The sequence below is a fragment of the Vibrio chagasii genome, assembly GCA_041879415.1.
In the GTDB taxonomy this organism is placed as follows: Bacteria; Pseudomonadota; Gammaproteobacteria; order Enterobacterales; family Vibrionaceae; genus Vibrio.
Genome location: CP090851.1, coordinates 2,593,180 through 2,708,522, shown reverse-complemented (window position 1 = coordinate 2,708,522; position 115,343 = coordinate 2,593,180). Strand labels below are relative to the sequence as shown.

Here is a 115,343-nt window from a genome sequence, read left to right as displayed (position 1 = left end):
CTTCTAAGTGCCATAGACCAAATTCACGAACTCCAGGAGAATCGATTAGGTCGCCACCTGAAGGGAAGTGGTACAAGCGAGCTGCTGTGGTGGTGTGCTGACCAAGGCCTGAGTTTTCTGAAACTTCACCCTCTTCGATATCAAGTGTCGGCATTAGCGCATTCACTAGGCTAGATTTACCTACACCAGATTGGCCAACAAAGATGTTGATACGGCCTTTGAGTTCAGCTTCGAGCTCTTTGATACCGTAGCCAGACTCTTTACTCACGAACATCACTTTGTAGCCGATCTCTTCGTAAATCTTTAGTGTCTCTTGGTACTCAGCAATTTGCTCTTCAGTCAGTAGGTCGACCTTGTTGAGTACAACAAGCGGTGCGATTTTTACTGTTTCTGAAGCAATTAAGTAACGGTCGATAATATTAAGTGATAGCTCTGGAAGTACAGCAGACACGATAACCATCTGGTCTACGTTAGCTGCGACAGGTTTTAGGCCGTCGTAGTAATCTGGGCGAGTTAGCATTGAGGTTCTTGGCTCAACGGCTTCCACAACGCCTGAAATACCAGCCATTGATTCTAGGCCTGCACGCCAAGTCACTCGGTCACCAGAAACTAAAGTCTCGATACTACGGCGTAAGTTACAACGATGAACTTCGTTTGTTTCAAGATCCTCGATATCAGCATGTTGACCAAAGCGCGTAATCACGAGTCCGCTTTTGGTGCTACCAAGCATGTTCTCATCCCATTGGATTGAGTCTTCTTTCTTGAGTCGCTTGTTCTGGTTGCTACGTACGCGACGCACCTGACCTTTAGTTAACTTCTTTTTTTTAGCCACAATTTTTCACTTAACACATCTAACTTGATGATTGGGAACTCAAACTACTGTTGCTGGTGCCATTTGATTTCGATGGCCCTAAAGCTAGTTTGAGTATAGTTATTTGGGTATAGTACCTCTTTTAAACATAAACAAATAGGCGACGCCTTATGTCCTTTAGCGATCAGAACCTAATTTGGGTAGATCTAGAGATGACGGGACTGGATCCTGAAACTCATAAAATCATTGAAATTGCGACTATTGTGACTGATAGTGAGCTTAACATCCTTGCTGAAGGACCTGTTTTGGCTATTCACCAACCTCAGAGTGAATTAGACAAAATGGACGAATGGTGCACAACGACGCACACTGGCAGTGGTCTAGTGAAGCGAATTCAAGAAAGTACCATCACTGAGCAAGACGCTATCGAACAGACGATCGCGTTTCTTGAAAAGTGGGTACCAAAAGGTAAATCGCCGATTTGTGGTAACAGCATTGGCCAAGACCGCCGTTTCCTATACAAGCACATGCCTGAATTAGAAGAGTACTTCCACTACCGTTATGTTGATGTTAGTACGCTTAAAGAGCTAGCTCGTCGTTGGAAACCTGAAGTATTAGATGGTTTTTCTAAGTCAGGAAGCCACTTAGCATTAGACGATATTCGCGAGTCAATTGCCGAGCTGCAGTACTACCGAAAAACAATTATTAACATCTAGCCGGATAAACTGATCACGTTTGTCTAACTTTTCAGGGACATAAGAGCTAATTTTTTTGCAAATCTGTGTGCTTTTACAGCAGTTGAATAAAAAGTTTCGTAATTTTGCATTAAGGACTTGCATCACAAAAAAATGCTCTTATAATTCGCAGCCCTGAACGGCGAAAGACGTTTTCAGAATGCGACACTAGCTCAGCTGGTAGAGCGCAACCTTGCCAAGGTTGAGGTCACGAGTTCGAACCTCGTGTGTCGCTCCAATTTGTAGATTAACGCGAAAGCGGTAATCGAAAGGTGAAAGACCTTTCCGTGATGCGACACTAGCTCAGCTGGTAGAGCGCAACCTTGCCAAGGTTGAGGTCACGAGTTCGAACCTCGTGTGTCGCTCCAATTTGTAGATTAACGTGAAAACGGTAATCGAAAGGTGAAAGACCTTTCCATGATGCGACACTAGCTCAGCTGGTAGAGCGCAACCTTGCCAAGGTTGAGGTCACGAGTTCGAACCTCGTGTGTCGCTCCAAATTAGAGACTCATCAACTTAATTGATGCATCCGGACGCGGGATGGAGCAGCTTGGTAGCTCGTCGGGCTCATAACCCGAAGGTCGTCGGTTCAAATCCGGCTCCCGCAACCACATTATAGTTAAACGCATTAGCGGTTAACTTATGCGACACTAGCTCAGCTGGTAGAGCGCAACCTTGCCAAGGTTGAGGTCACGAGTTCGAACCTCGTGTGTCGCTCCAAATTAGAGACTCATCAACTTAATTGATGCATCCGGACGCGGGATGGAGCAGCTTGGTAGCTCGTCGGGCTCATAACCCGAAGGTCGTCGGTTCAAATCCGGCTCCCGCAACCACATTATAGTTAAACGCATTAGCGGTTAACTTATGCGACACTAGCTCAGCTGGTAGAGCGCAACCTTGCCAAGGTTGAGGTCACGAGTTCGAACCTCGTGTGTCGCTCCAAATTAGAGACTCATCAACTTAATTGATGCATCCGGACGCGGGATGGAGCAGCTTGGTAGCTCGTCGGGCTCATAACCCGAAGGTCGTCGGTTCAAATCCGGCTCCCGCAACCACATTACAGTTAAACGCATTAGCGGTTAACTTATGCGACACTAGCTCAGCTGGTAGAGCGCAACCTTGCCAAGGTTGAGGTCACGAGTTCGAACCTCGTGTGTCGCTCCAAATTAAAGACTCATCAACTTAATTGATGCATCCGGACGCGGGATGGAGCAGCTTGGTAGCTCGTCGGGCTCATAACCCGAAGGTCGTCGGTTCAAATCCGGCTCCCGCAACCACATTACAGTTAAGCGCATTAGCGATTAACTTATGCGACACTAGCTCAGCTGGTAGAGCGCAACCTTGCCAAGGTTGAGGTCACGAGTTCGAACCTCGTGTGTCGCTCCAATTTGATAAGTTCCCATCTACTTTAAATGATGGCATCCGGACGCGGGATGGAGCAGCTTGGTAGCTCGTCGGGCTCATAACCCGAAGGTCGTCGGTTCAAATCCGGCTCCCGCAACCACATTATAGTTAAGCGCATTAGCGATTAACTTATGCGACACTAGCTCAGCTGGTAGAGCGCAACCTTGCCAAGGTTGAGGTCACGAGTTCGAACCTCGTGTGTCGCTCCAATTTGATAAGTTCCCATCTACTTTAAATGATGGCATCCGGACGCGGGATGGAGCAGCTTGGTAGCTCGTCGGGCTCATAACCCGAAGGTCGTCGGTTCAAATCCGGCTCCCGCAACCACATTACAGTTAAACGCATTAGCGGTTAACTTATGCGACACTAGCTCAGCTGGTAGAGCGCAACCTTGCCAAGGTTGAGGTCACGAGTTCGAACCTCGTGTGTCGCTCCAATTTCTTTCTAAGCTATCTGGCTTGGATATAGGCCTTGAGCCTAAGCTCTTTCTTTAATGCTGCGAAGCATAATCCCCCAAAAAAGCAAATAATCCTCCATCAATGGTGGATATTTTTTTGTCTTAAATTTTTCTTAGCAACTGGAATGCTAGTAATCATCAGGTCTCTGAAGTAGATACTTGAGGTTTTTCACATCTATAAACAGACTTATCCACAAATAGTTAGATGTGGATAACTTGGTTGATAAAGTTATTTCAGGCTTAATTCTTTGCATCTCTCAAAAAGATCTTTCTTGTTTTCAATATATTAGCTAAATCTTGATGTTTGTAACTTATTGTTTTTTATAAGTTTAGATGCGTATGCGGGATTTGGTGAAAGATCGTTAACTTGTTGTTTTTTGATCTTAATCATTTATCGGTACTGTGTTTAACTTTGTGTAGGTGTCGGAAGTTTGCGAGAGTTCTGAATTTTTTCCACATTGTCAAAATTGAGAACAAGGTCAAACATTGTTCTAAAATTATGTGCAACGAGTTGTCTTAAATGTTGGACTGTTAGTAATAGCTAGCCTGCCAAACATTGGCATATATAGGGCTAAGCATCTCTTGGTAGTCCTTTCTCAACAATGCGTATCAGCCGGTGCTTTTTAGTTGCGACTTTGCTGTTACCTTTTTGAACCTCAATAATGCTCGGCAATTGCTGTAATTGTTTTTCTAAAGCCCACTCGATATGAACATCTAACATGTCGTTATTACCTCGGTGAGACTCTAAGGTTTCAACAATACGTTGTTGGAATGGTGCATTACCCATAGCAACATAGATATTGCGTAACCATTGCGTATGGCCAATACGTCTAATCGCAGAGCCTTCCATTTTCTTTAAGAAGGTCGCTTCATCCCAGCTTGCGAGTAAAACGAGGTCGGCTTCTTTAAAATCTTCTCTACGGTGGAAGTCTTTTTGTTCAGTGATATCAGCGTGACGATTCCATGGGCAAACCAACTGGCAGTCATCGCAACCATAGATTCGGTTCCCAATTGCTTCTCTGAACTCTTCCGGGATTACACCATCGTATTCAATCGTTAGATATGAAATGCATTTTCGAGCATCGACCACACCATCAGCAATAATGGCACCGGTTGGGCAGGAGGTGATACATGCGGTGCATTTGCCACATTCGTCAACACTCGGCTCATCGACAGGAAGAGGGATGTTCACGAGTAGCTCTCCAAGGAAGAACCAAGAGCCTGCGTCTTTATCGAGAATGAGTGAGTGTTTACCTGTCCAGCCAAGCCCTGCCTTTTGAGCAAGTGGTCTTTCTAAAATAGGTGCAGAATCAACGAAAGGGCGAGAGTCTAAACCTTCGACCTCTTTTTCGATTCTTTGCCCTAGCTTTTTCAATTGGTTACGGAACAATTTGTGATAATCGCGGCCTAAAGAATAACGGCTGATGTAACCTTGAGTGGTATCACTGAGGTTTGAGGCAAACTGAGCTTCTGGTGGTAGGTAGTTCATTCGGGCGCTGATCACTCGAATGGTTCCTGGGTGAAGTTCATTAGGACGTGCGCGCATCATGCCATGACGGGCCATCCAATCCATTTCGCCGTGATGACCCGCATCTAGCCATGCTTGAAGAGGGGCTTCGTGTTCACTGAGATCAACATCGCAGATACCAACTTTTTGAAAGCCTAGCTCTTTTCCCCAAATTTTAATTTTTTCAGCAAGATGGTCTAGATTCATGGCTTCATTCTTATAGAGATAAGGATAACTAAAATTCGGTTCGGCAAAAATGGGGGCGGATCTTAACGGATCTTAGTTGTGTTGACCAGAACAGACGTGTTTTGAACAGTATTTTTCATAGAACTTACACTTGAGTGCTTGTCTCTCAAAAGCATCACGGTTTACTATTCTTGTTCTTTTGATTTTTATATAGTCAACGATCGATTTTTAGAGAACGTATTCATGAGCACTAAACAATTTACTTTGAAAGATGAACAAGCAACGATTCAACTAGGAACGGAGCTTTCTAATCTTTGCTCACAGCAGACAACGATTTATCTGCATGGTGATCTTGGCGCAGGTAAAACGACGTTTAGTCGCGGCTTTGTAAAAGCACTTGGTCATCAAGGAAATGTAAAGAGCCCAACGTATACTCTAGTTGAACCTTATCAACTTGCAGATTGGCAGGTGTATCACTTTGATCTTTACCGCCTAGCCGATCCTGAAGAACTCGAGTTTATGGGGATTCGTGATTACTTTACGCCTGACGCGATCTGTTTGGTTGAATGGCCAGAGAAAGGCCAAGGACTGCTACCAGAAGCGGACATGGATATTGATATTCGTTACCAAGACGATCACCGTATTGTTTCTTTAACCGCTAATAGTGAATACGGACAGCGCTTACTTAGTCAGTTGGAGTTATGTTGATTTCTAGACGCCTTTTTCCAACAGTATCCATGATGGCTGCTGTTTTCTCCTTACTATTTTCATCACTGGTTTCTGCGAATTCACTAAAAGGTTTGAGGGTTTGGCCTTCACCTGAAGAAACGCGTGTGGTTATCGATCTTAAATCTGAGGTCGATTTTAGCTATTTCACACTGAGTAGCCCAAGCCGCTTGGTTGTCGATTTAAAAAATACCGAATTGGCCACTAAGTTACCGGTGGTGGTGAAAGACAGTCCAGTACTTTCTAAAGTTCGTAAAAGCTCTCCTCCACAGAAAGGAACCTATCGATTAGTTTTCGAATTGAAGAAATCTTCTAAAGCTGAGCTCTTTAAGTTGAGCCCAACACCGGGCGGCCAATATGGGCACCGCTTGGTTATCGATCTGCCTCATGGTGCGGCGAGCAAGAGCAAACCTACTGCAAAACCAAGTAAGCCAACGGTAAGCAAAGACATCAATCAGGTTAAGCGTCAGAAAGATATTTTGATCGTGATTGATCCTGGCCATGGTGGTGAAGACCCAGGCTCGATCGGTCCAAGTCGTAAATATGAAAAAGATGCGACGCTGAGTATTTCTAAGAAATTAGCCGCTCAATTGAATGCGATCCCGGGTATCAAAACTCGTATGACTCGTAATGCTGACTACTTTGTAAACCTCAATCGACGTGTTGCTATCGCTCGTGAGAATGAAGCACACCTATTGATCTCTATTCACGCGGATGCCTTTACTACACCTCAACCACGAGGCGGCTCGGTGTTTGTACTGAATACTCGACGTGCGAATACAGAAATCTCCCGTTGGATTGAGAATAAAGAGAAACAATCAGAATTGTTGGGAGGCAGCGGCGCTGCTTTCACTAACAACATTGATGATAAGAACGTAAACCAAACCTTGTTGGACCTGCAGTTTAGCCACTCTCAGAAAGAGGGCTATAAACTGGCAACAGCGATTCTATCTGAAATGGGTAAAGTCGCTAAGCTACACAACAGTAAGCCGATTAATACGAGCTTGGCAGTATTGCGCTCACCGCAGATCCCATCGGTATTGGTAGAAACGGGCTTTATTTCAAACCCAACGGAAGAGAAGTTACTTTTCCAACGTTCGCACCAAGATAAACTTGCGCGTGCTGTGACTAAAGCCGTGGTGAAGTACTTGAAAGAGAACCCGCCTGAAGGGATTATCTTGTCTAATGCGACATCATCAACAGGCAGTGTTAGTCAGCACAAGGTGTCTCGTGGTGAGTCGTTATCGGTGATTGCGAGTAAGTACGGCACATCGACACAAGCATTGATGAAGTACAATAACCTGAAGTCAAGCAGCCTAGCGATTGGCCAAGTGCTGAAGATTCCAGGTAGCGCTTCAAGCTCCTCATCAAGTAGTGCGGTTAAGACCAAGACTATTACTCACACGGTTAAGTCTGGAGAATACCTAGGTAAGATAGCTAGCCGTTATAAAGTGTCTGTGGCTGATATTAAACGTGAGAACCGTCTAAAATCAGAAACAGTGAGAGTGGGTCAAAAGTTACGTATTACGGTTGAGGTTAAAGATGTTCCTCTGCGCAAGCATAAAGTCGCAAGAGGTGATTACTTAGGCAAGATTGCCGCGAAGTACGGTGTGAGTGTGAACAGTATTCGCCAAGCGAATAAGCTCCGCTCTGATGAACTGGCGATTGGACAAGTGCTGATTATTCCTCATAAATAATCGAGTTTAACTAACATAGAAGTGCCTTCTAAACATGGAAGGGCTTCTATGGATGGCAGTAAGGTAGCTATAAATATGACGATCAAAATACTGCCAGCTCGCTTAGCGAACCAAATCGCAGCGGGTGAAGTAGTAGAAAGGCCAGCCTCTGTTGTAAAAGAGCTGGTTGAGAACAGTTTGGATTCCGGTGCAACACGTATCGATATTGATATCGAGAAAGGTGGCGCCAAGATGATCCGTGTTCGTGATAACGGTAAGGGCATCGTTAAAGATGAGCTTGCTCTCGCACTAAGTCGCCATGCTACCTCTAAAATCCATACTCTTGATGACCTTGAGGCGATCGTCAGCCTAGGTTTCCGTGGTGAAGCGCTAGCGAGTATTAGCTCAGTCGCGCGCTTAACCATGACTTCACGCCCTGCTACTCAAGATCAAGCTTGGGCGGCGCACAGTGAAGGCCGAGATATGCAGGTAAAATTGCAGCCTGCCGCGCATCCAATTGGCACCTCGGTTGAAGTGCTGGATCTATTTTTCAATACCCCGGCACGCCGCAAATTCTTACGTACTGAAAAAACCGAATTCACTCATATTGATGAGCTGCTTAAGCGTATTGCATTAAGCAGCTTTGATGTAACGATCAACCTGCGTCATAACGGCAAGATGATTCGTCAGTACCGCGCTGCTAAGACAGAGGTTCAAGCTGAGAAACGCATTGCAGCGGTATGCGGTAATCCATTTGTTCGTCATATGCTTAAGATAGAACTTGAGCACCAAGGGTTGAAACTTCATGGCTGGATCACCACGCCAGAGGGGGCAAGACAGCAAAGCGACTTACAATACTGCTATGTGAATGGCCGTATGATGCGTGACAAACTGATCAATCACGCGATTCGCCAAAGCTACGAAACTAGCTTGCGTCCAGACCAATTTGCTACTTACGTACTCTTCATTGAATTGGACCCACATCAAGTCGATGTGAATGTTCACCCTGCTAAACATGAAGTGCGCTTCCATCAGGCTCGTCTGGTGCATGATTTTATTTATCAAGCACTGAGCGATGGCCTAGCACAAAGTAAGCAAATCGATGCGGCGCCTATCAATCAATCTGCTTTCCACCAATCAGAAGCCCCTAATTATCAGCAAGATAGTTCGATACCTGAAGCGGAAGAGACGACGAGTTTTAGTGCGCCAGAAAGTAATGTCCCAGCTCATTTGGAACAATCGCAGGTTTCTGAAAGAGTGCGACATGCGATTGAGCAGACTCCAGCCTATCCGAGAAAAGCAGAACCTGAGCAAGCTTATGATCAGCCTCAGCACAGCGTTAATGATGGTGGTCAGCACTATGGCTTAGCGTCTAACAGAGGCTCTTCAAGCAGTGGTTCTTCAAGTAATTTAGGTTCACCGGCTAACCATAACTCATCTGCTCGTGAAACCAGTTTTACCGGTTCGCCTCGTCAAGAGTGGATAGAATCACGACCGGCTCCGAAGAAAGAGAAAGAATCACATCAACACCACGCTGAGCCTGCACCTTCGAAGCGCGAGGTTAGTGCTTATAAAGAGCTGTTGAAAACGCCAGATTTTGAGCGTCAAACCGTCGAGCCATCAGATGCTCAACAGCCGGTGAAGCAAACAGCGCCAAGCGATACTGAGTTGTCTCAACAGAAGCTGTCTCAGTCGAAGCCAAGAACACCAGTCACTGAATTAGGTAAGGCGGTCTCGATTGTCGAGCGTCAGTACCTGATGATGGGCAATAAGAATGGTTGCGTGTTGGTCTCCTTGGCTAAAGCGGAATTATTGCGCGTTATTGGCCAGCTGGATACACGAAGCGGGGCATTAAAAAGCCAGCCATTACTGGTGCCTTTATCGCTTAAAATTGGTAGTGAATTGGTTGAGGTAGCGAAGACATTAAACCAACCACTGGCTCGTCTTGGTATTGAGCTTAAGGTTCGAAATAGCGAAGCCATTATGGTGATGGGGGTTCCTTCTCCATTAAGGCAGCAAAACTTACAAATTCTGATCCCAGATCTGTTATCGTACGCGGCTTCAATAAATGCCCAGAGTACAGTGAAGCAACCTGATGACCTGTTGCCAGGTTTAGTTAACTGGATCGGGATTCAAACCGCACAAGTAAAAAGCGACTACACTTTATCTGAAGCGGTTCAATTAGTTGGGGAACTTGAACAACTTTGGCATGGTCTACTTCCATTAGATGATCCTGAGTTTGTTAATCCTATCGACTTTTCGGCGACTATTGCGGCATTTATGGCTTAGTTTATTGATAAATTAAGCATATTTACGGCTTAGGCTGTGTATGATTTTATTTTTACGATGGACGCTTTTTTGAACGCAAATCCCTCGTGACAAAAGCCCTTTGCTATAAAGCGCTATAACTGAGAAACAAATACTAAATATCATGACTGAAAAATTACCTTTAGCGTTGTTTTTAATGGGCCCAACGGCATCAGGAAAAACAGATTTAGCTATCCGCCTACGTCAGAAATACCCAGTAGAGATCATCAGCGTCGATTCGGCACTTATCTACAAAGACATGGATATCGGCACCGCTAAACCGGATGCAGAAGAGCTTGCGCTCGCGCCTCACCGCTTGATTGATATTCTTGACCCAAGCGAAGCGTACTCTGCGGCAGATTTTCGTCGTGATGCATTGAAAGAGATGAACGAGATCGTTGCCCAAGGCAAGATCCCTCTTTTAGTGGGCGGCACTATGCTTTACTACAAAGCGTTGTTGGAAGGTTTATCGCCACTACCGGCTGCGGATCCTGAGATTCGTAAGCAGATTGAAGCGGAATCTATTGAGCAAGGTTGGCAAGCATTACACGATCAATTAAGAGAGATTGATCCCGTATCCGCTGAAAGAATACACCCAAATGATCCACAAAGGCTTTCAAGGGCATTGGAAGTTTATCGAATTTCGGGTAAAACATTAACAGAGCTAACTCAAACGAAAGGCGATAGCCTGCCATTTCGTGTAAAACAATTTGCAATAGCTCCCAAGGAAAGGAAAGAACTCCATCGCCGCATTGAGCTGCGTTTCGAGAAGATGATCGAAGCAGGCTTTGAAGAAGAAATGAAGGCGCTGTACGCCAGAGAAGATCTTCATCCTGAATTGCCATCGATTCGATGCGTTGGTTATAGGCAGATGTGGGATTATTTAGACGGTAATTGTGATTTAGACGAAGCGGTTTTCCGTGGTGTCTGTGCAACCCGTCAGTTGGCCAAGCGACAGATCACCTGGTTGCGCAGTTGGGATGATTTAACTTGGTTGGATAGCGAAAACATTGATCAAGCGTTAGAAACTCTTTCAGATGCAATAGCATCTGATTAGTATTGCTGTGTATAATGTGATCGCTTTTGCGTGAATATACTCTGGAAAGGATCCGTTATTGAGGCTTTTTAAAATCACAGCCTTTCAATAACAACGGAGTTTTTTTATTCATTTAGCTCAGATGCAAAGGCCGCACCTTTTTGTGCACCACTAGCTAAATAATTACAACAAAATACAAAATAAGGAAAATAAAATGGCTAAGGGGCAATCGCTACAAGACCCATTCCTAAATGCACTCCGCCGTGAGCGCATTCCAGTCTCAATCTACCTTGTAAACGGCATTAAGCTGCAAGGTCAGATCGAGTCTTTCGATCAATTCGTGATCTTGCTGAAGAACACTGTAAACCAAATGGTTTACAAGCATGCGATTTCTACTGTGGTTCCTGCTCGTGCAGTAAGTCACCACAGCGGCGAGCAACGTGCTCCATCTGATCGTGCTGAGAAGACAGAAGATTAATCGTTCAATTAACACAGCAAATGCTGTGATAAGGAGTTGGTTGCTTGTTTGACCGTTATGAATCCGGTGAGCGAGCCGTACTTGTTCATATCAACTTCACGCATGAGGGAGAATGGGAAGACCTAAGCGAATGCGAAATGCTGGTCTCCTCTGCGGGGGTAGAAACGCTACAAGTGATTACTGGTAGCCGCCAATCCCCACTCCCTAAATACTATGTCGGAGAAGGTAAAGCCCTAGAAATCGCACAAGCTGTTCAGCTGACCGGTGCTGAAATTGTGATTTTTAACCACTCCCTCTCTCCTGCCCAAGAGCGAAACCTCGAGCAATTGTGTAAATGTCGTGTGATTGATCGCACGGGTTTGATCTTAGATATCTTTGCACAACGTGCGCGAACTCATGAAGGTAAGCTACAAGTTGAGCTCGCTCAGCTTCGTCATATCTCTACCCGATTGATTCGTGGTTGGACTCACCTTGAAAGGCAGAAAGGTGGTATTGGTCTTCGTGGTCCAGGTGAAACTCAACTGGAAACCGATCGACGTTTGTTGCGTGACCGTATAAAGGCAATATTACGTCGTTTAGCTAAGGTAGCTAAGCAACGTGAACAAGGGCGACGTGCTCGTAATCGAGCTGAGATCCCAACCGTTTCTTTAGTTGGTTATACCAACGCGGGGAAATCAACGCTTTTCAATCGAATCACTAGTGCCGGTGTTTATGCGGCAGACCAACTGTTTGCAACGCTAGACCCAACACTACGTAAGATTGATTTGCCAGATGTCGGGCCTGCGATTCTCGCAGATACCGTAGGTTTTATCCGTCATCTACCACACGACTTGGTCGCTGCGTTCAAGGCTACGTTACAAGAGACGCAGGAAGCTGACATTTTGTTACATGTTGTTGATGCCAGTGATGACCGCTTTCGTGAGAACATTCAGGCTGTTCATGATGTATTAGAAGAAATCGATGCTCATGAAGTGCCAACCCTTGTAGTCATGAACAAGATTGACTGCATGGAAGACCAAAAACCTCGCATTGATAGAGACGAAGAGGGCGCACCACGCGCTGTTTGGGTTTCTGCAATGGAAGGTGAAGGTATCGAACTGCTGTTTGAAGCTTTAACTGAGCGTTTAGCGAGTCAAATGGTTCAATACCGACTGTGTATTCCGCATCAACATCAAGGCCGAATTCGTAGTTTATTTTTCCAGCTGAAATGTATTCAACAGGAAGAGTATGATGAAAATGGTAACTTGTTGATAGATATCCGAATGCAACAGATAGATTGGTCTAAACTTGAAAAAAGAGAAGGGGCGCTCTTGGGTGACTTTATCGTTACCTCAGAGACTGCTACAGTATAACGTCATATCAAATGATGGAGCTTTCTAATGGCGTGGAATGAGCCTGGAAATAACAACGGCGATAACGGCCGCGATAATGACCCTTGGGGTAATAAAAATAATCGCGGTGGCCGAGATCAAGGACCGCCAGACCTAGACGAAGTGTTTAACAAGCTGAGTCAAAAGTTGGGTGGCAAGTTTGGTAAAAAAGGTGGTAACGGAAACGGACCATCTATTGGTGGTGGCGGTGCAATTGGCTTTGGTGTCATTGCCGTTATTGCTATTGCTATCTGGTTCTTCGCAGGTTTCTACACCGTTGGCGAAGCAGAAAGAGCAGTTGTACTTCGATTAGGTCAATTCGACCGTATTGAAGAACCTGGTCTTAACTGGCATCCACGTTTCATCGATCAAATCAGTGATGAGCAACTAGTAAACGTTCAAGCGATTCGTTCTCTACGTGCTTCTGGCACCATGCTAACGAAAGACGAAAACGTAGTTACGGTTGAAATGGGTGTTCAGTACCGTGTTTCTGACCCGTACAAATACTTGTATCGTGTAACGAATGCGGACGACAGCTTACGTCAGGCGACGGATTCTGCGCTTCGTGCAGTAATCGGTGACTCACTGATGGACAGCATCCTAACAAGTGGTCGTCAACAGATCCGTCAAAGCACTCAAGAAACGCTTAACCGCATTATCGATAGCTACGATATGGGTATTCTTATTGTTGACGTGAACTTCCAGTCAGCACGTCCACCTGAGCAAGTTAAAGATGCATTTGATGATGCTATCGCGGCTCGTGAGGATGAAGAGCGTTTTGAACGTGAAGCTGAAGCTTACCGAAATGACATTCTTCCAAAAGCAACAGGTCGTGCTGAGCGTTTGAAGAAAGAAGCGGTTGGTTACTCAGAGCGCACAGTTAATGGTGCTCTAGGTCAAGTAGCTCAGTTCGAGAAACTGCTACCTGAATACCAAGCAGCTCCAGAAGTAACACGTAACCGTATGTACCTAGATACAATGGAAAAAGTGTACTCAAGCACATCTAAAGTCCTGATTGACTCTGAATCAAGCGGTAATTTGTTGTACCTACCAATTGATAAGCTAGGTGCTCAAGGTGGTTCTCAGACGGGCACTCGCTCAACAAAGGCACCATCGACTTACGATCAGATTGAACTAGAAACTCAACCTGAACCAGCGTCGAGCTCTCAGTCTCGTTCAGATAGCTCACGTCAAGGGAGATACTAATAATGCGTAAATTAATGATCCCTGTATTGGTTGTTACGTTAGCTTTGCTACTGATGTCAGTATTCGTGATTCCTGAAGGCGAGCGCGGTATCGTGATTCGTTTCGGTCGTGTATTGAAAGATACTAACGACATCTCTCGTATCCACGAACCAGGTCTGCACTTCAAACTGCCATTATTCGACCGTGTGAAAACTCTTGATGCACGTATTCAAACAATGGACGGCCGTTCTGACCGTTTCGTAACGTCTGAGAAAAAAGACGTGATCATCGATTCATACGTTAAGTGGCGTATTCAAGACTTCGGTCAATACTACCTAGCAACAGGTGGTGGTAACGCACTAACAGCAGAAGCACTTCTTGAGCGTAAAGTGACGGATGTTCTTCGTTCTGAAATCGGTTCTCGTGAAATCAAGCAAATCGTATCAGGTCCTCGTAATAACGATGTACTGCCAGATTCTGCTGATAGCGAAGAAGTTACTACAGTTGCTGCTGCTGAAGCCCTAGAGGTGGATGGTGAGCGTGACAAGATCATGGAAAACGTACTTGCAGATACTCGTGAAAGTGCGCTGAAAGATCTTGGTGTTGAGATTGTTGATTTCCGAATGAAGAAAATCAACCTTCCAGACAACATCAGTGACTCTATCTACAAGCGTATGCGTGCAGAGCGTGAGTCGGTTGCTCGTAAGCACCGTTCTCAAGGTCGTGAGCGTGCTGAAGTTATCCGTGCTCAAGCTGAGCTAGAAGTAGCAACAGTACTTGCTGAAGCTGACCGTACTGCTCGAGTAACTCGTGGTGATGCAGATGCAGAAGCGGCGAAGATCTACTCTGATGCATACAACAAAGATCCTGAGTTCTTTGGCTTTATGCGTTCACTGCAAGCTTATGAGTCATCATTTAGCGATAAGAGCGACATTCTAGTACTGGATCCGAAGACAGACTTCTTCCAATACATGAATCAAGCGAGCGGTGCGCCAGCGAAATAAGCTGAGCAGTTATTGAAGCAGCAAACGCTGAATTTTAATAGCCAGACACGCTAATACTTAAAAGGCTCCCATTGTGGGAGCCTTTTTGCTTTTTGGGATTCTGCTATTTTTATCTGGTTTTAAGCTGCTATGAGAGAATGGTGGCTCGAACTATCTATCTGCTAGAAATGGTAAGGAACTATGCAGAGAGCTATTGTGGATGCGATGACGCGAATTAGTGATGTGTCATAAAGGCGATCACGGCGCCAGCGACTACCAGGCAGCCACCAATGCGGCGCAATTGAGTATCGGGTTGCTCGCTTAGCTGAGCGACCATATTTCTCCAGCCATTTGGTGCGATTAATGGGCCAAGCCCTTCAACGATGAGAACAAGCCCAATTGCGAGCCAAATTGAATCAGACATGATGCTGCCTTATATCTATAAAAATACAATGATATCAGCATCTTTAGCGATCTGCCCTTCGTAATCGCTGTTTTATTTTTGTACAGCGTTAACGTTTATGAACAAAAAGTGACTGCAAGAAGTGTGATTCAGTGCTAGAATCCATTTTTAATTAGCAACAGAAATTGGAAAGATGGGAAATAACGTAGTCGTTCTAGGCACCCAATGGGGTGATGAAGGTAAAGGTAAAATCGTTGACCTTTTAACTGAAGATGCAAAATACGTGGTTCGCTACCAAGGCGGTCACAATGCAGGTCACACACTTGTAATTGACGGTGAAAAAACCGTTCTTCACTTAATTCCATCAGGCATCCTGCGCGATAACGTTAAATGTGTTATCGGTAACGGTGTTGTACTTTCGCCTGAAGCACTTCTTAAAGAAATGAAGCCTCTTGAAGAGCGCGGCATCCCAGTTCGCGAGCGTCTTTTCGTTTCTGAAGCTTGTCCTCTAATTCTTCCTTACCACATCGCTATCGACAACGCGCGTGAAATCGCTCGTGGCGCGAAAGCTATTGGTACAACTGGTCGTGGTATCGGTCCAGCTTACGAAGATAAAGTTGCTCGTCGCGGTCTACGCGTTGGTGACCTTTTCGATAAAGAAATGTTCGCTGAAAAACTAAAAGAAGTAATGGAATTCCATAACTTCCAACTAGAGCACTTCTACAAAGCTGAAACAGTAAGCTACGAAGATGTACTTGAGCAGTGCATGGGTTACGCAGATCTACTAACTTCAATGGTTATGGACGTAACTGATGAACTAGACGCAGCACGTAAGCGCGGCGACAAGATCATGTTCGAAGGTGCTCAAGGTACTCTACTAGATATCGACCACGGTACTTACCCATACGTAACGTCTTCTAACACGACTGCTGGTGGTGTTGCTGCAGGTTCTGGTTTTGGTCCTCGTCACATCGGTTACATCCTTGGTATTACTAAGGCTTACTGTACTCGCGTTGGTTCAGGTCCATTCCCAACTGAGCTATACGATGGTCTAGACAAGCAAGACCCAGTAGGTAAGCACCTAGGTGATGTTGGCCACGAGTTTGGCGCAACGACTGGTCGTCTACGTCGTACTGGTTGGTTCGATGCTGTTGCTATGCGTCGTGCAATCCAAATCAACTCTCTGACTGGTATGTGTCTGACTAAACTAGACGTTCTAGACGGTCTAGAAGAAATCAAGATCTGTACTGGCTACAAGATGGCTGACGGTTCTATCCTAGAAGTTTCTCCAATGGCTGCTGAGTCTTTCGAAGAAGCAACGCCAATCTACGAAACAATGCCAGGTTGGTCTGAAACAACATTTGGTGCTAAGTCAATCGACGCGCTTCCACAAGCTGCTCTTGATTACATCAAACGTATCGAAGACCTAACAGGTGTGCCAATTGATATCGTATCAACTGGTCCAGACCGTAACGAAACTATCATCAAGGTTCACCCATACAGCGCATAATGCCTGATTGAGTGATTACCATTGCACCTTTAGTGCTTTGATAATTAAATCGTTTTCTAAAAGCCGACTTTCTTAAGTCGGCTTTTTTATACCTGCAATTTGAGGGGCGAGCTTTCTGTGATAATCTTTTGAACGCCATCTGGCAAAATATTGCCCATTAGCGGCAAGTTTTGTCTAAAGCGATACGCTGAGTTGCCGATACAGATATCATAGTGAGTGAAATGTAATTGAGTTTGGGTCGCCCAAAGGCTCGATGCGTTTTTAAAACCGATAAAAGAGTGCAGGTATGAAGCTACGAATTGTGGCAGCTTCATTAATAATGGCGCTGAGCTCACCCTTGAGTCATGCAAATTTGGCTGATGTCGGGGAGCCGGTTCCAATATATACAGAAGCTGAACTGATTAATTTAATCGAGAATAATCAACACCTAGAGCGAGTGAAAGCTGATAAGTGCCAGTTAGTTGAAGATATCGTTGCTCGTGCAACGCGTATTAGCTTGCCTTCTTATGAGTTTTTATACGGCGATATGCTGGCGTGGGGCGTGTGTGTTCCTCAAGATGTAGAGCTTGGTCTTTACTATATGGAAAACGCGGCACACCAAGGTTTACCTGCAGCACTAGAGCAATTGGGGCGTTATTATTCTCGTGGAACCTTGGTTCAACAAGACCAAGAACGTGCGATCCCATACCTGCGCGAAGCAGCCTCTCTGGGAAACCTGAGTGCCAGTATTCATCTAGCAGAGCTGTTGTTGCGTGACTATGGTAGCCCGTTAGATTACGAAGATGCCTACCGCTGGTTATACAACTCAGTCACGGCAGATCAAAGACAACACAAGCGCATTACTGTATTGCGAAGTGGTCTGGAAAAGAGAATGCCAGACAATATTATCGCGCGAGCAAAACGACGCGACGTATTCTGGTAATACCGAGCTAGAAACCTGTAATGATTCCTGCACTCATTGTTACAGGTTACAAGATATAAAAAGCCCCGCCTAATCGAATTAGTGCGGGGCTTTTTACGTTTAGATGATCATGTTATTCGATAGCGAACTTATTGAACTACTTCACCAGATTCGATAACGGTTTCACGAACTACCTTGGTAAAGTCGAGCGCTTCCTGACGAATCTTATCTTCATCTACCGTTAGCATGTCGCGATCTTGCATTATGATCTTGCCATCGACGATCGTGTGACGAACATTGCCAGAGTTAGCTGAATACACCAGTGCTGAATACGGGTTGTAAACAGGAACCATATTTGGAGCTTTAGTGTCGATCACTATGATGTCTGCGAGCTTACCTTCTTCAAGTGATCCGATCTTATCTTCCATGTGTAGTGCTTTTGCTGCGCCCATTGTCGCCATGTCGATCACTTTGATCGGCGGCATTGCTGCACGATCTTTATTGACTAGCTTATGAACTTTCGCAACTTGGTTGAATTCATCGATAGTGCTCAGAGTGTTGCCAGACATCGGGCCATCAGTGCCTAAACCAATACGTACATTCTCGTCATACATCTGTAGTGCAGGTGATACACCTTTTGCTGATTTGATGTTCGCACTCATGTTATGAGCGACACCCATATCTGACTTTTTAACAAGCTCAATGTCATGGTCATCAACTAGGATCATGTGTGCACCAACCAGGTTTTTGTTGAGTGCGCCAATGCTATCCATGTATTGAACTGGCGATAAGCCTTCTGAACGCTCGGCGATCTTCTCTACTTCACGATGCGATTCTGCAAGGTGGATCATCACTGGCACATCTAGCTCTAGTGATAACTTAGAAATTTTCTGCAGGATCTCTGTGGTGTTGGTGTAAGGCGCATGTGGTGCAAATGCAGGAGTAATACGTGGGTGATCTTTGTATTCTTCAATGAAGTTCAACGCGTACTTGATACCTTCTTCGGCGTTAGCAGCATCGGCAACCGGGAACTTAATCACGGTTTCACCAAGGATGGCACGCATACCAATTTTATCGACGGTTTTTGCGACTTCATCTTCGAAGTAGTACATGTCGGCGTAAGTCGTCACACCGCCTTTGACCATTTCAACGTTACCTAAGTTGGCACCAATGCGTACCATATCGCGTGATACTAACTTCTTCTCGAGCGGGAAAATGTAGCGGTGTAGTCGGTCTGGCACATCATCAGCCAGTGAACGGAAAACCGTCATTGATACGTGAGTGTGAGTATTGATTAGACCTGGCATTACGATATCGCCATCAACGTCCAGCACTTGCTCAGCCTTGTATTGCTTTTCTAGTGAAGCATCGCCAACCGCAATGATTTTATTGTCTTTGACGACAACCGTTCCGCTCTCATAAACCGTTTTGTCTTGGTTCATGGTTAGAACCATCGCATCGGTAATCATTAGGTCAGCTTTTTCCATCGCAGAACTTGCGAATGAGAATAGCGTAAGGCTCGCCATTGCTGAAGCCAATAAGGTGCGTTTTAATTTCATATCAATACTCAGAACAGGAGTTGGTAAAAGTGTCTGGATAATAGTGCATTTCATTCACGAGGCAAACGTTTGTTTTATCGTTTGCGCAAAATTCTGATGGTAGTCCGATACTGTGAAGTGATGTTTCACAAAATGAAGATATGTATCAATCTGAGGTTATTTTCGGGTTTTCTAAAGCATATCTGTAGCTTACCTCTAGCATCGGATATACTAGGGGTATATACCTTCCTTGCTTAAGCAGGCCCGCCTATGTCAAAAAACACACCGATGTCAGAAAACACGACAGCTACCACTAACGTTGATCCTTTTGCCGATCGAGAGTCGAAGAATTACGACAATCCAGTACCAAGTCGAGAGTTCATTCTATCGTTTCTAACGGAAGCGAATATTCCAATGAACCGTAACGACCTATTCGAAGCGCTTGGCCTTGCTGGAGAAGAGCAATATGAAGGCCTACGCCGTCGTTTACGTGCTATGGAGCGTGATGGACAATTGGTCTTCACTCGTCGCCAATGCTACGCGCTACCTGAAAAGTTAGAGCTAGTGAAAGGTTACGTGATTGGTCACAAAGACGGTCATGGTTGGGTACGCCCTGATGGTAGCAAAGGCAAGGATGACGATATTCTACTGCCGCACCATCAGATGAAAACCATCATGCACGGTGACTACGTGTTGGCTCAGCCAACGGACAATAGCAAGCGAGGCCGTCGTGAAGGTCGTTTAGTTCGCGTACTTGAAGAACGTACTACGCCAATCGTTGGTCGTTTCTTCTTGGAGTATGGTCACTCTTATGTGGTTGCTGACGACTCACGTATCAGTCATGACATCCTTATCCCAACCGAGCATAAAGGCGGAGCTCGAATGGGTAATGTGGTTGTGATTGAAATTACTGACCGTGGCGGTCGCTCTCGTAACATGATGGGTAAGGTAACTGAAGTACTTGGTGAAAACATGGCTCCGGGCATGGAAACCAAGATTGCGATTCATACCCACCAGATCCCAAATGAGTGGCCAGAAGCTGTTGATAAACAAATTGCTAATTTGGGTGAGCATGTACCTGAAGAAGCGAAAGAGGGGCGTGTTGACCTGCGTAAATTGCCATTGGTAACTATCGATGGTGAAGATGCTCGTGACTTCGATGATGCGGTTTATTGTGAAGCGAAGAAAGGTGGTGGCTGGCGCCTATGGGTAGCGATTGCAGATGTGAGTTACTACGTTCGCCCTGACACTGCGTTAGACAAAGAAGCGATCAATCGTGGTAACTCGGTATACTTCCCATCGCAAGTTGTCCCAATGTTGCCAGAAGTGCTTTCTAATGGCCTATGTTCATTGAACCCTCAAGTAGACCGTTTGTGTATGGTGTGTGAGATGACTATCTCAGACAAAGGCAAACTGTCTGGCTACAAGCACTATGAAGCGGTGATGAACTCTCATGCTCGCCTTACTTACAATAAAGTAGGCGCGATCCTAGATGGCAACGAAGAACTTCGTGAGCGTTACGCACAAGAAGTGCCGCATCTAGAAGAGCTGCACAGAATGTACAAAGTACTGAAGCAGACTCGTGACGAGCGTGGTGCAATTGAGTTTGAAACGGTAGAGACTAAATTCATCTTCAATGCGGATCGTAAGATTGACCGTATTGAACCCGTTGTTCGCAACGATGCACACAAGATCATCGAAGAGTGTATGATTCTGGCGAACATCGCGTCTGCATCTTTGGTGGAGAAAGCGAAAGAGCCATCGCTGTACCGTATTCACGAAACTCCAGGTGAAGAGCGCTTAGCAGGCTTTAAAGACTTCCTAAGTGAGCTTGGTTTATCGTTAGACGGCGGTTTATCTCCTTCACCAACGGATTACGCAAAGCTGATGCAGCAAATTAATGAGCGTGAAGATCGCGAGTTGATTCAAACCATGCTGCTACGTTCGATGAAGCAAGCAGTATACAACGCTGATAACGTAGGTCACTTTGGTCTAGCGCTAAAACGCTATGCTCACTTTACTTCGCCGATCCGTCGTTACCCTGACTTGCTACTGCACCGTGCGATTAAGTACCTTATTGCGAAAGAAGAGGGGCGTAACAGCGAACGTTGGACACCAACCGGCGGTTACCACTACACTTTCGATGAAATGGACTTCTACGGCGAGCAGTGTTCAATGACTGAGCGTCGTGCCGATGACGCCACTCGTGAAGTGAACGACTGGCTGAAATGTGAATACATGCAAGACCACGTCGGTGAAGTGATGGACGGTGTGATTGCCAACGTAACGGGCTTTGGCTTCTTTGTGCGTCTAACGGAACTGCACATTGATGGCCTGGTACACATCTCGGCGCTAGCGAACGATTACTACCAATTTGATGCTGTCGGTCAGCGCTTGGTGGGTGAAAGCTCTGGTAACATCTATCGTTTGGGTGATTCGGTTAAAGTTAAAGTTTCTGCGGTTAACCTAGAAACTCGCCAAATTGATTTTGATTTGGAAGACACTGCTCGTCAGCCTCGTGGCAAAGGAAAAACCGCCAAGAAGCGTGCTGCTGAAGCAATGAAAAAGGCGAAAAGTAAGAAACGCGCCGCAGTGAAGAGCAACAAACCGGGTGTCGCAGCTAAACCATTAGTTGAGCCAACTAAGCGACCAGATGGTAGTTCAGAAGCTTCTGAGAAAAAGAAAAAATCGCGTAATAAGACCGGTGCAGCAAAAGCTCGAGCGAAGAAAAAGCGCTCAGCAACGCGCAAGGCTAGGGCGGATAAGTCTTAGGACATCGCCAAGCGTTAACAACGAATGTAATGCGAGAGTATCGGGCGTGAAACGCATACTCTCGAAATAAACAACGCAGAGCTGAATGCATTGGAGTTAGTGCCGTTCATCTCTGAGCAATAAGAGTAATTTGAGACAATGAGTAACGAATTTATTTACGGTATTCACGCGGTGAAAGCTGTACTAGAAAAAGACCCAGCGCGTTTCATCGAAGCATATGTGCTGAAAGGTCGTCAAGACGAGCGCCTTTTGCCACTACTGAATCAGCTACAACAGTTTGGTGTATCCATTCAACAGATGGGCCGTAAGCCGTTGGATGACAAAGCACAAGGTGCAAACCACCAAGGTATTATCGCTAAGGTGAAGCCTGCTAAGCAGCTTAACGAAACTCACCTAGATGACATCCTAGCTCAACACGAGCAGCCATTGCTGTTGGTTCTCGATGGCGTAACAGACCCTCATAACCTAGGTGCTTGTCTGCGTAATGCGGATGCGGCTGGTGTTGCTGCGGTTATCGTACCTAAAGACCGCTCTTCGCCGTTAACAGCAACGGTTAGCAAGGTTGCATGTGGTGCTGCTGAAACAGTTCCTCTAGTACGTGTAACCAACTTAGCTCGCACAATGCGTGCTCTGCAAGAACAAGGTGTATGGTTCGTGGGTACAGCGGGCGAAGCGACGCACGATATCTACCAAGCGAAGCTAACCGGCCCTCTAGCTGTAGTAATGGGTGCAGAAGGCGACGGTATGCGTCGTTTAACGCGTGAAACCTGTGATGACCTAATCAAGATTCCGATGGCAGGTAGTGTATCAAGCCTGAACGTGTCAGTGGCTTCTGGTATTTGTCTGTTTGAAGCGGTACGTCAGCGTCTAGCGCAGTAAATTACTAATCGAATTGATTTATTTCTAACGCCCACCACATGCTGGTGGGCGTTTTTTTAAGGGCATAGAGTCAGAAATCGAAAGAACCACGGATGGTAAGGGGCTGTTGCTCTTTCGTGGTTGAATTTTGTTCGAGATAAAATCGTTTTAGGTGCGGCGAAGAGTATGTAGCCTAGTCATTCTAAGCAAATATTCTTCAACAAAGCATAAAACGATTTTAGCCGAACCCTTCGGGCAGCCTTTGTGGTTCATTTCTACTGCGTTATCGGCTTTTTATGTAGGCTAGCTACACGTCAAAGCCTCTGTCTTGTATAAATTTCCCACAAAGAGCTGCAAAAGCCAGCTCGAAAGATTAACAGCCCCTAAATGGCGAAAGAAAAACTGTTTTATTATTCGCCAAATACCACTTGCCAATACAGGGTTCTTTCTATAATATTTGCCGTCCTTAAAACTCGGTCATTTATCTTTAGTTCCTTGCTTCCTCTGGACGACCGAGCCATTCGTGGAAGCTAATAATCCGTAAGGAGCAACCAAATGCGTCATTACGAAATCGTATTCATGGTTCACCCTGATCAAAGCGAGCAAGTTGCTGGCATGATCGAGCGTTACACTGGTTCTATCACTGAAGCTGGCGGTACTATCCACCGTCTAGAAGACTGGGGTCGTCGTCAAATGGCTTACCCAATCAACAAGCTTCACAAAGCTCACTACGTTCTTATGAACGTTGAAGCTGGTCAAGAAGTGATTGACGAGCTAGAAACTGCTTTCCGTTTCAACGATGCAGTTCTACGTAACATGATCATGCGCACTAAAGGCGCTGTGACTGAGCAATCTATTATGCTTAAGCAAAAAGAAGAGCGTGCAGAGCGTGCTCCTCGTCGCGAAGAGCGTACAGAAGCTAAACCAGAAGCAGCTGCTGAGTAATTCTTTTTTGGCTTAATGCCTTAAAAAATTCTCAACTTGTTTTAAGTCTTTCACCACTTTCTAAGTTTTGAAAGGCTGCATTATTAAATTTAAGATCAGGAGATAGCCCATGGCTCGTTTCTTCCGTCGTCGTAAATTCTGCCGTTTCACTGCAGAAGGCGTACAAGAGATTGACTACAAAGACGTAGCAACTCTTAAAAACTACATCACTGAAGCTGGTAAAATCGTTCCTAGCCGTATCACTGGTACAAGCGCTAAGTACCAGCGTCAACTAGCTCGCGCTATCAAGCGTTCTCGTTACCTAGCTCTACTACCGTACACTGACAAGCATCAGTAATCGGTAATAGTTAATAATAGTTTAAGAGGACTAAGATAATGCAAGTTATTCTACTTGATAAGATCGGTAACCTAGGTGGCCTTGGCGACCAAGTAAACGTTAAATCTGGTTACGCTCGTAACTTCCTTATCCCACAGGGTAAAGCAGTTATGGCAACTAAAGACAACGTTGCTATGTTCGAAACTCGTCGTGCTGAACTAGAAGCTAAAGTTGCTGAGCAACTAGCTGCTGCTGAAGCTCGTGCAGAGAAAGTTAACGCTCTAGAAGGCGTTTCTATCGCTTCTAAAGCTGGTGACGAAGGTAAACTATTCGGTTCTATCGGTACTCGTGACATCGCTGACGCTATCACAGCGGCAGGTGTTGCAGTAGCTAAGAGCGAAGTACGCCTACCTGAAGGCGCTCTACGTAACATCGGCGAATTCGAAGTAAGCATCCAACTTCACTCTGAAGTTTTTGCTACTGCGAAAATCGCTATCGTTGCAGCTGAGTAATTTCAGTACCAAGACGAATTCTTTCTTTATGAAAGTTTTAAACACCAGCTTCGGCTGGTGTTTTTTTATGTCTGGAATATAGGAAAGGGTAAGGGAGGGTTACAGTAGGTAAAAAGCTTACTATGATCAAAAAGCTCTGATGGCTGAACAAACAGCCATGGAAATTAGAATTGGAACAACAGGTTTATGGAGAGAACCGAGTCTTCTTTATCTAGCCCCTCGGGTACCTTGTCGTGGTACTGGCGAGAGTGTGCAATCTTCAGCGCGATATTGTCAGTAATATCGTTGATCGCTTCTAACTCGGTATCGAACTTCAAGTTACTGTGACCAGACACCAATGTTACATCGGCTTTTAGCTGCAAATTCTTCAACACCTGCCAAGACGTATTCACGTTACCACGGAAAATCGCTTCTTCAACGATCTCTGGGAAGATGATGTCATCATCGTCGATCTCATCGAGGTTTGGTTCTTGGTAACGGAAACCCGGGCCCACTTCCACTTCCAATACAAACTCTTCGGTATTCGAAAACTGGTAACCCAGACCACTCGAAACGGTGTAGTCCTTAAAGTAAGCGCTGTAGCGTGAATCGACGCCTTTAAAACTGCCGTAAAGATAGGTTTTAGGACTTAACTTGTAGTCACTCTGAGCCGTGTAAGTCGATTGCCTTTTATCTTCTTCGCCATCTTTGTAGAGGTTGTAGTATTTCCATTCGCCACTGGTTCTGTGGCGGCCAGCGGTGTACTCACCGTTTAGGCGTGCGTTTAGAGAGCGTGAATCGGAATTACCAGTATGCGACTGATATCCAAATTCGACTTCAGTTTTTAGTGGGCTTGGCAGTTCTGTGTCACTCGTATCACTTGGGGCGATATCCATATCTTTTTCTTCAGGTGCTGGTGCAACGACGATCGGCTCAGCAGTAGGTTCTGGTACTACTATCGAGTCGAGGATTGCATCAACATCGGTTTTAGCATCATCAGCTAAAGCCATCGGAGTGCTCAAGAGACCAGTGCATAAAATACCAGTGCTCAGAGCCAATAGTTTGGACACGCATACCTCAGTTATACAGTGAATGAATGGCGAGATCGTAATGCTACCCTTGGTTAATTCCGTCAGCAATAAGTAAATTCTTCCTGAAGAATAAAACAAACTCATAGGATCGGATTACAAATGAGTGTTCTTGGGTATAATGAACGATCATTATTAGTTATTGAGTGTAGTCATAGTGGATACCAAAAGTCAGAAATCAGCCAAAGATCAGGTGGACGCCATCAAGGTCCCGCCACATTCATTAGAAGCTGAGCAATCTGTTATTGGCGGTTTGTTATTAGATAACGAACGCTGGGATACGGTTGCTGAAAAGGTTGTGGCCAAAGACTTTTATAGTCGTCCTCACCGTCTGATCTTTGAAGCGGTAAAAGATATCCTTGAAGAAAGCTCTCCTCTGGATCTTATTACACTCTCTGAACACTTAGAGCTGCGTGAGCAACTTGAAGAAGTGGGTGGCTTTGCCTACCTTGCTGACCTAGCTAAGAACACGCCAAGTGCGGCTAACATTAACGCTTATGCGGATATCGTCGCTCAGCGTGCATTGGTTCGCAGCTTGATTGGTGTGGCGAATGAGATCGCTGATTCTGGTTACGATCCACAAGGTCGTACATCAGAGGACCTGCTCGACCTTGCTGAAAGTAAAGTATTCGCGATTGCCGAAGGTCGTGCAAGTGAAAACGAAGGCCCTCAAAACGTAGACAGCATTCTTGAGAAGACGCTAGAGCGTATCGAAATCCTGTACAAAACTCCGCAAGATGGTGTGACAGGTGTCGATACCGGCTTTAATGACCTCAACAAGAAAACGGCAGGTCTACAAGGTTCTGATTTAATCATTGTGGCGGCACGTCCATCGATGGGTAAAACCACATTTGCGATGAACTTGTGTGAAAACGCGGCGATGAAACAAGATAAGCCAGTGCTTATCTTCTCTCTAGAGATGCCAGGCGAACAGCTGATGATGCGTATGCTTGCATCCTTGTCTCGCGTGGACCAAACCAAAATTCGTACCGGTCAACTTGATGACGAAGACTGGGCTCGTATCTCTTCGACCATGGGTATCCTCATGGATAAGAAGAACATGTACATTGATGACAGCTCTGGCCTAACGCCAACCGAAGTACGTTCTCGTGCGCGTCGTATTGCTCGTGAACATGACGGTCTTTCAATGATCATGATCGACTACCTTCAACTGATGCGTGTACCTTCACTGTCTGATAACCGTACCCTTGAGATCGCCGAGATTTCACGTTCCCTTAAAGCGTTAGCCAAGGAGTTGAACGTTCCAGTTGTGGCACTTTCTCAGCTTAACCGTTCCCTAGAGCAGCGTGCCGATAAACGCCCAGTTAACTCGGACTTGCGTGAGTCGGGCTCGATTGAGCAAGATGCCGACTTAATCATGTTCATCTACCGTGACGAAGTGTATAACCCAGACAGCTCACTGAAGGGCATCGCTGAAATCATTATCGGTAAGCAACGTAACGGTCCAATCGGTTCGGTTCGTCTGACATTCCAAGGGCAACACTCCCGTTTCGATAACTATGCAGGTCCTGCATTTGATGACGAGTAATCGCTAATGACGTATATGAAAGCGGCGACCGCGAGCATTGATTTGAATGCGCTTGAACATAACCTGAACCAGATAAAGTCAAAAGCCCCGCAGTGCAAAGTGATGTCTGTTGTCAAAGCAAATGGCTATGGTCATGGCTTACTGCACATTGCTAAGCACTCTAAAAGCTCAGATGCCTTTGGTGTGGCCCGTATTGAGGAAGCACTGCAGCTGCGTGCTGGTGGTATTGTTAAACCTATTTTGTTGCTCGAAGGCTTTTACTCTTCGGGCGACTTACCGATTCTTGTCACTAATAACATTCAAACAGTTGTGCATTGCGAAGAGCAATTAAGCGCGCTAGAGAATGCTGACTTAGAAACACCGGTTATGGTGTGGCTAAAGGTCGATAGCGGCATGCACCGCTTGGGCGTTCGTCCAGAGCAGTACCAAGATTTCGTTGAGCGTCTGCATCAATGTGCGAATGTGGCTAAGCCTCTTCGTTACATGAGCCACTTTGGTTGTGCTGATGAGCTGGATCGAACGACTACGGTAGAGCAGACTGAACTGTTTTTGTCTCTTACTGATGGTTGTGAAGGGGAGCGCTCACTGGCCGCTTCTGCTGGTTTGTTGGCTTGGCCTGATAGCCACCTTGATTGGGTACGCCCTGGAATTATCTCTTACGGTGTATCGCCGTTTGTTGATAAATCAGCACAAGAGCTTGGCTTTATGCCTGTGATGACCCTTACCTCTCACCTGATTGCAGTTCGTGATGTTAAAGCGGGTGAAAGCGTAGGATATGGTGCTAACTGGACCAGTGAGCGTGATACTAAGGTGGGTGTTATCGCGATTGGTTATGGTGATGGCTATCCTCGAACTGCACCCAACGGTACACCTGTGTTTGTAAATGGACGAAAAGTGCCTATTGCAGGCCGAGTCTCTATGGACATGTTGACGGTCGACCTTGGGCCGGATGCTCAAGATAAAGTCGGTGATGAAGCCACACTTTGGGGTAAAGAGCTACCTTCAGAGGAAGTCGCAGAGCATATCGGTACGATCGCTTACGAGTTAGTTACGAAACTTACCTCGCGTGTAGCGATGGAATACGTGAAGTAGCTATGGATTCAGTACAGTAAATGATATTCAAGCGAACCACTCGACACCTAGTGATGTCAGCAATGGCATTACTCGGTGTGAGCTTTTCTTCTTCAGCCCTGAGTGAAGAAAAAGATTCAGCCTTTGTCCCTTTTTACTTCAGCACTGAAACCATGGGTAATACCTTTGGGGTTGCTGGTGTCGCAAAGGGTGTTTGGCAACCTCAAGCCGCTTTGTTTGGTATGGCGCTGTATTCAGACAAAGACAGCTACGTCGGTTTCCTATCAGCTTTTAACTTTGCACTGTCTGAGAACATACTGTTCAGTACTCAGATGTACCAAGCTCGTTTTAACGAAAACCCGTATTACATTGGCTCTCAAGGCGATAACGATTCATCGATTGATGACAAAACCATCGCTGATGGCTTAGAAGAAAACTATCAGTTTGAGTTTAAGTATCTGTTGCCATGGGGCAATGTTGCTGAGCATGGTTTATTAGGTGCGTTTCAACCAATTAAAGATGTGAGCTTTGCTTCACCAGTCGAGTCGGGTGTCAGCTCGATAATCTTTACGCCTTTTTATACTTCCCGTGAGTTGGAAGGTTTAAATAATAGTGAAGAGGCGACAGGCTTTAGCTTAGCGTTTGATTGGGATAACCGTGATAGCACACGCAACCCAACCAAAGGTTCTCATACCAACCTTGAGTTCACTACTGGCGCTGAAAGTTGGTCTAACGACGACTTATGGTTGAAGTGGACATTTCAAAACAGTCAGTATTTTGCGTTAGGCCCGTTAGGTGATGTGTTTGATCAGCAAGTCTTAGCATTTGATTTCTATACTGCTGATACACCGACTTGGGATAACTGCACAGGGCAAGATTGCGCTCGCCCACCAGAAACGGAGCAGGCGCGATTAGGTGGTTTATACCGCTTAAGAGGTTATACCGGAGGGCGTTACCATGGGCGTTCTGCAGTCCATTACTCTGCCGAATATAGGGTAATTCCAGACTGGCAACCACTGGATGATATTCCACTGATTAACTACTACGACTTACCTTGGTGGCAGTGGGTAGCATTTGCCGAAGTCGGGCGCGTTGCCGATGAGTACGACATCAAAACACTGCATACCGATATGAAGTGGAGTTTGGGCGGCGCGGTTCGCTTCCAAGTTGAAGGTATTGTTGTTCGTGCTGAATTGGCGCGAGGCGGCGATGAGGGGACCTTTAGGGTCATGATAAACCAGCCTTTCTAAGCTAAGACTTATCTGCTTAATTTTCTATTACTCAAGGGGGACGCATTTCTGTGTCCCCCTTTTTATTTCGCTACTCTAGGCTTGGTTACGATGAACTATTCTCCTTGGATAGTAGCAATCACAGTGCGGCTACCACCGTAGTCTCGGTGTTCTCCCAAGTAAATGCCCTGCCATGTTCCTAAAGCTAAACGACCATTGGTGATAGGGATTGTCACACTGTTGCCAAGTGTCGATGCTTTAATGTGAGCTGGCATATCATCATCACCTTCATAAGTATGTTTGTAATAGGGCGCTCGTTCGGGCACAAACTTATTGAAGTGTGACTCCATATCACTACGGACGGTCGGATCGGCGTTTTCATTGAGCGTCAAGCTGGCAGAAGTATGCTGAATAAATAGATGTAATAAACCAACAGATAAAGAGTTCACATCGTGTATCTGTTGTTCAATTTCATCAGTAATGAGATGAAATCCACGCTTTTGTGCATTTAGGTGTATAGTCTTCTGAATCCACATACGCCATCCTTTATAATGTATTTGGAAAAAAAGTGGTTTGAGGCTATCTTTTGAACTTGAATTTATCAGGTCTCGCTCACATTTAATTATGTTAGAGCCAGAGTCTGTACCGATTCCTGTCTCAGGAAATCTAATCCTGATTTATCTCAAGGTACAGCTCTTCATATACGGCATAATACGTCGTGAAAAAAAATTACAAAGAATCTTTCAGTGGTGACGCGGTTTGGTCATCACAGAAAAATATAAACTTTCGCCTAATCGGGGGTTCTATTCATCACCCAGGTGACGTTTAGAATAAAACCTACAGTAACATCGGGATAGATACCATGTTGAAAAATATCAACCCAACGCAAACACAAGCGTGGAAAGCTCTAACAGCTCATTTTGAGTCTGCTCAAGATATGGATATGAAAGAGCTTTTTGCTCAAGATGCAAAACGTTTCGAGAGCTTTTCTACTCGTTTCGGTTCAGACATCTTGGTCGATTACTCTAAGAACCTAATCGATGCAGAAACGATGCAGCACCTATTCGCTCTTGCAAACGAGACTGAAGTTAAGTCTGCAATTGAAGCGATGTTCAGCGGTGATGCAATCAACAAGACTGAAGGCCGTTCAGTACTTCACACTGCACTGCGTAACCGTAGCGACAAGCCAGTAATGGTTGATGGCAAAGACGTAATGCCAGCAGTTAACGCTGTACTAGCTAAAATGGAACTGTTCACACACCGCATCGTTTCTGGTGAGTGGAAAGGTTACACAGGTAAAGAGATCACAGATGTTGTGAACATCGGTATCGGCGGTTCGGATCTTGGTCCATACATGGTGACTGAAGCACTAACGCCATACAAAACTCGCCTAAACATGCACTTCGTTTCTAACGTAGATGGTACGCACATCGTTGAGACGCTTAAGTCTCTAAACCCAGAAACAACGCTATTCCTAGTGGCATCAAAAACATTCACTACTCAAGAAACAATGACGAATGCACACTCTGCACGTGATTGGTTCTTAGCAGAAGCAGGTGATGAAGCGCACGTTGCTAAGCACTTCGCTGCGCTATCGACTAACGCAACTGCGGTAGCTGAGTTTGGTATCGATACTGATAACATGTTCGAATTCTGGGACTGGGTTGGTGGTCGTTACTCACTATGGTCTGCGATCGGCCTTTCTATTTCTCTTTCTGTAGGCTTCGATAACTTCGTTGAGCTGCTAGAAGGTGCTCACGAAATGGATAACCACTTTGCTTCAACTGAGTTTGAAAGCAACATTCCAGTAATCCTTGCGCTTATCGGCATTTGGTACAACAACTTCCACGGCGCTGAGTCAGAAGCGATTCTACCTTACGATCAATACATGCACCGTTTTGCGGCTTACTTCCAGCAAGGTAACATGGAATCAAACGGTAAGTTTGTAGACCGTGAAGGTAACCCAGTAGAGTACCAAACGGGTCCTATCATCTGGGGTGAGCCAGGTACAAACGGCCAGCACGCGTTCTACCAACTGATTCACCAAGGCACTAAGCTGATCCCATCAGACTTCATCGCGCCTGCAATCAGCCACAACCCAGCATCTGATCACCACCAGAAGCTAATGTCTAACTTCTTTGCTCAAACTGAAGCACTAGCATTCGGTAAGACAAAAGAAACTGTGGAAGCTGAATTCCTAGCGGCTGGCAAAACTGCAGAAGAAGTAGCTGAACTAGTACCTTTCAAAGTGTTTGAAGGTAACCGCCCAACGAACTCTATTCTTGTTAAGCAAATTACACCTCGCTCTCTGGGTAACCTGATCGCGATGTACGAGCACAAGATCTTTGTTCAAGGTGTTATCTGGAACATCTTCAGCTTCGACCAATGGGGTGTAGAACTTGGTAAGCAACTAGCAAACCAAATTCTTCCAGAGCTTGCTGATGACGCAGAAGTGACATCTCACGATAGCTCAACGAACGGTCTAATCAACGCATTCAAAGTGCTTAAAGCTTAATTGGGTTGATAGCATAAAAGTAAACGCCAACCTTAGGGTTGGCGTTTTTGTATCTATAGGGTAAGCAATGGTTGAATTGCAGGTAATAAAAAAGGCTGACGTATCGACGCCAGCCTTCTAAATATTTTGCTGTAACTATTTCTATTCGAAACAGATCTCGATGAAGGCATTACCCCACTGAGATGAGAAAGGCATGATGATGATTGCGCCTTCGCATTTGTGACGAATAGTGTGGCCTTTACCAGAAACCACAATCGGTGTTGCCATGTCGAAGTCGAAGCCGCTTTCCGCAAGAATACGCTTTGCACCACCAGTTACCATGTTGGTGATCTCACCAACCATGTCGGTTACTTCTTCGTTCAAACCGTTTGGTCGCTCACCAAGCATGTTTTCCATGATTTCCAGAGCCAGACCTTCATCAAAGGTAATCGACATTGAACCACGAGATTGTGGACCAACCATACCGATTAAACCAGAGACATCACCACGAGCGATTTCATCTTTCTTAACTCTTGGTTTTTGTGGCTTCAATTCTAGAGAAGCCATCGTTTTTAGAACGTTCATCAAAGAAGCTAAAAACGGGTTTACAAATTCAGCGCGCATAATGTTCTTCTATAATCTTATTCTTTCATATCGGAGGAGCAAGATTGGCAAATGCCATGCGATTCAATGACGTGGTTGGTCAATTGAAAGCCATGCTTCTCAGCGTTACTCGCGAGCAGAGTCACAAGGGAATCGTCTTGTAGTTCTACCACTGTGCCACATTTATCGCAGATCAGTAGTTGGGAGAAATGTTTGTTGGCGTTACAAGAACAGCAGCATATAAAGCTATTGGTTGACTCAACTCTGTGAATGAAACCTTGCTCCAACAAGAAATCCAAAGCGCGATATACTGTAGGTGGCTTGGCTTGCGGCTCACTGACTTTCAATTGCTCTAATAATTCATAAGCACTAGAGGCTTTCTTATTAGAGAGGATGAGCTCAAACACTCGCTTTCTTTGAGGCGTTAATCTAACGCCACGCGATGCGCATATCCCTTCAACTTGCTCTATTAATGTGTGGTCCAAATTCTTCACCATTCAATCGGACATCCTTAAACAAACCCTATTTTCAGGTTATTTCGGCTAAGGAGCCATTGATTTCTATTAAAGTCAGGTACAGAGCGTATTGTGACCCACGACTTTGAATAAGACAAGGTAACTCAAAATGACATTGTGACTCAAGGCATAACTGATTAGTGAGGCTGAATTAGAGATCTGGTGAATGATTTATAAAAAAGTGTGAGGCAAAGTTCATATAGCACAAACAGAGCATAGCCTTTACAATAGCCGACTTTGCTTTTGCTGGGTATTCCAGCATCTTTGTTTGACTCGCTACTAGGGTACTTTGCCATGACACATTCATGTAGGTTGTCTGTCGCTCCAATGCTCGATTGGACTGACCGCCACTGTCGTTACTTTCACCGTTTGCTATCTCAGCAGACTCTTCTGTACACGGAAATGGTAACAACGGGCGCGATCTTACACGGTAAGGGCGATTTCCTAGAATATAGTGAGCAAGAGCATCCACTGGCTCTTCAACTTGGTGGCTCTAACCCAGTTGATCTAGCGGCTTGTGCCAAGCTTGCAGCTGAGCGTGGTTATGATGAAGTCAACCTTAACGTAGGTTGCCCTTCAGACCGAGTGCAAAACGGTCGCTTTGGGGCGTGCTTAATGGCGGAGCCAGAGCTAGTAGCAGACTGTGTATCAGCAATGAAAGAAGTGACTGATATTCCAATCACGGTGAAAACTCGCATTGGTATTGATGACCAAGACTCTTATGAGTTTCTGACGAAGTTCATCTCAACGGTTTCTGAAAAGGGTGGTTGTGAGCAATTCACTATTCACGCACGTAAAGCGTGGTTGAGTGGTCTTAGCCCGAAAGAGAACCGTGAGATTCCACCTCTGGATTATGATCGAGCTTACCAGATCAAGAAGGACTTCTCAGATCTAGTGATCGCAGTAAACGGCGGCATCACCACATTAGAGCAGACAAAAGAGCATCTTCAGCACCTGGATGGCGTGATGATCGGTCGCGAGGCTTACCATAGCCCATTTATTCTGGCGGAAGTGGACCAACAGATCTTCGGCTTAGATACGCCAATCAAGAAACGCTCGCAAGTTGTCGAAGAGATGTACCCGTACATCGAACGTGAGCTTTCAAAGGGTGCAAGCCTAGGACACATTTCTCGTCATATGCTTGGCCTGTTCCAAAGCATGCCGGGGGCAAGACAATGGCGTCGTTACATCAGCGAAAATGCGCATAAGAAAGGCGCGGGCATCGAAGTCATGCAGACAGCATTGGCTAAGATTCCTAAAGAGCTGAACGTATAGGTTAAATTCGCCATTAAAGGCTAAATTTACCACTCTAATTTGCTTAAAAAGCCACGCATGAGAATGTGTGGCTTTTTATTTTATTGATAAATAAGGGTTTTATTGGTTCTGGCGACTTGGTACAGAAGCTGCAACGTTAGAGATTAGGAAAGATAGGTCATTAACTCATTAGGGAGACCATTATGTTTGAATTAATCTTTGTTCTTATTTTCGTTGCTACGCTACTTGTGACAGGCATTACCTTTATGACGGTATTAGCGGCAACTGGAGTCGCATTAGCCGTAATGTTGCTGCTTGGTATGATGAGTGTGGTGTTTAAATTACTGCCTTGGTTGATTGTGATTGCAATCGGCGTGTGGTTTTTCAAAAACTTTGTACATAGCTCGAATCAGAGGCGCTACTAAAGTCATGACACCGTCAAATATCGGCTTGCTGTCGGTTTATCGTTTTAGTCTTTAAGATGTGTGGTAGAATTTTCCCCAATAATCTATGAATGTGCATACACTTAGCACAACGATATGGAATTGGAGCTATCTCAAATGAATAAAATGCCATTAATTGCTTTAGTGGGAATGCTATCTTTAAGTTCAGCGGTATCTGCTGAGGAAGAGTTTTCTTACACGGCTAAAGTCGGTGCCGATATGTGGTGGGGAAGTACCAAGCTAAATGAAGTGAGACAAGACGAAGACTCTAACTCTCCTTCTGTGTATTTCGCATTTGAGCATAATGCCCCAATGCTGCCAAATGCTAGCTTCCGTTATACGTCTATTGATACGGATGCATTGGCTTTTGATAAGTACGACTACACATTCTACTACACCTTGCTAGAGCACAAGTTGATGAACTTCGATGCGGGTCTGACGTTTACTCAGTACTCAAACTCGAATTACATTGAACCAAAAGCGACAGGTGCGAAAACATCGACCTTTGATGAGTTTACTTGGAGCTTCTACGGCAACGCAGAGATCAACGTTCCTGACACTAACTTCGATATCATTGGTACCATGGAATTCGGTGATAGCAGTGGTATTAAGAGCACAGATTTGATGGCGGGTGTTCAGTACAGAGTCCCAGTATCAGAGTCTGAAATCGCTTTGCGCGGTGGTTACCGTGTTATCGACTTAGACTCTGATGAGTTCTTTGAGTCTGAGCTAGGTAAAAACTTTGTCATGGTAGATGGCTGGTTTGCTGGCGCAGAAGTACGATTCTAAGCCGACCCTAAAGAACATCTAAATCCAATTTTAAGAACGCCGCTTTATTAAGTGGCGTTTTTTATATCTGTTGGTTATACCCAAGTGGCTTCAAGATGCTGGATTCAGAGTGTTGTCATTGAGCCGAGTTCAAGGAAAACGACGCAGCGGAATAGCTTGCTCTTTCCAAGTTGTTTGACGCAGTAATCGGTTCAATGACACGCTCCCAAAGGGCGAGTTGTCTTGGCTTGTATACTTTGTTGTCGATTCTTGATTTAGGCCCACTAGACCTTTAAATCGTCGCCGCGTCTACAAACCGAGTCATTCTCGCTGAACCAAGCATCTTGAGGTTACTTGGGTATATATCTTTCTGGAATTAGTTAGCACATTCATCACTTTCGACCATCCTTATACAGGAAGCTGATTAACGTCTATTCTTATAAGGTCTATATTGTTGGGTTAGAACAAGGGATGGAATATGACACTCAATGAATTACGCAATTTATATCGAGAAAATTTGTTAGTTGAAGCCATCATAGAGCCCTCAATACAAGAAGGGTCTTGGGTTGTGGAGTTTCGTCATATGGGAGGCGGCTTTGTACTGCTTACTGATGTCCATGGTGAGGAGTGTCATTACGCAGATTTAGACCTAGCATCTAAGTCGGCAATGGCGGTCGGTTTTCAACAAGTTCGTATTGAAAACCAGTAGCTCATTTACCTATTTAATCGCTTTTTACTTCCAAAAAGTTATAAAACATACTTTTCTATTCTTTCTTGTTATTAAAAGGAGTGGTTAATCTATCGTCACGCAATGATTAGGGATGTCGTGACCATGTCTTTAAATAAGAAAGAGTCTTCACAAAATAATAATGCACAGTCTGGGGCGAACGAGCTACCTGGATTAGCTGCACCGCTTAATGACCAACAACTGGGTCATCTTCAACAAACTGTTTCCGAATTATCTTCTCAGCAATTGGCATGGGTCAGTGGTTACCTATGGGGTGTGAGCCAAGCTCAACCTGTAGGTGCAGCCGCACCTATTACTCAAGCAGCTGCGGCGGTTGCTGCAAAACCTGCAGGCAAGCTCAGCATTATCTTTGCTTCTCAAACCGGTAATGCTAAAGGCGTCGCTGAATCACTAGAGGCAGAAGCAAAAGCCCTAGGTATCGCCGTCGAGCTTTTCGATGCCAGTGATTACAAAGGCAAGAACCTAGCTAAAGAGACGCACGTTATTTTCGTGGCTTCGACTAATGGCGAGGGTGAAGCGCCAGATAACGCGATTGAGCTGCACGAGTTCCTACAATCAAAGAAAGCGCCAAAGCTACCAAACTTACAATACGGTGTGATTGGTCTGGGCGACTCAAGCTACGAGTTTTTCTGCCAAACCGCGAAAGACTTCGATAACTTCCTAGCCAAGCTTGGTGCCAAATCATTTGTTGACCGTCTTGATTGCGATGTGGATTACGAAGCTGCAGCAACAGAGTGGCGTGCTAAAGCTCTATCACAAGTACAAGAAACATTGTCGACGGGCGCTGAGGCCGAGGTAGTTCAATTACCAGTAGGTCAAGCCGCTGCTGGACATTCACAGTACACCAAACAAAACCCATACACCGCAACATTGCTAACAAGCCAAAAGATCACGGGTCGTGATTCGGGTAAAGATGTTCGTCATATTGAGATTGATTTGGATGAGTCCGGTATTACTTATCAACCGGGTGACGCACTGGGTGTGTGGTATGAAAACAGTTCAGAATTGGCGAATCAGATTCTTGCCAAGGTTGGGCTATCGGGTATTGAGAGCGTAGATGTGGATGGTGAAAACCTTTCTATCCATAGTGCTCTAGTGAGTAAGTTCGAGATCACGGCTTCAAACCCTCAACTTGTGACTAAGTTTGCTGAGCTATCTGGTAGCAAGAAGTTAATCAAGCTGGTGGAGGATAAAGACAAGCTTCGTGAATACGCGGGCAACACGCAAATTGTTGATGTATTAGCTGAGAAGAAAACCAAACTATCGGCTGATGAGCTTTTAGGTCTGTTGCGTAAGCTTACACCTCGCCTGTACTCAATCGCATCGAGCCAAGCTGAAGTGGATGAAGAAGTTCACCTAACCGTTGGCTTGGTTGAATACCAAAAAGGTGAAGAGTCTCGCTTAGGTGGAGCATCAAGTTTCCTAGCTCAGCGTTTAGAGGAAGGTGGTGAAGTGAAGGTGTTCGTTGAGAACAACAATAACTTCAAGCTACCACAAGACGACAATACTCCAATCATTATGGTCGGCCCTGGTACTGGTATTGCACCATTCCGCAGCTTTGTTCAAGAGCGAGAAAACAATGGCGCTCAAGGTAAGAGTTGGTTGTTCTTTGGCGACCGTACCTTTACTCAAGACTTCCTATACCAAGTTGAATGGCAGAAGTACCTCAAATCTGGAGCGCTAACTAAGCTAGATGTTGCTTTTAGCCGCGACCAAAAAGAGAAAGTGTATGTTCAAGACCGCTTAATCGAGCAGGCGGAGCAAGTATGGCAATGGCTACAAGAAGGTGCGTACTTTTATGTGTGTGGCGATGCGACTCGAATGGCGAAAGACGTACATGAAGCACTAATTACGATTGCTGAACAGCAGGGCAATCAAAGCCGCGAACAGGCAGAGCAATTTATTAATGATTTACGTAAAGCGAAACGTTACCAAAGGGATGTGTACTAATGAGCAAGCAAGTAATAGAGCAAGAAGTGCTAGGCCAAGTACTTGGTCCATTGGCTGACAATGAACGTCTAAAGCGTGAGAGTAATAACCTGCGCGGTACGATTGAGCAAGACCTACAAGATCGTATCACTGGCGGCTTTACAGCAGACAACTTTCAACTGATTCGTTTCCACGGTATGTACCAACAAGATGACCGTGATATTCGTAACGAGCGTGCCAAGCAAAAGTTAGAGCCTCTGCATAACGTTATGCTTCGTGCACGTATGCCTGGTGGCATCATTACTCCTAAGCAGTGGTTAGCAATAGATAAGTTTGCCGATGAAAGTACATCTTATGGTTCAATTCGTTTAACGACTCGTCAAACGTTTCAGTTTCACGGCGTGTTAAAGCCAAATATCAAGCTGATGCACCAAACGCTAAATAGCATTGGTATTGATTCAATTGCTACTGCGGGTGACGTAAACCGAAACGTTTTGTGTACGACAAACCCTGTTGAATCTGAACTTCACCAAGAAGCCTATGAGTGGGCGAAGAAAATCAGTGAACACCTACTTCCTAAAACTCGTGCTTATGCTGAGATTTGGCTTGATGGCGAGAAATTAGAAACAACCGATGATGAGCCAATCTTAGGTAATAACTATCTACCGCGTAAATTCAAGACAACAGTTGTGATTCCACCACAAAATGATGTCGATGTTCACGCTAACGATCTTAACTTTGTCGCTATTGCTGAAGATGGAAAGCTGGTGGGCTTTAATGTGTTAGTCGGTGGTGGCTTAGCAATGACGCACGGTGATACTTCTACTTATGCTCGTAAAGCTGACGACTTTGGTTTTGTACCACTAGAAAATACGTTAGATGTTGCGGCAGCGGTTGTTACCACACAGCGTGACTGGGGGAACCGCTCAAACCGTAAGAATGCAAAAACTAAGTACACACTAGACCGTGTAGGTATTGATGTGTTCAAAGCGGAAGTTGAAAAGCGTGCGGGTGTTAAGTTCTCGGAAAGTCGCCCTTATGAATTCACGGAGCGTGGTGACCGTATCGGCTGGGTTGAAGGCATTGATGGTAAGCACCACTTAGCGCTTTTTATTGAAAATGGTCGCTTGCTTAATTTCCCTGGTAAAGCATTGAAAACCGGTGTTGCAGAAATTGCTAAGATCCACAAAGGCGATTTCCGTATGACTGCAAATCAAAACTTAATTGTTGCTGGTGTCCCCAAGAGCCAGAAAGCAAAAATTGAGAAGCTAGCTCGTCAATATGGTTTGATGGATGACGCGGTAAGTGAACAGCGTAAAAACTCGATGGCGTGTGTGGCATTTCCTACGTGTCCACTAGCGATGGCAGAGGCAGAACGTTTTCTTCCTGAGTTTGTTACTGATGTTGAGGGGATTCTTAAGAAACATGGATTACCGGAAGACGATAACATCATCCTTCGTGTAACCGGTTGTCCAAATGGTTGTGGCCGTGCAATGTTGGCTGAACTTGGTTTAGTAGGCAAAGCACCAGGTCGTTACAATATGCATTTAGGTGGCAACAAAGCCGGCACTCGTATTCCTAAGATGTATAAAGAGAACATCACATCAGCTCAAATCTTAGAAGAGATTGATTCGCTGGTGGGCCGTTGGGCTGCAGAACGAGAAGAGAACGAAGGGTTCGGTGATTTCACCATCCGAGCTGGCATCATCCAAGAGGTGATCATTTCAAAGAGGGATCTGCATGCATAATTCTGTCGCTTCAAAATTGAAGTTAGCAGAACTGCTCGCACTGACCAAGACGGAGCAGGTACTTCGTCTTGGACAGATTAACGCAGAGTTAGAACAGCTAACTGCTTTAGAAAGAGTGAAATGGGCACTAGAAAACTTAGAAGGAACACATGTTGTGTCTTCAAGTTTTGGAATCCAAGCAGCACTCATGCTGCACTTAGTCACTCAGGCAAAGCCGGATATTCCGGTTATTCTTACCGATACCGGGTACCTATTTCCAGAAACCTATCGTTTTATAGATGAGTTAAGCCAGAAGCTCACCTTAAACCTACAAGTATTTCGTGCTCAGCAAAGCCCTAATTGGCAAGAAGCGCAATATGGGAAACTGTGGGAACAAGGACTAGAGGGTATCGAAAAGTACAACAAGCTAAATAAAGTCGAACCGATGAGAAGGGCGTTAGATGAACTTGAGGCTGGTACTTGGTTCTCCGGGTTGAGAAGAGAGCAGTCCCAATCACGTGCAAACTTGGCAATCTTATCTATCCAAAATGGTGTGTTTAAGTTCTTACCTATAATCGATTGGACCAACAAAGATGTTCACTACTATTTAGAAGAGCACGGTTTGAGTTATCACCCGCTTCGAGAGCAGGGCTACCTTTCAGTTGGAGATACACATACAACTAAGAAGTGGGAGCCAGGTATGACAGAAGAAGAAACCCGCTTTAACGGGTTAAAGCGAGAATGTGGGCTTCATGAGGACGATGGCGAACAATATGGCTCTGGTATTTAGGTTCATTGCTGATTAAAAAGCTGCTTTAGGGCAGCTTTTTTGCTTTTCTGGGGGGCAAAAAAACAACCCCTGTGGATAACTCTGTGATTAGTTTGTAGGTACTTTGTAGTTAAACTTGCATAAATAGGGGTTTGGTGGTTTATCCATCATGTAAGCCTTGTTTTTGCATTTTTCTCAAATAAACACTTGCCAATGTGAGCGACATCTCTATAATGCCGCCTCACTGACACGGCAGACGCCATAAGGCTTCAGCAAAGAATGTTGGTTAGGCAACTGGCTTCAAGCGATTGTTCGCTTCTACTTTTAGAAAGTAGAAATTAATTTTCAAAAGTGTTTGACACTGAAGATTAAGTCGCTAGAATAGCCGCCTCTTCCGAAGTGATGTAAGTCACAACGAAGAGAAGTTCTTTAACAATTTAAACCTATCAATCTGTGTGGGCACTCGTTGATGAATATCAAAAATGAAACTTCGGTTTCAACTTGATTTCAATGAACTGAGTGACCAATTCGAATCGTAAGATTCGGCACAGTCAATTCAACATTACTATGTAATGTAATCAGTATTCATTGAGTCGACAAAATCTTAAATTGAAGAGTTTGATCATGGCTCAGATTGAACGCTGGCGGCAGGCCTAACACATGCAAGTCGAGCGGAAACGAGTTATCTGAACCTTCGGGGAACGATAACGGCGTCGAGCGGCGGACGGGTGAGTAATGCCTAGGAAATTGCCTTGATGTGGGGGATAACCATTGGAAACGATGGCTAATACCGCATAACGCCTACGGGCCAAAGAGGGGGACCTTCGGGCCTCTCGCGTCAAGATATGCCTAGGTGGGATTAGCTAGTTGGTGAGGTAATGGCTCACCAAGGCGACGATCCCTAGCTGGTCTGAGAGGATGATCAGCCACACTGGAACTGAGACACGGTCCAGACTCCTACGGGAGGCAGCAGTGGGGAATATTGCACAATGGGCGAAAGCCTGATGCAGCCATGCCGCGTGTATGAAGAAGGCCTTCGGGTTGTAAAGTACTTTCAGTTGTGAGGAAGGGGGTGTCGTTAATAGCGGCATCTCTTGACGTTAGCAACAGAAGAAGCACCGGCTAACTCCGTGCCAGCAGCCGCGGTAATACGGAGGGTGCGAGCGTTAATCGGAATTACTGGGCGTAAAGCGCATGCAGGTGGTTCATTAAGTCAGATGTGAAAGCCCGGGGCTCAACCTCGGAACTGCATTTGAAACTGGTGAACTAGAGTACTGTAGAGGGGGGTAGAATTTCAGGTGTAGCGGTGAAATGCGTAGAGATCTGAAGGAATACCAGTGGCGAAGGCGGCCCCCTGGACAGATACTGACACTCAGATGCGAAAGCGTGGGGAGCAAACAGGATTAGATACCCTGGTAGTCCACGCCGTAAACGATGTCTACTTGGAGGTTGTGGCCTTGAGCCGTGGCTTTCGGAGCTAACGCGTTAAGTAGACCGCCTGGGGAGTACGGTCGCAAGATTAAAACTCAAATGAATTGACGGGGGCCCGCACAAGCGGTGGAGCATGTGGTTTAATTCGATGCAACGCGAAGAACCTTACCTACTCTTGACATCCAGAGAAGCCAGCGGAGACGCAGGTGTGCCTTCGGGAGCTCTGAGACAGGTGCTGCATGGCTGTCGTCAGCTCGTGTTGTGAAATGTTGGGTTAAGTCCCGCAACGAGCGCAACCCTTATCCTTGTTTGCCAGCGAGTAATGTCGGGAACTCCAGGGAGACTGCCGGTGATAAACCGGAGGAAGGTGGGGACGACGTCAAGTCATCATGGCCCTTACGAGTAGGGCTACACACGTGCTACAATGGCGCATACAGAGGGCTGCAAACTTGCGAGAGTGAGCGAATCCCAAAAAGTGCGTCGTAGTCCGGATTGGAGTCTGCAACTCGACTCCATGAAGTCGGAATCGCTAGTAATCGTAGATCAGAATGCTACGGTGAATACGTTCCCGGGCCTTGTACACACCGCCCGTCACACCATGGGAGTGGGCTGCAAAAGAAGTGGGTAGTTTAACCTTCGGGAGGACGCTCACCACTTTGTGGTTCATGACTGGGGTGAAGTCGTAACAAGGTAGCCCTAGGGGAACCTGGGGCTGGATCACCTCCTTATACGAAGATGTTCACGATAAGTGTCCACACAGATTGATGGTTTAGATTTAGTTAAAGCCAGAGCTTTAATGAATAACGCCAGTTATTGATTAAAGCTTTTTGCTTTATGCTCTTTAACAATTTGGAAAGCTGACTGATTAACTCTAAGAGTTAATCAAATTAAAAGTTCTCAATGTTTATCTTTTAGATAAACACAACACAAACACATTCAAGTGTCTTGTATTCAAAATTGAGTCCGGCAAACACGTAATAAGAATTAACCCTTCTTATTACAACCAAAAACCTTGGTTAGTTGCCATACATAAGACCCTTTCGGGTTGTATGGTTAAGTGACTAAGCGTACACGGTGGATGCCTTGGCAGTCAGAGGCGATGAAGGACGTATTAACTTGCGATAAGCCCAGATTAGACAGTAAAAGTCATTTGAGTCTGGGATTTCCGAATGGGGAAACCCACTTACATAAGTAAGTATCTTGTTGTGAATACATAGCAGCAAGAGGCAAACCGGGGGAACTGAAACATCTAAGTACCCCGAGGAAGAGAAATCAACCGAGATTCCGAAAGTAGCGGCGAGCGAAATTGGATTAGCCCTTAAGCTTTTAATGAGACAGACGAAGGCTCTGGAAAGTGCCGCAATAAAGGGTGATAGCCCCGTAGTCGACATCTCATCATCAGTGAAAACGAGTAGGGCGGGACACGTGATATCCTGTCTGAATATGGGGGGACCATCCTCCAAGGCTAAATACTACTGACTGACCGATAGTGAACCAGTACCGTGAGGGAAAGGCGAAAAGAACCCCTGTGAGGGGAGTGAAATAGAACCTGAAACCGTGTACGTACAAGCAGTAGGAGCACCTTCGTGGTGTGACTGCGTACCTTTTGTATAATGGGTCAGCGACTTAATTTTAGTAGCAAGGTTAACCGTTTAGGGGAGCCGTAGGGAAACCGAGTCTTAACTGGGCGTACAGTTGCTAGGATTAGACCCGAAACCAGGTGATCTAGCCATGGGCAGGTTGAAGGTTGAGTAACATCAACTGGAGGACCGAACCGACTAATGTTGAAAAATTAGCGGATGACTTGTGGCTAGGGGTGAAAGGCCAATCAAACCTGGAGATAGCTGGTTCTCCCCGAAAGCTATTTAGGTAGCGCCTCGGACGAATACTACTGGGGGTAGAGCACTGTTAAGGCTAGGGGGTCATCCCGACTTACCAACCCTTTGCAAACTCCGAATACCAGTAAGTACTATCCGGGAGACACACGGCGGGTGCTAACGTCCGTCGTGGAGAGGGAAACAACCCAGACCGCCAGCTAAGGTCCCAAAGTATAGCTAAGTGGGAAACGATGTGGGAAGGCTCAGACAGCCAGGATGTTGGCTTAGAAGCAGCCATCATTTAAAGAAAGCGTAATAGCTCACTGGTCGAGTCGGCCTGCGCGGAAGATGTAACGGGGCTAAGCTATACACCGAAGCTGCGGCTACGCACTTATGTGTGTGGGGTAGGGGAGCGTTCTGTAAGCCGTTGAAGGTGGTCTGTAAGGGCTGCTGGAGGTATCAGAAGTGCGAATGCTGACATGAGTAACGATAAAGGGAGTGAAAAACTCCCTCGCCGGAAGACCAAGGGTTCCTGTCCAACGTTAATCGGGGCAGGGTAAGTCGACCCCTAAGGCGAGGCCGAAAGGCGTAGTCGATGGGAAACGGGTTAATATTCCCGTACTTCTTACAATTGCGATGGGGGGACGGAGAAGGCTAGGTGGGCCTGGCGACGGTTGTCCAGGTTCAAGTACGTAGGCGGAAGAATTAGGTAAATCCGGTTCTTCTTAACGCTGAGATACGATGTCGAGCTACTACGGTAGTGAAGTCATTGATGCCATGCTTCCAGGAAAAGCCTCTAAGCTTCAGATTGTAAGGAATCGTACCCCAAACCGACACAGGTGGTCGGGTAGAGAATACCAAGGCGCTTGAGAGAACTCGGGTGAAGGAACTAGGCAAAATGGTACCGTAACTTCGGGAGAAGGTACGCTCTTATCAGTGAAGTCCCTTGCGGATGGAGCAGACGAGAGTCGCAGATACCAGGTGGCTGCAACTGTTTATTAAAAACACAGCACTGTGCAAAATCGTAAGATGACGTATACGGTGTGACGCCTGCCCGGTGCCGGAAGGTTAATTGATGGGGTTAGACTTCGGTCGAAGCTCTTGATCGAAGCCCCGGTAAACGGCGGCCGTAACTATAACGGTCCTAAGGTAGCGAAATTCCTTGTCGGGTAAGTTCCGACCTGCACGAATGGCGTAATGATGGCCACGCTGTCTCCACCCGAGACTCAGTGAAATTGAAATCGCTGTGAAGATGCAGTGTACCCGCGGCTAGACGGAAAGACCCCGTGAACCTTTACTACAGCTTGGCACTGAACATTGACCCTACATGTGTAGGATAGGTGGGAGACTTTGAAACCGCGTCGCCAGATGTGGTGGAGTCGTCCTTGAAATACCACCCTTGTAGTGTTGATGTTCTAACGTTGGCCCCTGAATCGGGGTTACGGACAGTGCCTGGTGGGTAGTTTGACTGGGGCGGTCTCCTCCCAAAGAGTAACGGAGGAGCACGAAGGTGGGCTAATCACGGTTGGACATCGTGAGGTTAGTGCAATGGCATAAGCCCGCTTGACTGCGAGAATGACAATTCGAGCAGGTGCGAAAGCAGGTCATAGTGATCCGGTGGTTCTGAATGGAAGGGCCATCGCTCAACGGATAAAAGGTACTCCGGGGATAACAGGCTGATACCGCCCAAGAGTTCATATCGACGGCGGTGTTTGGCACCTCGATGTCGGCTCATCACATCCTGGGGCTGAAGTCGGTCCCAAGGGTATGGCTGTTCGCCATTTAAAGTGGTACGCGAGCTGGGTTTAGAACGTCGTGAGACAGTTCGGTCCCTATCTGCCGTGGGCGTTGGAAAATTGAAGGGGGCTGCTCCTAGTACGAGAGGACCGGAGTGGACGAACCTCTGGTGTTCGGGTTGTCATGCCAATGGCATTGCCCGGTAGCTAAGTTCGGAATCGATAACCGCTGAAAGCATCTAAGCGGGAAGCGAGCCCTGAGATGAGTTTTCCCTGACACTTTAAGTGTCCTAAAGGGTTGTTCAAGACTAGAACGTTGATAGGCAGGGTGTGTAAGCGCTGTGAGGCGTTGAGCTAACCTGTACTAATTGCCCGTGAGGCTTAACCATACAACACCCAAGGGGTTTTGATGGACTCATATGATACAAACGCTTGAATGAGTTTGAGAGAACAGAAACAGCTTTCCGAATTTTAAAATTTGCTTGGCGACCATAGCATTGTGGACCCACCTGATTCCATGCCGAACTCAGAAGTGAAACACAATAGCGCCGATGGTAGTGTGGGGCTTCCCCATGTGAGAGTAGGACATCGCCAGGCTTTAATTTCGACTTTGCTTAGAATCTAAGCAAGTCACCATAAAGTTCTAAATAAACTTAGAGTTTTATGTTGACTTCAACAGTCAATCGCGTATTATACGCATCCGCTTCGACGCTAAAGCGTTGATAGCAAAGCTCTTTAACAATTTAAACCTATCAATCTGTGTGGGCACTCGTTGATGAATATCAAAAATGAAACTTCGGTTTCAACTTGATTTCAATGAACTGAGTGACCAATTCGAATCGTAAGATTCGGCACAGTCAATTCAACATTACTATGTAATGTAATCAGTATTCATTGAGTCACCAAAATCTTAAATTGAAGAGTTTGATCATGGCTCAGATTGAACGCTGGCGGCAGGCCTAACACATGCAAGTCGAGCGGAAACGAGTTATCTGAACCTTCGGGGGACGATAACGGCGTCGAGCGGCGGACGGGTGAGTAATGCCTAGGAAATTGCCTTGATGTGGGGGATAACCATTGGAAACGATGGCTAATACCGCATAACGCCTACGGGCCAAAGAGGGGGACCTTCGGGCCTCTCGCGTCAAGATATGCCTAGGTGGGATTAGCTAGTTGGTGAGGTAATGGCTCACCAAGGCGACGATCCCTAGCTGGTCTGAGAGGATGATCAGCCACACTGGAACTGAGACACGGTCCAGACTCCTACGGGAGGCAGCAGTGGGGAATATTGCACAATGGGCGAAAGCCTGATGCAGCCATGCCGCGTGTATGAAGAAGGCCTTCGGGTTGTAAAGTACTTTCAGTTGTGAGGAAGGGGGTGTCGTTAATAGCGGCATCTCTTGACGTTAGCAACAGAAGAAGCACCGGCTAACTCCGTGCCAGCAGCCGCGGTAATACGGAGGGTGCGAGCGTTAATCGGAATTACTGGGCGTAAAGCGCATGCAGGTGGTTCATTAAGTCAGATGTGAAAGCCCGGGGCTCAACCTCGGAACTGCATTTGAAACTGGTGAACTAGAGTACTGTAGAGGGGGGTAGAATTTCAGGTGTAGCGGTGAAATGCGTAGAGATCTGAAGGAATACCAGTGGCGAAGGCGGCCCCCTGGACAGATACTGACACTCAGATGCGAAAGCGTGGGGAGCAAACAGGATTAGATACCCTGGTAGTCCACGCCGTAAACGATGTCTACTTGGAGGTTGTGGCCTTGAGCCGTGGCTTTCGGAGCTAACGCGTTAAGTAGACCGCCTGGGGAGTACGGTCGCAAGATTAAAACTCAAATGAATTGACGGGGGCCCGCACAAGCGGTGGAGCATGTGGTTTAATTCGATGCAACGCGAAGAACCTTACCTACTCTTGACATCCAGAGAAGCCAGCGGAGACGCAGGTGTGCCTTCGGGAGCTCTGAGACAGGTGCTGCATGGCTGTCGTCAGCTCGTGTTGTGAAATGTTGGGTTAAGTCCCGCAACGAGCGCAACCCTTATCCTTGTTTGCCAGCGAGTAATGTCGGGAACTCCAGGGAGACTGCCGGTGATAAACCGGAGGAAGGTGGGGACGACGTCAAGTCATCATGGCCCTTACGAGTAGGGCTACACACGTGCTACAATGGCGCATACAGAGGGCTGCAAACTTGCGAGAGTGAGCGAATCCCAAAAAGTGCGTCGTAGTCCGGATTGGAGTCTGCAACTCGACTCCATGAAGTCGGAATCGCTAGTAATCGTAGATCAGAATGCTACGGTGAATACGTTCCCGGGCCTTGTACACACCGCCCGTCACACCATGGGAGTGGGCTGCAAAAGAAGTGGGTAGTTTAACCTTCGGGAGGACGCTCACCACTTTGTGGTTCATGACTGGGGTGAAGTCGTAACAAGGTAGCCCTAGGGGAACCTGGGGCTGGATCACCTCCTTATACGAAGATATTCACGATAAGTGTCCACACAGATTGATACGGTTTAGAAAGTAAAGAGACGAAGAACTCCCAAGTTCTTCAATCCAGTGTCCCGTTCGTCTAGAGGCCTAGGACACCGCCCTTTCACGGCGGTAACAGGGGTTCGACTCCCCTACGGGATACCATCTTTAAGTGCATTTTCAATAGTGCTTTTAAAAATGGTTACTTCATTACGAAGTGATTAGCTCTTTAACAATTTGGAAAGCTGACTGATTAACTCTTAGAGTTAATCAAATTAAAAGTTCTCAATGTTTATCTTTTAGATAAACACAACACAAACACATTCAAGTGTCTTGTATTCGATTCAAATCTAATTTGAATCACATTGAGTCCGGCAAACACGTAATAAGAACTAACCCTTCTTATTACAACCAAAAACCTTGGTTGTTTACCATACATAAAGACCTCTTCGGGTTGTATGGTTAAGTGACTAAGCGTACACGGTGGATGCCTTGGCAGTCAGAGGCGATGAAGGACGTATTAACTTGCGATAAGCCCAGATTAGACAGTAAAAGTCATTTGAGTCTGGGATTTCCGAATGGGGAAACCCACTTACATAAGTAAGTATCTTGTTGTGAATACATAGCAGCAAGAGGCAAACCGGGGGAACTGAAACATCTAAGTACCCCGAGGAAGAGAAATCAACCGAGATTCCGAAAGTAGCGGCGAGCGAAATTGGATTAGCCCTTAAGCTTTTAATGAGACAGACGAAGGCTCTGGAAAGTGCCGCAATAAAGGGTGATAGCCCCGTAGTCGACATCTCATCATCAGTGAAAACGAGTAGGGCGGGACACGTGATATCCTGTCTGAATATGGGGGGACCATCCTCCAAGGCTAAATACTACTGACTGACCGATAGTGAACCAGTACCGTGAGGGAAAGGCGAAAAGAACCCCTGTGAGGGGAGTGAAATAGAACCTGAAACCGTGTACGTACAAGCAGTAGGAGCACCTTCGTGGTGTGACTGCGTACCTTTTGTATAATGGGTCAGCGACTTAATTTTAGTAGCAAGGTTAACCGTTTAGGGGAGCCGTAGGGAAACCGAGTCTTAACTGGGCGTACAGTTGCTAGGATTAGACCCGAAACCAGGTGATCTAGCCATGGGCAGGTTGAAGGTTGAGTAACATCAACTGGAGGACCGAACCGACTAATGTTGAAAAATTAGCGGATGACTTGTGGCTAGGGGTGAAAGGCCAATCAAACCTGGAGATAGCTGGTTCTCCCCGAAAGCTATTTAGGTAGCGCCTCGGACGAATACTACTGGGGGTAGAGCACTGTTAAGGCTAGGGGGTCATCCCGACTTACCAACCCTTTGCAAACTCCGAATACCAGTAAGTACTATCCGGGAGACACACGGCGGGTGCTAACGTCCGTCGTGGAGAGGGAAACAACCCAGACCGCCAGCTAAGGTCCCAAAGTATAGCTAAGTGGGAAACGATGTGGGAAGGCTCAGACAGCCAGGATGTTGGCTTAGAAGCAGCCATCATTTAAAGAAAGCGTAATAGCTCACTGGTCGAGTCGGCCTGCGCGGAAGATGTAACGGGGCTAAGCTATACACCGAAGCTGCGGCTACGCACTTATGTGCGTGGGGTAGGGGAGCGTTCTGTAAGCCGTTGAAGGTGGTCTGTAAGGGCTGCTGGAGGTATCAGAAGTGCGAATGCTGACATGAGTAACGATAAAGGGAGTGAAAAACTCCCTCGCCGGAAGACCAAGGGTTCCTGTCCAACGTTAATCGGGGCAGGGTAAGTCGACCCCTAAGGCGAGGCCGAAAGGCGTAGTCGATGGGAAACGGGTTAATATTCCCGTACTTCTTACAATTGCGATGGGGGGACGGAGAAGGCTAGGTGGGCCTGGCGACGGTTGTCCAGGTTCAAGTACGTAGGCGGAAGAATTAGGTAAATCCGGTTCTTCTTAACGCTGAGATACGATGTCGAGCTACTACGGTAGTGAAGTCATTGATGCCATGCTTCCAGGAAAAGCCTCTAAGCTTCAGATTGTAAGGAATCGTACCCCAAACCGACACAGGTGGTCGGGTAGAGAATACCAAGGCGCTTGAGAGAACTCGGGTGAAGGAACTAGGCAAAATGGTACCGTAACTTCGGGAGAAGGTACGCTCTTATCAGTGAAGTCCCTTGCGGATGGAGCAGACGAGAGTCGCAGATACCAGGTGGCTGCAACTGTTTATTAAAAACACAGCACTGTGCAAAATCGTAAGATGACGTATACGGTGTGACGCCTGCCCGGTGCCGGAAGGTTAATTGATGGGGTTAGACTTCGGTCGAAGCTCTTGATCGAAGCCCCGGTAAACGGCGGCCGTAACTATAACGGTCCTAAGGTAGCGAAATTCCTTGTCGGGTAAGTTCCGACCTGCACGAATGGCGTAATGATGGCCACGCTGTCTCCACCCGAGACTCAGTGAAATTGAAATCGCTGTGAAGATGCAGTGTACCCGCGGCTAGACGGAAAGACCCCGTGAACCTTTACTACAGCTTGGCACTGAACATTGACCCTACATGTGTAGGATAGGTGGGAGACTTTGAAACCGCGTCGCCAGATGTGGTGGAGTCGTCCTTGAAATACCACCCTTGTAGTGTTGATGTTCTAACGTTGGCCCCTGAATCGGGGTTACGGACAGTGCCTGGTGGGTAGTTTGACTGGGGCGGTCTCCTCCCAAAGAGTAACGGAGGAGCACGAAGGTGGGCTAATCACGGTTGGACATCGTGAGGTTAGTGCAATGGCATAAGCCCGCTTGACTGCGAGAATGACAATTCGAGCAGGTGCGAAAGCAGGTCATAGTGATCCGGTGGTTCTGAATGGAAGGGCCATCGCTCAACGGATAAAAGGTACTCCGGGGATAACAGGCTGATACCGCCCAAGAGTTCATATCGACGGCGGTGTTTGGCACCTCGATGTCGGCTCATCACATCCTGGGGCTGAAGTCGGTCCCAAGGGTATGGCTGTTCGCCATTTAAAGTGGTACGCGAGCTGGGTTTAGAACGTCGTGAGACAGTTCGGTCCCTATCTGCCGTGGGCGTTGGAAAATTGAAGGGGGCTGCTCCTAGTACGAGAGGACCGGAGTGGACGAACCTCTGGTGTTCGGGTTGTCATGCCAATGGCATTGCCCGGTAGCTAAGTTCGGAATCGATAACCGCTGAAAGCATCTAAGCGGGAAGCGAGCCCTGAGATGAGTTTTCCCTGACGCTTTAAGCGTCCTAAAGGGTTGTTCAAGACTAGAACGTTGATAGGCAGGGTGTGTAAGCGCTGTGAGGCGTTGAGCTAACCTGTACTAATTGCCCGTGAGGCTTAACCATACAACACCCAAGGGGTTTTGATGGACTCATAAGATACAAACGCTTGAATGAGTTTGAGAGAACAGAAACAGCTTTCCGAATTTTAAAATTTGCTTGGCGACCATAGCATTGTGGACCCACCTGATTCCATGCCGAACTCAGAAGTGAAACACAATAGCGCCGATGGTAGTGTGGGGCTTCCCCATGTGAGAGTAGGACATCGCCAGGCTTTAATTTCGACTTTGCTTAGAATCTAAGCAAGTCACCATAAAGTTCTAAATAAACTTAGAGTTTTATGTTGACTTCAACAGTCAATCGCGTATTATACGCATCCGCTTCGACGCTAAAGCGTTGATAGCAAAGCTCTTTAACAATTTAAACCTATCAATCTGTGTGGGCACTCGTTGATGAATATCACCAAATTTGTTTTCGCTTTTTAAAAGCAAAGGCAAATGTGAAACTTCGGTTTCAACTTGATTTCAATGAACTGAGTGACCAATTCGAATCATAAGATTCGGCACAGTCAATTCAACATTACTATGTAATGTAATCAGTATTCATTGAGTCACCAAAATCTTAAATTGAAGAGTTTGATCATGGCTCAGATTGAACGCTGGCGGCAGGCCTAACACATGCAAGTCGAGCGGAAACGAGTTATCTGAACCTTCGGGGAACGATAACGGCGTCGAGCGGCGGACGGGTGAGTAATGCCTAGGAAATTGCCTTGATGTGGGGGATAACCATTGGAAACGATGGCTAATACCGCATAATGCCTACGGGCCAAAGAGGGGGACCTTCGGGCCTCTCGCGTCAAGATATGCCTAGGTGGGATTAGCTAGTTGGTGAGGTAATGGCTCACCAAGGCGACGATCCCTAGCTGGTCTGAGAGGATGATCAGCCACACTGGAACTGAGACACGGTCCAGACTCCTACGGGAGGCAGCAGTGGGGAATATTGCACAATGGGCGAAAGCCTGATGCAGCCATGCCGCGTGTATGAAGAAGGCCTTCGGGTTGTAAAGTACTTTCAGTTGTGAGGAAGGGGGTGTCGTTAATAGCGGCATCTCTTGACGTTAGCAACAGAAGAAGCACCGGCTAACTCCGTGCCAGCAGCCGCGGTAATACGGAGGGTGCGAGCGTTAATCGGAATTACTGGGCGTAAAGCGCATGCAGGTGGTTCATTAAGTCAGATGTGAAAGCCCGGGGCTCAACCTCGGAACTGCATTTGAAACTGGTGAACTAGAGTACTGTAGAGGGGGGTAGAATTTCAGGTGTAGCGGTGAAATGCGTAGAGATCTGAAGGAATACCAGTGGCGAAGGCGGCCCCCTGGACAGATACTGACACTCAGATGCGAAAGCGTGGGGAGCAAACAGGATTAGATACCCTGGTAGTCCACGCCGTAAACGATGTCTACTTGGAGGTTGTGGCCTTGAGCCGTGGCTTTCGGAGCTAACGCGTTAAGTAGACCGCCTGGGGAGTACGGTCGCAAGATTAAAACTCAAATGAATTGACGGGGGCCCGCACAAGCGGTGGAGCATGTGGTTTAATTCGATGCAACGCGAAGAACCTTACCTACTCTTGACATCCAGAGAAGCCAGCGGAGACGCAGGTGTGCCTTCGGGAGCTCTGAGACAGGTGCTGCATGGCTGTCGTCAGCTCGTGTTGTGAAATGTTGGGTTAAGTCCCGCAACGAGCGCAACCCTTATCCTTGTTTGCCAGCGAGTAATGTCGGGAACTCCAGGGAGACTGCCGGTGATAAACCGGAGGAAGGTGGGGACGACGTCAAGTCATCATGGCCCTTACGAGTAGGGCTACACACGTGCTACAATGGCGCATACAGAGGGCGGCGAACTTGCGAGAGTGAGCGAATCCCAAAAAGTGCGTCGTAGTCCGGATTGGAGTCTGCAACTCGACTCCATGAAGTCGGAATCGCTAGTAATCGTAGATCAGAATGCTACGGTGAATACGTTCCCGGGCCTTGTACACACCGCCCGTCACACCATGGGAGTGGGCTGCAAAAGAAGTGGGTAGTTTAACCTTCGGGAGGACGCTCACCACTTTGTGGTTCATGACTGGGGTGAAGTCGTAACAAGGTAGCCCTAGGGGAACCTGGGGCTGGATCACCTCCTTATACGAAGATGTTCACGATAAGTGTCCACACAGATTGATACGGTTTAGAAAGTCAAAGAGACGATATTGGGTCTGTAGCTCAGCTGGTTAGAGCGCTCGCCTGATAAGCGGGAGGTCGGTGGTTCAAGTCCACTCAGACCCACCAATATCGACTTAGATGGGGCTATAGCTCAGCTGGGAGAGCGCCTGCCTTGCACGCAGGAGGTCTGCGGTTCGATCCCGCATAGCTCCACCATCTTTAAGTGTTCTTATTTCTTTAGAATAGAAAGTAGAATCTTTAAAAATGGTTCTTTTCTTTAAATAGAAAGTTGAATCAAGCTCTTTAACAATTTGGAAAGCTGACTGATTAACTCTACGAGTTAATCAAATTAAAAGTTCTCAATGTTTATCTTTTAGATAAACACAACACAAACACATTCAAGTGTCTTGTATTCAAAATTGAGTCCGGCAAACACGTAATAAGAACTAACCCTTCTTATTACAACCAAAACCTTGGTTGTTTACCATACATAAAGACCTCTTCGGGTTGTATGGTTAAGTGACTAAGCGTACACGGTGGATGCCTTGGCAGTCAGAGGCGATGAAGGACGTATTAACTTGCGATAAGCCCAGATTAGACAGTAAAAGTCATTTGAGTCTGGGATTTCCGAATGGGGAAACCCACTTACATAAGTAAGTATCTTGTTGTGAATACATAGCAGCAAGAGGCAAACCGGGGGAACTGAAACATCTAAGTACCCCGAGGAAGAGAAATCAACCGAGATTCCGAAAGTAGCGGCGAGCGAAATTGGATTAGCCCTTAAGCTTTTAATGAGACAGACGAAGGCTCTGGAAAGTGCCGCAATAAAGGGTGATAGCCCCGTAGTCGACATCTCATCATCAGTGAAAACGAGTAGGGCGGGACACGTGATATCCTGTCTGAATATGGGGGGACCATCCTCCAAGGCTAAATACTACTGACTGACCGATAGTGAACCAGTACCGTGAGGGAAAGGCGAAAAGAACCCCTGTGAGGGGAGTGAAATAGAACCTGAAACCGTGTACGTACAAGCAGTAGGAGCACCTTCGTGGTGTGACTGCGTACCTTTTGTATAATGGGTCAGCGACTTAATTTTAGTAGCAAGGTTAACCGTTTAGGGGAGCCGTAGGGAAACCGAGTCTTAACTGGGCGTACAGTTGCTAGGATTAGACCCGAAACCAGGTGATCTAGCCATGGGCAGGTTGAAGGTTGAGTAACATCAACTGGAGGACCGAACCGACTAATGTTGAAAAATTAGCGGATGACTTGTGGCTAGGGGTGAAAGGCCAATCAAACCTGGAGATAGCTGGTTCTCCCCGAAAGCTATTTAGGTAGCGCCTCGGACGAATACTACTGGGGGTAGAGCACTGTTAAGGCTAGGGGGTCATCCCGACTTACCAACCCTTTGCAAACTCCGAATACCAGTAAGTACTATCCGGGAGACACACGGCGGGTGCTAACGTCCGTCGTGGAGAGGGAAACAACCCAGACCGCCAGCTAAGGTCCCAAAGTATAGCTAAGTGGGAAACGATGTGGGAAGGCTCAGACAGCCAGGATGTTGGCTTAGAAGCAGCCATCATTTAAAGAAAGCGTAATAGCTCACTGGTCGAGTCGGCCTGCGCGGAAGATGTAACGGGGCTAAGCTATACACCGAAGCTGCGGCTACACACTTATGTGTGTGGGGTAGGGGAGCGTTCTGTAAGCCGTTGAAGGTGGTCTGTAAGGGCTGCTGGAGGTATCAGAAGTGCGAATGCTGACATGAGTAACGATAAAGGGAGTGAAAAACTCCCTCGCCGGAAGACCAAGGGTTCCTGTCCAACGTTAATCGGGGCAGGGTAAGTCGACCCCTAAGGCGAGGCCGAAAGGCGTAGTCGATGGGAAACGGGTTAATATTCCCGTACTTCTTACAATTGCGATGGGGGGACGGAGAAGGCTAGGTGGGCCTGGCGACGGTTGTCCAGGTTCAAGTACGTAGGCGGAAGAATTAGGTAAATCCGGTTCTTCTTAACGCTGAGATACGATGTCGAGCTACTACGGTAGTGAAGTCATTGATGCCATGCTTCCAGGAAAAGCCTCTAAGCTTCAGATTGTAAGGAATCGTACCCCAAACCGACACAGGTGGTCGGGTAGAGAATACCAAGGCGCTTGAGAGAACTCGGGTGAAGGAACTAGGCAAAATGGTACCGTAACTTCGGGAGAAGGTACGCTCTTATCAGTGAAGTCCCTTGCGGATGGAGCAGACGAGAGTCGCAGATACCAGGTGGCTGCAACTGTTTATTAAAAACACAGCACTGTGCAAAATCGTAAGATGACGTATACGGTGTGACGCCTGCCCGGTGCCGGAAGGTTAATTGATGGGGTTAGACTTCGGTCGAAGCTCTTGATCGAAGCCCCGGTAAACGGCGGCCGTAACTATAACGGTCCTAAGGTAGCGAAATTCCTTGTCGGGTAAGTTCCGACCTGCACGAATGGCGTAATGATGGCCACGCTGTCTCCACCCGAGACTCAGTGAAATTGAAATCGCTGTGAAGATGCAGTGTACCCGCGGCTAGACGGAAAGACCCCGTGAACCTTTACTACAGCTTGGCACTGAACATTGACCCTACATGTGTAGGATAGGTGGGAGACTTTGAAACCGCGTCGCCAGATGTGGTGGAGTCGTCCTTGAAATACCACCCTTGTAGTGTTGATGTTCTAACGTTGGCCCCTGAATCGGGGTTACGGACAGTGCCTGGTGGGTAGTTTGACTGGGGCGGTCTCCTCCCAAAGAGTAACGGAGGAGCACGAAGGTGGGCTAATCACGGTTGGACATCGTGAGGTTAGTGCAATGGCATAAGCCCGCTTGACTGCGAGAATGACAATTCGAGCAGGTGCGAAAGCAGGTCATAGTGATCCGGTGGTTCTGAATGGAAGGGCCATCGCTCAACGGATAAAAGGTACTCCGGGGATAACAGGCTGATACCGCCCAAGAGTTCATATCGACGGCGGTGTTTGGCACCTCGATGTCGGCTCATCACATCCTGGGGCTGAAGTCGGTCCCAAGGGTATGGCTGTTCGCCATTTAAAGTGGTACGCGAGCTGGGTTTAGAACGTCGTGAGACAGTTCGGTCCCTATCTGCCGTGGGCGTTGGAAAATTGAAGGGGGCTGCTCCTAGTACGAGAGGACCGGAGTGGACGAACCTCTGGTGTTCGGGTTGTCATGCCAATGGCATTGCCCGGTAGCTAAGTTCGGAATCGATAACCGCTGAAAGCATCTAAGCGGGAAGCGAGCCCTGAGATGAGTTTTCCCTGACGCTTTAAGCGTCCTAAAGGGTTGTTCAAGACTAGAACGTTGATAGGCAGGGTGTGTAAGCGCTGTGAGGCGTTGAGCTAACCTGTACTAATTGCCCGTGAGGCTTAACCATACAACACCCAAGGGGTTTTGATGGACTCAAAGATACAAACGCTTGAATGAGTTTGAGAGAACAGAAACAGCTTTCCGAATTTTAAAATTTGCTTGGCGACCATAGCATTGTGGACCCACCTGATTCCATGCCGAACTCAGAAGTGAAACACAATAGCGCCGATGGTAGTGTGGGGCTTCCCCATGTGAGAGTAGGACATCGCCAGGCTTTAAATTATGAACGACTTGTCAGCGACGACAAGTAGTCCACTGCGGAGTGGTAGTTCAGTTGGTTAGAATACCGGCCTGTCACGCCGGGGGTCGCGGGTTCGAGTCCCGTCCACTCCGCCACTTATTCGATAACCTCGCCTAGTGCGAGGTTTTTTCGAATCTAAAGTACAAAAAATTTTAGGGGTGTAGCTCCAATTGGCAGAGCAGCGGATTCCAAATCCGCGTGTTGGGAGTTCGAATCTCTCCACCCCTGCCACATTAAAAGGCTCTAGCAGAAATGCTAGAGCCTTTTTGCTTTCTGGAAGTGTTATATCAGAAGCCACTTCAGAAGTGCAGGGTCTTTACGCTCGTTCTGCTGCAAGGTTATTCCAAGATCACAGAGACTACCTCAGGTTAACTCCCCTCCAATCTACAATCTTATGCTTTAGCTGAAATCCCGGCGCGTTTGGCCTTTTAATTTCATTGGTGTCTTCAACTATAAAGTAAGTGTTGAGATAGCTATGACCTCTCGACTTCTCTAAAGTCGCATCTTAATAAACTAGCAGGCTGTAGTTTTTAGAAGAGTGTCTTATCGATAGGTTAGCCCACCTACCTATAGCTTTTCTGTAAATATGATCGTCAGGTCTTTAAGCATGACCTGGGGCCCCTCGAGTCATGAAATGCTTTTAGTTTGCTTCAAAGCATTCGGCTAAATTGTTTTTCTAGGTAGCGGCTCCACTACTTTTAAATTACTACTGATAGCCTCGGTATTTTTCGTAACTGATCTGACTATTTCGGCAAAGATACTATATTGAGTTTTTGTATCTTAAATGTGCAGTTCGATTAGATAATCATGGGAGCTTAGCCGTTGTATTGGGCTCTCTCATGCTGATGGGATCTGAGACAACCTAAGGTAGGAACGTTGGTAGAGAACAGGTACAAAAAAGGCCGCTTATACAAGCGGCCTCTGTTTATCATATGATTGTTAATCTAACTCTTTTTCAGCTTGTTTAGCTTTTTCTATCATCGGAGTAATCGTTGAGCCTTGAACCAGGATTGAGAACACTACAACGGCATAGGTCATGACAAGGATGATTTCTTTAACATCTATCGCCTTATCTTCAATTACCCAGATACCTGAAGGGATTGAAAGAGCCATTGCTAGCGCTAAGCCGCCACGTAAGCCACCCCAAGTTAGAATCTTAATTGACCATGGGTTGTAAGTTCTAAAGCGCTTAAATCCAATGTATGACAAGAAAACACTTAGGTAGCGCGCACTCAATACTAGAGGAACGGCGAACGCCATTAAGATCCAGTCTTCTTGGTGGAATTTGAACAGCAGCATCGACATACCAATCAATAAGAACAATACGCCATTTAAGAACTCGTCTATCAATTCCCAGAAGTGGTCTAAGTGGTCTTCACTCTCTTTTGAGAAGCCGATAAAGCGAGTCCAGTTACCAATCATGATACCTGATACCACCATAGCTAATGGACCTGATACGTGGAGAACTTCAGCAAAAGCATAACCTGCGGTTGGCACACCAATGGTGAGTAGCAATTCCATTGAGTGGTCATCAGTATTACTGATTAGGTAGTGGAATATAAGACCTAATGCAAAACCATAAACGATACCGCCAATAGCCTCTTGGACAAATAGCATGGTCACGCTGCCAACTGTCGGTGCTTCTGTGCCAAACGCAATGGTGAATAGAGTTACGAAGATTACCAAGCCAAAACCATCGTTAAATAGCGACTCACCTTCAATCTGAGTTGAGATTCGTTTCGGTGCATCGAGTTTCTTTACTATGGCTAAAACAGCGATTGGGTCGGTAGGGGAGATAAGAGAACCGAACAGTAAGCAGTATATGAGATCGAATTGGATGCCGATGAACTGACAGAATCCATAAAGAACAAAACCAATAAAGAAGGTCGAGAATAGAGTCGCACCGAGTGCGAGTACTGTGATTTCCCACTTTTGGTCTTTTAGGTTTGGTAGTTTTATCCCTAAACCGCCTGCGAATAGTAAGAAGCCTAATATCCCTTTAAGTAGGAAGTCTTCAAAGTTGATACTGGCAACCGTTTCAGAAGCAATGTCGGCCAACTGGAACCAGTTGTTTTGGCCCGCAATGATAATTAAAAGAGACAGCATCATTGAGCCTGCTGTGATGGCGATGGTTGTTTGCATTTTACCAATTTTGCTATTAACAAAAGCAATAAGCATGGCTGCAGCAGACAAGAAGCATAAGGTGTAATAGACCGACATTGGGGTACCAACATGTAACAAAGTATGAATATGAATTTTCGTTGTCTCATGCTCAAATAGCAAACACTTTTTGTCAGGACTCGGTAATCAATTTCCTCATTTAGACGTCTAGACTCCTTTTTAATGTGTGATAGGATGGAAGCATAATTAAAGGAATGAGGTTGTACCGTGGGAAGTAATGTAAGGCAAAAGATTGACGCTCTGTTAAAGCAACGAATTTTACTGATTGATGGTGGTATGGGTACCATGATTCAGGATTATAAATTGGAAGAGCAAGACTATCGTGGTGAACGCTTTGCGGATTGGCATAGTGACTTAAAGGGTAACAATGACCTTTTGGTGCTTACACAACCTAAGCTTATCAAAGATATTCATTCGCAATACTTGGAAGCTGGGGCTGATATCCTTGAAACCAATACTTTCAACGCTACAACCATTGCTATGGCCGACTACGATATGGAAAGCCTTAGTGAAGAAATTAACTTTGCCGCAGCCAAGCTAGCACGTGAAGCTGCTGATGAATGGACTGCAAAGACTCCTGAAAAACCTCGTTTTGTTGCTGGCGTATTAGGCCCAACAAACCGCACTTGTTCTATCTCTCCAGATGTAAATGATCCAGGCTATCGTAATGTGAGCTTTGACGAACTAGTCGTGGCTTACTCTGAATCGACTCGTGCACTGATTAAAGGTGGCTCTGACCTTATTCTTATCGAAACCATTTTCGATACACTCAATGCCAAAGCTTGTGCCTTTGCGGTTGAATCTGTCTTCGAAGAAGTTGGCATCACTTTACCTGTCATGATCTCCGGTACCATTACTGATGCATCAGGTCGTACGCTTTCAGGGCAGACAACGGAGGCTTTCTATAATGCACTTCGTCATGTTAAACCTATCTCGTTTGGATTGAACTGTGCACTAGGGCCTGATGAGTTACGTGAGTATGTTGGTGAGATGTCCCGTATTTCAGAGAGCTATGTTTCCGCTCACCCTAATGCAGGTTTGCCTAACGCATTTGGCGAGTATGACCTTTCACCTGAAGATATGGCTGAACACGTTAAAGAGTGGGCTGAAAGTGGCTTCTTGAACTTGATTGGTGGCTGTTGTGGTACGACGCCAGAGCATATTCGCCAAATGGCGGTAGCAGTTAAAGGCGTAGCTCCCCGCCAATTGCCAGACCTACCTGTGTCGTGTCGTTTATCCGGTTTAGAACCTCTGACTATTGCTAAAGAATCTTTGTTTGTAAACGTAGGTGAGCGTACTAACGTTACTGGCTCTGCACGTTTCAAGCGTTTGATTAAAGAAGAGCTTTACGACGAAGCATTGAGCGTAGCTCGAGAGCAAGTCGAAAACGGCGCTCAGATCATTGATATCAACATGGATGAAGGGATGCTAGACGCTGAAGCGTGCATGGTTAAATTCCTTAATCTATGTGCCTCTGAGCCAGAGATTTCAAAAGTCCCAGTGATGGTCGATTCATCAAAGTGGGAGGTTATCGAAGCTGGTCTGAAATGTATTCAGGGTAAAGGTATCGTTAACTCCATCTCTCTAAAAGAAGGCAAAGAGAAGTTCGTCGAGCAAGCTAAGTTGGTTCGTCGCTATGGTGCAGCTGTCATCGTGATGGCATTTGATGAAGTTGGTCAGGCTGATACACGCGAACGTAAAGTCGAAATCTGTACCAATGCTTACAACATTCTTGTTGATGAGGTTGGCTTCCCACCTGAAGATATTATTTTTGACCCGAACATCTTCGCAGTGGCGACGGGTATTGAAGAGCACAACAACTATGCAGTTGATTTCATCGATGCGGTAGGCGATATCAAACGCGATCTACCTCATGCGATGATCTCGGGTGGTGTATCGAACGTGTCATTCTCATTCCGAGGTAACAACTACGTTCGTGAGGCAATCCACGCTGTCTTCCTATATCACTGTTTTAAAAATGGTATGGATATGGGCATCGTAAACGCTGGTCAGTTGGAAATTTACGATAATGTACCAGAAGACTTGCGTGATGCTGTTGAAGATGTGGTACTAAACCGTCGTGAAGACTCTACGGAACGCTTGCTGGATATGGCAACCGAGTATCTAGAACGAGCTGTTGGTAAGGTTGAAGATAAATCAGCACTCGAGTGGCGTACTTGGCCTGTAGAGAAGCGTTTAGAGCACTCTTTGGTCAAAGGTATTACTGACTTCATCGTTGAAGATACTGAAGAAGCACGTGTCAATTCCGCTCGTCCAATTGAGGTAATTGAAGGTCCGTTAATGGACGGTATGAATGTGGTTGGCGATTTGTTTGGTGCAGGTAAGATGTTCCTTCCTCAAGTTGTTAAATCAGCCCGTGTAATGAAGCAAGCTGTAGCCCACTTGGAGCCGTTCATTAATGCATCCAAAGAAGTCGGCGCGAGTAACGGTAAGATCCTTCTCGCGACAGTTAAGGGCGATGTTCATGATATTGGTAAGAACATTGTTGGCGTCGTTCTTCAGTGTAATAACTATGACATCATTGACTTAGGTGTGATGGTTTCATGTGAAAAGATTCTCAAAGTCGCGAAAGAAGAAAATGTCGATATTATTGGCCTGTCGGGTCTGATTACTCCATCCCTTGATGAAATGGTACATGTTGCCAAAGAGATGGAAAGACAAGGCTTTAAGCTACCATTATTGATTGGTGGCGCTACGACATCTAAGGCGCATACTGCTGTTAAAATTGAGCAGAATTATTCAGAACCTGTGGTTTACGTTAATAACGCATCTCGTGCGGTAGGCGTATGTACCTCATTGCTTTCTGAAGAGTTAAAACCTGCCTTCGTTGAGAAGTTGGACTTAGACTATGAGCGCGTTCGCGATCAACACAATCGTAAGAAGCCTCGCACTAAGCCAGTGACACTAGAGCAAGCTCGCGCAAATAAAGTGGCGATTGATTGGGACGCATATACTCCGCCAGCACCAGCTAAACCGGGTGTGCATGTATTCAATGATTTTGATGTGGCAACACTGCGTAACTATATCGACTGGACACCATTCTTCATGACATGGTCATTAGTCGGTAAGTACCCAGCTATCCTTGACCACGAAGAGGTGGGCGAAGAGGCAAAACGTTTATTCAAAGATGCGAACGAGTTACTGGATCGTGTAGAGAAAGAGAAGTTACTTGAAGCCCGTGGTATGTGCGCGATGTTCCCAGCCAACAGTGTTGGTGATGACATTGAGGTGTATACCGACGAGTCTCGTACTGAAGTTCTAAAAGTTCTGCATAATCTTCGCCAGCAGACTGAGAAGCCTAAAGGCTTTAACTACTGTTTGTCAGATTACATCGCTCCAAAAGAAAGCGGCAAAGCAGACTGGATTGGTGGTTTTGCTGTGACAGGTGGTATTGGTGAGCGTGAGCTAGCGGATGAATATAAGGCCAATGGTGATGACTATAATGCCATCATGATTCAGGCTGTGGCTGACCGACTAGCGGAAGCGTTTGCTGAATACCTACACCAAGAGGTGCGAAAGGACATTTGGGGTTACGCTCCAGATGAAGACTTATCTAACGATGATCTTATTCGAGAGAAATACCAAGGTATTCGTCCTGCTCCTGGTTATCCTGCTTGTCCTGAGCATACAGAGAAGGGCACGTTGTGGGAGTTGATGGATGTCGAGAAAACCATCGATATGTCACTGACTTCTAGCTACGCGATGTGGCCAGGTGCTTCGGTATCAGGGATGTACTTCTCTCACCCAGATTCTCGATACTTTGCGATTGCTCAGATCCAACAAGATCAAGTAGACAGCTATGCGGGCCGTAAAGGTTGGGATATGTTGGAAGCTGAGAAGTGGTTAGGTCCAAATATTAATTAGGCATTAAATCAGCGAGTTAGTTGTCAAACTAGAAAGGAAAAGGGTTGCTTAATTGCAACCCTTTTTGTCTCTGTACTTTGAGCGTTGAACTCTTCTTAATTCATTATTACCTTATTCGAAGAGCTCTTGATGTAGCTTTTGAATTGCCTGTTTAGAGACTGACTCATTGAGCAGGAAGCATAAGTTATGAGGGCTTGCTCCGTAACAAATCATGCGCAGGTTGAAATCTTCAAGGGTGCTGAATACTTGCTTAGCGTAGCCTTTACTTTCACTCATGTTATTACCAATCAATGCCACCAAACATAGGTCATGTTCTACATCGACTGAACACAGTTCTTCTAGCTCAAGACGTGCTGCTTCTGGTAATTCAGGAGCACCACCAGATGTATCAGTTTGATCTAGGGTAAGTGAAACACTGATCTCCGAGGTAGTGATAAGATCAACGGAGATCTTATGTTTAGCAAGGATCTCGAATACTTTCGCAAGGAAACCGTAAGCATGGAACATATTAGCGCTACGCAGCGTAACCATGGTTTGGTTGCAGCGAAGGGCCAGGGCTCTGAACAGTGGAGAGCTTTCCACCTGTTGACGGATCCAAGTTCCACCTAGTTCTGGTGCTTTTGAAGAGCCGACAAACACCGGAATTTGGTGACGTAATGCAGGAACTAGCGTCGATGGGTGCAGGATCTTCGCTCCAAAGTTTGCCATCTCAGAGGCTTCACTGAAGCTGATTTCTGGGATTGGAGAAGCCTTAGGAGCAATACGAGGGTCGGTGGTGTAGATGCCAGGAACATCTGTCCAAATTTCTAAGCCAATCGCTTGTACTGATTCAGCAATGAGCGCAGCTGAGTAATCACTACCACCACGACCTAAGGTTGTTGTATTACCGTCACTATCTGCACCAATAAAGCCTTGTGTAACTACAACTTGTTGTTGGCACAGTGGAATCAGTTTCTCTTTCGCTAATACTGAAATATCTTCAAGCTGAGGTTCTGCTTTTCCGAAGTCATCATTGGTGCGCATCACTTCTCTGATATCGAAACGAACCGCCGGTGTACCGCGTTCACGAAGTATTTGAGCAAGAAGGTGTGTCGACATCAATTCACCACATGCGACCAAGTGATCGGTTAGCTTAGTGCTTGTTTGAAATGACGCAGCCTCAGCAGCGCTCGCAATGTCGTCAAGAATGGAGTGAACTTCTTTTTCGACGCTGATTGGGTCAGCAAGTTGGTCAAGAATTGCATTATGGATGTCCGTCAACTGGGTCATTACTTCCTGACGGCGAGTTTTGTCTTGCACACCGTTTGCCAGTTCGACAAGTAAATTGGTTACACCTGAACACGCAGAACTTACGACTAACTTGGTATTTGAGTTGTTTTCAATAATGGCAGCACAACGGCTCATTGCTTCAAAGTTGGCAACACTTGTACCACCAAACTTAGCGACATTAAAAGAACCAGCTACATTAGATGCACTCACGATATATCTCCCACGACTTCCTAAAATAAAATTACGGTTGGGTAATCCAACGTCCAATGTTTTTCGAAGAGAGTTTTAGAGCAAAAAGAGAGGAATTATGTGAATAGTAACCTCAGAAGCTCTTCACCATATAGAAATGGTGACAGTTGCCGGGATTCAGCCCGCTCAACCGATAATAAAGGTCCAGCATCCTTTTATTATCTCGGCACTGCTCCCCATAAATGCTTTGTATCGGAAATGCGGTTCCACAAAACACCTGCCTGGGCAGTGCTCCTCTTCTGCTAGATAGCCATTTCATTGAACGTGTTTGCGCTCACAATGTCAATTGGTAACTTGAGATAATTTAAAAATAATTTTAACAATTATGTGACAGTGGTTTGACCTCAAGACCTAAGGCTAATTGCTGACATGTTCGATTTGCTTTAGGGTGGAATATCAACACCATTAACGTAAGGGATTTACATGTCTAACTTAACAAATACTTCTACTATCGATAGCTTTTATCCACCACATCGAACGTTAATGGGGCCAGGGCCTTCTGATATCTCACCTCAAGTGCTTCAAGCATTGAGTCGACCAACCATTGGTCACCTCGATCCACTTTTTATTGCAATGATGGATGAGGTTAAACAACTTCTTAAGTATGCCTTTCAGACAGAGAATGAGTTTACGATTGCTGTATCAGCACCAGGAAGTGCTGGTATGGAAACTTGTTTTGTTAACTTGATTGAGCCTGGTGAAAAGGTCATCGTCTGCCGCAACGGCGTGTTTGGTGAACGTATGCGAGAAAACGTGGTGCGCTGCGGTGGCGAAGCAATTCTCGTTGACGACGAATGGGGTAAGCCGGTATCTGTCGAAAAGGTACAGCAAGCATTGACAGAAAACCCAGACGCAGTCGCGGTTGCGTTTGTACATGCTGAGACCTCTACTGGTGCATTATCGGATGCTCAAACTATCTCTGCGGTGGCTCGCCAGTTCGATGCATTGACTATTGTTGATGCGGTAACCTCATTGGGTGGTGTACCACTGTTAGTGGACGAATGGCTGCTCGATGCGGTTTATTCTGGTAGTCAGAAGTGCTTGTCTTGTGTTCCTGGTTTATCACCTGTGACTTTCTCTCAGCGTGCTGTTGATAAAATGAAAGCACGTCAGGCTCCTGTACAAAGCTGGTTCTTGGATCAGAGCCTAGTATTAGGTTACTGGAGCGGTGAAGGTAAGCGTAGTTATCACCACACTGCACCAGTCAATAGCCTTTACGCGCTGCATGAGTCTCTCGTGCTACTGAAAAATGAAGGCTTAGATAATGCTTGGTCTCGTCATCACGCCATGCATCAAGAATTAAAAGAAGGTGTAGAAGCATTAGGGCTGAAGTTCGTTGTTGATGAAGAGAGCCGTTTACCACAGCTTAATGCTCTTTACTTCCCTGAAGGAATTGATGAAGCGAAAGTCAGATCACAGCTTTTAGAAGAGTATAACCTTGAGATTGGTGCTGGCCTTGGCTCTTTGGCTGGTAAGGCATGGCGTATTGGCTTGATGGGCTACGGTGCTCGCAAAGAGAATGTGGCGTTGTGTCTTAAAGCGCTACAAGACGTACTTAAATAACCGAATTAGAATAGTTTCAAAGAAAAGCGCACGAGGATCGTGCGCTTTTTTTGTTTGCTTTAAAGGTAATACTACGAGTTAAAATTGGCTACTACTCTGCCGATGAGACGTTGTTTTCAGCTTGAGATATTTTCTTGTATTGAACCTGTGAAAAGTCTCTGTTTGGGAATAAAAACTTTGCTTCACTGCGGATTTGTTCCGCTTTGCTCTCTTCCCCTAAACCTTGGTAAGCAAGGATCAGGTTACTGTAGAACGCTGGTCTTGGTTTACTCTTTATGATCTCTAGTGACCAATCAACGTAAGGCTGAATAAGGCTAGGGTCGCCTTTATAAAGACCAATGTTCAGGTAGGTGCTGTATATGTCCCAATCGTAGCGATCTTTCCAAACTACAGGGTTAGTGACTTGTTTGAGAATATCTGGGTTTTTAGGTTTAGATAGCTCAAATTTGGTCAGTACATAGTTGGTATGTAGTGCACTCAACATGTAAACACTCACCAGAATTGGTAACACTAAGCTGGTCACTCTAAATAACGTTTTACTGATGATGCTAAATGGCTGCTGATAATGACGCGAAGCGCGCTGGTCAACCCAATAAATCAAGATGATAAAGGTTATCCAGTGTATCGCTGAGTGATAGAACGGGTACTCTAGCTGAGAGTGTAAAAGTATCGGTATGAACAGAGCCAGTAAAGCTAAGCGTGTTCCTTTCGCTGAGCTCGAGATACGCGACAATACTAATACTGCGGCAATCAATATTCCTATGATAGGTACAATACCGCCCTCAACTCCCCAGAATAGAAACTCATTGTGGGGGTGATCCATTGCTGGAAGCCCCGGATGATAGTTTGAATTGAGTTGATGCTGACGAGCGGTATACAGGGTGTACTCTGATTCAAATTTTCCGTAGCCGTAACCAGTAAATGGTTTCTCTACCAACATGTCTAATGTTTGCGGGAAGGTGTAAGCTCGAGGGCTCTCTAGGTTCGCTTTTTTACTCGCTATACTATCTGTAGTGCTAAGGCTGATTACTGAAAACGCAACTACGATACCGACAGCAACGGATGCACACCATCCGTAGAATCGTTTCTTGGTCGAGAACTTGTAGAGGTAAGGCAGAATACATATGAAGCCAATGAGTGCAGCTAACCAACCTGTGCGTGATGCGATGATGATCAGCAGTGGCACCGTTAACGTTGGTGTTAGGTAGAGTAAAAATGATTCGCTAATCTTATGGTTGTACTTGGCTGGCTGCCTCGCTAATAGGTAAGCAGAGAGTACAAAACCCGTCGCTAAAAAGCTGGCCATCACGTTAGGCTGTTGGAAGATTCCATACGGGCGATTAGCTTCAGTGTTGTAACCAAATAGGTTACCAGGCTCCAGCAAAAAATATTGCACATAGCCAAACAATGCCTGTATGACGACAGCAAGTACGATGAACCACAGCATGCGTTGTTTATGTTTATTACTGAATTTGAATTGTTGAAGAACCACGAATAAGGCAAAGCCAGCCCATAACCCAAGTAATCGACCTGAAGCCCCTTGCGGCGAAGCATTGCTATATAGAATAGGCAACGTGAGTATCACGCAGCTTATCAGCAAACCTATGGTTAACTTGGAATACTTGAGAACTCGATTGGTCGCTAGTTGATAAAAGCCAATCGCTAAAGTGAAGCTTAGAGCCAGCCAAGTCGTCGGATTAAAGGATAGGGCAAGGCCAGAACCACCTGGGTTAGGCATGAAAAAATGCATGGCGAGTAAGAACACAACAGCTAATGAAGCAAGGAATGCTTTGTTGAGAGGTAGTTGAGTGACCTGATGCTCTAGCTGGGTTCCGCTAGTGTGTATTGTTGCCATAAATCCCTAACCTTATAAAAACGGAGCTTGTTCTTTCTGAAACAAGCTCCGTTACTTTAACATTTTTCTGTCTTCCCGCAGGACGCTATTTTACACCTAGTTCAAATTTAACATAGGCTTGAGGAAGCGTGCTGTATGTGAACCTTCGACTAGTGCCACATCTTCAGGTGTACCTTCTGCAACAATTTTACCACCACCTTGACCACCCTCAGGGCCGAGATCGAGTATCCAGTCTGCAGTTTTAACGACATCCAAGTTGTGTTCAATTACCACAACGGTATTACCGTGATCACGCAGTCGATGCAATACGGTTAGTAGCTGTTGGATATCGTGGAAGTGAAGCCCTGTTGTTGGTTCATCCAGAATGTATAACGTCTTTCCTGTATCTCGTTTAGACAGCTCACGCGCTAATTTAACACGTTGAGCCTCACCACCAGATAGGGTAGTAGCGGCTTGCCCCAAACGAATGTAAGAAAGGCCGACATCCATGAGAGTTTGCAGCTTGCGAGCGATCACTGGAACCGGATTAAAGAACTCACGTGCGTCTTCTACGGTCATTTCCAGTACTTCGTCGATGGTTTTACCCTTGTAGCGAACTTCTAGTGTTTCACGGTTGTAGCGCTTGCCCTTACACACATCACACGGCACATAAACGTCTGGTAAGAAGTGCATTTCTACCTTGATAACACCATCGCCCTGACAGGCTTCACAGCGTCCGCCACGCACGTTAAAGCTGAAGCGTCCCGGTTTGTAACCGCGCGAACGTGACTCTTGTGTTCCAGCGAACAACTCACGAATAGGGGTGAATATTCCTGTGTAGGTTGCAGGGTTTGATCTTGGCGTTCGACCTATAGGGCTTTGGTCAATATCGATGACCTTATCGAAGTGCTCTAAGCCTTTAATTTTCTTATGTGGTGCAGGTACTGCTGTCGTTGCACCGTTGAGTTGGGTGTGAGCAATTTTAAAGAAGGTGTCATTAATCAGTGTCGACTTACCTGACCCTGATACACCAGTAATACAGCTGAATAGGCCAACTGGGATAGTCGCGGTGACATTTTTCAAGTTATTACCGGTAGCCCCAATGATCTCGACGACTTTTTTCTTGTCGATTGGTGTTCGTTGTTTTGGTACTTCAATCTCTTTTACGCCACTCAGGTACTGACCTGTCAACGAGTTTGGGTTGTCGATGATATCTTGCATAGTACCTTCTGCGACGACGTGGCCGCCGTGCACGCCAGCACCTGGACCAATATCAATCACATGGTCGGCACAACGAATAGCGTCTTCATCATGCTCAACGACAAGCACAGTATTGCCTAAGTCTCTTAGGTGAACCAAGGTTTGCAGCAGGCGTTCATTGTCACGCTGGTGGAGGCCAATCGATGGTTCATCCAATACATACATAACCCCCACTAAGCCTGCACCAATTTGGCTTGCAAGTCGGATACGTTGCGCTTCACCACCTGAAAGTGTTTCTGCACTGCGTGATAGGTTGAGGTAGTTCAAGCCGACATTAACCAAGAAGTGCAGGCGATCATTGATCTCTTTCATTACCTTATCGGCGATTTGTCCGCGTTGACCGTCTAACTTCAACTCTTGGAAAAATTGCAGTGCGTCAGCAATGCTCAGTTCAACGATTTCAGGCAGTGTAGTATCGCCAATGAAGACATTGCGAGCTTCTAATCTCAAGCGTGTACCATTACAGCTAGAGCAGGATTTCGTTGATATGTACTTAGCAAGATCTTCACGGACCGCATTTGATTCCGTATCACGGTAACGGCGTTCTAGCGTATTCAAAATACCTTCAAATGGGTGACGTTTGACTCGAATATCACCACGATCATTGATGTATTTGAACTCAACTTCAGTGCGACCTGAGCCTTTCAGAATAATCTCTTGAGTCTTCTTCGGTAGAGAATTAAATGGTGCAAACAGATCGAAACCATAGTGCTCAGAGAGTGATGTTAGCATCTGGAAATAGTAGTAATTCTTTTGATCCCAGCCCTTAATAGCTCCATCTGCAATACTTAGATTCTCATCTAAGATCACTCGGCTTGGATCAAAGTACTGCTGAACTCCAAGGCCATCACATGTACCACATGCACCAGCTGGGTTGTTGAATGAGAATAGGCGAGGTTCAAGCTCTTGCATGCTGTAACCACACTTTGGACAAGCGAAGTTAGCAGAAAATACGATCTCTTCTTGGTCTGTTTCATCCATCCAACCAACGACAGCAATACCACCAGAGAGCTCTAACGTGGTTTCGAATGATTCGGCTAAACGTTGTTGAAGGTCAGGGCGAACCTTGAACCTGTCTACTACGACTTCAATGGTGTGCTTTTTATGAAGTTCTAGTGCTGGTGGATCGGATAGGTCGCAGGTCTCACCATCAATACGCGCTCGGATAAAGCCCTGAGCTGCTAAGTTTTCCAGTGTTTTTACGTGCTCACCTTTACGCTCTTTAACGATTGGTGCTAACAGCATCATCTTTGAACCAACAGGTAGCTCAAGTACCTTATCCACCATTTGGCTGATGGTTTGTGCTGCAAGCGGTGTATTGTGCTCTGGGCAGCGAGGTTCTCCGACCCGTGCGTAAAGAAGCCTTAGGTAATCATAAACTTCTGTAATAGTACCGACCGTCGAGCGAGGGTTGTGAGACGTCGATTTCTGTTCTATCGAGATAGCAGGAGATAAGCCTTCGATGTGGTCGACATCAGGTTTTTCCATAAGGGATAGAAATTGACGAGCGTAGGCAGACAGAGACTCAACATAACGGCGTTGCCCTTCAGCGTAGAGGGTATCAAACGCAAGTGATGACTTACCTGAACCAGAGAGACCTGTGATAACAATCAGCTTATCACGAGGGATGGTAAGGTTTACGTCTTTGAGGTTATGCGTACGAGCGCCTCTAATTTCTATTTTATCCATCTCAACAGACCATGTAATTTTTAGTGGCTAAAGTATTACATAGAGTGAGATTTGTGCAAAGTTTTACTGGATAAAAAAACAGTAATAAAAAAGGGCGACTCCAAGAGCCGCCCTTTACATCGTATGAAATGTTACTTACCAGTCAGCAGTTATGCTTCTTTCTGTGTTGAGTGTTTGCCTAGCTCAACTTGCTGTTGGTCTTTTTTGTATAGGTTTTCAAAGCAGTAGTTTGTTGCTTCGATGTAGCCTTCTACGCTACCGCAGTCAAAACGCTGACCTTTAAATTTGTATGCCAATACACAACCTGCTTTTGCTTGTTTAAGCAGTGCATCAGTGATTTGGATCTCACCACCTTTACCTGGTTCCGTTTGCTCGATCAGTTCGAAGATGTCAGGAGTCAGGATGTAACGACCAATGATCGCTAGATTACTTGGTGCCGTGCCTTGCTCTGGCTTTTCCACCATGTCATCAACACGGAACAAATCGTCTTTGATCATTTCACCTGAGATAACACCGTACTTATGGGTCTCTTCTTCAGGAACTTCTTGAACAGCAACGATAGAACAGCGGAACTGTTTATATAGGGCAACCATTTGTGCTAACACGCCTTGTTGCTCATTCACACATAGGTCATCGGCCAGTACCACTGCGAATGGTTCGTCACCTACAAGTTCGCGACCAGTCAAAATAGCGTGACCTAGGCCTTTCATTTCGCGTTGGCGGATATAAGTGAAGTTCGCAGCTTCAATCGTTTCACGGATATTAATCAGTAGGTCTTCTTTATTTGTACCACTGATCTGATGTTCAAGTTCGTAGTTCTTGTCGAAGTGATCCATGATTGAGTGCTTACCACGGCCCGTTACGATACACATTCCGTCCATACCGGCTTCGATCGCTTCTTCAACGCCGTATTCAATCAGTGGTTTGTTTACTACTGGCATCATTTCTTTCGGCATTGATTTGGTTGCTGGTAAGAAGCGTGTACCGTAGCCTGCTGCCGGGAAAAGGCACTTTTTGATCATCGTAAGACCCTTTATCTATAATAATTATTGATTCAACCTGAGTGGTTGATATTTCTGAGGGCAACTCTAGCACAAATTTTGTCGAAAATTCAGCAACAATCCGTATGGCTAACCAGAGCTTCCCTCAAAATTATCGTCACTTTAAGAAGTGGATCAATTATGCAAGCAAGTTCTGGTTGGCCCATGCGATTGCTTGGACTCTATTTTTTACCGCCAACTTGCGGAATATTTGGTAGAGGTGAGACTTCACGGTGAACTCACTGATAAAGAGGTCATCGGCTATTTGTGTGTTTGATGAGCCTGATTGGAGACAACGAATAACCTGAATCTCGCGAATGGTGAGATCAACATTGGTAGGCGTTGTGTTGGTGTTGACCATATTACGGTAGTAAAACAGCAGTTGGTTGGTGACCTTTCTTGGCAGCCAGTTATCGCCATCGATTACCTCTTGTAAACCATGAGCAATTTTGTCTTTTTTATCAGTGTTATAAAACAGTCCTTTTAATACACCGTAAGTTAAGAGCTCTGAGGTCGGCAGTTGATGTGGGACATTAAATAAAATGATCTCATGATTCTTCCATATTACAGTCAGGTTAGGGCAGATAGCCAATAGCTTTGGTACTTCTTTATAGTCGACAAGAAGAATGCGATTACTCTGCTTCCTATCGACTAACATTAGGTCGTCTGGCGTCATCTTATACAAGATAATAGATAGGTGTTTTTCTATCTCTTTTACGTGTAAGTAAGTATCACTTGGGTCGATGCACATAAAGTGTAAAGTGCGAGCATATCGAGACTTTCTCATTGAAATGTCCTTTGTAAATAGAATGGGAATTCACGTTGTCATGCAGGCTTTGGCTTCTCTAGCACCATCGTTGTGACTTGCGTTGAATATCAATTCTCAAAGTAAATGAGTGGTTTGTAAGTGGAGAAAAAAGCAACATCGCTCTGAATATCATGATTTGTTACGTTTTTATTCTTTGTCGTGAGGAGAGAATAGGAATGCGATTTATCACAGCAGAAAAGCATGCTATTCTTGTGCGCTAAAAATTTTCTGAGACTATGAATTTAGACGGAGCAAATCATGGCTAGCCGTGGAGTTAACAAAGTTATATTAGTGGGTAACCTAGGTAATGACCCAGAAATTCGTTACATGCCAAATGGCGGCGCAGTAGCGAACATTACCATTGCAACGTCAGAGTCATGGCGTGATAAAGCAACTGGCGAACAGCGTGAAAAAACAGAATGGCACCGTGTTGCTCTGTTTGGCAAGCTAGCTGAAGTTGCTGGTGAGTACCTACGTAAAGGTTCTCAAGTTTACATTGAAGGTCAACTTCAAACTCGTAAATGGCAAGACCAAAGCGGTCAAGATCGCTACACAACGGAAGTTGTGGTTCAAGGCTTTAACGGCGTTATGCAAATGCTAGGCGGTCGTGCTCAAGGTGGCGCACCAGCTCAAGGTGGCATGGGTGGCCAACAACAGCAAGGTGGTTGGGGTCAACCTCAACAACCACAACAGCAACAATACAGTGCTCCAGCTCAACAGCAGCCGAAAGCACCTCAACAAGCTCCTCAGCAGGCTCAACCTCAATATAATGAGCCACCGATGGATTTTGATGATGACATCCCATTTTAAGCCCTGTTTTTAATATATTATAAAGACAGTATTAATTTGGAAAGAGCCGCGATTATCGCGGCTTTTTGTTACCTAGAATTCTTAACTCTTTATTTACAACGTCAATTTATAGTATAAGTAGCAATACGGTATAATGTGAGTTGAAAAGGATTTCGTTATTCATGAGATATACCCCCACACTAAAATTGAGCACCCGATTGGTCGCATTTGTCACCGTGATAGTTATCAGTGCGATGTTCATTCTTTTTATCGGTGGCACCCTCTCATTTAAGCGTATCGGGCAAGAGTATTTAGACCATTATTTGGTGGGTATTGTCGACGTTGTAGATAAGGAAATGGAAGATCCTGACGCTGCATATTCAATGCAACGTTGGATGCCTAAAATGTTGCAAGCAAGCAACATTGTTGAGATGAAACTCTCGAATAAGACCGGCATTGTTTATCGCTTCAAAGATACCTCCCCGCAGATTGATCCTAGTCGCCTTTATGAAAAAAGCTTTGTATTAGAGCGAAATACCGGTTACCGAATTGAATTTAAGGCTCTGCCTCCTTACATTGGATACAGCTATTCATTGGAGGCGATGTGGTCGATTACTTTAGCGGTCGCCTTGATCATTTTCTGTTTAGCTCGTGGTGTGCGATGGTTAAAAGAGCAGTTAATGGGCTCTGAAATGCTGGAAGAGCGTGGAAGGATGATTCTTGCTGGTCAGGTTGAAGCTCATGCAAAAGGTGATGAGCGAGAGTGGCCTTTTACTGCGAGTGAAGCTCTCGATGTTCTTATTGAAGAGTTAAAGGATGCTCGGCAAGAGCGTAGTCGCTTCGATACCTTTATTCGTACCCATACCTTCTTAGATAAACTCACTGGCACCGCCAATAGAGTGCTATTCGATAACAAGCTTGAATCGGCACTGCATGAAAGTGGTGCTCGTGGCGGTGTGCTGTTGATACGTATTGATGAGTGGGAACAGGTACGCGATGATAATGACAAGCAAGTTACAGATAACTTTATTATTGAGGTTGGCGAAGTATTATCGAATATCGTACAGCGCTACCCAGATGTTATTTTCTCTCGTTATTATGAAGCTGACTTTGCTGTATTTATCCCTCATCAAGGTGCCAAAGACATTGCGACGCTGGCTGCCCAGTGTTTAAGACAACTTGATAAGCTAACACCACCAGAGCCTTTAGAGGCTGATAATTGGTGCCATATTGGCGTGACCATGTACACCGAAGGTGAGCGTCATAGTCAGATTATGGATGAAACAGAAACGGCACTAAAAAGTGCGCAATTGGAGCGCATTAATAACTGGAGTCGTTTCCCTAAACAAAATAAAAATGAGCTTGATAGAGGCAGTGTTCGCTGGAGGACACTACTTGATACAGCACTGCTTCCTGATAATTTAGTAATCTTCGCTCAGCGATGTTATCTTATGTCTGAATTAGGTCAAGCTAATGAATTGCATAGAGAAATATTCACTAGAATTCAGGATCCTGAGAAAGGTTTATTGAAATCCTCTCGATTCATGCCAGCGGTAGAGCAAGTGGGTTACCAAGCTCAAATGGATCAATCGGTTTTGAGAGTGTTGTTGAAGTCACTGAAAGAATCGACTCAACCTATTCATTATTCAGTGAACCTCAATGTCACCCCTTTTTCTAGTAAGCAGCACTTCAAATGGTTCAGAAGTGAGTTGTTGCAGCTCTCTGCACAGCATCGTTCACAACTGGCTTTTGAGTTTCCTGAGGGGCACCTTATCGCTCATCTTGATTATATGAGACCGGTGGCAAAGATGCTGCGAGGACTTGGGTGTAAAGTGATTGTTGGCCAAGCTGGGCGAACTATTGTCAGCACTCACTACATTAAGGATTTGAAGGTTAACTATATAAAGCTTCATCGCAGTTTGATTAAGAAAATTGACCAAAGACATGAAAACCAGCTGTTCGTCCGCAGTTTAATTGGGGCATGTGGTGACTCTCCAACTCAAGTTATTGCGGTGGGGGTCGAGACAAAACAAGAAAAGAACACCTTGATAGAGTTAGGTATTAACGGCTATCAGGGAAGGTATTTCGACGAAGAACAACAAATTATCCCTTTACCTAATAAAGGCTCAAAGCCAGTGAAAGCTGAGTCTGTAGTAAAAGTTGGTCGAAGAAATCGATGGCGTAAGAGTAGTAGCTAAGTATGAATTTTAAAGCGATTGTAGACAAATTAAAGCCAAGCAAAAGCAATGGCAACACTCAAGTTGTCATGCTGGGTAACGATGCTGTCTATATTTCATCGACGGAACAAGAATCTCAAGTAACCAGTATTCCTTTAGTTAATGGTGACTGGGAAAGTGCGCTGAAAAAATCGTTGAATAGTGAGGCGTTTACCAGCAATAGCCTTCAACTTATTGTTTGCGCTAACTATTACCAAACCTATCAGCTTGATAAGCCGGACATCCCAGAAAGTGAATGGTCGGTTGCCTTGCCATTTCTACTCAAAGACCTTGTTGCGGAGAGAGTTACAGAGATCACCGCGAGTGCGGTTGCTCTACCAACTTCGAATAAGCTACAAGTCTATGTATTGCCGAAAAAGCTGCTAGACAAGCTGGTTAATATTACGAACTCGGCGCAAGTTGAGCTAAAAGGTGTGGCGCCAGAAGATGAAATCTGGGGTTATAGTGCAGGTGAACTGTCGAACTTTATCCTTTTACAACGCAGTACTAATTCGCACTTCAAGCTGGGGGCGTTTGTTGAACATACTGTTTGCTTCCAAAGAACCATCCGTAGCGTTGTACCCCCTTTAACAGGAGTGGCGTCCAGTGCTCTGCAATTAGATGGTCTTGCCTTAGAGCTTCAACGCTCTATTGATTATCTGTCTTCTCAAATTAAAGGCACGCAGCTTCATCAACTCAAGATCTGTTGTGATGAAGAGGATGAAGCTGAATTACAAAGTGCGTTAAACAGCACGTTGAGTTCAACGGTCTCTTTGCTCGTTGAAGGAGAGCGTGAAAGCTCTGAAAGCTTGTTGGTTCAACTTGCGGCTAAAAGAGAGGCGTTCAACGTCAATCTTTACCCTGAGCATTTAAAGCCTAAAAAAGAGTATTTTACTTTAGCGAATGTCGCTGCGAGTTGGGGATTGGTTGGTGCATTGTTGCTTGGCAGTTACTTTGTGATGAACTACCAAGCTTCCAACTTAGATGCTGAATTAACAGCTCTGCAACAAGAGTCGAGCCAGCTTAACAAGCAGGTTAACCAATTGAATAGTAAGTTAACTCAACATAAACCTTCTCCTGAGAAAGTAGCGGCAGTTGAGCGTCTCAAACGTGAGACTCAAGCAAAGAAAGAGGCGTTAAAGGCGGTTGGGCAATACGACGAATCTCAGCAAGTCGGGTATTCTGGCGTCATGAATTCCTTAGCTCAATTAGGCCGAAATGACATCTCTCTTTCGCACATCTATATGACCCATGACACGCTAGATATGAGTGGCTTAGCTCGTAATGCTAATGTTGTCCCTAACTGGATTGGTCAATTCAAAAATGAGCTTAATCTTGTTGGCCGTTCTTTTGAAAAACTGAAAATAGGTCGTAATGATCAAGACGTGGTGACCTTTGAGTTAAGTACTCGTAGGGAGAGCAAGTAATGCAGCAGTGGAATCAACTTAGCGATAAGTTTCTTGCATTAAGCCCAAGAGAAAAGTGGCTGCTTTTCGTGTGTGGTTTCGTTGGTCTCTCCATGTTGCTATTTACCTTATTGGTGGAGCCTGCATACCTCGAATTGCAAGCTAAAAACGCTAAAATGACGAGTTTGACTCAGTCAAATCAGAGGCAGCAAGGTGAGTTACTTGTTCTGCAAGCTAAATTGAACAAAGACCCTGATAAAGAGATCAACCTCGAATACAAAAAGTTGATGCGAGAGAGCCAAGAGCTGTCTCTTGAACTTGCCGAAATGGTTGATGGGTTGATCTCGCCATCCCAAATGTCGCAACTGCTAGAAAGTGTACTTAATGCAGGTAACGGTTTGAAGTTGGAGTCGTTGGAGTCACTTAAACCAGAAGCGATCTCGAACAACAAAGAGACCAGTGAATATTCAGGTTACTTTCTTCACCCGGTGAGAATGGAATTGACTGGTAGTTACTTTGACATTGCAGCTTACCTTGAGGCGCTTGAGTCTCTTCCTGTGAGCTATTACTGGCGTACATTTGAATACACAGTAGAAGAATACCCAAAAGCTCGACTTGTATTTGAGGTTTACACACTAGGTACCAGACAGGAGTTTATCGGTGGTTAGAACTCTATTGTTGCCATTACTGTTTGCCAGTTCACTGGCGTCGGCTGAGCAAGATCCAACTGCACCTCTGGGTTGGATGACGCCTCAACAAAAAACAGCGCCGGCAAAGAAAGCGCCAACTCATTATCGTTTACCGTCTTTGGAAAGTATCGTGTGTAAAGCGGATACGCCATGCTACGCCATTCTCAATGGTGAAATTGTTGCTCAAGGGGAGACGATAAGAGGGTATCGAGTTAAGAAAATAGATTCAGAATACGTCACTCTGCAGAGAAGCTCTAAGCAGTGGAAATTAGAGATGTTCTCTTTAGATATTAAGAATAATTAAGGTTTGAGTGAAGACATGCGTAAACTTGTAGTAGCAATCCTAGTGTCATCTTTGGTCGGCTGTTCGATGGGGCATCGTGATCCTGTTGAAATAAAAGAGTCTTTAAACGAATCTATTAATGAAGCGAACAGCAAGGCGCTTCATGAGCTGCCTTCGTCTGTACAAGATGATCTTATGCCTCAGCTTAATTCCGATGCTATGTCTCCGGGAATGGAGACAGTGAAGCGTTTTCGTATTCAAGCAAAAGGTGTCGAAGCGAGAACCTTCTTTGCTAGTTTAGTGAAAGGCACAGAATACAGCGCAGCGATTCATCCAAGTGTGTCTGGAAAGCTTACGTTGAACCTAACGGATGTGACGCTAGATGAAGTGCTGGCTGTGGCTCAGGATATGTATGGCTACGATATTGAAAAGCGTGGCAAGGTGATTCAAGTTTACCCTGCGGGCCTTCGTACGGTGACGATCCCTGTCGACTACTTACAGGTTAAACGTGCTGGTCGCTCATTGACTACGATAACGACGGGTACGATCTCTAATTCAGACAACAGTTCATCGAGCTCTTCAAGTTCTGACTCAAATTCATCGAACTCTTCAAACAATTCAAACTCTACCTCGAACGGTGGCACTGAGATTGAGACCACTTCTGAAAGTGATTTCTGGCCACAGCTTGAGGCTGCGGTTGCACACCTAATTGGTTCTGGAAATGGGCAAAGTGTTGTCGTGACGCCACAAGCGAGTGTGATTACAGTCCGTGCATTCCCTGATGAGATTCGTGAGGTTCGCGAGTTCTTAGGTGTATCTCAACAGCGCTTGCAACGTCAAGTTATCCTTGAAGCCAAAATCATGGAAGTGACGTTGAGCGATGGCTACCAGCAGGGTATCAGCTGGTCGAACTTATCTAAATCGATTGGTAGCGGTGGTGTAGTGGTTGAGCGCCCTGGTGGGACATTACCTCCACTTGATGCGATTAGCTCATTGCTCGGTGGACAAACTAACGTAACGATTTCAGATGGTAGCTTTGAAGCGGTATTGAGCTTTATGGACACTCAAGGTGATTTGAATGTTCTATCGAGCCCAAGAGTCACTGCGTCAAATAACCAAAAAGCGGTGATCAAAGTTGGTACTGACGAATACTACGTAACTGACTTATCAAGCGCTGTGGGTAGTGGTGATAATGCTAATGTTGCCCCTGAGGTCGAGCTGACACCATTCTTCTCGGGCATCTCTTTAGATGTAACGCCTCAGATTGACGATAAAGGCAATGTATTCCTGCATGTCCATCCTGCGGTTATCGAGGTAGAAGAAGAAGTTAAAGAGCTCAACCTCGGTTCAACTACGGGCGTCGTGCAACTTCCTTTGGCGAAAAGCTCTATTCGTGAGTCTGATTCGGTGATTCGAGCGCGAGATGGTGATGTGGTTGTTATTGGTGGTCTGATGAAATCAAACACCAGTGATGTGACTTCTAAAGTTCCATTCTTAGGTGATATCCCAGCTTTGGGTCACTTGTTCCGCAATACAAATCAGTTGACGCAAAAGACTGAGCTCGTGATCTTGCTTAAACCGACCGTTGTGGGTGTGAATACTTGGCAATCTGAGTTAGAGCGTTCTCGTGATCTGCTTCAGCAATGGTTCCCTGATGAAGAGTAATTGCTTACTTTCTCAATTGGCAGCGCTTCACTAAGTCGGGTGAATCTATGTATCAAGCTCATTTTGGTTTTGAACAGTTGCCATTTACCTTAACGCCGAATACCGATTTTTTTTACGGATTAGCCCCGCATTTTGAGGCGATTCAAACGGTCATTTCGGCGTTAGAGATGGGAGAGGGCGTCATCAAGGTGACTGGAGAAGTCGGCACCGGTAAGACTATGGTTTGTCGGATGTTGGTCAATCACCTAAAAGACTGTACCGCATTAATTTACTTTCCAAACCCTGTGTTGTCCGGAACTGACTTGCGTCATGCTGTCGCCAAAGAGCTTGATCTAGCTATTGAGAACGAAGCCACGCTGGTTGATAACATTCAACATAAGTTGATTGAACTGCATAACTCAGGCTTAAGAGTGGTTGCGATTATTGACGAAGCACAAGCTCTCTCTGACGAAGCACTAGAGACATTGAGACTGTTCGGCAATCTGGAAACTGAAAACAAGAAATTACTTCAGATAGTGTTACTTGGGCAGCCAGAACTAGACGCTCGTTTAGAGGCTTATCATCTAAGACAATTTCGTCAAAGAATCACTTTTAGTTCGACATTAAGGGCGCTAACTCTTGATGAGACGGTAGCTTATATTGATAACCGAATTGCTAAATCTGGTGGTAACCCAGAACTGTTCAGTTTGAATCAAAAAAAGGCGATCTGTCGTTCTTCACTAGGTATCCCAAGGCTGATAAATCAGCTATGCCACAAGGCTTTACTGTTGTCGTTCAGTGAAAGCAAAAAAAATATCGATAACCAACATCTGTTCTCTGCGATGCATGAAACTTACGATGTGTGTAAGCCCAAATTTAAAACGCCAATACTGTGGGGTTGGAATTAATTATGAGTGTCATTAATAACGCCTTGTCTGAATTGGCAAAGAAAAAATCAGCGACAGCAATAGAAGCCGCAGTCGTTCCTAAGGTAAAAACGCGATCACCATTGGTGTGGGTAGCTGCAGGTTTTACTCTGAGCTTGGCCATGGGCGGTTGGGCGATATCACAGGGCCCAACGGTCGATAACTCAATTTCTACTCGAGATAGGCAGGTTCAGGTTTCTATTGTAGACAGCTCGCCAGAAGTACCTGCAATTGTTACTCAAGCTCCGTCATCGCCAACTAAGAAGTTAGTGACGGTCGATTCTTCTTATCTAACTCAAGCAAGCTCAGATACGAGCTCTCGAACTCAGGTGCCAGTTGTGGATGCAGTGGTTAAAACGCCACAAATAACAAAACCTCAGGTACAAGCGAAACCGACAGCAACAACAAAAGTAAATACGACACAAGCTCCTGAGCCGGCCTTGATTGCGAGTGTTGTGAAGAGCAGCCCAGCTTCTATTTCTGATGAGCCAAAAGATTCAGAAAACAGTGGAATACTGATTGAACAAGTAGAACTGACCCCAGAGCAGCTTTCTGTAAATGCTCAAGGGCGAGCTCAGAAAGCGCTGGATGCCAATGATCTTACTGGTGCATTGAAGGGGTACAACGAAGCACTTCGTTATACGCCAAGAAATGAGGATGTTCGTCAAAAGCTCGCCATTCTCTATTTCGGCAAGGGCGATACTCGCAAAGCTTACGAACTTTTTCAGTCGGGTATTAAGCTCAACATCAATAGTGAAAAGCTACGTTTGGGTTTATCAAAACTGTTGGTTAAAGCGGACCAAGCAGAAGCAGCGTTAAGCCCTCTAATACATATGCCTCCGCATCCAACTCAAGAATACTTAGCAATGCGTGCTGCGCTGAGCCAAAAGTCACAGCAAGAAGAAATAGCACTGGAGAGTTACCAAAAGCTGGTCGAGATTGATTCTGAGAACGCTCGCTGGTGGTTAGGTTTAGCGATACAGCAAGAGCGACAGTTAGATTTCGCTGCAGCAAGACAATCATACCAAGGTGCGTTAACTCGAGTCGGTATCTCATCTCAATCACAAAGCTTTGTGCGTGACCGATTGAAAATAATCAGTGCTTTAGAGGAGAGCAGCAATGCAAATTAGATTAAGAAAAAGGCTAGGTGATTTGCTTGTTGAGGAAGGCATCATCACTGAGGCTCAAGTCGAACAAGCGCTTGCTTCTCAAAAAAGTACTGGTCGTAAGCTTGGTGATGCACTGATCGAACTAGGCTTCTTGTCTGAACAGCAAATGCTGAGTTTTTTGTCGCAACAGCTTGCTATTCCTCTTATCGATCTAAGTCGAGCGAACGTTGATGTTGAAGCGGTTCAGCTTTTACCTGAAGTACATGCCCGCCGTCTTCGCGCATTGGTTATTGGTCGACAAGGTGACACGCTGCGTGTGGCTATGAGTGATCCTGCGGATCTGTTTGCTCAGGAATCACTGCTTGGCCAATTAGGTGATTACGCACTTGAGTTTGTTGTGGCGCCAGAAAGACAATTGGTTGATGGGTTTGATCGCTACTACCGTAGAACCAAAGAGATCGCCTCATTTGCTGAGCAGCTTCATGCAGAGCACCAAGTTAATGAAGCTTTCGATTTTGATATCGCAGAAGAAGACAGTGATGAAGTGACAGTGGTTAAACTGATCAACTCGCTGTTTGAAGATGCGATTCAAGTGGGTGCTTCCGATATCCATATTGAACCTGATTCTAATGTGCTACGTCTTCGTCAGCGTATCGATGGCGTGTTACATGAAACTCTCCTTAACGAAGTGAATATCGCTTCTGCGTTGGTATTACGTTTAAAGCTGATGGCAAACCTTGATATCTCAGAGAAGCGCCTTCCTCAAGATGGTCGCTTCAATATTCGAGCGAAAGGTCAGTCTGTCGATATTCGTATGTCGACGATGCCAGTGCAGCACGGTGAATCTGTGGTTATGCGTCTGCTTAACCAGTCTGCTGGTTTACGTAAATTGGAAGCGTCGGGTATCCCGAGTGACCTGCTGGTTCGTCTTCGTAAACAATTACGCCGCCCGCACGGAATGATTCTAGTCACAGGTCCTACGGGCTCGGGTAAAACAACCACCCTTTATGGTGCGCTAAGTGAACTGAATGAGCCGGGTAAAAAAATTATTACTGCGGAAGACCCGGTGGAATACCGCCTGCCTAGAATCAACCAAGTGCAGGTTAATCCTAAAATCAATCTCGACTTCTCTACGATCTTAAGAACCTTTTTACGTCAGGATCCCGATATCATTCTTATTGGTGAGATGCGTGACCATGAGACGGTTGAGATTGGTTTGAGAGCAGCACTTACCGGTCACTTAGTGCTAAGTACCCTTCACACCAACGATGCGGTAGACAGTGCACTGCGTATGATGGATATGGGGGCACCTGGTTACTTAGTTGCGAGTGCAGTTCGTGCGGTAGTGGCGCAGCGATTGGTTCGTAAAGTTTGTACCGACTGTAAAGTTGATGACGAGTTGGATGAGGCGCGCAAACAGTGGCTGAGCGTTCGTTTCCCGAATCAAGTCGGTGTCCCTTTCATGAAAGGACGTGGTTGTCAGAACTGTAACTTAACCGGGTATCGCGGGCGTATCGGTGTATTCGAGATGTTGGAGCTTGAGCACAACATGATGGATGCTTTGAGAGCTAATGATGCAGTTGGTTTTGCTCAAACCGCAAGACAGTCTGAAAATTACAAACCTCTATTAGCCTCTGCGATGGAGTTGGCTTTGCAGGGCGTAGTGAGCCTCGACGAGATAATGAACCTCGGCGAAGGTGACGCGTCTGGTTCAACTGACCCAATTTATCTGTAGGGGTAGAGTGATATGCCAACGTATCGTTATGTAGGTCGAAGCTCTGATGGCAGCCAAGTCAGTGGTCAATTAGACGCGAATAGCGAAGATCTTGCCGCTGAAAGCTTGATGAGTAAGGGGATTATCCCAACCTCGATTAAGCTTGGGAAAAGTGGTGGTTCCGTATTGGATATGGACGTCTCTGCACTATTCTCACCGAGTGTGCCACTTGAAGTCCTGGTACTGTTCTGCCGTCAGTTATACAGCTTAACTAAAGCGGGCGTTCCATTGTTAAGGTCGATGAAAGGCCTGACTCAAAACTGTGAAAATAAGCAGTTGAAGGCAGCGCTTGAAGAGGTGGTTGCTGAGTTAACCAATGGCCGTGGTTTAGCGGCGTCGATGCAGATGCACCCTAAAGTGTTTAGCCCACTGTTTGTCTCGATGATCGGTGTTGGTGAAAATACAGGTCGTCTTGATCAGGCCTTGCTGCAATTAGCGGGTTACTACGAACAAGAAGTCGAGACTCGAAAGCGAATCAAGACCGCGATGCGCTACCCAACCTTCGTTATCAGCTTTATTTTGATCGCGATGTTCATACTTAACATCAAGGTTATTCCACAGTTCTCCAGTATGTTTGCACGGTTTGGTGTCGATTTGCCACTGCCGACTCGTATCTTAATTGGCATGTCTGAGTTCTTTGTTAATTACTGGGGGATCATGCTCGGTGTGATCTTTGGTCTTATCTTTGCATTTAAAGCCTGGATTAAGACGGATAAAGGCCTAGAGAAGTGGGATAGGATTCGCTTAAAGATACCTGTCATCGGCGGGGTCGTGAACCGAGCATTACTGTCACGTTTCTCGCGTACCTTTGCGTTGATGCTGAAAGCGGGTGTGCCGCTCAATCAATCTTTAGCACTATCTGCTGAAGCCTTGGATAACCGCTTTTTAGAGCTGCGGGTACAAGCCATGAAGTCGGCTATCGAAGCGGGTAGTACGGTTTCTTCGACGGCGATTAACAGCGAAATTTTCACGCCGCTGGTGATACAAATGATCTCGGTAGGTGAAGAGACTGGTCGTATCGATGAGTTATTGCTTGAAGTGGCTGACTATTATGATCGAGAAGTCGATTATGACCTGAAAACCTTGACCGCAAGAATAGAACCGATCTTGTTGACCATAGTAGCAGGCATGGTGTTGATTCTTGCTCTCGGTATTTTCTTACCGATGTGGGGAATGCTGGATGCAATCAAAGGTTAAGGAATGCTAAATAACCTACAACGCTCACGTTTTGTGATTTGGACAGTGGTTATTCTTTTTCTAACTATAGGGCTACTTTCTGCATGGGAGTCAGTAGAAGAGGATGCGACCAATACGGCATTAATCGTGGCAAGTAAGCGTATCCTTGAGCAAGCCAATCTGTTCAAACAACAATACTTGTTAAAAGGTGCAGAGCAAGAAAGCGACTCGGAACACCCTAAAAACTACAGCAGAACAGGTTGGGTAATGCCGACTCAAGGCCCAAAGGTCGACTGCAATTATTGGCTGGATCAATTATATCCACCGAAGAGTATTCTAGGACTAAACTCGCCAAGAGTTGAAGACCAAAGTGATAACATACAGTTTCATTGTGCTTATCATTATGGTGATAAATATCAGATAGATATATTGCTCAAGGGCGAAAGGTTCAGTGTGAGAGCCAATATTTTGGCTTTGTGAAAATATTGACAGTTTTAGTATGGTTTTATACGTGCGCGAATGTATAATGCGCGTTAATAATTAGATGAGTAGGTAGAAAATGCTTAAGAATCAAAAGGGTTTCTCCCTTGTCGAATTAGTGATAGTGATCGTAGTCGTTGGTTTATTGGCGGTCGCTGCGTTGCCTCGTTTCCTCGATGTGACGGATGAGGCCAAAAAATCCAGTATTGAAGGTGTCGCTGGTGGCTTTGCAACGGCTGTTTTGTCAGCAAGAGCACAATGGGAAGCGGAAGCAAGACCCTCAGAGAAGATTGGTGTTGAAACATACAATACTGTAAACTATGATGGTGTTGATTTTTGGTTAACAAGATCAAAGAACAGTAGCAATGTGGATACTGACTTTCGAGACGGTTATCCATGGACCCTGAACAACAATTCTGGCACGGCACCACAAGATATTTCAGACCAAACATGTTCTGAGTTGATGGAAAACTTGCTGCAAAATCCACCAAAAGTGGGCCCTGTTTCAGATGTAGCGAACGACTCAAACTACAAGTATTCAGCGCAAGCAAATTCTGGTGATGCAACCTGTACCTACGTTCAATTGGAAGGTAGCACCGAGCATGAATTTGTTTACGAAATTAAAACTGGTCGTGTGACCGTAACTTTGCAGTAAGTCTGCGTAAAATTAAACATAGAGAGAGCTTAACTATGAAAAGACAAGGCGGTTTCACCCTAATCGAACTAGTGGTTGTAATTGTTATTCTAGGTATTCTTGCTGTAACTGCGGCACCACGTTTCCTAAACCTGCAAGATGATGCTCGTGCATCCGCAGTACAGGGACTAAAAGGTGCTATTAATGGTGCGGCTGGTATTGTTTATGGTAAAGCGGCTATTGCAGGCGTGGAGACTGCTGCATCTTCATCTCTTGATGTAGGTACAGGCACTGATATTACAGTTGTTTTTGGTTACCCTGAAGCGACCTCTGCCGCTCTGACTCAAGTTGTATCTGGTTTAACTGCAGATTGGACTCTAGTTAGTGGTGCAACTGCAGGTGTTGGCTATGGATTTACCAATAGCAATACAGATTGTCACCTTACTTATGAGGCTGCAGCAAGCAGCTCTGCTGAGCCTGTTATTACTATTCGTAACTGTAATGACTAGTTAGTTTTAGCTATTGAAGGCCAGCACCTGCTGGCCTTTTTGCTATCTATAACACATAAATATTAAAACTATTCATATACATAAGATCGTAAACTTCATTATCTTATATAATTGGTATTCGCTAGGCAGTTAGAGGCTAATGATGGATAGCAGTCCCATATCTAAAGGCTTTACTCTGGTAGAGCTGATCATCGTTATTATTATTCTCGGTATTGTTTCCACTTTTGCCGCAAGTCGCTTCGTTGGTACTTCTAGCTTCTCTACTTTTTCTGCGCAAGAGCAAGCCATTTCCGTCATTCGTCAAATTCAAGTTAATCGAATGCAATCAAACGTTTCTTCTGCTAATGATAGTTTCCGTCTTGTGATCAATAGTGACTGCTTAGGTTCGGTCTCGGCATGTAGTTTAAATTTATCGAATAGCGCTCAAAAATCACAAGCCGATGCTCGTAGTGACTATGTGCGTGAGTCAGGTATTACATTTTCCCCTACCAATACGATTATCGATTTTGATCTATTAGGGAACCCTTCAGTAAGCGCTGGCGTGAATATTACGATTAACTCAACCACTTCGAGCAATAGCGCCCAAGTTTGTATTAATTCTCAGGGCTATGTGCGTGAAGGAACCTGTCTATGATTCGCTCACGTGGATTTACTCTGATTGAAAGTATTATTGTGATTATCGTCCTAGGTATTGCGATGGTCACAATTACCAGTTTTTTAACACCACAAGTGGCAAGCTCAGCCGACCCACAATATCAAAACCGCTCAGTTGCGTTAGGGCAAAGCTTGATGAATCAAATTTTAGCTAGAGGGTTTGACCATAATAGTGACTTTGACGGGGGGATAATGCGTTGTGGCGACGCGGATTATGAGGACCAATGTACAACCCCAGATAAGCTAATGGCAGATATTGATGATGGTGAGAGCACCCCTGCTACCTTCAACGATGTGGATGACTATATTGGGTGTTGGTATACAGATACCACAGAGTCGTCTTGTATTTCCTCTGTAAAGTATCCACTTGCTAATATCCTAGACGAAAATATTGAGGGCAGCTATGCCAATTTTCGGGTCGAAGTGTCTGTTTTTTACGATGCCAATATGGATGGAATTGATGATGAATCTATTGGCACAATGAAACGCGTTGAGTTACAGGTCTTTGGTGGTAACAACCGTTATAGCTTGATTGCTTACAAGGGGAACTACTAATGAAGCAACGTGGTTTCACTTTAATAGAGATGATAGTAACGATCGTTGTAGTTGCTGTTATTGGTCTAGCGATTGCTGGTTTTGTTGAATACGGAATGAAAGGGTATGTTGACACTATCGATAGACAAAAGGTGCAAGTAAAAGGGCAGTTTGTTGTCGAGAAAATGTCGCGCGAGATCAGCCATGCGGTTCCTAACAGTTTTGATTCGAGCATTATGCCTGCTTCGGCTTTTGCTCAGAAATGTCTTACCTTTTACGCTATTAAATATTCTGGTTTCTACCACCTTGATGAAGCGACAGATAACTTGAATTTTATTATCGGGCAAGATTCCCCCATCCTCGATACAGGTGATTTCCTGATCATTAACCCGACGAACTATTCTGAACTAGGAGTTGGCTCAACAAAGCGGATTTCAGTGTCAGGGCTGATTTCAACTAACAATGTTTTTACTGCTCCTTCTGTGACTTTAGATAGTCGTTCCAAGGCTGAGCGACATTATATTTACGATGAGAATGCCTCTGTGAGTTATTGCTTAGTGAACGATACTATTCAGAACCAAGGGTTAATTCAACGTAATGGAGTCACTGTTGCGGACAGTATTAATTATGCTCAAAGTAATTTTCGTTATGAAGAGCCGAGCTTGCAAAGAGGTGGTGTGATTCACATCGATCTTGTACTTGAGCAGAATAGTGAAGTAAGCGTTTACCAACAAGATGTGCAGGTACTCAATGCGCCATAGAAAATCATCTCAACAAGGTAGTGTTTTGGTCATCGCAGTATTTGTTATTGTGGTGATGGGCTTTCTTGCGACTTCTTTAGTGCAAGTGCAATGGTCAAACCACGATACATTGACTCGCAAACAGCTTGGAACACAGGCTTGGTTATTAGCTCATTCCGCTAATGAGTGGGCACTCACTCAAGTTTATCCATTAGCCGTTTCGCCTGCGGTCTCAACCAGTGTGAGCACTGTGTGTAGCAACTTAAACTCAAACCAAGTGAGTGGTGGGATGTCGACTATCTGTACCGTAGATCAATTAACTTGTCGACAAATCGGTGTGCTAGATGGTGTTGGCTTTTTCAAAATTGAATCAACAGCAATCTGTGGTTCGGGTATAAACCAAGTACAGCGTATTCAAGAAGTTTGGGTGAGGGAATAGTTATGTTGAAATATGTTTTTATCTTATCCCAGCTTTTTGTTATGAACTTTGCTTTAGCCAATTCTTGGGATTCTTGTTATGTAAACTTGAATAACACCGATGGTTTTGAAATTAACTATGAAGTAGATCATAACTCAAATACCGAGCTTTCCGAGTTTGGAACAACAATCTGGAGTAATAAGCGTTCGGGAGGCCATCCAATCATCAGGGATGCGGCCGCTAGCAATGGAGATGATATTAAAATTGTTTACTCCAAAGCCCTTAAAAGATTTACAGCTACTCGCAACAACAGTCATGTTATTACGGCGTCGAGCTCACTGTATGAAACGGATAATAGCTGGGTACAGTTCTGGTTGCATCATGGCGATGACTTAGAGTGTCGTTCTATTAAGCCCCGTCCTCCTTTTCCAACAGTTCCTCAAACTTGTGATGTTTTTAAGGGACCTGCCCAACGTTGGTCAAGTAATGAAAAAATAAAACTCCATTTAAAAGATGGAACACAAATAACGAATACAACTATTGATGGAAAGATCGGTTTCTTCAATGGGGATGAATCTAACAAAGACTTCAAAGATGATACCTCGAATGGGGGGTGTGATGGATTACGTTGTGCTGTTGATGAATCACTTGCGGCTACGATCGTTCCAAATTTTATCGATATAGATAATGATGGGTATGAAAATGTTGCGGTGACTAGCGGCAGTGCCTTAGATGGTACAACTTTAAATAGTAACTACTATCATGAGGTCATTATTGAAAGTGGTACTTTAGAGCTTCAAGGAGAGTATGTGATTGAAACCCTGAAAATAGGAAAAGATCATCGCTCAGGCTCGGCTATTTTAAAGGTTGGCTCTCATACAAAGTTGCATGTTAAGAATATTGAAGTAGAGCATAACGGGAAAATAGAGCATCAAGGTAGTGCCGAGGATTTTTGGATTATCGTGCATGGAGATGAAGCCCACTTTCACTCTGATGATACTTATCAATTCAATGCTCTAATTTTAGCGAATACCGAAGTTAAACTTCATAAGAATGTGACCCTCAATGGTGGTGTTACATCCCAGAAAATCGACCTACATGATAACGCTGTGTTGAATGGCGCTGTTCCCAACGACTGTTTGCCAGATCAGCCTAGTCTGAAAGATGTACCTTATGAGTTTGGTTCTATTGAAGGGATGGATTGTACTCATGGTTGCAACTTGTTGTTTCAAAAGCAATATGAGAATCCAATTGTATTCTTAATGTCGACTATTGACCCCGATAATATTGTGAATAGCGTACCTACTAAGACTAGTGTTGCGACTATTTGGGATTCGAAGAAAGGCGCAACCATTGAAAGTGAGTCGGCTGAGAGTTATAGCTCCACGGATCGAATGTCGCCGATTTACTACTTTGTTACTGAGCCTGGAAGGCTAACTTTTTACGATCACAATGGTTCTAAGGTTTATGGTGAAGCTGGCAATATCATAACTTCTAAAGCTCAATGTAAGGGGAATGCTTGTGGCAGCTCTGATTGGGAAACTGTTACATATCAGGGAGGGCCTATTGCTAACCCTGTGATCATGGCTCAAGTTCAAGGTAAGGATCGAGATTGGGCGACGACTGCAATCTCCGGTTTAACTAACCAGAAATTCAAACTTGCTTTAGAGCGAGGGCGACAGGGGCCAACCTCTTCTGCTAAGAAAATCGCATACTTAGCCGTCCCTACTTTTTACGGCCAAGATGAGTCTAAATCATCGAAGATAGAATTCTACCAAGCACCAGGTACCTACAACCAGAAAATAGAGATAGAGCCAGATAAGTCTATAGGTTGGTCATGCTTGAATAATGAAATCTCGCTTCATCAAAACTTCGATAAATTTGGGGTGATTGCCAATAAGCAAACCCGAAATGGAGGTGATGGTGGTTGGCTACGTTACTGTAAGCAGTACGTAAGTGGTGGAGAGTCGCAATTTACGTTCGCATTTGATGAAGATGCACCATCTCTGAGTACTCGTAAGCATGGTGCTTATGAATCAGTAGGCTACTTTGCTTTTGAAATTCCTGAAGTAGAAATTCCTGTCAACGTATGTAACTTATTTCCAGAGCCAATTCAAAGTTGGACAGGAGTAAGTAGCGAACTTACTGTAACTAACAATTCGGTGCGTTTTTTGGGTTGGTCTGACGACTATATATCTCGATATCTAAACACAAAGTCTGACGACTACCAATTCTATGATGATTCCCCGAGTTTGCGTCATGCTATGCAGCAATATTTAATGCTAGGTTTCGATCATGCCAACTATGACACATTAGATAAAATATATAATAACCCGATTTGTGAGGGGCAATACGGTTGTGATCTTGGAAACAATGATTCATTGAATAGCTTGCGTAAAATCGATGGTGCGAATGTGGTTTCTGTTCCGATACAAACACCTAGCGATTCGCTTATTTTAAACGCAGGTAATGACAACATAGCCCTTTCATGTGGTGCTGGTTCATCGTTATGTTCATATCAAGAAAGTGGACGAAATGTTGAAGTTACAATTGAGAAAAGTCTTTCTAGTTTGACGGTTAATAAGTGGGGCACTGACTATAATGTCGTTCGAGTGAAGCTAAAGGATGGCATTTATATTTCAAACTTAAACATATCAAACGGTAACGATGTTGAGTTAGTTATCCCTAAACTAGCTTCAGTAACATTTGGCTCGTTCAAATATAGCTCAGGCTCAGCTCAATTTATTTTCGAATCAGGAAGCCAACTTAATGTTATTGATGAAATTCGCTTTTCAAATCGGGTTGAAATATCTTCGGAAGATGCCTATCCAATAATCTATGCTCCCGATGCTAAAGTGATCTTTGAAGGAAGTAATTCGATATTTAAAGGTTTTATTCTTGCGGATTATATTGAGTTAAATCAATCCTCAGTTGAAGGTGCAGTAACGGCAAGAACGACTCAGTTTAATTCTAATGTCACTATCAATAAGCCGGATTACAGTTGTCCGCTCCCCCCTATTCCTACAGGTTCTCTTGTTGTTACCCCCAAGCAGTCACACGTTCTAACCTGTGAAGTGGCTGAGGTTGAATTCAAAGTCGTAGATGATGACGGCAATGTAATTAGTACCATTCAAGATAGTTTTACTGCATCTCATGCCCCAAACTCTGCTGGGAAGTGGTGTGAAGATAAAAATGGAAATAGTTGTTCTACATCTTCAGGGGACTATCAAAGCCACTTTGTGAATGGGCAAAGAACGCTGTACTTATCTTCTTCTAAATTAGAGAGTTATGATGTCAGTGGTACCTGGAATGGTGAGTTAGAAACAGCAGCATCAAAAATTAACTTCGTACCTTATAAGTTTGATGTTGATGAGCAGTTTGTTGTGGCTGGCGAGGGGTACGACGTGACGGCAAAGGTATCGTCGTGCAATACGCAAGACTCGTCGTTGTCACAAGATTATGTAGGCACGCCCACTGTGAGTTTAGATATAGTTAAGCCTGCGAATGGAGACGGTACGATAAGCTTACTAGATTACACTCCAGATTTTGAGTTAAGTGATCAGGGTGAAACAACCGATACACTTTCGATTCAAGAGTCGGGTCAATTCAAGGTAACGTTGACCGACAACAGCTTCGACTGTAGTGAAATATCGGGTTGTCCTGAAAGTGGTATTGATAAACTTTCTGGTAGCTTCTTGGTGAATTCTCGACCTTGGAAATTTGCAATCTGCACGAACGACAATTCTGATGGAAACAGTAGTAGTGGGAGTGCGTTTGTTGCTGCTGGGGAAGAGTTTGACGTGTTTGCCAAACCTATTCGGTTCACGAGTGATGCAAGTCAGCAATGTAATAATAGCTTGGTAACACAAAACTATTTGCTTTCTTCCGGGGCGGTGGGTGCAACTCATACATTAGATACACCTAATGATAGTGGTGCAGTGTTAGGTAGCTTAGAACCGGCTAGTCAGCTAACTCAATCTAGCTCCGATATAGTGCTTTCTGATAACGGTTATAAATTTAAAAATTTAAAATACTCAGAAGCGGGTAGCTTTAATTTTATTGCAACTGAAACCGGGAGCTTTTACAGCTCCATTTTAGGTGGCTTTAATGGAAGTAAATCAATTGGCCGCTTCTATCCGAAATACTTCCTGCAAGAGAACCCTGAATGGAATGTCGCTAATCAAAACGATATTGCTTATTTGAGTCAACCTTACGACTCAAGCGTTCATCAAGTGTATCCAATGGCATCAGGTGAAAGCGGTGTCGGCAACGCGCTTAACAATTACCGTTTCTTCCATTCAGACTTACAGGCGAAATTTGGTGTTTTAGATGACACAGCTATCGATAACGAGTTCTTACTGGATACAGGGGCCGGTGCTTGGTCTATTGATCGCAAGCATTGGTTGTTGAACGATGGTGCTGCTGTTCTTAAGCGAGTTACGGATTCTGATAGCGTTAGCCGCAAGGATAATCCTTTTAATACATCGGATGCTAATTCTACAGTTACCCATTTCGGCTTAACGGTAGACGGGATTGATCCTGTGTCATTTACTGATTCTGATACTTTGACAGATTCTGTAGAATTTCTGGTTCAACCTCCAGCTCGTTTTGGTCGAATGGTCCTAGATGATATTGGTGGTAATTCTGGTACTACTCTAACTATTCCATTACGAGCCGAGTTTTGGGATGGCAGCGAATTTGTCGTTAATGAAGATGATAATCGCAGCGCATTTGATGGTTCAAAAGTTTGTAAACAAGTGATTTGGCACAGTGAAGGGGCCGCAACCACGTTGGCTTCGCTTAACGGCGATGGCAGCGTCGATGATGGTGAAGAAGAGATTACTGCGAATCAAAATACGCCTGCAGGCACAGATTCACCACGTGAACAAGTTCGTTTATGGTTGAGAATGGATGACTCGAAGCCAAGTAAGAAGGCGGGTGAAAATGACATATCATGTTCGACAGATTACGAAGATCAACCTTGGTTGCAATACAACTGGCGTCAGTTAGGCGATGAAGATCCTTCCACCGTCGTCACATTTGGCATCTACCGTGGTAACGATCGTGTTATTTACCGAGGTGAAAGTGGCTTAACAGGTCAGTAATAATATAATTTTTGACGGTTAAGTTAGGAATCTGTAAGAAATTGCGGGTTTCAGTCCATGTTTATACTTCAATGCCTTGCCGTGACAGCAAGGCATTGGTACATTTAGTGCAATTTTTGTCTTCTAATTCTTGCAGGATGAGCGAAGAATATGTTTAAAAAACTTCGTGGCATGTTTTCAAACGACCTATCGATTGACTTAGGTACTGCCAATACCCTTATATATGTAAAAGGCCAAGGCATTGTTCTTGATGAGCCTTCAGTTGTAGCTATTCGCCAAGATCGTGTGGGTTCTGCAAAAAGTGTCGCTGCTGTTGGCCACGCTGCTAAGCAAATGCTTGGTCGTACGCCTGGCAACATCTCAGCGATCCGTCCAATGAAAGATGGCGTAATTGCTGATTTCTACGTAACGGAAAAAATGCTTCAGCACTTCATTAAACAAGTGCATGACAACAGTGTGCTTAAACCAAGTCCTCGCGTTTTGGTTTGTGTACCTTGTGGTTCAACACAAGTTGAGCGTCGTGCTATCCGTGAATCTGCACTAGGTGCTGGTGCTCGTGAAGTTTACCTAATCGATGAGCCAATGGCGGCAGCGATTGGTGCTGGTCTACGCGTATCTGAACCAACGGGTTCAATGGTTGTAGATATCGGTGGTGGTACTACTGAAGTTGCGGTTATCTCTCTAAACGGCGTGGTTTACTCGTCTTCTGTTCGTATCGGTGGTGACCGTTTTGATGAAGCTATCATCAACTACGTTCGTCGTAACTACGGCAGCTTGATCGGTGAAGCGACGGCAGAGAAGATCAAACACGAAATCGGTTCAGCTTACCCTGGCGATGAAGTAGAAGAGATCGAAGTACGTGGTCGTAACCTCGCTGAAGGTGTGCCTCGTAGCTTTAGCCTAAATTCAAATGAGATCCTTGAAGCACTTCAAGAACCTCTATCTGGCATCGTATCGGCAGTAATGGTTGCACTTGAACAGTGTCCACCAGAGCTTGCTTCTGATATCTCAGAAAACGGTATGGTACTAACAGGTGGTGGTGCACTGCTTAAAGACCTTGATCGTCTGCTAACAGAAGAGACAGGCATTCCTGTTGTTGTTGCAGAAGAGCCACTAACGTGTGTTGCTCTAGGTGGCGGTAAAGCCCTAGAGATGATCGACATGCACGGCGGCGATCTGTTTAGCGAAGAATAATATCTAGTGTTAGGCTCTTTTATTATCTAGTTTTATGTAAAGAGCCTAGGACCTTGTCTATAGGATCAAATGTAGCTCTAGGATCAAATATAGAATGAAGCCAATTTTTGGTAGAGGTCCCTCTCTACAATTGCGCCTGTTTTTTGCTGTAATTTTATCAGCCAGCCTTATGCTGGCTGATAGTCGTTTAGATGCTTTCTCAAATGTCCGCTATCTATTGAACAGCATGGTTGCACCAATTCAATATGCAGCTAACCTACCTCGTACGATGTTTGACGGTGTATACGACCGTTTTAGCACTCGTAAAGGTCTGATCGAATCAAACCATAATATGAAACGAGAAGTCTTGCGACTGAAGAGCGAGCTTATTCTGCTTGAGCAATATCAAGAAGAAAATAAGCGCCTTCGTAAGCTACTGGGTTCTCCGTTTATCCGTGATGAAAAGAAAGTCGTTACTGAAGTTATGGCCGTTGATACCTCTCCATACCGTCATCAAGTCGTGATCGATAAAGGTCAGATTGACGGGGTGTATGAAGGTCAGCCTGTGATCAACGAGAAAGGTATTGTTGGTCAAGTGACGTTTGTTGCGGCTCACAATAGCCGAGTCTTGCTACTGACGGATGCAAACAATGCGATTCCCGTCCAGGTTATCCGTAACGATATCCGTGTGATTGCTTCTGGTAATGGCATGATTGATGAAATCCAGCTAGAGCACATTCCAACCAGTACTGACATTCAGGAAGAAGATCTCTTGGTAACGTCAGGCCTTGGTGGTGTTTATCCAGAAGGCTATCCAGTCGCTTATGTCTCTAAGGTTGATTACGATCCGAAACGTGAGTTTGCGGTAATCAAAGCTGAACCTGTGGTTGAGTTTGATAAGCTTAGGTATCTGCTGCTTGTGTGGCCTGACGAAAACAAACAGAAACAGACCGATCAATCCAACATAGAGCAAGCAATGTTAGAGGATGAAAATGGCCAATAGCGTTTTAAGAAGCAAGACAGTAATTGGCTGTTCATTATTGATCGCGCTTATTCTGCAAACCATTCCATGGCCAGGTAGTTTAGACCTGTTCAGACCGTCTTGGTTACTGCTGGTGACTTGTTACTGGGTTCTGGCTTTACCTCATCGTGTTAACGTAGGTAGCGCTTTGATTCTGGGCCTGTTGTGGGACCTTTTGATTGGTTCGACATTAGGTATTCGAGGCATGATGATGGCCATCGTGATGTACATTGTTGCATTAAACTTCCTCGTAATTCGTAATATGGCACTGTGGCAACAAGCCATGATCATTGCGGCGTTAACGGTATTGTTTGAGGTGTTGATATTCTTCGGCGAATATTTGATTCAAGATGTTGTCTTCAATCCATTATCGTTATGGAGTGCATTGATAAACTGTATACTTTGGCCTTGGATGTTCTTGTTGATGAGACGCGTACGTCGCCATTGGCATGTGAGGTAGCGTGACGATGGAAAAGAAACATTTAGTTTTGGCATCCGGTTCGCCGCGTCGCAAAGAATTACTATCTCAACTCGGTTATGAGTTTTCTGTCTTAGTCACCGATGTTGAAGAGTGTAAACATGTTCAAGAAACCGCCGAAGAGTACGTTAAGCGACTATCTTTAGATAAAGCTCTAGCTGCGCTGTCTTTATTAACAACGAATCCTTCTGAAAAGCAGCATGTAGCTTCTGGTTCTGATACTGTAGTGCTTGGCTCTGACACTGTAGTGGTAAGTCAAGGGCAAGTGCTCGAGAAACCCGCTGATTTTTCTGACTCTAAGCGTATGCTGACTCAGTTAGCGAATGGACGACATCAAGTGATGACGGCTGTTTCAGTGGTTTCACAAGAAAAACAAAAAACAGAAATCGTTATTACCGACGTATGGTTTAAACCCCTCAGTGAAAAAGAAATAGAACAATACTGGCAAACAGGGGAGCCATGCGATAAAGCCGGTAGCTATGGGATCCAAGGTTTGGGTGGGCGCTTTGTAACCCGAATCGAAGGTAGTTATTACGCCGTTGTCGGCTTACCTTTATTTGAAACGGACCAGCTACTGCAAGAATTCTTATAATTACTAATCTGAGGTGCACCATGAGTGCTGAATTGTTGCTGAACGTGACCCCGAGTGAAACTCGCGTGGCCATGATTGAAGGGGGAACTCTTCAAGAGATCCATATCGAACGAGACGCTCGACGCGGAATCGTAGGAAATATCTATAAAGGTCGCGTTAGTCGTGTTCTTCCGGGAATGCAGGCTGCATTTGTGGATATCGGTCTTGAGAAAGCAGCTTTTCTACACGCCTCTGATATTGTTCCACACACTGAATGTGTCGCTGAAAATGAAAAGAAGCAATTTCAGGTTCGCGATATTTCAGAGCTTGTTCGTCAAGGACAAGACATTGTGGTTCAAGTCGTTAAAGACCCGCTTGGTACCAAAGGCGCTCGCCTAACCACTGATATCACTCTGCCATCTCGTTACCTCGTGTTTATGCCTGGGGCGAGTCACGTTGGTGTTTCTCAACGTATTGATAGCGAATCCGAGCGTAATCGTCTTAAGAAGGTCGTCTCTCATTACTGTGATGAGCATGGTGGCTTTATTATCCGTACTGCTGCAGAAGGCGCTGATTCAAACGAGCTCGCACAAGATGCGGCATTTTTGAAGCGTTTATGGCTCAAGGTCTTGGAACGCCGTGGCAAGCATAAAGCGCGTACTCGTTTGTACGGTGAATTGTGTTTAAGTCAACGTATCTTACGTGACTTCGTGGGAACGGAACTGAGCAAAATTCAGGTCGATTCTCGTCTTGAGTATGAAAACCTTAAAGAGTTTACTTCTGAATACGTACCAGAGCTGACTGATAAGCTTGAGCTGTATGAAGGTGATAAGCCTATCTTTGATATGTACGATACTGAGAACGAAATTCAGCGTTCTCTGGATCGTAAAGTTGAGCTCAAGTCTGGTGGTTATCTGATCATCGACCAAACGGAAGCAATGACTACGGTTGATATCAACACCGGCGCGTTTGTTGGTCGTCGTAACCTAGAAGAGACGATTTTCAATACCAATGTAGAGGCGACACAAGCGATTGCTCGTCAGCTACGTTTGCGTAATCTAGGTGGCATCATCATTATTGACTTTATCGATATGCTGTCTGAAGACCATCGTAAGCGAGTACTAACTTCCCTAGAAAGTGCGCTAGACAAAGATCGTGTAAAGACCAATATTAATGGCTTCACACAGCTTGGTTTAGTAGAGATGACGCGTAAGCGCACTCGTGAAAGCATTGAGCATATTCTGTGTTCAAGTTGTCCTGCTTGTGAAGGTCGTGGCAGCGTGAAGACAGTTGAAACCGTTTGTTATGAGATACTTCGAGAAATCACTCGTGTCAACCGTGCCTACGACGCTGACAAGTTTGTGGTTTATGCTGCTGCAGCGGTTGCTGAAGCGCTAGAAGGCGATGAGTCTCATGCGCTTGCTGAGCTTGAAGTGTTTATTGGTAAACAAGTTAAAATCCAGGCTGAGCCTCTGTACATACAAGAGCAGTTTGATGTTGTTATGATGTAATGGAAATTTTGTGAGCTCAAGCGTTACTCTGATTCTACGTGCATGCTTATGGTTAGTGGTTACTCTCTTAGTAACGCTAGCCATTGCTGTTACTACACTGCGTGTAGCCTTACCCAATTTAAACAAGTATCAATCTGAAATTGAGCTTTGGGTAAATCAACATTCTGGTTTTGAGTTTTCTATTCAAGACGTAGGTGGTTTTTGGCGTAACACTCACCCCTCCATCGCGTTGCAAGGTGTAAAAGCCAGCCTTCCTAATGCAGAAGATGTGACCTTCTCTGTTGAGCGTGTTGAAGTCGAGTTTGACTTGATTCAATCGCTCGCTCAAATGCGTCCGGTTGTAGCCGATCTGGTTATGAATCAGATGTATCTTGATATCCGTTCTATTGACCTGTTTGCTGGGCAAAACGAGACAGACAAACCCAAAGATTCGGGCTCTTCTAAGCGAGTGATGAATGAGCTCGATAACCTGCTGCTGAAAACATTGGTCGACGTCACCGCGAAAGATTCCACCATTTTGTATCGTGCTGTCTCTGATGAAGAGCGCCAACTTGATATCGAAACCTTAAAGTGGCAGAACTCAGGTAAGCATCACCTCGCAGAAGGCGTTGTGAGCATCAAAGACGCCAACCTCAACTCTTTGTCAGTAAGCGCTAACTTTATTGATGGCGGCTCACTCACTGATGTGACCGGTGAGTTTTATGTCAGTGCAGATAACATCTCGATAAAACCTTGGTTAACCCGTTACATGCAGGCGGAGTCTGGCATTGAGACGGGGACCGTGAGCCTAAATAGCTGGCTTACGTTACGTAATAGCAAGCCAGTAAGTGCCTACGTTGAAGTGCTGCCTTCAGAATTGACCTGGAACGAAGATGGCAAGCATGACTTGATGCTTGAATCAGGCGTATTTAAATTGTCTCCAATCGATGATGGCTGGCAAGTGAATGGTCACTCACTTAACTTGAGAACCGATGACACGCCTTGGCCTGAGCTTGATGTAGCATTTAAATGGCAACAAGGCCCTTGGCAACTTAACGTATCTGAGCTCGATATTTCGACCATCACACCGCTGATTAAGTTGCTTCCAGACTCAGAAGAGTCAACCAAGATGATAAATGTGCTGTCTCCGGGCGGTACGGTCTCTGATATTCGTCTATCGATGGAATCTGGTATCGAGAGCTTACGTTACTCAGCCAGTTTTTCTGATCTTGCGATTGAGCAATGGGATTTAGTGCCGGGCTTTAGCCAAGTTTCTGGTAGCGTGTTCGGCTCTATGACAGAAGCAAAAGCCAGCCTACATGTTATTGACGATGTGTTTCCGTATGGCGATGTTTTCCAAGCGCCTCTAAATATCAAGCAAGGTCAGGTTGATATTGTATGGCAGCAAGATGAAAGCGGCTGGAAGCTTTGGTCTGATAAAGTCACCGCAGCCACGCCAGATTTACAGGTGTTAGGTGCATTTCGCTTAGATTTCCCTAAAGATGCGAGCCCTTACTTATCATTTTACGGTGAAGCTGACGCTTACAACGTTGGTGAAACATGGCGTTACCTGCCGACCTTAGCACTAGGGCAGGACTTGACTGATTACCTGTCCACAGCGATTCAAGCAGGTAAGGCTGATACTGTAAAACTGCTGTGGCATGGTGAATTGGCTCAGTACCCATACGCGAATCACGATGGCATTTTCCAAATCTGGGTTGGACTAGAAGACGCCAAGTTTAGTTTTGATACTGCGTGGCCGCTGATTACAGACCTGCAACTTGATCTATTGTTTGAGAATGATGCGATGCATCTTGATTCTCGCTCTGCACAATTAATGGATGTGACTGCCGATCGAATCACAGGTCGTATTCCTTACTTGGGTGAAGGCGGTCATATCGAGATAGAAGCAAAGGCCACCGCGTCAGGTAATGCGGTGCGTGATTACATGACAGCTTCGCCACTGGTTGACTCGGTGGGTGCTGCGTTAACCGCACTTCAAGTGAGCGGTGATGTCTCTTCCGAATTCCAGCTTAATATCCCATTCGACTCTGATAAAGAAGCCAGAGCGTGGGGTTACGCTGACCTAAGCGGCAATCATGTTGAAATTGAAGCGCCACCAATGGTGTTGGAAAACACCACGGGTCGGATTGAGTTTGATAACGATGTGGTGACTGCAAATGGTTTAGCGGCAGACTTGCTTAAACAAAGTATCTCTATTGATTTCAAAGGGCAGAATGATGGCCCTGGCTACGCTGTTGATATCGATGTTTTGGGCGACTGGGATGTGAAGCCTTTAGAACCTTACATTGGTGAGCAGTGGCTTAGTCGGCTATCTGGTCATGCACAATGGCAAAGCCAGATTGATATTCAACTGAATGATATCGGCTTTACTTACCAATTGGATTTGCAGTCTGATCTTAAGTATCTGGCAAGTGATTACCCGTATCCATTGGCGAAAAAGTCACTGGAAATTGGTTCAGCAAGGCTACAAGCATCAGGTAACCAAGAAGCGATTACTGCGCGTTTGCAGTTGCCGAATACTAAGTACCAAGCTGAAATTGATATCACGGGTGATGTGCCTGAGTTAACCGCGACTAACCTAGTGCTAGGTCGAGGCGGCTATAAGATTAGCCCTGTGGTTGGGCACCATGCATTGATTCGTACGGATAAGTTTAATGCCGATGATTGGCTTTCGGTGATCATGGAGCCGGTACAGCCATCAACTGCTGTTTTAAGCCAAATGAACACACCAACTATCCCTGCTCCAAGTCGTGTGACTTTTGAAAGTAAAGAGCTGATTCTTGGTGGTATTTCTTGGAATGATGTTGATTTTAGTGCACGCAAGAATAAACAAGCTTGGCAAATGGAAGTATCGAGCCAAGAGTTAGAAGGGGATATTAATTATCTGCCTCCTTATGATTTAACCGTGTCATTGGATCGCCTGCACCTGTTTGTTCCAGAATGGAGCGACAAATCAAAGCAAGAGCCATTGCTGCAACGCAAAGAGCAAGAAGCACCGTTGATCTCTGAATTGGATAGAAAGATTCATGATGTGATGCCGAATCTCAAGCTAACCCTGAACGACTTCTGGCTACAAGGCTATAAAGTTGGCAAGGTAGACGTTGAACTAGCGAGAGAAGAAAACCGCCTTGCGTGGAAGAAAATTCAGGTACGCAGCGGCGGCAACAAAGCGGATGTCAGTGGTTGGTGGGAATTGAATGGCGACAAGAGTCATTCATCGCTGAAAGTTGATGTGGAAGGTGAAAACAACAGTGAGTTGATGGAGCGCTTTGGCATCACCTCGGGGATTCAAAAAGCACCGTTTGAGCTGGAAGCTCAACTTGACTGGGACGGTTCACCTTGGGGTATCAAGATGGATACTCTGGATGGCGACGTAAAAACCAAGTTCGGTAAAGGTATTATCTCAGATGTGAGCGGGGCGGCTCGCTTACTTGGCTTGTTTAGCTTAGATTCGATCATTCGTAAGATGCAGCTCGATTTCTCTGATGTGTTTGATAAAGGCATGGCATTTAACAGCATTACTGGCACGGGCAAGATTCAAAACGGTATCTTCCTAACCAATGACCTGAACATGGATGCCGTGGCGGGTGAGATGAAAATCAAAGGCATCGCTAACCTAAATACTCGTCAGGTAGATGCAGAAGTAAACTTTACGCCAGATATCACTTCGGGTATTCCAGTGCTAACAGCGTTTGCGGTAACGCCTCAAACAGCGCTGTATGTGTTGGCGGTAACTACGGTTATTTCACCAGTTGTTGAGGTCTTTACACAGGTTAATTACTCGGTGAAAGGTCCTTTGGATTCACCAACGGTAAGCGAGCTTTCGCGTAGTTCTGGTGAGTTCCAACTTCCAGAAAACTTAAGGAAGTTGGCTGAGTAAAAGTAAGGCCTAATATACAGATAAATAGTGATTTCTGAATCATAATGAATGGAGAAGCAGTGCACATGGATTGTGTTGGTTTGATTCAAATGACTTCGGGCCCAGACCCTGACAGTAACCTTGATTATCTCGCCAAAGAGATAGCCAAATGTAAGGAGTCAGAAGCAAAATGGGTCGTGTGCCCAGAAAATGCATTGGTATTCGGTAGCAAAGCGGATTATCACCAGTATGCCGAGCCCCTAAATGATGGCCCATTGCAGAAGAAACTGGCTGAGTTAGCCAAGCTTCATCGCATTTGGATCGTTGTGGGCAGTATGCCGATAAGCACAGCGAAAGGTGTCACCACCACGACTTTGGTGATAGATGACTTTGGCAGCTTAGTGGCTCACTACGACAAGCTACACATGTTCGATGTGAATGTCGCTGATGCTCACAAGTGCTATCGAGAGTCTGATATTTTCACTCCAGGTGATCGAGTTGTGACAACGGAAACGCCTTTTGGTCACTTAGGTTTAAGTATTTGTTATGATGTGCGCTTTCCTCACTTGTATTCAGAGTTACGTAAGCAAGGCGCGCAGATCATCGTGGTACCAGCGGCGTTTACTGCGGTAACCGGTCAGGCGCATTGGGAAGCACTGTTAAGATGCCGGGCAATCGAAACACAATCGTGGATTGTTGCGGTAGGGCAAGGTGGTAAGCATCCTTGCCAAAGAGAAACATGGGGACACTCTATGGTGGTAGATCCCTGGGGAAGAGTGGTCGCACAGTTAGACCAAGAGCCTAAAAGTATGGTGGTCGAGATAGACACATCCAGTTGTGAATCCATTAGGCAAAATATGCCAATCACACAACACACTCGATTTACCAATCAATTTTAATTACAAACAAGAGCCATCTATGAGCATTAATCAAATTGAAGAAGCGCTACTGAACCCAACAGGGCTTACGGAGCAAAATATCGCAGATACATTGGCGAGCATTGCTACCCGCCAAATTGATTATGCTGATATCTACTTTCAGTCAAGCTGGCACGAATCTTTAGTGCTAGAAGACAGCATCATCAAAGACGGCTCTTTCAATATCGATTGCGGTGTGGGTGTTCGTGCAGTATCTGGCGAAAAGACCGGTTTTGCTTACTCTGACCAAATCCAACTCGATGGCCTTAAACAGAGCGCAATTGCAGCTCGTGGTATCGCGAAACAAGGTCAAAACGGTAAGGTGCAAGCTTTCAAACGCAACGCTAACCAAACTTATTATGATGCGGTAAACCCGCTAGCAAGCTGGGAAAAACAGCAAAAAACAGAACTTCTTAAGTCATTAGATGCTTACATTCGTACTAAAGAGCCTATGGTGACTGAAGTATCAGTGAGCCTAAGCGGCGTACATGAGCAGATGCTGGTTGCTGCGACTGATGGCACGTATGCTGGCGATATTCGTCCACTTGTTCGTCTATCAATCAGTGTACTTGCTCAGAAAGGCGATCGCCGTGAGCGTGGTAGTGCTGGTGGTGGTGGCCGTTTTGGTTACGACTTCTTCTTAAGCGATGACAAAGGTACTCAAGTTGCTTACCAGCTTGCGGATGAAGCGATTCGCCAAGCGCTTGTTAACCTTGAAGCCGTTGCTGCGCCTGCTGGTGCAATGCCTGTGGTTCTGGGTTCTGGCTGGCCGGGCGTTCTACTACACGAAGCGGTAGGTCACGGTTTAGAAGGCGATTTCAACCGTAAAGAGTCTTCAGTATTCTCGGGTAAAGTTGGCGAACAAGTGACTTCAAGCCTGTGTACGATTGTCGATGACGGTACATTGACAGATCTTCGTGGTTCATTGAACGTTGATGATGAAGGTGTTAACGGCCAGTACAACACGTTGATCGAAAACGGCATCTTAAAAGGTTACATGCAAGATAAGCTGAATGCTCGTCTAATGGGTGTTGCACCAACAGGTAACGGTCGTCGTGAGTCTTATGCGCACCTTCCAATGCCACGTATGACTAACACCTACATGCTGCCGGGTGAGCACACACCAGAAGAGATCATCGCGACAGTAGATAAAGGTATCTACGCACCAAACTTCGGTGGTGGTCAGGTTGATATTACGTCTGGTAAGTTTGTGTTCTCAGCTTCTGAAGCGTATATGATTGAAAACGGTAAGATCACTCACCCAGTGAAGGGCGCAACGCTGATCGGCTCTGGTATCGAAGCGATGCAGCAGGTGTCTATGGTTGGTAACGATCTAAGTATCGACCGTGGTGTTGGTGTATGTGGTAAGGCTGGTCAAAGCGTGCCAGTGGGTGTTGGTCAACCAACATTGAAACTAGACTCGCTAACGGTCGGTGGTACTGAGTAAATCAGGCTCGCTGTAGCAACAACAGCACAAAGATAGAATTGAAAAGCGCCTCCATTGTGAGGCGCTTTTTTTGTTTTTAAAGGAGGGGTAGTAGCAAAAAGCGATTACATGTTTTCTTCGGCAAACTCTGCCAGTCGGCTACGTACCACACCATTGAGGTGAATATTGGCGCTGCCTTCGAAGTTTTTAAAACGCTCAACCATGTAGGTTAAACCCGAAGTAACAGGGGTTAGATAGGAAGAGTCGATTTGCGCTAAGTTCCCTGAACAGACAATCTTGGTCCCTTCACCACAACGGGTAATGATGGTTTTGATTTGTGAAGCAGTCAGGTTTTGACACTCATCGAGAAGCACAAACGCATTCTGGATGGAACGGCCACGCATGAAGTTGATCGATTTGAACTGAATATTGGCTTTATCACAGATGTACTTCATTGACCCTTCGGTGCAGTGGTCATTTTTGTGCAGCGCTTCCAGTGTATCGGTCACGGCAGCCAACCAAGGCAGCATCTTCTCTTCCTCTGTACCCGGAAGGAAACCAATCGACTCGCCAATGTCAGGCGTGTTTCGGGTTACGATGATCTTATCGAACTGTTTACGCTCAATGGTTTGCTCAAGTGCTGCGGCCATCGCGAGCAGTGTTTTACCACTACCTGCCGCGCCCGTTAGGATCACCAGGTCAATATCCGGATCGAGTAGCGCATCAATTGCCATTCCCTGATAAATATTCTTGGGTGTGATGTCCCAGGCTCTGCGGTTCATCAAGCGTTCACGGCTTAAGTCTCTGAGTGTGACGGTTTCGGTATCGATCTCTTCCACTCTTGCTGCAAAGTCGCTCTCTTCATCAATCACATATTGGTTGAGGAAGGTAGGCTCGAAAGGCTCTCTTGCTAGCGTATGGAAGGTTTTACCAGCTAGGGTTTTACTTTCCACATTGTCGATACCATCCCAAAATGCGCCCTCAAGTTGTTGGAAACCTTTGGTGAGGTATTGGATATCATCAATCAGTTGGTCGGTTTGATAATCTTCAACGAAGCGTACGCCCGCGCCTTTTGCACGTAAGCGCATGTTGATGTCTTTGGTGATGAGAACCACTTCACGTGGCGCACGTTTATTTTGAAGGTAGAGAACAGCGTTGAGTATTCGGTTGTCGCCAGCCTTGTCGTCGGCAAAGGCTTTGATGCTTTCTTGAAGTTCGTAATCGGCGAGTATTGAGATACTGCCTGAGGCCTTAATGTCTTTGGTGAAAGGAATGCCTTCCGATATTTGGTCTGGTGTGGCTTCCCTGAATAAATCTTCGAGAGTTCGAATCGCAATTCTTGCATCTCTTGCAACGTCCCTCTTGCTGTCTTTGATTCTGTCTAACTCTTCTAGCACTGTCATGGGGATAACGACATCGTGCTCTTGGAAAGAAAATATAGCGAAGGGTTCGTGAAGTAGGATATTGGTGTCTAAAACAAATAGCTTCCGGTTGGTCTCGCCCATAGCATCTCCTTGCCGCGTGCGGCTTGCTTTGCATCGATTGAACGTAGATTAAGCTCACTTAAAGGTTAGTCTCTCATTCTGGTGATAGTCAACTGCTCACCTAAAGTTCCACGAGAGAAATATTGCCATATTGTGATCGGTGAATATGGCGTGTTCACTAACGGCAGCAATCTACTACCAATAGGTTAACCATGTTTTTTTGACAGTTTGATTGCATTGGCGAAAACAGAAAAAAAGCAGGAAATCATCGCCTTTAGACGTGACCTAAATCACAGCATCGAGTAAGATTAGCGACCTTTTTCTGCACCATTTTCTCGAGATATTTATTATCTAGAGCGCACTTAAAAAGTGGCTGCAAACTAGGCATTTTTGGCTATATTTTTAGTTCAAGAGCGGTAAGGTTCTTGTTTCAAATATCAGCTAAAAAGACCAAATTCCAACTATAAGATTGAGGTAGTCGATTCATGACATTTGCTTTGGGGCAACGCTGGATAAGCGATACGGAGAGCGATTTAGGTTTAGGTACCGTTGTAGCAATGGATGCTCGCACAGTGACACTAATGTTTGCAGCATCAGAAGAAAACCGTGTGTATGCACGTACGGATGCTCCCGTAACCCGAGTAACGTTTAATGTAGGCGATGTCATCGAATGCCAAGAAGGTTGGTCTCTGTCTGTCGAAGAAGTAATCGAAGATAAAGGGCTACTGACCTACCTAGGTACACGTGAAGATACCCAAGAATCAGAAGTGACTCTGCGTGAAATCTTCTTAAGCAATCAGATCCGTTTTAACAAGCCACAAGACAAACTGTACGCAGGTCAAATCGACCGTATGGATAATTTTGTGTTGCGTTACCGTGCACTAAGCAATCAATACCAACAGCACAAGAGCCCAATGCGTGGCTTGTGTGGTATGCGTGCTGGTCTAATTCCTCACCAGTTGTACATCGCTCATGAAGTGGGTCGTCGTCATGCGCCACGTGTTTTATTAGCTGATGAAGTTGGTCTAGGTAAAACCATCGAAGCGGGTATGATCATCCACCAACAGGTGTTGTCTGGTCGTGCGGAACGCATCCTGATCGTGGTACCTGAAACACTACAACATCAATGGTTAGTTGAGATGATGCGTCGTTTCAATCTGCACTTTTCTATCTTTGATGAAGAGCGTTGTATTGAAGCCTTTGCAGAATCAGATAACCCATTTGATACCCAACAATACGTTCTGTGTTCGTTAGATTTCTTACGCAAGAGCCGCAAGCGCTACGAGCAAGCGCTTGAAGGTGAGTGGGATCTGTTGGTTGTCGATGAAGCGCACCACCTTGAGTGGAGCCAAGACAAACCAAGCCGTGAATACCAAGTGGTAGAGGGCTTGGCAGAAAATACTCCTGGTGTGCTTTTGCTGACTGCTACTCCAGAGCAACTGGGCCGTGAGAGTCACTTTGCACGTCTGCGTCTATTGGATCCTGACCGCTTCTACGATTACGAAGCGTTCGTTGAAGAAGAAGATCAATACGCACCGGTTGCTGATGCTGTTACCGCACTATTCTCAGGCGTGAAACTTGAAGACAGCGCGAAGAATCAGATTACAGAGCTGCTTTCTGAGCAAGATGTTGAGCCTCTATTCCGCGTTATCGAAGGTGATAGCAGCGAAGAAGAGCAAGCATTAGCTCGTCAAGAACTGATTGATAACCTTATGGATCGCCATGGTACTGGTCGTGTTCTATTTAGAAATACACGTGCCGCTATCAAAGGCTTCCCTAAGCGTAACGTCAACCTACTGCCGATGGATATTCCAACGCAGTACACCACGTCGATGCGCGTATCAGGCATGATCGGTGGCAAGATGGCACCAGAAGCTCGTGCGATGAAGATGCTTTACCCAGAAGAGATCTTCCAAGAGTTTGAAGGTGAAGACTCAAGCTGGTGGCAGTTCGATTCACGTGTTAACTGGCTGATTGAAAAGATCCAAGACAAGCGTAGCGAAAAGATCCTAGTGATCGCATCACGTGCAAGTACGGCACTTCAATTAGAGCAGGCACTGCGTGAGCGTGAAGGTGTACGTGCAACTGTATTCCACGAAGGCATGTCGATTCTAGAGCGTGATAAAGCAGCGGCTTATTTTGCTCAAGAAGAGGGCGGTGCTCAGGTTCTTATCTGTAGTGAAATCGGCTCTGAAGGCCGTAACTTCCAGTTTGCTAACCAATTAGTGATGTTTGACCTTCCATTCAACCCAGACTTGCTCGAGCAACGTATTGGTCGTTTGGATCGTATTGGCCAACAGCGTGATATCGATATTCATGTTCCTTATCTGAAAGGCACATCACAGGCGATCCTAGCGCGTTGGTTTGATGAAGGCCTGAATGCATTCGCGGAAACGTGCCCAACTGGTCGCACGGTTTACGACAAGTACTCAGACGAGCTTATTGAAATGCTGGCTTCTGGTAACACAGAACAGCTTGATGAAGTGATCGAAGAATCAGCTAAACTAAATCAAAGCCTAAAAGCGGATCTAGAAAAAGGCCGAGATCGCCTACTAGAGATGCACTCAAACGGCGGTGATAAAGCACACGAGATTGCAGAGAAGATCGCATCAACCGATGGCGACACTAACCTAGTCACTTTTGCGTTGAGCTTGTTCGACACCATTGGTTTGAACCAAGACGACAAAGGTGAAAATGCGCTAGTAGTTACGCCATCTGAGCACATGATGGTACCAAGCTACCCTGGCTTACCTTATGAAGGTGCAACTATCACGTTCGACCGTGATACTGCACTTTCTCGTGAAGACATGAACTTCATTAGCTGGGAACACCCAATGATTCAGGGTGGTATTGATTTACTACTTAGCGAAGGGGTGGGTACTTCTGCAGTATCACTACTTAAGAACAAAGCGCTGCCGGTTGGCACTATCTTGCTTGAATTAGTTTACTTGGTGGATGCACAAGCACCAAAACGCAGTGGTATCAGCCAGTTCCTGCCTAAGACTCCGATTCGTTTGATGATGGATGGCCGTGGTAACGACCTATCTGCTCAGGTTGAATTTGATAGCTTTAACCGCCAGCTAAGCCCGGTGAACCGTCACCTAGCAAGTAAGTTAGTTAACTCGGTACAAGGCGAAATTCACAAGCTAATCGAAGCGGGTGAGGCACAAGTTCTTCCTAAAGTGGAAGAAGTGCGTCAGCAAGCGCAAAGAGATATGCAGACAAACCTGAACGGTGAACTAGAGCGTCTGCAAGCACTGAAAGCGGTGAACCCAAATATTCGTGATGAAGAGCTAGAAGTGATCGAAGCTCAGATTAACGAACTGACAGGCTACATCAGCAAAGCTCAGGTTCAACTAGACTCGCTACGCTTGATTGTGGTTTCTCACAATTAATATTAGCTAGTCCGTGAACAACAAATAAGGCCTTCATCATGAAGGCCTTATTTTTATCTCGAGTTTGTAGGTGGTAGTGATTGGTGGATTACATTAACCATTTCCACCAAACAAACATGGCCAAGAAACCAAATAAGTAAACTAAGCCTGCGACAGACAGCCATTTTAGTTTGCTACCAATGGCTAACGCTTCTGGAAGCTTAGCTTTATTCACCAAGATGAAGTTAAGCAGAGCGAAGAATGGTGTCGTTGCGAAAGCAAGTACCATTGCGAAATCGAGCATTGGCATTAATGCAGCGCTGAAGAACATAACAATCGCGAGTGCGGCGATAGAGACAATGATGATCCAACCTTGCAGCATGCGCGGGCTCGACTCTTTGTTGAGTAACAGACGTTGTGATTCCGCAAGTACACGAGAGTAGCCGTCGATAACGGTAATCGTGCTACCAAAGATGCAGAAGAAAGCGATAATGGCGATGAGTGGACGTGACCATTCGCCAATCGTTGACGCGTAAATACCAACTAACTGGTGAGTAAAGCCCACACCAGAGCGAGACAGTTCTACACCTGAACCGTGAAGTACGAGAGCACCCAAAGCGACAAACACTAACGCAAGCAGTGCTGTACCAATGTAGCCGACGTTGAAATCGAACAAGGCAGATTGAGCTGTAACTTCTTGCTTCTCTTTTTGGCTTTTTAGCCACATAGAGGTGATGCTTGAAATCTCAATAGGGGCAGGCATCCAACCCATGGTCACTACGATAAAGCCAATAGCAGCTAATGACCAAGGTGATGGTGGAACAAAAGCAGCACCCGGTTCGACAGGTGAGCCAATTGCAATGGCGACAGCAGCTAGAGTGGTGATCGTTAGGATCGCCATGATCGCTTTTGAAAGGGTGTCCAGAGCACGGTAATGCCCTGCAATTAAGATGATCAAGCAGGTCGCGAGTACGATCATACAAAGCGTACTGGTTGCTAGCTCAAAAGGAATGAAGTAGCTAAGCAAACTCGCACTAAACAGCAGTAGTGCGGCTGTGTTTACGACGGCTGAAATAGCACTTAGTATCGAAAAGATCACTAGGTAAGGGCGACCTAGGTTTGAGTAACCCTCAACCAAGCTTTGTCCAGTACCAAGTGTGTATTGGATACCGGCACGAAAGAATGGGTACTTGAATAGGTTTACTAGGATGATTAGAGCTGCCAGTTGCCAACCATAGATGGCTCCAGCTTTGGTTGAGGCAACTAAGTGTGAACCGCCGACAGCAGCAGCGGCCATCATAATACCTGGGCCAAGAGACTTAATTAAACTGGATAGGGGAGCTGAGGTTTTTGTTGTGGTTGTTTTAACCGTACTGTCCATCATGGTTCCTTTGATGTTGACTTGTTATTTTCCGTTACCCTATCAATACCATGTTTTGTAAAATCGTCAACTTTTATGTACGAAAACATTAAAAATTGTATTTATTAATAAACGAATTAACTGTGAATTATTTGTTCACTAGTAAATAAGAGGCTTCAATGGCGCTAGAGCAGTACACACCACCACGCGAACCTTGGATTGATATTGTTTATCAAGATGATGACATTCTGGTGGTGAACAAGCCTGCGGGGTTACTTTCAGTACCGGGCAGGTTGCCAGAGCATTACGACAGCATGTGGAGTCGTTTGGTCGAGGAGTTCGTTGATATTCAAGTGGTTCACCGCTTGGATATGTCGACCTCTGGCTTGATGTTGTTGGCTAAGCATAAGCAGGCAGAACGTCACTTGAAGAAGCAGTTCCAATATCGCCTGACACACAAATTGTATTACGCACGCGTATGGGGAGCAGTTGAACAAAAAGAAGGGTTGATCAATCAGCCACTCATCTGTGATTGGCCAAATCGCCCTAAGCAGAAAGTCTGTTTTGAAGACGGCAAACCATCACAGACTCGTTATGTGGTAGAGCAGCAAGAACCCCAAACGACTTTACTGAAGTTACTGCCAATTACCGGGCGTTCTCACCAATTGAGAGTGCACTGCATGGAAATAGGTGCACCGATTGTGGGCGATGAGTTTTACGCAACGCCAGAAGCGTTTGAATACAGTGATAGGCTAGCTTTACATGCGTGTGAGTTGAGCTTTTATCATCCAGCGAATAATCAGCTGTTCAAAGCCTTTGTTCCCTGTGACTTTTATCCTCAAGCATCCCCACAAATCGAACTGCACTTTGAAATTGCGTCTGAGCTTCCAGACTACAGTAAGCTAAAAGCTTAGAATGGACTGATTCATAGGTTTAACCAAGGAAGAAGAATGCCAACGATGAAAGTTGTGTTTCTCGATAGAGCGACCATCCCGTCTCAAATTCATCTAAAGCCTCTGAGCTTTGAGCATGAATGGGTGGAGTATGATTTCACGGCTCCTGAGCAAGTATCGGAGCGAGTTGAAGAAGCTGATGTGGTGATCACTAACAAGGTAGTGCTAAATGAGTCGAATCTAGCTGGTGCGAAAAAGCTCAAGTTGATCGCGGTTTCAGCGACCGGTGTCAACAATGTCGATTTTGAATACTGCAAATCTAAAAACATTGCAGTGACAAACGTGCAAGGCTACGCAACTCAATCTGTTCCAGAGCATGTCATCGCAATGCTATTCGCTCTTAAACGAAACCTTGTTGGTTACCATAAAGACATTGAGGCGGATGAGTGGCAAAAGGACAAGCAGTTCTGCTTCTTTACTCATCCGATTCAAGACGTGGCTGGCAGTACATTGGGTTTAATGGGCAGTGGTAGTTTAGGTCAAGCCACCGCAATGTTAGCCAAAGCAATTGGGATGAAGGTTATTTTTGCTGAGCGAAAAGGAGCGGATTCTTGTCGAGATGGGTATCTGCCTTTTGATACGGTATTGCAGCAAGCGGATGCGATCAGCCTACATTGCCCGTTGACTGATGCGACCCAAAATCTGATTTCAGAGCGAGAGCTGACTATGATGAAATCGAGCGCAGTATTAATTAATGCCGGACGTGGAGGTCTGGTAGATGAACAGGCCTTGGTTGAAGCTCTGAAGAATAATCAAATAGCTGGAGCGGGCATGGATGTGTTTACACAAGAGCCAGCTGACAACTCAAACCCACTGTTGGCTAATAGCCACTTACCGAACTTATTACTCACTCCACATGTGGCGTGGGGTAGCGACAGCTCGATTCAAAAACTGTCTGATATCTTAATGGATAACATTGATGGCTTTATCGCGGGTCGTCCGCAAAACATAGTGAATTGACTCTAAAGCTATATAGCATGAGTCAAAACAAAAAAGGTTGGCGTGTAGGCCAACCTTTTTAGATTGTGTGTCGATTAAATGACTTAACCTTGCGGTTTAACCACCAATACATTGATTGGTGAGTTCTGTACTACTTTGCTTGCAACCGAGCCAAGTACCACTTTGTCGATTTTCGAACGCTTATGGCTAGGCATCACGATAAGGTCGGCGCCAAGCTTTTCTGCGTAATCAAGAATCGTCGCGTAGGTTTTACCCTCAGCAACATGAACCTTGTAAACCACTTCATCGTCGATGTGTTTGTCAGCGAACTCTTTCAGCTGATTTTTAACATCTAGCTTCATTTGGTTCGCTGCATCTTTCGGGAAGTAAGACGCTACCATCGACATGTGAATGCCAGGTAGTACGTTCAGAATGTGGATTTCAGCATTGCTGTGTTTTGCGTGCCATACCGCCAGTTCGACTGCCTTATCAGAAAAGCCTTTGTCATTAAGATCAACAGGAACAAGGATTTGTTTATACATGTATTCGTCTCTTTTTAATCAGTGCTAAGTACTCACTTAGCACTGTAATTATCCTTTCCATGTAATAAAGCCGAATAGTGCTAAGCACTACTCAGCCTTATCCATTACGCGCTAATCTCATCCTTACGAGCACGTCTTCTTTGATTCATTGCTAAACCAATCAAAATGATCAGAGCTGGCAAGAATACCCACTCTTTCATTGGTCGATCTGCATCTTGGATAACGGATTTGATTTCCCAATCGAAATCAATACCAGCTGCTTCTGCAGGGCTACCGAACTCAACCATATCAACAATCATCTTGCCTTCAGATTCAGTCAGCATTAGACCCATAGAGGCAATACGATCTTCACTTGAGGTCGCAGAGTCTTCAAACGGCAGGCGAACAGTCTTTTCAGAATAGTCACCTTCTAAGTTTTCGCCACCCACTCTTAGTTCAAGTGATTGTCCCACATCTAGCTTTTCTGTGATTTGAGCAATCTCAACTCCAGGTGAAAGAACTTTCTCTGGGTAAATCATGTCCCACCAGAAGCCTGGGCGGAAGAAAGTGAAGGTCAATGCAATCAGCAGAACCGTTTCCCACCACTTGTTCTTAGTGAACCACCAACCTTGTGTTGCAGCTGCGAAGATAAGTACCGCAGTTACAGATGAGAAGATAGTCAGTGCTAAGTGCCACCAAGAATCAATGCCCATCAGCAGTAGCTGAGTGTTGAAGATGAACATGAACGGCAAGATTGCGGTACGGATATCGTAGGTGAAGCCTTGGATACCAGTGCGAATCGGGTCTGATTTCGCAATTGCCGCTGCAGCAAAGGCCGCAAGACCTACAGGAGGTGTGTCATCCGCAAGAATACCGAAGTAGAACACGAATAAGTGCACTGCAATCAGTGGGATGATAAGGCCGTGTGCAGCACCTAGAGTCACAATTACTGGTGCCATCAGTGTCGATACAACGATGTAGTTTGCTGTGGTTGGTAAGCCCATACCTAGGATCAAGCTGATTACCGCAGTAAATAGCAGCATAAGGATGATGCTACCGCCTGAGATAAACTCAACGAAGTCAGTCATTACAAGACCGATACCCGTTAGCGTCACCACGCCTACAACAGTACCAGCAGCCGCTGTCGCCACACCGATGCCGATCATGTTGCGTGCACCTGACACCAAGCTTTCAGCCAGATCAACGAAACCAGCTTTGGTTTGTTCTGCAAGATCGTCTGATTTGTTCATCAGAGTCATCAAAGGACGCTGGGTGATCAAGATGAAGATCATGAACACTGTTGCCCAGAATGCAGATAAGCCAGGTGAGAAACGTTCAACTGTCAGACACCAAACTAGTACGACGATAGGTAGTAGGAAGTGCAAACCTGATTTAATCGTTGGACCTGGATCCGGAACTTCTTTTAGATCTGCATCGATCTCCATACCGCCTTCTGCTGAGTATTTAGCAGAAACACGAACAAGAGCAACATAAGCGATCAATAGAGCCACAGTAACGATTGGTGTTGCTGCTTCGCCAAATA

75 protein-coding genes, 20 tRNA genes, 9 rRNA genes and 1 pseudogene (2 of these 105 only partly in view) are annotated in these 115,343 nt (G+C 45.5%); 87 read left to right on the top strand and 18 right to left on the bottom strand.

Annotated features, from left to right (window positions below; genetic code table 11):
• Window positions 1-832, bottom strand: partial view of a small ribosomal subunit biogenesis GTPase RsgA gene (rsgA, locus tag L0991_12145; GenBank protein XGB62124.1) — the 5' portion only. Its footprint begins 224 nt before the window's first position; the window shows 832 of its 1,056 coding nt (coding positions 1-832); it begins with the start codon at window positions 830-832; its stop codon lies off the left edge, out of view.
• A 149-nt stretch (window positions 833-981) separates the two neighbouring features.
• On the opposite strand from rsgA, the gene orn reads away from it, so the two are divergent.
• The 16 genes from orn (at window position 982) to L0991_12065 (ending at window position 3,385) form a co-directional block, all read left to right on the top strand.
• On the top strand, window positions 982-1,527 hold the full coding sequence (orn, locus tag L0991_12140; protein ID XGB62123.1) for an oligoribonuclease: 546 nt from the start codon (window positions 982-984) through the stop codon (window positions 1,525-1,527).
• A gap of 180 nt (window positions 1,528-1,707) precedes the next feature.
• Window positions 1,708-1,783, top strand: a tRNA-Gly gene (locus L0991_12135).
• A gap of 54 nt (window positions 1,784-1,837) precedes the next feature.
• Window positions 1,838-1,913, top strand: a tRNA-Gly gene (locus L0991_12130).
• Between the two features lie 54 nt (window positions 1,914-1,967).
• A tRNA-Gly gene (locus tag L0991_12125) sits at window positions 1,968-2,043 on the top strand.
• Window positions 2,044-2,079: 36 nt separating this feature from the next.
• Window positions 2,080-2,156, top strand: a tRNA-Met gene (locus L0991_12120).
• A gap of 33 nt (window positions 2,157-2,189) precedes the next feature.
• Window positions 2,190-2,265 (top strand) — tRNA-Gly (locus L0991_12115).
• A 36-nt stretch (window positions 2,266-2,301) separates the two neighbouring features.
• Window positions 2,302-2,378 (top strand) — tRNA-Met (locus L0991_12110).
• Between the two features lie 33 nt (window positions 2,379-2,411).
• Window positions 2,412-2,487: transfer RNA gene (locus L0991_12105), tRNA-Gly, on the top strand.
• Between the two features lie 36 nt (window positions 2,488-2,523).
• Window positions 2,524-2,600 (top strand) — tRNA-Met (locus tag L0991_12100).
• Between the two features lie 33 nt (window positions 2,601-2,633).
• A tRNA-Gly gene (locus tag L0991_12095) sits at window positions 2,634-2,709 on the top strand.
• A gap of 36 nt (window positions 2,710-2,745) precedes the next feature.
• Window positions 2,746-2,822, top strand: a tRNA-Met gene (locus L0991_12090).
• Between the two features lie 33 nt (window positions 2,823-2,855).
• Window positions 2,856-2,931: transfer RNA gene (locus L0991_12085), tRNA-Gly, on the top strand.
• 41 nt (window positions 2,932-2,972) lie between these two features.
• Window positions 2,973-3,049 (top strand) — tRNA-Met (locus tag L0991_12080).
• A gap of 33 nt (window positions 3,050-3,082) precedes the next feature.
• Window positions 3,083-3,158: transfer RNA gene (locus L0991_12075), tRNA-Gly, on the top strand.
• A gap of 41 nt (window positions 3,159-3,199) precedes the next feature.
• A tRNA-Met gene (locus tag L0991_12070) sits at window positions 3,200-3,276 on the top strand.
• A gap of 33 nt (window positions 3,277-3,309) precedes the next feature.
• Window positions 3,310-3,385: transfer RNA gene (locus L0991_12065), tRNA-Gly, on the top strand.
• A gap of 592 nt (window positions 3,386-3,977) precedes the next feature.
• Here the strand turns inward: L0991_12065 and queG are convergent.
• Complete coding sequence (gene queG, locus L0991_12060) at window positions 3,978-5,120, bottom strand: tRNA epoxyqueuosine(34) reductase QueG (protein ID XGB62122.1); 1,143 nt, start codon at window positions 5,118-5,120, stop codon at window positions 3,978-3,980.
• Between the two features lie 222 nt (window positions 5,121-5,342).
• On the opposite strand from queG, the gene tsaE reads away from it, so the two are divergent.
• The 8 genes from tsaE to hflC all read left to right on the top strand — a co-directional run bounded on the left by tsaE (window position 5,343) and on the right by hflC (window position 14,881).
• Complete coding sequence (tsaE, locus tag L0991_12055; protein XGB62121.1) at window positions 5,343-5,807, top strand: tRNA (adenosine(37)-N6)-threonylcarbamoyltransferase complex ATPase subunit type 1 TsaE; 465 nt, start codon at window positions 5,343-5,345, stop codon at window positions 5,805-5,807.
• Entirely contained in the window at window positions 5,801-7,522 is a 1,722-nt protein-coding gene (locus tag L0991_12050; protein ID XGB62120.1) for an N-acetylmuramoyl-L-alanine amidase, read from the top strand. The genes tsaE and L0991_12050 overlap by 7 nt, the downstream gene beginning before the upstream one ends.
• 75 nt (window positions 7,523-7,597) lie before the next feature.
• Window positions 7,598-9,790, top strand: a complete 2,193-nt coding sequence (gene mutL / locus L0991_12045; protein ID XGB62119.1) for a DNA mismatch repair endonuclease MutL — start codon at window positions 7,598-7,600, stop codon at window positions 9,788-9,790.
• 142 nt (window positions 9,791-9,932) lie between these two features.
• Window positions 9,933-10,865, top strand: a complete 933-nt coding sequence (gene miaA, locus L0991_12040; protein XGB62118.1) for a tRNA (adenosine(37)-N6)-dimethylallyltransferase MiaA — start codon at window positions 9,933-9,935, stop codon at window positions 10,863-10,865.
• 193 nt (window positions 10,866-11,058) lie between these two features.
• Window positions 11,059-11,322, top strand: coding sequence for an RNA chaperone Hfq (gene hfq, locus L0991_12035; protein XGB62117.1), 264 nt, complete (start codon window positions 11,059-11,061; stop codon window positions 11,320-11,322).
• 44 nt (window positions 11,323-11,366) lie between these two features.
• Window positions 11,367-12,674, top strand: coding sequence for a GTPase HflX (gene hflX / locus L0991_12030; GenBank protein XGB62116.1), 1,308 nt, complete (start codon window positions 11,367-11,369; stop codon window positions 12,672-12,674).
• 27 nt (window positions 12,675-12,701) lie between these two features.
• The gene (hflK, locus tag L0991_12025; GenBank protein XGB62115.1) at window positions 12,702-13,898 is read left to right on the top strand and encodes an FtsH protease activity modulator HflK; all 1,197 of its coding nucleotides are present in this window, start codon (window positions 12,702-12,704) and stop codon (window positions 13,896-13,898) included.
• Window positions 13,899-13,900: 2 nt separating this feature from the next.
• Complete coding sequence (gene hflC / locus L0991_12020; protein XGB62114.1) at window positions 13,901-14,881, top strand: protease modulator HflC; 981 nt, start codon at window positions 13,901-13,903, stop codon at window positions 14,879-14,881.
• A 214-nt stretch (window positions 14,882-15,095) separates the two neighbouring features.
• Here hflC and L0991_12015 read toward each other — a convergent pair whose 3' ends face one another.
• Window positions 15,096-15,284, bottom strand: a complete 189-nt coding sequence (locus tag L0991_12015; GenBank protein XGB62113.1) for a DUF2065 domain-containing protein — start codon at window positions 15,282-15,284, stop codon at window positions 15,096-15,098.
• A 172-nt stretch (window positions 15,285-15,456) separates the two neighbouring features.
• Between L0991_12015 and L0991_12010 the strand changes: the two genes are divergently transcribed.
• Together L0991_12010 and L0991_12005 are read left to right on the top strand one after the other, a co-directional pair.
• Complete coding sequence (locus tag L0991_12010) at window positions 15,457-16,773, top strand: adenylosuccinate synthase (protein ID XGB62112.1); 1,317 nt, start codon at window positions 15,457-15,459, stop codon at window positions 16,771-16,773.
• 286 nt (window positions 16,774-17,059) lie between these two features.
• Window positions 17,060-17,695, top strand: a complete 636-nt coding sequence (locus tag L0991_12005) for a sel1 repeat family protein (GenBank protein ID XGB62111.1) — start codon at window positions 17,060-17,062, stop codon at window positions 17,693-17,695.
• A gap of 128 nt (window positions 17,696-17,823) precedes the next feature.
• On the opposite strand, the gene L0991_12000 is transcribed toward L0991_12005, so the two are convergent.
• A complete protein-coding gene (locus L0991_12000; protein ID XGB62110.1) occupies window positions 17,824-19,233 on the bottom strand; it encodes an amidohydrolase in 1,410 nt (469 codons plus the stop codon).
• A gap of 249 nt (window positions 19,234-19,482) precedes the next feature.
• On the opposite strand from L0991_12000, the gene rnr reads away from it, so the two are divergent.
• The 5 genes from rnr (at window position 19,483) to rplI (ending at window position 24,615) form a co-directional block, all read left to right on the top strand.
• The gene (gene rnr, locus L0991_11995; GenBank protein XGB62109.1) at window positions 19,483-21,984 is read left to right on the top strand and encodes a ribonuclease R; all 2,502 of its coding nucleotides are present in this window, start codon (window positions 19,483-19,485) and stop codon (window positions 21,982-21,984) included.
• Window positions 21,985-22,122: 138 nt separating this feature from the next.
• Window positions 22,123-22,863 (top strand): 23S rRNA (guanosine(2251)-2'-O)-methyltransferase RlmB, encoded by a 741-nt coding sequence (gene rlmB, locus L0991_11990; GenBank protein XGB62108.1) that lies wholly within the window; start codon window positions 22,123-22,125, stop codon window positions 22,861-22,863.
• A gap of 534 nt (window positions 22,864-23,397) precedes the next feature.
• On the top strand, window positions 23,398-23,787 hold the full coding sequence (rpsF, locus tag L0991_11985; protein ID XGB62107.1) for a 30S ribosomal protein S6: 390 nt from the start codon (window positions 23,398-23,400) through the stop codon (window positions 23,785-23,787).
• 109 nt (window positions 23,788-23,896) lie between these two features.
• On the top strand, window positions 23,897-24,124 hold the full coding sequence (gene rpsR, locus L0991_11980; protein XGB62106.1) for a 30S ribosomal protein S18: 228 nt from the start codon (window positions 23,897-23,899) through the stop codon (window positions 24,122-24,124).
• Window positions 24,125-24,162: 38 nt separating this feature from the next.
• Window positions 24,163-24,615, top strand: coding sequence for a 50S ribosomal protein L9 (gene rplI / locus L0991_11975; GenBank protein XGB62105.1), 453 nt, complete (start codon window positions 24,163-24,165; stop codon window positions 24,613-24,615).
• 164 nt (window positions 24,616-24,779) lie between these two features.
• Here rplI and L0991_11970 read toward each other — a convergent pair whose 3' ends face one another.
• A complete protein-coding gene (locus L0991_11970; GenBank protein XGB62104.1) occupies window positions 24,780-25,664 on the bottom strand; it encodes a DUF481 domain-containing protein in 885 nt (294 codons plus the stop codon).
• A gap of 175 nt (window positions 25,665-25,839) precedes the next feature.
• On the opposite strand from L0991_11970, the gene L0991_11965 reads away from it, so the two are divergent.
• Genes L0991_11965 through L0991_11955 form a run of 3 tightly spaced genes read left to right on the top strand, consistent with a single transcriptional unit; the run spans window position 25,840 to window position 29,552 of the window.
• A complete protein-coding gene (locus L0991_11965) occupies window positions 25,840-27,231 on the top strand; it encodes a replicative DNA helicase (protein ID XGB62103.1) in 1,392 nt (463 codons plus the stop codon).
• Window positions 27,232-27,237: 6 nt separating this feature from the next.
• A complete protein-coding gene (gene alr, locus L0991_11960) occupies window positions 27,238-28,323 on the top strand; it encodes an alanine racemase (GenBank protein ID XGB62102.1) in 1,086 nt (361 codons plus the stop codon).
• A gap of 20 nt (window positions 28,324-28,343) precedes the next feature.
• Window positions 28,344-29,552 (top strand): BamA/TamA family outer membrane protein, encoded by a 1,209-nt coding sequence (locus L0991_11955; GenBank protein ID XGB62101.1) that lies wholly within the window; start codon window positions 28,344-28,346, stop codon window positions 29,550-29,552.
• 95 nt (window positions 29,553-29,647) lie between these two features.
• Here L0991_11955 and L0991_11950 read toward each other — a convergent pair whose 3' ends face one another.
• On the bottom strand, window positions 29,648-30,067 hold the full coding sequence (locus L0991_11950; GenBank protein XGB62100.1) for a secondary thiamine-phosphate synthase enzyme YjbQ: 420 nt from the start codon (window positions 30,065-30,067) through the stop codon (window positions 29,648-29,650).
• Between the two features lie 326 nt (window positions 30,068-30,393).
• Between L0991_11950 and pgi the strand changes: the two genes are divergently transcribed.
• Window positions 30,394-32,046 (top strand): glucose-6-phosphate isomerase, encoded by a 1,653-nt coding sequence (gene pgi / locus L0991_11945; GenBank protein XGB62099.1) that lies wholly within the window; start codon window positions 30,394-30,396, stop codon window positions 32,044-32,046.
• A 141-nt stretch (window positions 32,047-32,187) separates the two neighbouring features.
• Here pgi and L0991_11940 read toward each other — a convergent pair whose 3' ends face one another.
• Both L0991_11940 and zur read right to left on the bottom strand, forming a co-directional pair.
• On the bottom strand, window positions 32,188-32,649 hold the full coding sequence (locus L0991_11940; GenBank protein XGB62098.1) for a chemotaxis protein CheX: 462 nt from the start codon (window positions 32,647-32,649) through the stop codon (window positions 32,188-32,190).
• A 17-nt stretch (window positions 32,650-32,666) separates the two neighbouring features.
• Window positions 32,667-33,125 carry a zinc uptake transcriptional repressor Zur gene (gene zur, locus L0991_11935; protein XGB62097.1) on the bottom strand — a complete coding sequence of 153 codons (459 nt, stop codon included), beginning with the start codon at window positions 33,123-33,125 and terminating at the stop codon, window positions 32,667-32,669.
• A gap of 312 nt (window positions 33,126-33,437) precedes the next feature.
• Between zur and dusA the strand changes: the two genes are divergently transcribed.
• The 21 genes from dusA (at window position 33,438) to L0991_11830 (ending at window position 57,577) form a co-directional block, all read left to right on the top strand.
• Window positions 33,438-34,418 carry a tRNA dihydrouridine(20/20a) synthase DusA gene (gene dusA / locus L0991_11930; protein XGB62096.1) on the top strand — a complete coding sequence of 327 codons (981 nt, stop codon included), beginning with the start codon at window positions 33,438-33,440 and terminating at the stop codon, window positions 34,416-34,418.
• A 182-nt stretch (window positions 34,419-34,600) separates the two neighbouring features.
• Window positions 34,601-34,822: an envelope stress response protein PspG gene (gene pspG / locus L0991_11925; protein ID XGB62095.1), complete on the top strand. Its 222-nt coding sequence runs from the start codon at window positions 34,601-34,603 to the stop codon at window positions 34,820-34,822.
• 135 nt (window positions 34,823-34,957) lie between these two features.
• Window positions 34,958-35,629: a TIGR04219 family outer membrane beta-barrel protein gene (locus L0991_11920; GenBank protein ID XGB62094.1), complete on the top strand. Its 672-nt coding sequence runs from the start codon at window positions 34,958-34,960 to the stop codon at window positions 35,627-35,629.
• Between the two features lie 457 nt (window positions 35,630-36,086).
• A complete protein-coding gene (locus L0991_11915) occupies window positions 36,087-36,317 on the top strand; it encodes a hypothetical protein (GenBank protein XGB62093.1) in 231 nt (76 codons plus the stop codon).
• 123 nt (window positions 36,318-36,440) lie between these two features.
• Complete coding sequence (locus tag L0991_11910) at window positions 36,441-38,306, top strand: assimilatory sulfite reductase (NADPH) flavoprotein subunit (GenBank protein ID XGB62092.1); 1,866 nt, start codon at window positions 36,441-36,443, stop codon at window positions 38,304-38,306.
• Window positions 38,306-40,033, top strand: a complete 1,728-nt coding sequence (gene cysI, locus L0991_11905; protein XGB62091.1) for an assimilatory sulfite reductase (NADPH) hemoprotein subunit — start codon at window positions 38,306-38,308, stop codon at window positions 40,031-40,033. The genes L0991_11910 and cysI overlap by 1 nt, the downstream gene beginning before the upstream one ends.
• Window positions 40,026-40,802, top strand: a complete 777-nt coding sequence (locus tag L0991_11900; GenBank protein XGB62090.1) for a phosphoadenylyl-sulfate reductase — start codon at window positions 40,026-40,028, stop codon at window positions 40,800-40,802. The genes cysI and L0991_11900 overlap by 8 nt, the downstream gene beginning before the upstream one ends.
• Before the next feature lie 585 nt (window positions 40,803-41,387).
• Window positions 41,388-42,940: ribosomal RNA gene (locus L0991_11895) — 16S ribosomal RNA — on the top strand.
• A 323-nt stretch (window positions 42,941-43,263) separates the two neighbouring features.
• Window positions 43,264-46,154 (top strand): 23S ribosomal RNA (locus L0991_11890).
• Between the two features lie 92 nt (window positions 46,155-46,246).
• Window positions 46,247-46,362, top strand: a 5S ribosomal RNA gene (gene rrf, locus L0991_11885).
• A gap of 315 nt (window positions 46,363-46,677) precedes the next feature.
• Window positions 46,678-48,230, top strand: a 16S ribosomal RNA gene (locus tag L0991_11880).
• 88 nt (window positions 48,231-48,318) lie between these two features.
• Window positions 48,319-48,394 (top strand) — tRNA-Glu (locus tag L0991_11875).
• Window positions 48,395-48,689: 295 nt separating this feature from the next.
• Window positions 48,690-51,580: ribosomal RNA gene (locus L0991_11870) — 23S ribosomal RNA — on the top strand.
• Between the two features lie 92 nt (window positions 51,581-51,672).
• Window positions 51,673-51,788: ribosomal RNA gene (gene rrf, locus L0991_11865) — 5S ribosomal RNA — on the top strand.
• A 349-nt stretch (window positions 51,789-52,137) separates the two neighbouring features.
• Window positions 52,138-53,690, top strand: a 16S ribosomal RNA gene (locus tag L0991_11860).
• A 67-nt stretch (window positions 53,691-53,757) separates the two neighbouring features.
• Window positions 53,758-53,834 (top strand) — tRNA-Ile (locus L0991_11855).
• Window positions 53,835-53,848: 14 nt separating this feature from the next.
• Window positions 53,849-53,924 (top strand) — tRNA-Ala (locus tag L0991_11850).
• Between the two features lie 297 nt (window positions 53,925-54,221).
• Window positions 54,222-57,112: ribosomal RNA gene (locus tag L0991_11845) — 23S ribosomal RNA — on the top strand.
• Window positions 57,113-57,203: 91 nt separating this feature from the next.
• A 5S ribosomal RNA gene (gene rrf / locus L0991_11840) occupies window positions 57,204-57,319 on the top strand.
• The 16S, 23S and 5S rRNA genes sit together here with 5 tRNA genes alongside, the layout of an rRNA operon.
• A 45-nt stretch (window positions 57,320-57,364) precedes the next feature.
• Window positions 57,365-57,441 (top strand) — tRNA-Asp (locus tag L0991_11835).
• Between the two features lie 59 nt (window positions 57,442-57,500).
• Window positions 57,501-57,577: transfer RNA gene (locus L0991_11830), tRNA-Trp, on the top strand.
• Window positions 57,578-58,285: 708 nt separating this feature from the next.
• On the opposite strand, the gene L0991_11825 is transcribed toward L0991_11830, so the two are convergent.
• Window positions 58,286-59,566 (bottom strand): sodium:proton antiporter, encoded by a 1,281-nt coding sequence (locus tag L0991_11825; protein ID XGB62089.1) that lies wholly within the window; start codon window positions 59,564-59,566, stop codon window positions 58,286-58,288.
• Window positions 59,567-59,734: 168 nt separating this feature from the next.
• Between L0991_11825 and metH the strand changes: the two genes are divergently transcribed.
• On the top strand, window positions 59,735-63,412 hold the full coding sequence (gene metH / locus L0991_11820; protein XGB62088.1) for a methionine synthase: 3,678 nt from the start codon (window positions 59,735-59,737) through the stop codon (window positions 63,410-63,412).
• Between the two features lie 111 nt (window positions 63,413-63,523).
• Here the strand turns inward: metH and lysC are convergent, their stop codons facing one another.
• Entirely contained in the window at window positions 63,524-64,891 is a 1,368-nt protein-coding gene (lysC, locus tag L0991_11815; protein XGB62087.1) for a lysine-sensitive aspartokinase 3, read from the bottom strand.
• A gap of 462 nt (window positions 64,892-65,353) precedes the next feature.
• Here lysC and L0991_11810 point away from each other — a divergent pair, with 462 nt between their 5' ends.
• Window positions 65,354-66,493, top strand: coding sequence for an alanine--glyoxylate aminotransferase family protein (locus L0991_11810; GenBank protein XGB62086.1), 1,140 nt, complete (start codon window positions 65,354-65,356; stop codon window positions 66,491-66,493).
• Window positions 66,494-66,584: 91 nt separating this feature from the next.
• On the opposite strand, the gene L0991_11805 is transcribed toward L0991_11810, so the two are convergent.
• The 4 genes from L0991_11805 to L0991_11790 all read right to left on the bottom strand — a co-directional run bounded on the left by L0991_11805 (window position 66,585) and on the right by L0991_11790 (window position 73,103).
• Window positions 66,585-68,348, bottom strand: coding sequence for a PglL family O-oligosaccharyltransferase (locus L0991_11805; GenBank protein XGB62085.1), 1,764 nt, complete (start codon window positions 68,346-68,348; stop codon window positions 66,585-66,587).
• A 96-nt stretch (window positions 68,349-68,444) separates the two neighbouring features.
• A complete protein-coding gene (gene uvrA / locus L0991_11800) occupies window positions 68,445-71,276 on the bottom strand; it encodes an excinuclease ABC subunit UvrA (protein ID XGB62084.1) in 2,832 nt (943 codons plus the stop codon).
• Between the two features lie 149 nt (window positions 71,277-71,425).
• Window positions 71,426-72,298 carry a UTP--glucose-1-phosphate uridylyltransferase GalU gene (gene galU, locus L0991_11795; GenBank protein XGB62083.1) on the bottom strand — a complete coding sequence of 291 codons (873 nt, stop codon included), beginning with the start codon at window positions 72,296-72,298 and terminating at the stop codon, window positions 71,426-71,428.
• A 157-nt stretch (window positions 72,299-72,455) separates the two neighbouring features.
• Window positions 72,456-73,103, bottom strand: a complete 648-nt coding sequence (locus tag L0991_11790) for a LuxR C-terminal-related transcriptional regulator (GenBank protein ID XGB62082.1) — start codon at window positions 73,101-73,103, stop codon at window positions 72,456-72,458.
• Between the two features lie 279 nt (window positions 73,104-73,382).
• On the opposite strand from L0991_11790, the gene L0991_11785 reads away from it, so the two are divergent.
• The 26 genes and pseudogenes from L0991_11785 (at window position 73,383) to tldD (ending at window position 105,190) form a co-directional block, all read left to right on the top strand.
• On the top strand, window positions 73,383-73,934 hold the full coding sequence (locus tag L0991_11785) for a single-stranded DNA-binding protein (GenBank protein XGB62081.1): 552 nt from the start codon (window positions 73,383-73,385) through the stop codon (window positions 73,932-73,934).
• Between the two features lie 161 nt (window positions 73,935-74,095).
• The gene (gene csrD / locus L0991_11780; protein XGB62080.1) at window positions 74,096-76,111 is read left to right on the top strand and encodes an RNase E specificity factor CsrD; all 2,016 of its coding nucleotides are present in this window, start codon (window positions 74,096-74,098) and stop codon (window positions 76,109-76,111) included.
• A gap of 2 nt (window positions 76,112-76,113) precedes the next feature.
• Window positions 76,114-77,556, top strand: coding sequence for an MSHA biogenesis protein MshI (locus L0991_11775; protein ID XGB62079.1), 1,443 nt, complete (start codon window positions 76,114-76,116; stop codon window positions 77,554-77,556).
• Entirely contained in the window at window positions 77,556-78,203 is a 648-nt protein-coding gene (locus tag L0991_11770) for a type 4a pilus biogenesis protein PilO (protein XGB62078.1), read from the top strand. Before L0991_11775 ends, L0991_11770 begins: the two co-directional genes overlap by 1 nt.
• Window positions 78,196-78,528 (top strand): MSHA biogenesis protein MshK, encoded by a 333-nt coding sequence (locus L0991_11765; protein ID XGB62077.1) that lies wholly within the window; start codon window positions 78,196-78,198, stop codon window positions 78,526-78,528. The genes L0991_11770 and L0991_11765 overlap by 8 nt, the downstream gene beginning before the upstream one ends.
• A gap of 15 nt (window positions 78,529-78,543) precedes the next feature.
• Complete coding sequence (mshL, locus tag L0991_11760; protein ID XGB62076.1) at window positions 78,544-80,172, top strand: pilus (MSHA type) biogenesis protein MshL; 1,629 nt, start codon at window positions 78,544-78,546, stop codon at window positions 80,170-80,172.
• Window positions 80,173-80,219: 47 nt separating this feature from the next.
• The gene (locus tag L0991_11755) at window positions 80,220-81,059 is read left to right on the top strand and encodes an AAA family ATPase (protein ID XGB62075.1); all 840 of its coding nucleotides are present in this window, start codon (window positions 80,220-80,222) and stop codon (window positions 81,057-81,059) included.
• 2 nt (window positions 81,060-81,061) lie between these two features.
• Complete coding sequence (locus tag L0991_11750; GenBank protein XGB62074.1) at window positions 81,062-82,207, top strand: MSHA biogenesis protein MshN; 1,146 nt, start codon at window positions 81,062-81,064, stop codon at window positions 82,205-82,207.
• Complete coding sequence (locus tag L0991_11745; protein XGB62073.1) at window positions 82,197-83,921, top strand: GspE/PulE family protein; 1,725 nt, start codon at window positions 82,197-82,199, stop codon at window positions 83,919-83,921. Before L0991_11750 ends, L0991_11745 begins: the two co-directional genes overlap by 11 nt.
• 12 nt (window positions 83,922-83,933) lie before the next feature.
• Window positions 83,934-85,157 carry a type II secretion system F family protein gene (locus L0991_11740; GenBank protein ID XGB62072.1) on the top strand — a complete coding sequence of 408 codons (1,224 nt, stop codon included), beginning with the start codon at window positions 83,934-83,936 and terminating at the stop codon, window positions 85,155-85,157.
• A 3-nt stretch (window positions 85,158-85,160) separates the two neighbouring features.
• Window positions 85,161-85,616, top strand: coding sequence for an MSHA biogenesis protein MshF (locus L0991_11735; protein XGB62071.1), 456 nt, complete (start codon window positions 85,161-85,163; stop codon window positions 85,614-85,616).
• A gap of 79 nt (window positions 85,617-85,695) precedes the next feature.
• Window positions 85,696-86,271 (top strand): prepilin-type N-terminal cleavage/methylation domain-containing protein, encoded by a 576-nt coding sequence (locus L0991_11730; GenBank protein ID XGB62070.1) that lies wholly within the window; start codon window positions 85,696-85,698, stop codon window positions 86,269-86,271.
• A gap of 35 nt (window positions 86,272-86,306) precedes the next feature.
• Window positions 86,307-86,417 (top strand): annotated as a pseudogene (locus tag L0991_11725) (type II secretion system GspH family protein).
• 484 nt (window positions 86,418-86,901) lie between these two features.
• A complete protein-coding gene (locus L0991_11720; protein XGB63898.1) occupies window positions 86,902-87,393 on the top strand; it encodes a prepilin-type N-terminal cleavage/methylation domain-containing protein in 492 nt (163 codons plus the stop codon).
• Window positions 87,390-87,968 (top strand): type II secretion system GspH family protein, encoded by a 579-nt coding sequence (locus L0991_11715; GenBank protein XGB62069.1) that lies wholly within the window; start codon window positions 87,390-87,392, stop codon window positions 87,966-87,968. The genes L0991_11720 and L0991_11715 overlap by 4 nt, the downstream gene beginning before the upstream one ends.
• A complete protein-coding gene (locus L0991_11710) occupies window positions 87,968-88,708 on the top strand; it encodes a prepilin-type N-terminal cleavage/methylation domain-containing protein (GenBank protein XGB62068.1) in 741 nt (246 codons plus the stop codon). The genes L0991_11715 and L0991_11710 overlap by 1 nt, the downstream gene beginning before the upstream one ends.
• Window positions 88,698-89,126: an MSHA biogenesis protein MshP gene (locus L0991_11705; protein ID XGB62067.1), complete on the top strand. Its 429-nt coding sequence runs from the start codon at window positions 88,698-88,700 to the stop codon at window positions 89,124-89,126. Before L0991_11710 ends, L0991_11705 begins: the two co-directional genes overlap by 11 nt.
• A 2-nt stretch (window positions 89,127-89,128) precedes the next feature.
• Window positions 89,129-94,210, top strand: coding sequence for an MSHA biogenesis protein MshQ (locus L0991_11700; GenBank protein XGB62066.1), 5,082 nt, complete (start codon window positions 89,129-89,131; stop codon window positions 94,208-94,210).
• Between the two features lie 150 nt (window positions 94,211-94,360).
• The gene (locus L0991_11695; GenBank protein ID XGB62065.1) at window positions 94,361-95,404 is read left to right on the top strand and encodes a rod shape-determining protein; all 1,044 of its coding nucleotides are present in this window, start codon (window positions 94,361-94,363) and stop codon (window positions 95,402-95,404) included.
• 94 nt (window positions 95,405-95,498) lie between these two features.
• Window positions 95,499-96,386 carry a rod shape-determining protein MreC gene (gene mreC / locus L0991_11690; GenBank protein ID XGB62064.1) on the top strand — a complete coding sequence of 296 codons (888 nt, stop codon included), beginning with the start codon at window positions 95,499-95,501 and terminating at the stop codon, window positions 96,384-96,386.
• On the top strand, window positions 96,376-96,864 hold the full coding sequence (gene mreD, locus L0991_11685) for a rod shape-determining protein MreD (GenBank protein ID XGB62063.1): 489 nt from the start codon (window positions 96,376-96,378) through the stop codon (window positions 96,862-96,864). Before mreC ends, mreD begins: the two co-directional genes overlap by 11 nt.
• Window positions 96,865-96,871: 7 nt before the next feature.
• Window positions 96,872-97,474 carry a Maf-like protein gene (locus L0991_11680; GenBank protein XGB62062.1) on the top strand — a complete coding sequence of 201 codons (603 nt, stop codon included), beginning with the start codon at window positions 96,872-96,874 and terminating at the stop codon, window positions 97,472-97,474.
• A 20-nt stretch (window positions 97,475-97,494) separates the two neighbouring features.
• Window positions 97,495-98,964 (top strand): ribonuclease G, encoded by a 1,470-nt coding sequence (rng, locus tag L0991_11675; GenBank protein ID XGB62061.1) that lies wholly within the window; start codon window positions 97,495-97,497, stop codon window positions 98,962-98,964.
• 10 nt (window positions 98,965-98,974) lie between these two features.
• A complete protein-coding gene (locus L0991_11670) occupies window positions 98,975-102,847 on the top strand; it encodes a TIGR02099 family protein (GenBank protein XGB62060.1) in 3,873 nt (1,290 codons plus the stop codon).
• 65 nt (window positions 102,848-102,912) lie between these two features.
• The gene (locus tag L0991_11665; protein XGB63897.1) at window positions 102,913-103,725 is read left to right on the top strand and encodes a carbon-nitrogen hydrolase family protein; all 813 of its coding nucleotides are present in this window, start codon (window positions 102,913-102,915) and stop codon (window positions 103,723-103,725) included.
• A gap of 19 nt (window positions 103,726-103,744) precedes the next feature.
• Entirely contained in the window at window positions 103,745-105,190 is a 1,446-nt protein-coding gene (tldD, locus tag L0991_11660; GenBank protein XGB62059.1) for a metalloprotease TldD, read from the top strand.
• Window positions 105,191-105,294: 104 nt separating this feature from the next.
• On the opposite strand, the gene L0991_11655 is transcribed toward tldD, so the two are convergent.
• Window positions 105,295-106,674, bottom strand: coding sequence for a PhoH family protein (locus L0991_11655; protein XGB62058.1), 1,380 nt, complete (start codon window positions 106,672-106,674; stop codon window positions 105,295-105,297).
• Window positions 106,675-107,138: 464 nt separating this feature from the next.
• On the opposite strand from L0991_11655, the gene rapA reads away from it, so the two are divergent.
• Complete coding sequence (rapA, locus tag L0991_11650) at window positions 107,139-110,048, top strand: RNA polymerase-associated protein RapA (protein ID XGB62057.1); 2,910 nt, start codon at window positions 107,139-107,141, stop codon at window positions 110,046-110,048.
• Window positions 110,049-110,136: 88 nt separating this feature from the next.
• Here rapA and L0991_11645 read toward each other — a convergent pair whose 3' ends face one another.
• On the bottom strand, window positions 110,137-111,408 hold the full coding sequence (locus L0991_11645) for a divalent metal cation transporter (GenBank protein ID XGB63896.1): 1,272 nt from the start codon (window positions 111,406-111,408) through the stop codon (window positions 110,137-110,139).
• A 158-nt stretch (window positions 111,409-111,566) separates the two neighbouring features.
• On the opposite strand from L0991_11645, the gene L0991_11640 reads away from it, so the two are divergent.
• Together L0991_11640 and L0991_11635 are read left to right on the top strand one after the other, a co-directional pair.
• Window positions 111,567-112,301, top strand: a complete 735-nt coding sequence (locus L0991_11640) for a pseudouridine synthase (protein XGB62056.1) — start codon at window positions 111,567-111,569, stop codon at window positions 112,299-112,301.
• A 36-nt stretch (window positions 112,302-112,337) separates the two neighbouring features.
• Window positions 112,338-113,300 carry a D-2-hydroxyacid dehydrogenase gene (locus L0991_11635; protein XGB62055.1) on the top strand — a complete coding sequence of 321 codons (963 nt, stop codon included), beginning with the start codon at window positions 112,338-112,340 and terminating at the stop codon, window positions 113,298-113,300.
• A gap of 83 nt (window positions 113,301-113,383) precedes the next feature.
• On the opposite strand, the gene L0991_11630 is transcribed toward L0991_11635, so the two are convergent.
• Both L0991_11630 and L0991_11625 read right to left on the bottom strand, forming a co-directional pair.
• Window positions 113,384-113,821, bottom strand: a complete 438-nt coding sequence (locus L0991_11630; protein XGB62054.1) for a universal stress protein — start codon at window positions 113,819-113,821, stop codon at window positions 113,384-113,386.
• A gap of 104 nt (window positions 113,822-113,925) precedes the next feature.
• A protein-coding gene (locus L0991_11625; protein XGB62053.1) for a TRAP transporter permease crosses the window boundary here: on the bottom strand, window positions 113,926-115,343 show its 3' portion. 1,162 nt of this gene lie beyond the right edge of the window; the window shows 1,418 of its 2,580 coding nt (coding positions 1,163-2,580); the start codon falls outside the window, past its right edge; its stop codon occupies window positions 113,926-113,928.

Bases quoted from the DNA above. Each gene is read 5' to 3' on its own strand.
- orn (XGB62123.1), top strand. From the start codon at position 982: ATGTCCTTTAGCGATCAGAACCTAATTTGGGTAGATCTAGAGATGACG.
- queG (XGB62122.1), bottom strand. From the start codon at position 5,120: ATGAATCTAGACCATCTTGCTGAAAAAATTAAAATTTGGGGAAAAGAG.
- tsaE (XGB62121.1), top strand. From the start codon at position 5,343: ATGAGCACTAAACAATTTACTTTGAAAGATGAACAAGCAACGATTCAA.
- L0991_12050 (XGB62120.1), top strand. From the start codon at position 5,801: ATGTTGATTTCTAGACGCCTTTTTCCAACAGTATCCATGATGGCTGCT.
- mutL (XGB62119.1), top strand. From the start codon at position 7,598: ATGACGATCAAAATACTGCCAGCTCGCTTAGCGAACCAAATCGCAGCG.
- miaA (XGB62118.1), top strand. From the start codon at position 9,933: ATGACTGAAAAATTACCTTTAGCGTTGTTTTTAATGGGCCCAACGGCA.
- hfq (XGB62117.1), top strand. From the start codon at position 11,059: ATGGCTAAGGGGCAATCGCTACAAGACCCATTCCTAAATGCACTCCGC.
- hflK (XGB62115.1), top strand. From the start codon at position 12,702: ATGGCGTGGAATGAGCCTGGAAATAACAACGGCGATAACGGCCGCGAT.
- hflC (XGB62114.1), top strand. From the start codon at position 13,901: ATGCGTAAATTAATGATCCCTGTATTGGTTGTTACGTTAGCTTTGCTA.
- L0991_12015 (XGB62113.1), bottom strand. From the start codon at position 15,284: ATGTCTGATTCAATTTGGCTCGCAATTGGGCTTGTTCTCATCGTTGAA.
- L0991_12010 (XGB62112.1), top strand. From the start codon at position 15,457: ATGGGAAATAACGTAGTCGTTCTAGGCACCCAATGGGGTGATGAAGGT.
- L0991_12005 (XGB62111.1), top strand. From the start codon at position 17,060: ATGAAGCTACGAATTGTGGCAGCTTCATTAATAATGGCGCTGAGCTCA.
- L0991_12000 (XGB62110.1), bottom strand. From the start codon at position 19,233: ATGAAATTAAAACGCACCTTATTGGCTTCAGCAATGGCGAGCCTTACG.
- rnr (XGB62109.1), top strand. From the start codon at position 19,483: ATGTCAAAAAACACACCGATGTCAGAAAACACGACAGCTACCACTAAC.
- rlmB (XGB62108.1), top strand. From the start codon at position 22,123: ATGAGTAACGAATTTATTTACGGTATTCACGCGGTGAAAGCTGTACTA.
- rpsF (XGB62107.1), top strand. From the start codon at position 23,398: ATGCGTCATTACGAAATCGTATTCATGGTTCACCCTGATCAAAGCGAG.
- rpsR (XGB62106.1), top strand. From the start codon at position 23,897: ATGGCTCGTTTCTTCCGTCGTCGTAAATTCTGCCGTTTCACTGCAGAA.
- rplI (XGB62105.1), top strand. From the start codon at position 24,163: ATGCAAGTTATTCTACTTGATAAGATCGGTAACCTAGGTGGCCTTGGC.
- alr (XGB62102.1), top strand. From the start codon at position 27,238: ATGACGTATATGAAAGCGGCGACCGCGAGCATTGATTTGAATGCGCTT.
- L0991_11955 (XGB62101.1), top strand. From the start codon at position 28,344: ATGATATTCAAGCGAACCACTCGACACCTAGTGATGTCAGCAATGGCA.
- L0991_11950 (XGB62100.1), bottom strand. From the start codon at position 30,067: ATGTGGATTCAGAAGACTATACACCTAAATGCACAAAAGCGTGGATTT.
- pgi (XGB62099.1), top strand. From the start codon at position 30,394: ATGTTGAAAAATATCAACCCAACGCAAACACAAGCGTGGAAAGCTCTA.
- L0991_11940 (XGB62098.1), bottom strand. From the start codon at position 32,649: ATGCGCGCTGAATTTGTAAACCCGTTTTTAGCTTCTTTGATGAACGTT.
- zur (XGB62097.1), bottom strand. From the start codon at position 33,125: ATGGTGAAGAATTTGGACCACACATTAATAGAGCAAGTTGAAGGGATA.
- dusA (XGB62096.1), top strand. From the start codon at position 33,438: ATGACACATTCATGTAGGTTGTCTGTCGCTCCAATGCTCGATTGGACT.
- pspG (XGB62095.1), top strand. From the start codon at position 34,601: ATGTTTGAATTAATCTTTGTTCTTATTTTCGTTGCTACGCTACTTGTG.
- L0991_11920 (XGB62094.1), top strand. From the start codon at position 34,958: ATGAATAAAATGCCATTAATTGCTTTAGTGGGAATGCTATCTTTAAGT.
- L0991_11915 (XGB62093.1), top strand. From the start codon at position 36,087: ATGACACTCAATGAATTACGCAATTTATATCGAGAAAATTTGTTAGTT.
- L0991_11910 (XGB62092.1), top strand. From the start codon at position 36,441: ATGTCTTTAAATAAGAAAGAGTCTTCACAAAATAATAATGCACAGTCT.
- cysI (XGB62091.1), top strand. From the start codon at position 38,306: ATGAGCAAGCAAGTAATAGAGCAAGAAGTGCTAGGCCAAGTACTTGGT.
- L0991_11900 (XGB62090.1), top strand. From the start codon at position 40,026: ATGCATAATTCTGTCGCTTCAAAATTGAAGTTAGCAGAACTGCTCGCA.
- L0991_11825 (XGB62089.1), bottom strand. From the start codon at position 59,566: ATGTCGGTCTATTACACCTTATGCTTCTTGTCTGCTGCAGCCATGCTT.
- L0991_11810 (XGB62086.1), top strand. From the start codon at position 65,354: ATGTCTAACTTAACAAATACTTCTACTATCGATAGCTTTTATCCACCA.
- L0991_11805 (XGB62085.1), bottom strand. From the start codon at position 68,348: ATGGCAACAATACACACTAGCGGAACCCAGCTAGAGCATCAGGTCACT.
- uvrA (XGB62084.1), bottom strand. From the start codon at position 71,276: ATGGATAAAATAGAAATTAGAGGCGCTCGTACGCATAACCTCAAAGAC.
- galU (XGB62083.1), bottom strand. From the start codon at position 72,298: ATGATCAAAAAGTGCCTTTTCCCGGCAGCAGGCTACGGTACACGCTTC.
- L0991_11790 (XGB62082.1), bottom strand. From the start codon at position 73,103: ATGAGAAAGTCTCGATATGCTCGCACTTTACACTTTATGTGCATCGAC.
- L0991_11785 (XGB62081.1), top strand. From the start codon at position 73,383: ATGGCTAGCCGTGGAGTTAACAAAGTTATATTAGTGGGTAACCTAGGT.
- csrD (XGB62080.1), top strand. From the start codon at position 74,096: ATGAGATATACCCCCACACTAAAATTGAGCACCCGATTGGTCGCATTT.
- L0991_11775 (XGB62079.1), top strand. From the start codon at position 76,114: ATGAATTTTAAAGCGATTGTAGACAAATTAAAGCCAAGCAAAAGCAAT.
- L0991_11770 (XGB62078.1), top strand. From the start codon at position 77,556: ATGCAGCAGTGGAATCAACTTAGCGATAAGTTTCTTGCATTAAGCCCA.
- mshL (XGB62076.1), top strand. From the start codon at position 78,544: ATGCGTAAACTTGTAGTAGCAATCCTAGTGTCATCTTTGGTCGGCTGT.
- L0991_11755 (XGB62075.1), top strand. From the start codon at position 80,220: ATGTATCAAGCTCATTTTGGTTTTGAACAGTTGCCATTTACCTTAACG.
- L0991_11750 (XGB62074.1), top strand. From the start codon at position 81,062: ATGAGTGTCATTAATAACGCCTTGTCTGAATTGGCAAAGAAAAAATCA.
- L0991_11745 (XGB62073.1), top strand. From the start codon at position 82,197: ATGCAAATTAGATTAAGAAAAAGGCTAGGTGATTTGCTTGTTGAGGAA.
- L0991_11740 (XGB62072.1), top strand. From the start codon at position 83,934: ATGCCAACGTATCGTTATGTAGGTCGAAGCTCTGATGGCAGCCAAGTC.
- L0991_11735 (XGB62071.1), top strand. From the start codon at position 85,161: ATGCTAAATAACCTACAACGCTCACGTTTTGTGATTTGGACAGTGGTT.
- L0991_11730 (XGB62070.1), top strand. From the start codon at position 85,696: ATGCTTAAGAATCAAAAGGGTTTCTCCCTTGTCGAATTAGTGATAGTG.
- L0991_11720 (XGB63898.1), top strand. From the start codon at position 86,902: ATGGATAGCAGTCCCATATCTAAAGGCTTTACTCTGGTAGAGCTGATC.
- L0991_11715 (XGB62069.1), top strand. From the start codon at position 87,390: ATGATTCGCTCACGTGGATTTACTCTGATTGAAAGTATTATTGTGATT.
- L0991_11710 (XGB62068.1), top strand. From the start codon at position 87,968: ATGAAGCAACGTGGTTTCACTTTAATAGAGATGATAGTAACGATCGTT.
- L0991_11705 (XGB62067.1), top strand. From the start codon at position 88,698: ATGCGCCATAGAAAATCATCTCAACAAGGTAGTGTTTTGGTCATCGCA.
- L0991_11700 (XGB62066.1), top strand. From the start codon at position 89,129: ATGTTGAAATATGTTTTTATCTTATCCCAGCTTTTTGTTATGAACTTT.
- L0991_11695 (XGB62065.1), top strand. From the start codon at position 94,361: ATGTTTAAAAAACTTCGTGGCATGTTTTCAAACGACCTATCGATTGAC.
- mreC (XGB62064.1), top strand. From the start codon at position 95,499: ATGAAGCCAATTTTTGGTAGAGGTCCCTCTCTACAATTGCGCCTGTTT.
- mreD (XGB62063.1), top strand. From the start codon at position 96,376: ATGGCCAATAGCGTTTTAAGAAGCAAGACAGTAATTGGCTGTTCATTA.
- L0991_11680 (XGB62062.1), top strand. From the start codon at position 96,872: ATGGAAAAGAAACATTTAGTTTTGGCATCCGGTTCGCCGCGTCGCAAA.
- rng (XGB62061.1), top strand. From the start codon at position 97,495: ATGAGTGCTGAATTGTTGCTGAACGTGACCCCGAGTGAAACTCGCGTG.
- L0991_11665 (XGB63897.1), top strand. From the start codon at position 102,913: ATGGATTGTGTTGGTTTGATTCAAATGACTTCGGGCCCAGACCCTGAC.
- tldD (XGB62059.1), top strand. From the start codon at position 103,745: ATGAGCATTAATCAAATTGAAGAAGCGCTACTGAACCCAACAGGGCTT.
- L0991_11655 (XGB62058.1), bottom strand. From the start codon at position 106,674: ATGGGCGAGACCAACCGGAAGCTATTTGTTTTAGACACCAATATCCTA.
- rapA (XGB62057.1), top strand. From the start codon at position 107,139: ATGACATTTGCTTTGGGGCAACGCTGGATAAGCGATACGGAGAGCGAT.
- L0991_11645 (XGB63896.1), bottom strand. From the start codon at position 111,408: ATGGACAGTACGGTTAAAACAACCACAACAAAAACCTCAGCTCCCCTA.
- L0991_11640 (XGB62056.1), top strand. From the start codon at position 111,567: ATGGCGCTAGAGCAGTACACACCACCACGCGAACCTTGGATTGATATT.
- L0991_11635 (XGB62055.1), top strand. From the start codon at position 112,338: ATGCCAACGATGAAAGTTGTGTTTCTCGATAGAGCGACCATCCCGTCT.
- L0991_11630 (XGB62054.1), bottom strand. From the start codon at position 113,821: ATGTATAAACAAATCCTTGTTCCTGTTGATCTTAATGACAAAGGCTTT.